This is a genomic window from Leptospira ellinghausenii, from assembly GCF_003114815.1.
Classification (GTDB): Bacteria; Spirochaetota; Leptospiria; order Leptospirales; family Leptospiraceae; genus Leptospira_A; species Leptospira_A ellinghausenii.
In genome coordinates this window covers 1-115,343 of sequence record NZ_BFAZ01000001.1, presented here as the reverse complement: position 1 = coordinate 115,343, position 115,343 = coordinate 1, and the positions used below count along the sequence as shown (strand labels likewise).

102 protein-coding genes, 1 tRNA gene, 1 other RNA gene and 1 pseudogene (1 of these 105 running past the window's edge) are annotated in these 115,343 nt (G+C 37.1%); 58 read left to right on the top strand and 47 right to left on the bottom strand.

Annotated features, from left to right (window positions below):
• Together DI076_RS00540 and DI076_RS00535 are read right to left on the bottom strand one after the other, a co-directional pair.
• Window positions 1–1,163: the 5' portion of an NADPH-dependent assimilatory sulfite reductase hemoprotein subunit gene (locus DI076_RS00540; RefSeq protein ID WP_108958114.1), read on the bottom strand. Its footprint begins 511 nt before the window's first position; only the first 1,163 of its 1,674 coding nucleotides appear in the window; its start codon is at window positions 1,161–1,163; the stop codon falls past the left edge of the window.
• Window positions 1,164–1,170: 7 nt separating this feature from the next.
• Window positions 1,171–2,934, bottom strand: a complete 1,764-nt coding sequence (locus DI076_RS00535) for a diflavin oxidoreductase (RefSeq protein WP_108958113.1) — start codon at window positions 2,932–2,934, stop codon at window positions 1,171–1,173.
• Window positions 2,935–3,098: 164 nt separating this feature from the next.
• Here DI076_RS00535 and cobA point away from each other — a divergent pair, with 164 nt between their 5' ends.
• Both cobA and DI076_RS00525 read left to right on the top strand, forming a co-directional pair.
• On the top strand, window positions 3,099–3,896 hold the full coding sequence (gene cobA, locus DI076_RS00530) for a uroporphyrinogen-III C-methyltransferase (RefSeq protein WP_108958112.1): 798 nt from the start codon (window positions 3,099–3,101) through the stop codon (window positions 3,894–3,896).
• Entirely contained in the window at window positions 3,893–4,486 is a 594-nt protein-coding gene (locus DI076_RS00525; protein ID WP_108958111.1) for a precorrin-2 dehydrogenase/sirohydrochlorin ferrochelatase family protein, read from the top strand. Before cobA ends, DI076_RS00525 begins: the two co-directional genes overlap by 4 nt.
• A gap of 3 nt (window positions 4,487–4,489) precedes the next feature.
• Here DI076_RS00525 and DI076_RS00520 read toward each other — a convergent pair whose 3' ends face one another.
• On the bottom strand, window positions 4,490–5,089 hold the full coding sequence (locus tag DI076_RS00520) for an LBF_1134 family protein (protein WP_174704993.1): 600 nt from the start codon (window positions 5,087–5,089) through the stop codon (window positions 4,490–4,492).
• 43 nt (window positions 5,090–5,132) lie between these two features.
• Here DI076_RS00520 and DI076_RS20455 point away from each other — a divergent pair.
• Window positions 5,133–5,522: pseudogene (locus DI076_RS20455) on the top strand (nuclease-related domain-containing protein); the annotation flags it as partial.
• Between the two features lie 1,151 nt (window positions 5,523–6,673).
• Here DI076_RS20455 and rnpB read toward each other — a convergent pair.
• An RNA gene (gene rnpB, locus DI076_RS00510) (RNase P RNA component class A) lies at window positions 6,674–7,022 on the bottom strand.
• 106 nt (window positions 7,023–7,128) lie between these two features.
• On the opposite strand from rnpB, the gene DI076_RS00505 reads away from it, so the two are divergent.
• The gene (locus tag DI076_RS00505) at window positions 7,129–7,581 is read left to right on the top strand and encodes an LEPBI_I1174 family sigma 54-regulated protein (RefSeq protein WP_108958109.1); all 453 of its coding nucleotides are present in this window, start codon (window positions 7,129–7,131) and stop codon (window positions 7,579–7,581) included.
• A 17-nt stretch (window positions 7,582–7,598) separates the two neighbouring features.
• Here the strand turns inward: DI076_RS00505 and msrB are convergent, their stop codons facing one another.
• A complete protein-coding gene (gene msrB / locus DI076_RS00500) occupies window positions 7,599–7,985 on the bottom strand; it encodes a peptide-methionine (R)-S-oxide reductase MsrB (RefSeq protein WP_108958108.1) in 387 nt (128 codons plus the stop codon).
• Window positions 7,986–8,094: 109 nt separating this feature from the next.
• Between msrB and DI076_RS00495 the strand changes: the two genes are divergently transcribed.
• From DI076_RS00495 to DI076_RS00465, 7 genes are read left to right on the top strand one after another with little or no spacing between them, the layout of a single operon-like run.
• On the top strand, window positions 8,095–8,967 hold the full coding sequence (locus tag DI076_RS00495; protein WP_108958107.1) for a Rossmann-fold NAD(P)-binding domain-containing protein: 873 nt from the start codon (window positions 8,095–8,097) through the stop codon (window positions 8,965–8,967).
• The gene (locus tag DI076_RS00490) at window positions 8,960–10,495 is read left to right on the top strand and encodes a type 2 periplasmic-binding domain-containing protein (RefSeq protein ID WP_108958143.1); all 1,536 of its coding nucleotides are present in this window, start codon (window positions 8,960–8,962) and stop codon (window positions 10,493–10,495) included. Before DI076_RS00495 ends, DI076_RS00490 begins: the two co-directional genes overlap by 8 nt.
• Window positions 10,492–11,445, top strand: coding sequence for a porphobilinogen synthase (gene hemB, locus DI076_RS00485; RefSeq protein ID WP_108958106.1), 954 nt, complete (start codon window positions 10,492–10,494; stop codon window positions 11,443–11,445). Before DI076_RS00490 ends, hemB begins: the two co-directional genes overlap by 4 nt.
• Window positions 11,442–12,719 carry a glutamate-1-semialdehyde 2,1-aminomutase gene (hemL, locus tag DI076_RS00480; RefSeq protein ID WP_108958105.1) on the top strand — a complete coding sequence of 426 codons (1,278 nt, stop codon included), beginning with the start codon at window positions 11,442–11,444 and terminating at the stop codon, window positions 12,717–12,719. The genes hemB and hemL overlap by 4 nt, the downstream gene beginning before the upstream one ends.
• Window positions 12,720–12,722: 3 nt before the next feature.
• Complete coding sequence (locus tag DI076_RS00475; protein WP_108958104.1) at window positions 12,723–13,766, top strand: uroporphyrinogen decarboxylase family protein; 1,044 nt, start codon at window positions 12,723–12,725, stop codon at window positions 13,764–13,766.
• Window positions 13,763–15,103: an oxygen-independent coproporphyrinogen III oxidase gene (hemN, locus tag DI076_RS00470; RefSeq protein ID WP_108958103.1), complete on the top strand. Its 1,341-nt coding sequence runs from the start codon at window positions 13,763–13,765 to the stop codon at window positions 15,101–15,103. The genes DI076_RS00475 and hemN overlap by 4 nt, the downstream gene beginning before the upstream one ends.
• Window positions 15,100–16,308 (top strand): NAD(P)-binding protein, encoded by a 1,209-nt coding sequence (locus DI076_RS00465; RefSeq protein WP_108958102.1) that lies wholly within the window; start codon window positions 15,100–15,102, stop codon window positions 16,306–16,308. The genes hemN and DI076_RS00465 overlap by 4 nt, the downstream gene beginning before the upstream one ends.
• Here the strand turns inward: DI076_RS00465 and hemH are convergent.
• The 5 genes from hemH to DI076_RS00440 all read right to left on the bottom strand — a co-directional run bounded on the left by hemH (window position 16,282) and on the right by DI076_RS00440 (window position 21,785).
• Window positions 16,282–17,370, bottom strand: a complete 1,089-nt coding sequence (gene hemH, locus DI076_RS00460) for a ferrochelatase (protein ID WP_108958101.1) — start codon at window positions 17,368–17,370, stop codon at window positions 16,282–16,284. The two genes, DI076_RS00465 and hemH, sit on opposite strands and share 27 nt — an antisense overlap.
• Window positions 17,360–19,294, bottom strand: a complete 1,935-nt coding sequence (gene topA / locus DI076_RS00455) for a type I DNA topoisomerase (RefSeq protein ID WP_108958100.1) — start codon at window positions 19,292–19,294, stop codon at window positions 17,360–17,362. The genes hemH and topA overlap by 11 nt, the downstream gene beginning before the upstream one ends.
• A 35-nt stretch (window positions 19,295–19,329) precedes the next feature.
• A complete protein-coding gene (cysK, locus tag DI076_RS00450) occupies window positions 19,330–20,244 on the bottom strand; it encodes a cysteine synthase A (RefSeq protein WP_108958099.1) in 915 nt (304 codons plus the stop codon).
• 66 nt (window positions 20,245–20,310) lie between these two features.
• Window positions 20,311–21,195, bottom strand: a complete 885-nt coding sequence (locus DI076_RS00445) for a HEAT repeat domain-containing protein (protein WP_108958098.1) — start codon at window positions 21,193–21,195, stop codon at window positions 20,311–20,313.
• Window positions 21,196–21,236: 41 nt separating this feature from the next.
• A complete protein-coding gene (locus DI076_RS00440) occupies window positions 21,237–21,785 on the bottom strand; it encodes a polyhydroxyalkanoate synthesis regulator DNA-binding domain-containing protein (protein WP_108958097.1) in 549 nt (182 codons plus the stop codon).
• A 57-nt stretch (window positions 21,786–21,842) separates the two neighbouring features.
• Here DI076_RS00440 and DI076_RS00435 point away from each other — a divergent pair, with 57 nt between their 5' ends.
• On the top strand, window positions 21,843–22,709 hold the full coding sequence (locus DI076_RS00435; protein ID WP_108958096.1) for a hypothetical protein: 867 nt from the start codon (window positions 21,843–21,845) through the stop codon (window positions 22,707–22,709).
• A 28-nt stretch (window positions 22,710–22,737) separates the two neighbouring features.
• On the opposite strand, the gene DI076_RS00430 is transcribed toward DI076_RS00435, so the two are convergent.
• From DI076_RS00430 to DI076_RS00410, 5 genes are read right to left on the bottom strand one after another with little or no spacing between them, the layout of a single operon-like run.
• The gene (locus tag DI076_RS00430; RefSeq protein ID WP_108958095.1) at window positions 22,738–23,511 is read right to left on the bottom strand and encodes a hypothetical protein; all 774 of its coding nucleotides are present in this window, start codon (window positions 23,509–23,511) and stop codon (window positions 22,738–22,740) included.
• Between the two features lie 17 nt (window positions 23,512–23,528).
• Entirely contained in the window at window positions 23,529–24,038 is a 510-nt protein-coding gene (locus tag DI076_RS00425; RefSeq protein ID WP_108958094.1) for a TlpA family protein disulfide reductase, read from the bottom strand.
• Window positions 24,039–24,040: 2 nt separating this feature from the next.
• Window positions 24,041–24,940 carry a decaprenyl-phosphate phosphoribosyltransferase gene (locus DI076_RS00420; protein WP_108958093.1) on the bottom strand — a complete coding sequence of 300 codons (900 nt, stop codon included), beginning with the start codon at window positions 24,938–24,940 and terminating at the stop codon, window positions 24,041–24,043.
• On the bottom strand, window positions 24,937–25,950 hold the full coding sequence (locus DI076_RS00415; RefSeq protein WP_245918182.1) for a hypothetical protein: 1,014 nt from the start codon (window positions 25,948–25,950) through the stop codon (window positions 24,937–24,939). Before DI076_RS00415 ends, DI076_RS00420 begins: the two co-directional genes overlap by 4 nt.
• A 60-nt stretch (window positions 25,951–26,010) precedes the next feature.
• On the bottom strand, window positions 26,011–27,537 hold the full coding sequence (locus DI076_RS00410; protein ID WP_108958091.1) for a TrkH family potassium uptake protein: 1,527 nt from the start codon (window positions 27,535–27,537) through the stop codon (window positions 26,011–26,013).
• Between the two features lie 126 nt (window positions 27,538–27,663).
• Between DI076_RS00410 and fusA the strand changes: the two genes are divergently transcribed.
• The 7 genes from fusA to prmC all read left to right on the top strand — a co-directional run bounded on the left by fusA (window position 27,664) and on the right by prmC (window position 34,456).
• A complete protein-coding gene (fusA, locus tag DI076_RS00405; RefSeq protein WP_108958090.1) occupies window positions 27,664–29,784 on the top strand; it encodes an elongation factor G in 2,121 nt (706 codons plus the stop codon).
• Window positions 29,785–29,886: 102 nt separating this feature from the next.
• The gene (locus tag DI076_RS00400; RefSeq protein ID WP_108958089.1) at window positions 29,887–30,540 is read left to right on the top strand and encodes an LIC_10271 family cell wall hydrolase; all 654 of its coding nucleotides are present in this window, start codon (window positions 29,887–29,889) and stop codon (window positions 30,538–30,540) included.
• A complete protein-coding gene (locus DI076_RS00395; protein ID WP_108958088.1) occupies window positions 30,537–31,766 on the top strand; it encodes an amidohydrolase family protein in 1,230 nt (409 codons plus the stop codon). Before DI076_RS00400 ends, DI076_RS00395 begins: the two co-directional genes overlap by 4 nt.
• Before the next feature lie 24 nt (window positions 31,767–31,790).
• Complete coding sequence (locus DI076_RS00390; RefSeq protein WP_100727608.1) at window positions 31,791–32,843, top strand: tetratricopeptide repeat protein; 1,053 nt, start codon at window positions 31,791–31,793, stop codon at window positions 32,841–32,843.
• Between the two features lie 11 nt (window positions 32,844–32,854).
• Window positions 32,855–33,487: a Crp/Fnr family transcriptional regulator gene (locus tag DI076_RS00385; RefSeq protein ID WP_039928954.1), complete on the top strand. Its 633-nt coding sequence runs from the start codon at window positions 32,855–32,857 to the stop codon at window positions 33,485–33,487.
• 2 nt (window positions 33,488–33,489) lie between these two features.
• Window positions 33,490–33,562 (top strand) — tRNA-Arg (locus tag DI076_RS00380).
• Between the two features lie 6 nt (window positions 33,563–33,568).
• On the top strand, window positions 33,569–34,456 hold the full coding sequence (gene prmC / locus DI076_RS00375) for a peptide chain release factor N(5)-glutamine methyltransferase (protein WP_108958087.1): 888 nt from the start codon (window positions 33,569–33,571) through the stop codon (window positions 34,454–34,456).
• Here the strand turns inward: prmC and DI076_RS00370 are convergent.
• Window positions 34,404–34,859, bottom strand: coding sequence for a MarR family winged helix-turn-helix transcriptional regulator (locus DI076_RS00370; RefSeq protein WP_108958086.1), 456 nt, complete (start codon window positions 34,857–34,859; stop codon window positions 34,404–34,406). The two genes, prmC and DI076_RS00370, sit on opposite strands and share 53 nt — an antisense overlap.
• 123 nt (window positions 34,860–34,982) lie before the next feature.
• On the opposite strand from DI076_RS00370, the gene DI076_RS00365 reads away from it, so the two are divergent.
• Complete coding sequence (locus tag DI076_RS00365; protein WP_108958085.1) at window positions 34,983–35,837, top strand: alpha/beta hydrolase; 855 nt, start codon at window positions 34,983–34,985, stop codon at window positions 35,835–35,837.
• Between the two features lie 157 nt (window positions 35,838–35,994).
• Here the strand turns inward: DI076_RS00365 and DI076_RS00355 are convergent, their stop codons facing one another.
• The gene (locus tag DI076_RS00355) at window positions 35,995–36,978 is read right to left on the bottom strand and encodes a malate dehydrogenase (RefSeq protein WP_108958083.1); all 984 of its coding nucleotides are present in this window, start codon (window positions 36,976–36,978) and stop codon (window positions 35,995–35,997) included.
• Between the two features lie 29 nt (window positions 36,979–37,007).
• The gene (locus tag DI076_RS00350) at window positions 37,008–38,057 is read right to left on the bottom strand and encodes a DsbA family protein (protein WP_108958142.1); all 1,050 of its coding nucleotides are present in this window, start codon (window positions 38,055–38,057) and stop codon (window positions 37,008–37,010) included.
• A gap of 163 nt (window positions 38,058–38,220) precedes the next feature.
• Between DI076_RS00350 and DI076_RS00345 the strand changes: the two genes are divergently transcribed.
• Both DI076_RS00345 and DI076_RS00340 read left to right on the top strand, forming a co-directional pair.
• Window positions 38,221–38,538, top strand: coding sequence for a hypothetical protein (locus DI076_RS00345; protein WP_108958082.1), 318 nt, complete (start codon window positions 38,221–38,223; stop codon window positions 38,536–38,538).
• A gap of 2 nt (window positions 38,539–38,540) precedes the next feature.
• The gene (locus tag DI076_RS00340) at window positions 38,541–39,179 is read left to right on the top strand and encodes a hypothetical protein (RefSeq protein ID WP_108958081.1); all 639 of its coding nucleotides are present in this window, start codon (window positions 38,541–38,543) and stop codon (window positions 39,177–39,179) included.
• 47 nt (window positions 39,180–39,226) lie between these two features.
• Here DI076_RS00340 and thrB read toward each other — a convergent pair whose 3' ends face one another.
• The 3 genes from thrB to DI076_RS00325 all read right to left on the bottom strand — a co-directional run bounded on the left by thrB (window position 39,227) and on the right by DI076_RS00325 (window position 43,035).
• Window positions 39,227–40,180, bottom strand: a complete 954-nt coding sequence (thrB, locus tag DI076_RS00335) for a homoserine kinase (protein ID WP_108958080.1) — start codon at window positions 40,178–40,180, stop codon at window positions 39,227–39,229.
• Between the two features lie 34 nt (window positions 40,181–40,214).
• The gene (locus tag DI076_RS00330; protein WP_108958079.1) at window positions 40,215–41,786 is read right to left on the bottom strand and encodes a phytoene desaturase family protein; all 1,572 of its coding nucleotides are present in this window, start codon (window positions 41,784–41,786) and stop codon (window positions 40,215–40,217) included.
• 64 nt (window positions 41,787–41,850) lie between these two features.
• The gene (locus DI076_RS00325; protein WP_108958078.1) at window positions 41,851–43,035 is read right to left on the bottom strand and encodes an acyl-CoA dehydrogenase family protein; all 1,185 of its coding nucleotides are present in this window, start codon (window positions 43,033–43,035) and stop codon (window positions 41,851–41,853) included.
• A 373-nt stretch (window positions 43,036–43,408) separates the two neighbouring features.
• Here DI076_RS00325 and DI076_RS00320 point away from each other — a divergent pair, with 373 nt between their 5' ends.
• A complete protein-coding gene (locus tag DI076_RS00320) occupies window positions 43,409–44,881 on the top strand; it encodes an HD domain-containing phosphohydrolase (protein ID WP_108958077.1) in 1,473 nt (490 codons plus the stop codon).
• A gap of 1 nt (window position 44,882) precedes the next feature.
• On the opposite strand, the gene DI076_RS00315 is transcribed toward DI076_RS00320, so the two are convergent.
• Window positions 44,883–46,232 carry an adenylate/guanylate cyclase domain-containing protein gene (locus tag DI076_RS00315; protein WP_174704994.1) on the bottom strand — a complete coding sequence of 450 codons (1,350 nt, stop codon included), beginning with the start codon at window positions 46,230–46,232 and terminating at the stop codon, window positions 44,883–44,885.
• Window positions 46,233–46,316: 84 nt separating this feature from the next.
• On the opposite strand from DI076_RS00315, the gene DI076_RS00310 reads away from it, so the two are divergent.
• The 15 genes from DI076_RS00310 (at window position 46,317) to DI076_RS00240 (ending at window position 60,932) form a co-directional block, all read left to right on the top strand.
• On the top strand, window positions 46,317–47,153 hold the full coding sequence (locus DI076_RS00310) for a prenyltransferase (protein ID WP_108958075.1): 837 nt from the start codon (window positions 46,317–46,319) through the stop codon (window positions 47,151–47,153).
• Window positions 47,154–47,170: 17 nt separating this feature from the next.
• On the top strand, window positions 47,171–47,470 hold the full coding sequence (locus tag DI076_RS00305; RefSeq protein ID WP_108958074.1) for an LIC10362 family protein: 300 nt from the start codon (window positions 47,171–47,173) through the stop codon (window positions 47,468–47,470).
• A gap of 67 nt (window positions 47,471–47,537) precedes the next feature.
• Window positions 47,538–48,299: an electron transfer flavoprotein subunit beta/FixA family protein gene (locus DI076_RS00300; protein ID WP_100727621.1), complete on the top strand. Its 762-nt coding sequence runs from the start codon at window positions 47,538–47,540 to the stop codon at window positions 48,297–48,299.
• 10 nt (window positions 48,300–48,309) lie between these two features.
• The gene (locus DI076_RS00295) at window positions 48,310–49,269 is read left to right on the top strand and encodes an electron transfer flavoprotein subunit alpha/FixB family protein (RefSeq protein WP_100727622.1); all 960 of its coding nucleotides are present in this window, start codon (window positions 48,310–48,312) and stop codon (window positions 49,267–49,269) included.
• A 23-nt stretch (window positions 49,270–49,292) separates the two neighbouring features.
• A complete protein-coding gene (locus tag DI076_RS00290) occupies window positions 49,293–49,874 on the top strand; it encodes a LolA family protein (RefSeq protein WP_108958073.1) in 582 nt (193 codons plus the stop codon).
• Between the two features lie 2 nt (window positions 49,875–49,876).
• Window positions 49,877–51,847, top strand: a complete 1,971-nt coding sequence (locus DI076_RS00285; RefSeq protein WP_108958072.1) for a hypothetical protein — start codon at window positions 49,877–49,879, stop codon at window positions 51,845–51,847.
• Window positions 51,844–52,812 carry a tryptophan--tRNA ligase gene (gene trpS / locus DI076_RS00280; protein ID WP_108958071.1) on the top strand — a complete coding sequence of 323 codons (969 nt, stop codon included), beginning with the start codon at window positions 51,844–51,846 and terminating at the stop codon, window positions 52,810–52,812. The genes DI076_RS00285 and trpS overlap by 4 nt, the downstream gene beginning before the upstream one ends.
• A 43-nt stretch (window positions 52,813–52,855) precedes the next feature.
• Window positions 52,856–54,685 (top strand): ComEC/Rec2 family competence protein, encoded by a 1,830-nt coding sequence (locus DI076_RS00275; protein WP_108958070.1) that lies wholly within the window; start codon window positions 52,856–52,858, stop codon window positions 54,683–54,685.
• Window positions 54,639–55,517 (top strand): 16S rRNA (adenine(1518)-N(6)/adenine(1519)-N(6))-dimethyltransferase RsmA, encoded by an 879-nt coding sequence (gene rsmA, locus DI076_RS00270; protein ID WP_108958141.1) that lies wholly within the window; start codon window positions 54,639–54,641, stop codon window positions 55,515–55,517. Before DI076_RS00275 ends, rsmA begins: the two co-directional genes overlap by 47 nt.
• A gap of 18 nt (window positions 55,518–55,535) precedes the next feature.
• Window positions 55,536–56,780, top strand: coding sequence for a sterol desaturase family protein (locus DI076_RS00265; protein ID WP_108958069.1), 1,245 nt, complete (start codon window positions 55,536–55,538; stop codon window positions 56,778–56,780).
• A gap of 257 nt (window positions 56,781–57,037) precedes the next feature.
• Window positions 57,038–57,823 carry a M23 family metallopeptidase gene (locus DI076_RS00260; protein WP_108958068.1) on the top strand — a complete coding sequence of 262 codons (786 nt, stop codon included), beginning with the start codon at window positions 57,038–57,040 and terminating at the stop codon, window positions 57,821–57,823.
• A gap of 6 nt (window positions 57,824–57,829) precedes the next feature.
• Window positions 57,830–58,657 (top strand): HAD family hydrolase, encoded by an 828-nt coding sequence (locus tag DI076_RS00255; RefSeq protein WP_108958067.1) that lies wholly within the window; start codon window positions 57,830–57,832, stop codon window positions 58,655–58,657.
• Window positions 58,654–59,340 carry a 16S rRNA (cytidine(1402)-2'-O)-methyltransferase gene (rsmI, locus tag DI076_RS00250; protein WP_108958066.1) on the top strand — a complete coding sequence of 229 codons (687 nt, stop codon included), beginning with the start codon at window positions 58,654–58,656 and terminating at the stop codon, window positions 59,338–59,340. The genes DI076_RS00255 and rsmI overlap by 4 nt, the downstream gene beginning before the upstream one ends.
• Before the next feature lie 39 nt (window positions 59,341–59,379).
• Window positions 59,380–60,003: a helix-turn-helix domain-containing protein gene (locus DI076_RS00245; RefSeq protein WP_100727632.1), complete on the top strand. Its 624-nt coding sequence runs from the start codon at window positions 59,380–59,382 to the stop codon at window positions 60,001–60,003.
• A gap of 2 nt (window positions 60,004–60,005) precedes the next feature.
• The gene (locus tag DI076_RS00240) at window positions 60,006–60,932 is read left to right on the top strand and encodes a 50S ribosomal protein L11 methyltransferase (protein ID WP_108958065.1); all 927 of its coding nucleotides are present in this window, start codon (window positions 60,006–60,008) and stop codon (window positions 60,930–60,932) included.
• Here DI076_RS00240 and DI076_RS00235 read toward each other — a convergent pair.
• A complete protein-coding gene (locus DI076_RS00235; protein ID WP_108958140.1) occupies window positions 60,929–63,064 on the bottom strand; it encodes a 7TM diverse intracellular signaling domain-containing protein in 2,136 nt (711 codons plus the stop codon). The two genes, DI076_RS00240 and DI076_RS00235, sit on opposite strands and share 4 nt — an antisense overlap.
• 82 nt (window positions 63,065–63,146) lie before the next feature.
• Here DI076_RS00235 and DI076_RS00230 point away from each other — a divergent pair, with 82 nt between their 5' ends.
• The gene (locus DI076_RS00230; RefSeq protein ID WP_108958064.1) at window positions 63,147–64,523 is read left to right on the top strand and encodes a flavin monoamine oxidase family protein; all 1,377 of its coding nucleotides are present in this window, start codon (window positions 63,147–63,149) and stop codon (window positions 64,521–64,523) included.
• On the opposite strand, the gene DI076_RS00225 is transcribed toward DI076_RS00230, so the two are convergent.
• Complete coding sequence (locus tag DI076_RS00225; RefSeq protein ID WP_108958063.1) at window positions 64,520–65,632, bottom strand: acyltransferase family protein; 1,113 nt, start codon at window positions 65,630–65,632, stop codon at window positions 64,520–64,522. The genes DI076_RS00230 and DI076_RS00225 overlap by 4 nt on opposite strands.
• A 49-nt stretch (window positions 65,633–65,681) precedes the next feature.
• Here DI076_RS00225 and DI076_RS00220 point away from each other — a divergent pair, with 49 nt between their 5' ends.
• Together DI076_RS00220 and DI076_RS00215 are read left to right on the top strand one after the other, a co-directional pair.
• Window positions 65,682–65,975 (top strand): HNH endonuclease, encoded by a 294-nt coding sequence (locus DI076_RS00220; RefSeq protein WP_108958062.1) that lies wholly within the window; start codon window positions 65,682–65,684, stop codon window positions 65,973–65,975.
• Entirely contained in the window at window positions 65,975–66,340 is a 366-nt protein-coding gene (locus DI076_RS00215) for a DUF1292 domain-containing protein (protein WP_108958061.1), read from the top strand. The genes DI076_RS00220 and DI076_RS00215 overlap by 1 nt, the downstream gene beginning before the upstream one ends.
• Here DI076_RS00215 and DI076_RS00210 read toward each other — a convergent pair.
• From DI076_RS00210 to DI076_RS00195, 4 genes are read right to left on the bottom strand one after another with little or no spacing between them, the layout of a single operon-like run.
• A complete protein-coding gene (locus DI076_RS00210; RefSeq protein ID WP_100727638.1) occupies window positions 66,324–66,746 on the bottom strand; it encodes a MaoC family dehydratase in 423 nt (140 codons plus the stop codon). The two genes, DI076_RS00215 and DI076_RS00210, sit on opposite strands and share 17 nt — an antisense overlap.
• 20 nt (window positions 66,747–66,766) lie before the next feature.
• On the bottom strand, window positions 66,767–68,008 hold the full coding sequence (locus tag DI076_RS00205) for a sensor histidine kinase (protein WP_108958060.1): 1,242 nt from the start codon (window positions 68,006–68,008) through the stop codon (window positions 66,767–66,769).
• 3 nt (window positions 68,009–68,011) lie between these two features.
• Complete coding sequence (locus DI076_RS00200; RefSeq protein WP_108958059.1) at window positions 68,012–69,586, bottom strand: acyl-CoA dehydrogenase family protein; 1,575 nt, start codon at window positions 69,584–69,586, stop codon at window positions 68,012–68,014.
• Window positions 69,583–71,484, bottom strand: a complete 1,902-nt coding sequence (locus DI076_RS00195) for an AMP-dependent synthetase/ligase (RefSeq protein ID WP_174704992.1) — start codon at window positions 71,482–71,484, stop codon at window positions 69,583–69,585. Before DI076_RS00195 ends, DI076_RS00200 begins: the two co-directional genes overlap by 4 nt.
• Before the next feature lie 123 nt (window positions 71,485–71,607).
• Here DI076_RS00195 and DI076_RS00190 point away from each other — a divergent pair, with 123 nt between their 5' ends.
• From DI076_RS00190 to DI076_RS00165, 6 genes are all read left to right on the top strand, one after another.
• Window positions 71,608–72,207: a CBS domain-containing protein gene (locus DI076_RS00190; protein WP_108958058.1), complete on the top strand. Its 600-nt coding sequence runs from the start codon at window positions 71,608–71,610 to the stop codon at window positions 72,205–72,207.
• 19 nt (window positions 72,208–72,226) lie between these two features.
• Window positions 72,227–73,666 (top strand): sodium:solute symporter, encoded by a 1,440-nt coding sequence (locus tag DI076_RS00185; protein ID WP_108958057.1) that lies wholly within the window; start codon window positions 72,227–72,229, stop codon window positions 73,664–73,666.
• Between the two features lie 185 nt (window positions 73,667–73,851).
• Window positions 73,852–75,036 (top strand): 2-isopropylmalate synthase LeuA2, encoded by a 1,185-nt coding sequence (gene leuA2 / locus DI076_RS00180; protein ID WP_108958056.1) that lies wholly within the window; start codon window positions 73,852–73,854, stop codon window positions 75,034–75,036.
• A gap of 104 nt (window positions 75,037–75,140) precedes the next feature.
• The gene (locus tag DI076_RS00175; protein ID WP_108958138.1) at window positions 75,141–76,889 is read left to right on the top strand and encodes an N-acyl-D-amino-acid deacylase family protein; all 1,749 of its coding nucleotides are present in this window, start codon (window positions 75,141–75,143) and stop codon (window positions 76,887–76,889) included.
• A gap of 53 nt (window positions 76,890–76,942) precedes the next feature.
• On the top strand, window positions 76,943–77,731 hold the full coding sequence (locus DI076_RS00170; protein WP_108958055.1) for a DUF4349 domain-containing protein: 789 nt from the start codon (window positions 76,943–76,945) through the stop codon (window positions 77,729–77,731).
• An 11-nt stretch (window positions 77,732–77,742) separates the two neighbouring features.
• Entirely contained in the window at window positions 77,743–79,515 is a 1,773-nt protein-coding gene (locus tag DI076_RS00165; protein ID WP_108958054.1) for a TPM domain-containing protein, read from the top strand.
• Window positions 79,516–79,522: 7 nt separating this feature from the next.
• Here DI076_RS00165 and DI076_RS00160 read toward each other — a convergent pair whose 3' ends face one another.
• The 7 genes from DI076_RS00160 to DI076_RS00130 all read right to left on the bottom strand — a co-directional run bounded on the left by DI076_RS00160 (window position 79,523) and on the right by DI076_RS00130 (window position 84,473).
• Complete coding sequence (locus DI076_RS00160) at window positions 79,523–80,089, bottom strand: TetR/AcrR family transcriptional regulator (protein ID WP_108958053.1); 567 nt, start codon at window positions 80,087–80,089, stop codon at window positions 79,523–79,525.
• Window positions 80,090–80,106: 17 nt separating this feature from the next.
• A complete protein-coding gene (locus DI076_RS00155) occupies window positions 80,107–81,165 on the bottom strand; it encodes an alkaline phosphatase D family protein (protein WP_108958052.1) in 1,059 nt (352 codons plus the stop codon).
• Between the two features lie 81 nt (window positions 81,166–81,246).
• Complete coding sequence (locus tag DI076_RS00150; RefSeq protein ID WP_245918181.1) at window positions 81,247–81,729, bottom strand: hypothetical protein; 483 nt, start codon at window positions 81,727–81,729, stop codon at window positions 81,247–81,249.
• Between the two features lie 17 nt (window positions 81,730–81,746).
• The gene (locus DI076_RS00145; protein ID WP_245918180.1) at window positions 81,747–82,238 is read right to left on the bottom strand and encodes a hypothetical protein; all 492 of its coding nucleotides are present in this window, start codon (window positions 82,236–82,238) and stop codon (window positions 81,747–81,749) included.
• A 76-nt stretch (window positions 82,239–82,314) separates the two neighbouring features.
• Window positions 82,315–82,848 carry a hypothetical protein gene (locus tag DI076_RS00140; RefSeq protein WP_108958051.1) on the bottom strand — a complete coding sequence of 178 codons (534 nt, stop codon included), beginning with the start codon at window positions 82,846–82,848 and terminating at the stop codon, window positions 82,315–82,317.
• A 52-nt stretch (window positions 82,849–82,900) separates the two neighbouring features.
• Window positions 82,901–83,527, bottom strand: coding sequence for a hypothetical protein (locus DI076_RS00135; protein WP_108958136.1), 627 nt, complete (start codon window positions 83,525–83,527; stop codon window positions 82,901–82,903).
• A 67-nt stretch (window positions 83,528–83,594) separates the two neighbouring features.
• The gene (locus tag DI076_RS00130) at window positions 83,595–84,473 is read right to left on the bottom strand and encodes an Ig domain-containing protein (protein ID WP_245918179.1); all 879 of its coding nucleotides are present in this window, start codon (window positions 84,471–84,473) and stop codon (window positions 83,595–83,597) included.
• A gap of 81 nt (window positions 84,474–84,554) precedes the next feature.
• Here DI076_RS00130 and DI076_RS00125 point away from each other — a divergent pair, with 81 nt between their 5' ends.
• Window positions 84,555–84,998: an SRPBCC family protein gene (locus DI076_RS00125; protein WP_245918178.1), complete on the top strand. Its 444-nt coding sequence runs from the start codon at window positions 84,555–84,557 to the stop codon at window positions 84,996–84,998.
• A 93-nt stretch (window positions 84,999–85,091) separates the two neighbouring features.
• Here DI076_RS00125 and DI076_RS00120 read toward each other — a convergent pair whose 3' ends face one another.
• The 4 genes from DI076_RS00120 to DI076_RS00100 form a co-directional block, all read right to left on the bottom strand.
• Window positions 85,092–86,273 carry an MBL fold metallo-hydrolase gene (locus DI076_RS00120; RefSeq protein WP_439957248.1) on the bottom strand — a complete coding sequence of 394 codons (1,182 nt, stop codon included), beginning with the start codon at window positions 86,271–86,273 and terminating at the stop codon, window positions 85,092–85,094.
• A gap of 454 nt (window positions 86,274–86,727) precedes the next feature.
• Entirely contained in the window at window positions 86,728–88,317 is a 1,590-nt protein-coding gene (locus DI076_RS00110) for a hypothetical protein (protein ID WP_108958048.1), read from the bottom strand.
• Between the two features lie 66 nt (window positions 88,318–88,383).
• Entirely contained in the window at window positions 88,384–89,334 is a 951-nt protein-coding gene (locus tag DI076_RS00105) for an MBL fold metallo-hydrolase (protein WP_108958047.1), read from the bottom strand.
• A 96-nt stretch (window positions 89,335–89,430) separates the two neighbouring features.
• Window positions 89,431–90,342 (bottom strand): LEPBI_I2678 family protein, encoded by a 912-nt coding sequence (locus DI076_RS00100; protein ID WP_108958046.1) that lies wholly within the window; start codon window positions 90,340–90,342, stop codon window positions 89,431–89,433.
• Between the two features lie 171 nt (window positions 90,343–90,513).
• Between DI076_RS00100 and DI076_RS00095 the strand changes: the two genes are divergently transcribed.
• Complete coding sequence (locus DI076_RS00095; RefSeq protein WP_108958045.1) at window positions 90,514–92,856, top strand: Kelch repeat-containing protein; 2,343 nt, start codon at window positions 90,514–90,516, stop codon at window positions 92,854–92,856.
• On the opposite strand, the gene DI076_RS00090 is transcribed toward DI076_RS00095, so the two are convergent.
• Window positions 92,853–94,541 carry a methyl-accepting chemotaxis protein gene (locus DI076_RS00090; protein WP_108958044.1) on the bottom strand — a complete coding sequence of 563 codons (1,689 nt, stop codon included), beginning with the start codon at window positions 94,539–94,541 and terminating at the stop codon, window positions 92,853–92,855. The genes DI076_RS00095 and DI076_RS00090 overlap by 4 nt on opposite strands.
• A 270-nt stretch (window positions 94,542–94,811) precedes the next feature.
• Here DI076_RS00090 and DI076_RS00080 point away from each other — a divergent pair, with 270 nt between their 5' ends.
• From DI076_RS00080 to DI076_RS00070, 3 genes are all read left to right on the top strand, one after another.
• Entirely contained in the window at window positions 94,812–97,298 is a 2,487-nt protein-coding gene (locus DI076_RS00080) for a SpoIIE family protein phosphatase (RefSeq protein WP_108958042.1), read from the top strand.
• A 63-nt stretch (window positions 97,299–97,361) separates the two neighbouring features.
• Entirely contained in the window at window positions 97,362–97,787 is a 426-nt protein-coding gene (locus DI076_RS00075) for a DoxX family protein (RefSeq protein WP_108958041.1), read from the top strand.
• A 97-nt stretch (window positions 97,788–97,884) separates the two neighbouring features.
• Window positions 97,885–98,310, top strand: a complete 426-nt coding sequence (locus DI076_RS00070; RefSeq protein WP_108958040.1) for an LA_2478/LA_2722/LA_4182 family protein — start codon at window positions 97,885–97,887, stop codon at window positions 98,308–98,310.
• A 40-nt stretch (window positions 98,311–98,350) separates the two neighbouring features.
• Here the strand turns inward: DI076_RS00070 and DI076_RS00065 are convergent, their stop codons facing one another.
• From DI076_RS00065 to DI076_RS00055, 3 genes are all read right to left on the bottom strand, one after another.
• Window positions 98,351–100,069 (bottom strand): ATP-binding protein, encoded by a 1,719-nt coding sequence (locus DI076_RS00065; RefSeq protein ID WP_108958039.1) that lies wholly within the window; start codon window positions 100,067–100,069, stop codon window positions 98,351–98,353.
• Window positions 100,070–100,241: 172 nt separating this feature from the next.
• Entirely contained in the window at window positions 100,242–100,478 is a 237-nt protein-coding gene (locus DI076_RS00060; RefSeq protein WP_135358366.1) for a hypothetical protein, read from the bottom strand.
• Window positions 100,479–100,634: 156 nt separating this feature from the next.
• Window positions 100,635–100,859: a DUF6596 domain-containing protein gene (locus tag DI076_RS00055; protein ID WP_108958037.1), complete on the bottom strand. Its 225-nt coding sequence runs from the start codon at window positions 100,857–100,859 to the stop codon at window positions 100,635–100,637.
• Between the two features lie 635 nt (window positions 100,860–101,494).
• On the opposite strand from DI076_RS00055, the gene DI076_RS20110 reads away from it, so the two are divergent.
• From DI076_RS20110 to DI076_RS00030, 3 genes are all read left to right on the top strand, one after another.
• The gene (locus DI076_RS20110; protein ID WP_167396488.1) at window positions 101,495–103,642 is read left to right on the top strand and encodes a PAS domain S-box protein; all 2,148 of its coding nucleotides are present in this window, start codon (window positions 101,495–101,497) and stop codon (window positions 103,640–103,642) included.
• A gap of 12 nt (window positions 103,643–103,654) precedes the next feature.
• Complete coding sequence (locus tag DI076_RS00035; protein ID WP_108958036.1) at window positions 103,655–104,908, top strand: hybrid sensor histidine kinase/response regulator; 1,254 nt, start codon at window positions 103,655–103,657, stop codon at window positions 104,906–104,908.
• 186 nt (window positions 104,909–105,094) lie between these two features.
• Window positions 105,095–106,333 carry an adenylate/guanylate cyclase domain-containing protein gene (locus DI076_RS00030; protein ID WP_108958035.1) on the top strand — a complete coding sequence of 413 codons (1,239 nt, stop codon included), beginning with the start codon at window positions 105,095–105,097 and terminating at the stop codon, window positions 106,331–106,333.
• A gap of 459 nt (window positions 106,334–106,792) precedes the next feature.
• Here the strand turns inward: DI076_RS00030 and DI076_RS00025 are convergent, their stop codons facing one another.
• The 3 genes from DI076_RS00025 to DI076_RS20105 form a co-directional block, all read right to left on the bottom strand.
• Entirely contained in the window at window positions 106,793–107,842 is a 1,050-nt protein-coding gene (locus tag DI076_RS00025) for a hypothetical protein (RefSeq protein ID WP_108958034.1), read from the bottom strand.
• Complete coding sequence (locus tag DI076_RS00020; RefSeq protein ID WP_135358365.1) at window positions 107,842–108,240, bottom strand: hypothetical protein; 399 nt, start codon at window positions 108,238–108,240, stop codon at window positions 107,842–107,844. The genes DI076_RS00025 and DI076_RS00020 overlap by 1 nt, the downstream gene beginning before the upstream one ends.
• A 71-nt stretch (window positions 108,241–108,311) precedes the next feature.
• Window positions 108,312–108,458 carry a hypothetical protein gene (locus tag DI076_RS20105; protein ID WP_167396487.1) on the bottom strand — a complete coding sequence of 49 codons (147 nt, stop codon included), beginning with the start codon at window positions 108,456–108,458 and terminating at the stop codon, window positions 108,312–108,314.
• 465 nt (window positions 108,459–108,923) lie between these two features.
• On the opposite strand from DI076_RS20105, the gene DI076_RS00015 reads away from it, so the two are divergent.
• From DI076_RS00015 to DI076_RS00005, 3 genes are all read left to right on the top strand, one after another.
• Window positions 108,924–110,129, top strand: coding sequence for a putative outer membrane beta-barrel protein (locus DI076_RS00015; protein WP_108958032.1), 1,206 nt, complete (start codon window positions 108,924–108,926; stop codon window positions 110,127–110,129).
• Window positions 110,130–110,272: 143 nt separating this feature from the next.
• Window positions 110,273–111,037 carry an Lp29 family lipoprotein gene (locus DI076_RS00010; protein WP_108958031.1) on the top strand — a complete coding sequence of 255 codons (765 nt, stop codon included), beginning with the start codon at window positions 110,273–110,275 and terminating at the stop codon, window positions 111,035–111,037.
• 455 nt (window positions 111,038–111,492) lie between these two features.
• Window positions 111,493–114,168, top strand: a complete 2,676-nt coding sequence (locus tag DI076_RS00005; RefSeq protein WP_108958030.1) for a chitobiase/beta-hexosaminidase C-terminal domain-containing protein — start codon at window positions 111,493–111,495, stop codon at window positions 114,166–114,168.
• 272 nt (window positions 114,169–114,440) lie between these two features.
• On the opposite strand, the gene DI076_RS20100 is transcribed toward DI076_RS00005, so the two are convergent.
• The gene (locus DI076_RS20100) at window positions 114,441–114,611 is read right to left on the bottom strand and encodes a hypothetical protein (protein WP_167396486.1); all 171 of its coding nucleotides are present in this window, start codon (window positions 114,609–114,611) and stop codon (window positions 114,441–114,443) included.
• Window positions 114,612–115,343 lie beyond the last annotated feature (732 nt).

The window sequence follows — 115,343 nt, the reverse complement described above, 5'->3', positions numbered from 1 at the left end:
TTACATGTAAACCGAAAGGTTGCTCTTCTTGTTTTCGAAACTTCTAGAAGTGCAGTTTTAAGATTATAACCATGTTCGTCACAAACTCGGCCATTTTCCACAAATACTGTATAATGCCAATTTCCAGCTGCATCTTGTTTCCAACCAAAATCATCGGATCTTTGTGTGAATTGGAAATCCTTTGTTGGTTCAAAACTTATCCCTGCGCGTTTTTCTACTTCTCGCTTGTAGAATTCAACACCTAACCTGTCCAAGGTGTATTTCAATCGAGAAAGTTTACGATCTTCTCTGTTTCCAAAATCTCTTTGGACAGTGACAATCTCATACACTACTTTTAGAATGTCTTTTTTGGGAATAAATCCAAACACAGTTCCCACTCTTGGGTACGTATCGGGGTTACCATGAGTGGTTCCAAGCCCACCACCAACAGAAACATTAAACCCTAATAATTGTCCATTTTCAATAATGGCAATGAGTCCAATATCATTGGTAAAAAGATCCACATCATTGAATGGTGGGATTGCAATTGCGATTTTAAATTTTCGAGGAAGATAAACATCTTTGTACAATGGATCTTCAGGTTCTTCTTTTTCTGCTAAAAGATTTTCATCCAACCAGATTTCATAGTAGGCTCTCGTTTTGGGTAATAAGGAACGGCTAATTTCACCTGCATAACCAAACACTTCTTTGTGGAGTGGACTTGCAGCAGGATTTGATGTACAGGTGACATTACGGTTTACGTCACCACAAGCTGCAATTGAATCCAAAAATACTGAATCAAATGCTTTGATCGTTGGTTTGATTTTGGATTTTAAAATTCCATGTAATTGAACAGTTTGTCTTGTTGTGATTTTGATAGTTCCTGTGGAATTTTCTCCAGCAACATTATGAAGTGCTTCCCAATGTACAGGCCCTATCATACCACCAGGAATACGTAATCGAATCATAAAAGAATACAAACGTTCTAATTTCTTTAACGCTCGTTCGTCCCTTCTGTCTCGATCATCTTGTTGGTACATACCATGGAATTTTAATAATAATTGGTCATCGGAACGTAAAGAACCAGTATGTTCGTCTTTCAAACTTTCGGCAAGTGTGCCTCGGAGGCCACGGCTCACCCGTTTTACTTTTTCTGCTTGTGTTTCTTTTTTTGATTCAGCCATGAGTTCCTCAGTAAACGTCCTTGATATAACGTCCAGATTCTTCTAGTTCTTTTAAATAATCGGAAGCGTCTTTACCAGTGTCAAAAGTTCTTTCCGATAAAATTTCAATTAATTTTTTATCTACATCTTTACTCATAGGATCTTTGGATCCACAGAGATAAATGATGGCACCATTCTCAATCCATTTGAGTAATTCCTGTGCATTTTCTCCCATTCGATCTTGGACATATACCTTTTGTTTGGTATCACGGGAAAAAGCTGTATTCAATTTATGTAATACACCTGTGTCCATAAGTTCCAAAAGTTCTGTTTGGTAGTAAAAATCTGAAACAAAATTTCTTTCACCAAAGAATAACCAATTTTTTCCATTCCCTGCTGATTGTTCTCTTTCGAATAAAAAACTGCGAAAAGGTGCAATCCCTGTTCCCGGTCCAATCATGATGATGTCTGTATCGGGGTTTGGTAATCGGAAAGAATTGTTTCTTTGGATAAAAAAAGGAACTGTATCCCCTTCTTTTAATGATGCTAAAAAACCAGAACAAAAACCAGATTTGATACCTGTAAAGGTTTCAATTTCAACTTCTGCTACCGTTAAGTGCACTTCTTCTTCCCCATGAGCAGAAGGACTTGATGCAATGGAATAATATCTTGGGACAATTGGTTCCAAAATATCAACCAAGTTCTGGACTTCTAATTTTGAATCAGAAGGATAAAGTGTTAATAAAACATCTAAATCCAATTTACCAGATGGAATTTCCTTTTTGGAAAGTGCAGCATATTTCTGTAACACTCGGTCTGGTAAAAAACGAATGGATACTTTTTTGCGAAGTAAATCATATAACATCCAAGTTTCACCTTTATAAGTGACTCTTGTTTCTTTATCTGTTTGTAGTAATCCGAGGACTCGATCTACTTCTTCTTCACGGTTATAAGCCAAAAACCCAGCACTGTCCCCAGGTAAGTAGTCGATAGGTACCGAAGATTTAATCTCAATATGTCTAGTTGATTTTGAAGCTCCAACGTCGTTTAACACTAAGTTTGTGACAACAGTTCCCTCATATACAACTTTGCCACCAGTGTTCCCTTTAGTTGTGGCAGATTGTGTCTGTTTTGAAACTTGAGTGGTTGCAGTTTTCGAAATTGTATTGAGTTTTGTGATGAGTTCTGACATCCAAGGTTTTGCAACCAAATCAAAATCTACATCACATTTCCCTAAATCATGAATTCGTTCGGCACCTAATTTTTCTAACATTGAATCCACATCGATTCCTGTTTGGCAAAAAAGTGGATAACTAGTATCACCTAATCCAAGTACTGCGAATTTTACTTTCGCTAATTTGTCTTTTGCATCTGAAAGAATTTGGATAAAAGGTTTTGCAGCCTGAGGTGGTTCTCCATCTCCATGAGTGGAAACAATCACAAATAAGTATTCTTCCTCTTTCAGGTCTTTTGCTTTGTAAGTGTCTGTACTTTTTAATTTGGCTTGGACACCTAGTTCTTTTAATTTTTTAACAAGTTCCGTTCCCAGTTTTTTAGAATTCCCTGTTTCCGTTCCATACACAACACTACATTGAATTGGTGCGGCTTTTAAATTCCCATGAGAAGGATCATTGGATGAGATACTGACAGGTGGGGTTAGAGAAACATCCACACTGCCCCCAATGCTTGCTTGTGTCAGTGCCGACAGATAACCCGACATCCAGACCCATTCATCCTTTGTGGATTCTTTTAATAACTGTAAAAATCGATTGCGTTTCTCATCGGATAACATAAAAACCTATGCTTGTGTTGGATTCCAGTAAAACATCCAAAAAGTCTTATAAATTGAATCTTTTCCCAAGGTTAGAGACGAGTAAACCAAAAAAATGGAGATTTTGTAGAAATAATTAGCCAATCACTTGACGTTTTCTAGCAGGATTGCAAGGTATAGCAGATATGTCCTCCAATAAGACAGAACAAGGATTTGTGAGTTTTGTGAGTGGTGGTCCAGGCCCCGTTGACCTCCTTACCCTTCGTGGAAAATCTCGGATCGAATCCGCCGATGTGATCTTGTACGATGCCCTCCTCGATCCTAGCTTTTTAGAGATTTTCCCTGAGTCCTCCCAAATCCTCTATGTGGGCAAACGTGCCAAAGAACATTACCGCACCCAGGACGAAATCAACTCCCTTCTTGTTCATTATGCAAACCAAGGCAAACGGGTGGTCCGTTTGAAAGGGGGAGATGCTTCCATCTTTGGAAGGTTGTCAGAAGAAATCCAAACACTGGAAACAAATGGAATCCCGTTCGAAGTCATCCCAGGAGTGAGTTCAGTGACAACGGGAGCATCCGACCTTGGAATCTCACTGACAGTGAGAGGATTATCACGCCAAATCATCATCCTTGATGGGCATACCATTTTAGAAGAGGAACGGAGTTGGATGGGAATGGAAAATTTCCCAGGTACCATAGTCATCTTAATGGGAAGCCAAAAAACAAAAGAGTTAGCTGAGCGACTCATCCGAAAAGGGGTAAGTCCGTCGACACCCATTGCACTTTTGGAAAATGCAGGTAGTACTCGTGCAACTTATACAGTCTCCACTCTCGACAAAACCCAAAAGGAAGGATTGGAGAAAAAAACAAAGGGACCAGGTATTTTATACGTTGGTGAAGTAGTTCGTCCACTTTTGTTAGGTGAAAAAAAACAGTTGGAAAGTATTTCTTTTTTTCCATTTATCTCGGAACCAATGGAATGAGTGTTAAAAAATACCCAATCTTTCTAAACTTAGAAGGTAGGAATATTTTAATTGTAGGTGGTGGGAATGCTTGCCTGGAAAAATTATTAGGGCTCGAACATACAGGTGCCAATATCCATATCATCTCTTTGGATTTCATGGATGAAGTAAAAGTTTTCTTAGAAAAATACCCTAATATCAAAACAGAAACCAGAGCCGTCACTGAAGAAGATTTAAACGATAGGGATATTATTTTTTTAGCCACCAGTGATCCCAACACAAACAAAAAATTCAGAACCATCGCCAAAGAGAAAGGCATTTGGGTGAATTCAGTGGATGATCCTAAAAACTGCGATTTTTATTCTTCTTCCACAATCCAAATTGGACCAATTCAATTTGCGATTTCCACCGACGGAATGTTTGCTGGTGTTTCATCCAGTTTACGTAAACTATTTGAAGAAACCATCCCAGACGAAGATCATGAGTTATTAGAAACTCTTTTTGCCATGAGACGGAATCTCAAAGAAATTCTGCCAGAAAAAGAACAACGTAGAATCGTATTAAAAGAAATCATCCAAAAATTAAATTCCGAATATTTCCACAAACCATAAATCTCATTCTGGATAAATTTGAACAATTGTTAACGCGTGCTCGCCTGCCCAAACAGAATGTAAGGGAATGTTTACAATCATTTTATCACTGCTATCCAGGCGTACTGTCCATTCGCCTGCGGTTCTAGGATCTAAAAATTTTACTTTTTTGATTGGAAATGGGAAGTGAACTTCAAATTGAATGAACTCCACAAGGGTATTAAAACGAAGTAAATCATCTCTTAACTTGGCTTCTGATAAAATCGAATTGATGTCTTCTCGAACGATTTCAAGAGAAGAAAGCAGTGGAGAGTTTTGGCTTGTATCGATGCCAAGTTGGATCTCAGGTATTTGGTCTTCCACAAACGTAACAAAACGAAATCCTGGAGGTAACATTTGGGTATAATTTCCAAACTGATAAGACCTTTCTTTGAGAGTGATAGTGACCTCTCCCGTATCAGTTAGTCCAGAACCTAAAAAACTTCCCTTTTGTTTCTTTGTGATTTTTTTTTGATAAATGACGAGATCTCCCGAAAGGTCGGGTTTAATCTTTATTTTGATATTCCCTCCTGCGCAGGCACAAAACAATAGGCAGAATATCAAGGTTCGTGGTATCCGTTTCATATCGTCATTAGAACAGATACGACAAAGATTACAGAACTAAAAAATGATTTATCCGAAACAGTTTCATGGAAAAACGAGAGACATTTCTCTCGAATCCTATTATTACCATCGTTTTTCGAACGAAATTCAATTCCCTTGTAATATTTATTATTCTCTTACTTTAATCACGCCCGATGTTCCCATGCGTGAGATAGACTTCCTAGTTGTATCACCATATGGAGTCATCACAATCGAATTAAAAAACGGAAAGTGGAGACAAAAAAAAGGAGAATGGGAATTTTATAATGTAAGAGGCAGGGAATGGGAACCAGTAGAAGGAAAGTCTTATAAAAATCCAATCGAACAAGTAACCACACAAAGAGAAATCATCCGAGAATTTTTCAAAAACCACAATCAACTTGTCGATTTATTTCCAGAAGAGTATTATGATAGTGCGATCTTCTTTTTAAAAAACGAGAGAAAGGAATTCCATCTTCCCAATGACCAAAACTTATTTGTGTTTGGCGGAAGGGAAGTAGGAGAAGATACAAGTCTCAATACAATTTTAGAATCCATTTTTTATAGAAATGGAAGAGAGCCACTTCCTGATTCCGTACTTGTCAAAGCCCATGAAATCATCAAAAAAAATCTAAACTTTTTCCAAACCTTTCGCTCGAAGAATGAGAAAGAAGAAGAGAACTTATTATTTTTTACCGAAGAACAATTTTCCCTAGTGAAGGGAATTAACCAATTTTCGCATAACTTGGTTTTTGGTAGTTCAGGATCTGGAAAATCCATCCTTTGTGGGGAACTTGCCCTACAAAATGCGAGGAAAGGGAAAAAAGTTCTTTTATGGCAGGGAGCAAAAGCCCTCTATGAAATTTGGAAAGAAGAACTGAGTCATATCCCAGAAAAAAATAATATAGAACTCATTTCCCATTATAAAGAAATCAATCACAATCACATCGATCTATTACTTGTGGATGGGATTGAAGAGATCATTACTGATGATAAACAATCGGAACTTTTTTTATATCTTTCCAAATTCTTTTGGGAAGAAAAAGATTGGATTCTTTTTGTATCCAGACGATTCAAATATTCATCCACACCTATTTTAGATTATTTACAATCGTTACCTGTCCATATTTGGGACATCAAAAGGAATATACGAAATTCACCGGAAATTGTTACATTTGCCAATTCCTTACTCGATGATTTTTCAGAAACACCGATTCTTGAAAATTTTTCAGACATCCAATTCATTAAAAATGATGAGGACTTAACCGACCAAATGCGTTGGTGTTATGGTTACGCAAAAAAAGTTTTGGAAATCGAAAATGACGAAATTGTAGTTTTGTATCCATCTGATGAGTCAGTGCTCCAAAATGGTTTAAAACAATTTTTGATGGAAAACCAAATGCGTCATTACTCTTGCAAAGAATTTGCAGGTATGGAAGAAACATGTGGAATATTGATTGGATTTGAAAATTGGCACCTAACAGACACAAAAGTTTTATTGGCAGAAACAATATTAAAAATTCGGAGTTTGGTCTGTGTATTTTACCCACCTAATGAAGAAAAGGTGATTCAAAACATTTTAAAAAAAAGTGACTCTGGCCCGTAAGCCGGATTCTGTTTTAGGCGATCATTTATCTAATGCTCTCTACCCACAACCTGGCGGGACAGGCTCATAACGGTTGTTTACTTGAGATTGCACATCGGAGGGTTTACCGGCCATTGTTTTCACAAACAAAGCGGTGGGCTCTTACTCCACCATTTCACCCTTACCTACCAGGGTAGGCGGTATTCTTTCTGTTGCACTTTCCGTCCCTTCCTTCTTATTGCTAAAAAGAAAAAGCCCAAGCATTACTTGGTCCGATTGTCCCCTAGTGTCCGGACTTTCCTCCCCTTTGTTTCCAGAGGGAAACAAAAAGGCGATCGCTCGGCCAGAGTCTCTTTCATTGAAATTAGATTTCAGAAGTGCGTCGAGGAGTATTTCAAAACTTTGGCACAATTTATGCAAACTGATCCATGAATTGAAAACAGTAAGGAACCAACGTATGAAGTTTTATCATTTCGCTCTCTTTTTCATCATTTCCATTGGTTTGTGGGCAGAACCTCAGTTGGACCAATCTGTGGAAGAAATCTTAGTCCACACTCGCCTGTCTCGAATCCCTATGGTCATTGCTGAATTGGAAGAACGGTCGGCAAAAAAAATGGAATCAGGAGACTTCTTATCCGCACGAGATGATCTCAAAAAAGCAATTTTACTCAAACAATCGATTGGGATGAAAGACACTGAAGGAAACGCACATTTACTTTTCCAAATGGCAAAATTAGAAACGAAACTTGGACATAGTTGTGAGGCACTTCATTATTCTTCCCTTGCCAACCAAATTGTGAAACGAGTCGGAATCCGCTCGGATTCCTATACATTAGCACAATGGAATGGAAAGGAAGTGAGTCCAAGGAAATGGGAAACTTGCCAAGAAGTATCTTGGTTACAAGAATAAGAAATTCAATGGTACTTTCATTCCGTTTCCTTTTTTTGAAATTTTAAGGAAGCAGAATTCACACAATAACGAAGACCTGTTGGTTTTGGCCCGTCTGGAAATACATGTCCTAAGTGTGCTCCACAATTTTGGCACATGATTTCAGTTCGAACCATACCATGGGTTTTGTCAGTTTCGGTTGCGATCACATCTTTTCGCACTGGCTCATAATAACTCGGCCATCCACTTCCTGAATCATATTTTGATTCTGAAGAAAACAAAGCCTCTCCACAACACACACATAAATACGTACCTTTTTCTTTGTGAGCATAGTATTCACCAGTGAACGGCCGTTCGGTGCCCTTCTCTCTGGTCACTTGGTACTGTAGTGGAGTGAGAACCTCTTTCCAATTTTGATTTTCCATCGTATCGTTTGCCTCTCTTATTGAGATTAAGTATCAATATCACATTTATTTTTTTTAGGAACTGACAATCTTGTGACAGTACCCAGGATGTATTTGATAGAATAAAATTATGTGGTCAAACCTGATTCTACTCCATTCGACTGATCCCATCTCTAAGCCTTTAGACGATTCTCATCTAGAGGTTTGGAAAACTTGTCAAAGGACACTTGTCTTCACTGACAATCGGATTTTTCCCATGGAAGGAAATGAACGTTTTTTTGAGGGTTGGGAAGTTTACCACGGATATGATGCCTATCGATTTTTACTCGAAGTGGTCTCGGGTTTACGATCCAAGTTATTTGGAGAATCAGAAATCCAAGCACAGTTTCGGGATCGTTTCCGTGAGGAAAATACAAACGGTTCCAATTTTGGAACGTCACTGCTCCGCCTCAGAGACCAAATTTTAGAACATACCAAACAAATTCGGTCCAAGTATCTTGTTGGCATTGGCAGACAAACCTATGGAAGTGTTACAGAATCCTATCTACATAACCACAAGGAAGTCACCCTGCTTGGCACAGGTAAACTCGTAGATTCGATTTTGCCTTATCTTGTATCCAAACAAAAAGTAGTTCGTTTGGTTGGTCGGAACCATACCCGACTCGAAGAACTGAGTGCCCTTTACCCAATCACCACTCACCATTGGGAAGATTATAAACCAAGTCATGAAGCAATCATCATTGCCTCTAGTTTTTTGCCATTTAACTGGGAAGACATGATACGATCATCATCTATCATTTTAGATTTTAGAGAAAATAAAGATGAAAACAAAAATTATGATCACTACATACCACTTTCACAAATCCTAAATGACTTACACGAAACCGACGAACAAATCCAAACAGTCAAAATGGATTTACAATACTATCTCACGGAACTCACAAGAGAACGGGAGGAAGAACAACTTCATATTATGAATGGATGGGAAGATTTACTTGTCTGAAACAATCAAAATAGGAGGTAGGTCCTCCCTACTATCTCGCATTCAAATCCACACTGTCAAACAAGCGTTACAAGAGAAAAACAAAGAGATAAACTTCGAAACTGTGTTTCGAGAATCATCTGGAGATAAGGATTTAACAACTCCACTTTGGCAATTTGCTGGCCAAGGAATTTTTACAAAAGACCTACAAGAAGACTTACTCAATCATAAATTGGACATTGTGATCCACTCTTTTAAAGATATGGATCTAAAAGAAAGAAACGACACAACACTAATTCCCATTTTAAGTCGTGAAGATGTACGTGATGTTTTATTATTCAAAAAAACAAAATGGATCAATTTGCCAAATGAGATCACAATTCTCACATCCTCACCAAGACGTGAATACCATATCAAAGAATTTCTTAAGAATTATTTCCCAACACCTATCAATAATTTTGAAATCAATATTGAATCTGTTCGAGGGAATATCCAAACTCGGCTTCGTAAATATTTAGATCATGAGTCTGGTGGTATTTTGGTAGCAAAAGCTGCTTTGGATAGAATCCTAAATTTCCAAGACCATGAAAATGTATTACCCGAACTAAAAGAAATTAAACAACTCATAAGAGAAACATTAAATCTTTCTTTATTTATGGTTTTACCTTCTTCTATTTTTCCCAGTGCTCCCGCACAGGGTGCGTTATGTGCAGAAATCCGAAAAGAAGACAAACACCTTAAATCATTATTAACACAAATCGTTGATCCTGAAACCGAACTCACTGCGAACGAAGAAAGAGAAATTTTGTCGAAGTATGGTGGAGGTTGCCACCAAAAGATTGGAGTCACAGTTTTAAAAAGGGATTATGGAAAAGTCACATTTGTTAGAGGAATCACCGAACAAGGTGAAATCCTACATACGAAGGAACTATCAGATAGTCCCAACTTTTCATTTTCTAAAGAGGAAGTTTGGCCACCTAACGCAAAAATGGCTGCAAGGCAGAGGGAACGGCTTACATATAGCATTCCAAAAGATGTAGATGTATTTGTATCCAGAGGGTATGCGTTTCCATTGGATTTATCCGTAAATCCAAGTAACCAAATCTTATGGTCTGCTGGACTTTCCACTTGGAAAGACCTTGCTCTTCGTGGATTTTGGGTGAATGGAACTTGTGATGGACTCGGTGAAAGTGAACCACCCGAAATTGATTCAATCTTAGGAAGAAAACCTAAATTTGTAAAACTGACACATATGGATTCAGACAAACATTCTAGTGTTTATCCTGTGATTCCTACCTACTTTGTTTCCGCACCAGAAATACCAATCCCTTTTGATACATCCAAAATCAAAGCCGCTTATTGGAGAAGTGGTTCTGAATTTGACATCGTTACCAAACGATTCCCAGAACTACTGAATGTAATCCATTTTGTTGGTCCTGGTAGTACATTCAGAAAAATTAAACATGCGCTAGGTGAAGAAGGTTCTAAAAACAAAATTTTTGTTTCCTTATCTTTTGAATCTTGGGCTGAGAAGTACATCAAACAATGAAAACAAAAACCCTTCGACTTCGTTCCAACCAATACTTACGCCATTTGAGTGAATCAGGTTCACTTAACGTAAATAAAATGATCCAACCATTGTTTTTAGTAGAAGGTATCGATGAAAAAGAACCAATCAAAGGTTTACCAGATGTTTATCGCGATACAAACAAAACAATATACAATCAGATTGAATCGGATTTAAAATCTGGGGTTTCACAATTTTTACTCTTTATGGTACCTAGTGAAAAGTCAGACACAAGTTTCTCGAAGGACTTTTACCAATCCAATATTAGCCAAATTAAAAAAACTTTCCCTGAGATGTTTTTGTGGTTAGACACATGCATTTGTTCTGTTACGACAACAGGTCATTGTTGTCACTTTCATCCCAAAGGGACAATCAATTTAGAATTAACATTAAAACGATTGTCTGAACTTGCTCTTATCTACGCAGATTCTGGTGCTGATGGAATTGCACCAAGTGATATGATGGATGGGCGTGTATTGTCACATCGAAAAATTTTAGATGAAAACAACCATACTCATGTTCCGATTATGAGTTATTCCACGAAATTTAAAAGTCACTTTTACGGCCCCTTCCGAGGAGCAGCAGACTCCTCACCACAGTTTGGTGATCGTAGTGGATACCAACTAGACGTTAGAGATAAAGATACTGCCATTCATACTTCGGTTCGTGACAAAGAAGAAGGTGCTGATTTACTGATGGTTAAACCAGGAATGACTTCTATCGACTTAATTGGTCCCATCAAAGAAAAAACAGGGCTTCCCACTGGTGCCTACCAAGTGAGTGGTGAATATGCAAGTTTAGTATACTTAGCCAAAGAAGGTTTTTTAGATTTTGAAGATGGTTTAAAAGAAACTTGGGATGTATTTCGTAGAGCTGGTTCTTCTTTTTTAATCACATACGGTGCAAGGATATCAAAAAGGTTATATTCATGAATTCAGAATCTTTATTCGAAAGATCAAAACAAGTAGTTCCTGGTGGAGTCCATAGCCCAGTAAGATCTTTTTCTTCCGTTGGTGGAACTCCCGTATTTTTTAGTGAAGCAAATGGCGCCTATCTTAAGTCAGTCGAAGGAAAAAACTATATCGACTATTGTTTGAGTTTTGGGCCACTTCTCTTTGGACATAGACATCCGGAAATCCAAGAAGTAGTGGAAGATACTGTCAGGAAAGCATGGTCTTTTGGTGCTTGTGAACCTTATTCATTGGAACTTGCAGAGTTCATCACAGAAAGAATTCCATGGGTCGAAAAAATACGATTTGTAAACTCGGGAACGGAAGCTGTCATGAGTGCCTTACGAGTGGCAAGAGCTGCAACGGGGCGAAACAAAATTTTGAAATTCGATGGTTGTTACCATGGCCACCTTGATCAACTTTTAGTTAAGTCAGGTTCGGGCCTTGCAGGCCTTAGTTCAAGTGATAGCAAAGGCATTGGACCTGAAATCATTCAAAACACACTTGTCCTCCCTTTAGATGACGAAACAAAACTAGAGGAATTGTTCCAGAGAGAAGGTTCAAATATCGCTTGTTTGGCGATAGAGCCTTTACCTGCAAATTACGGTTTACTTCCACAAAGAATTGAATTCCTAAAAAAATGCCGTGAACTGACCACAAAGTATGGCGTATTACTTCTATTTGATGAAGTGATTTCTGGTTTCCGAGTTTCCTTCCAAGGGATGGCGGGCATCACAGGAATTGTTCCTGATCTAGTATGTTATGGAAAAATCATCGGCGGAGGATTTCCAGTGGGAGCTTATGCTGGAAAACGGGAATTTATGGATCTCGTGGCACCAAGTGGTCCTGTTTACCAAGCAGGAACTTTGTCTGCCAATCCCATTGGGATGCGAGCCGGGCTCAAAACCCTTTACAAAGCATGGAACGAAAATCCGTATCCAATTCTGGAAACAACCACCAAACAATTCACAGATGGAATCATAACATTATTAAAAGAATCTGGTGATCCCAATTGGGAAGCAGTGACATTTGGAAGTTTGTTCTGGTTAAAAGAGAAAACGGAAAAACCAATCAGAACGATTGCAGATATTCCAAACTCTCACAAATCCAACTTTGCAACTTTTTTCCACAAACTACTAAACCAAGGTGTTTATCTTGCACCAAGCGGTTACGAGGTAGGATTTTTATCCACAGTCCATACGAAAGACATCATCGATCTTACACTTGAAAAAATCAAACAGGCATTAAAGGGCTAAATCATGATCACAACCAAATACCACAATGAACGTTTTGCAAATGCGATCCAGTTAGTTCCACAAAATACTCCTCCAATTTGGTTTATGCGCCAAGCAGGGCGATACCACTCTCATTATCGTAAACTTAAAGAAACCTATAGTTTTATGGAACTCTGCAAACAACCTGAACTTGCAGCCGAAGTGGCACTAGGTCCCGTAAAAGAATTTGGATTTGACGTTAGTATCTTATTTTCAGATATACTTTTCCCATTAGAAGCACTCGGTATGGGTCTTACTTATGATCCTGGCCCTAAATTATCCTTCTCACTTACCTCCCTTTCAGATCTTAAAAAACTAAAACCAGTTGATGAAGCCATTGAAGGACTTTACTTCCAAAAAGAGGCAGTGATCCGAACGAGAGAAGTATTACCAAAAGATGTTTCTCTAATTGGATTTGTTGGTGGCCCTTTTACCCTTATGACCTATGCTAGTATAGGAAAACATGACGGAAATTTATCGTTTATCAAAACAAACCAAGAGTTTGTAGATCAATTTTATTCGATTCTTGTACCACTATTAAAGCGAAATATCGAGTTACAACTGCAAGGTGGAGCTGAAGTGGTGATGATCTTTGATACTGCAGCCGGAATGTTAGATCCATTTAATTTCCGGAGGTATGTCACAGAACCTATTACAGAGCTAACAAAATCCTTCCCAAATCAAATTGGTTATTATGCCAAAAATTCAACAGAATCACAAATTAGACAAATCCATTCCATTCAAAACTTAGTTGGTTTCGGAGTGGATCACCGGTTTTCAATCCCAACCATATTACAAGAATTTGGTGGCAAAGGTTTCATTCAGGGTAATTTTGACCAAGAGTTATTATTTGCAGACAAATCAACCCTCAAACAAAAAATCCAAGAATACCTTTTGCCGATCAAAGAATTGGAACCAAAAGAACGTGTTGGTTGGGTGGCAGGACTTGGACATGGTGTATTACAATTCACTCCAGAAGAATCTGTTCATCTCCTCATCGAAACAACAAGAAAGGTGTTTAGTACATGAAACACTTACTCCAAAAATACGATACTCCAGCACCAAGATACACAAGTTATCCAACCGTACCTTACTGGACAGATTCACCAACAGTGGAAGAATGTATTGAATCATTAGAAACACACCTTTCCCCAAAAGAATCAAAACTTGCGATGTACCTTCACATTCCATTTTGTGAAACTTTGTGTACGTTTTGCGGCTGTAATACATCAATAACAAAAAACCACACCGTTGAAGAACCTTATGTCAAAGCAATCAAAACGGAACTTGACCTGTATTTACAAAAAGTACCTTCTTTAAAAGGAAAAGATCTCAGTGAACTTCACTTAGGTGGAGGTAGCCCAACTTACCTTTCCGATTACAACCTTCAATCGACAATCGAATCTATCTTAAACCAATTACCCTCTTCGATTGATCCACAATATTCTATTGAAGTAGATCCAAGAAGAACACGAATTTCCCAACTCAAACTCTTACACAATTTAGGTTTCAAACGAATCAGTTTAGGGGTACAAGATTTTGACCCAGAAGTGCAAAGATTGGTAAACCGAACCCAACCATTTGCACTAACTGAAAACATCACCTTAGAAGCAAGATCACTAGGATTCAATTCAGTTAATTTTGATTTAATTTATGGATTACCCAAACAATCGCTAAACTCCATGTTATACACCGTGGAAAAAACATTAGAATTAAAACCAGATAGAATTGCATTTTATTCTTATGCTCACGTACCATGGATCAAAGCATCACAACGTTTATTTACGGAAGCAGATTTACCAGACCCGACTCTCAAACGTGAGTTATATGAAATGGGAAGATCACTTCTAGAAAAAGAAGGATACAGAGAAATTGGTATGGATCATTTTGCTCTTCCTCATGATAAATTATGGAAAGCTTTCCATTCCAAACAATTACATAGAAACTTTATGGGATACAGTGACTCCAAAACCGATGTGATGCTTGGACTTGGATCATCTGCTATTTCTGAAACACCAAATTTATTTTTCCAAAATATCAAACTGGAAATGAAGTATAGAAAATCTCTTTTGGACGGGAAATTACCAATCCTGAGAGGCCATAAACTTTCCAACTCAGATCGTTTGCGAAAACTCTTAATTTTAGAACTGATGACTTCTTGGGAAGTAAAAGTACCCACTGATTTGTTAAACCATACTAAAGATTTTTTATCGGAAATGGAAAAAGATAAATTGGTTTTTTGGAACGAAGAAACACTAAGTGTTACAGAGCTAGGAAAACCATTTTTAAGAATCATTGCGATGGCGTTTGATGAAAAACTCCAATCGAGTAAACCAGCTGGTCCCGTTTTCTCAAAAGCAATATGAAAGAAAACGTTCATATTTTAGGTGGTGGGATTACTGGTCTCTTTATGGCATACCACCAAGTAAAAAAAGGAAATTCTGTCACACTATACGAAGAAAAGGATACTTTAGGTGGAGTGATCGGAACACTGAACAAACCAGAAGGTTTGGTAGAACTTGCCGCAAATGGAATCCTTTTGACAGATGATATCAAATCCATGTTAGATGACATTGGTCTCTCACCTGTTTTCCCGAAAAAAGCATCAAAACGAAGGTATTTTTGGATCAATCAAAAATTATCTCAGTTTCCAATCTCAATCTTAGCAGGCACAAAATTACTATATTCGATTTTTCTCAAAAAACTTAAATTTGATCCCAATCTAAATTTTGAACATTGGGGAAATCAAATGTTTGGATCCTCTGTAACAAAAAACATCATAGAACCGGCTTTAGGTGGAATTTACGGTACACGTTTGTCTGAATTACAACCGGAAACTATTTTTTCAAAATGGGATGGCAGAGGAAACAGTACCATTTTTAAAGAGATCAAAAAGAACAAAAAGAAAACATACGGAACAGTTTCCTTTCCCAATGGAATGGGAGACCTTGTCACTCATTTGGTTTCTTACTTATCACCTAAAATCACTATCAAAACTGGATTTTCATTTTCAAACTTTAAAGAAATTCAAAGTTTAAATGGATCAGTCCGAATTTGTATCTCACTAAAAAAACTATTACCGATTCTAGATTCAGAAATCAAATTAGAAACCAAACCAAATTTGTTAACCATTTCCAGCGTAACAAGGTTTGGTGAAACAAAACTTACCAAAAAATCATGTTTTGGAATACTTTTTGGCAAAAATGAAGGTGTTCATGCTTTGGGAGTTTTGTGTAATTCTGATATTTTTGTTGGCCGAGTCCAAAATCAATTACATTCGGAAACTTGGATTTATCCAGATTTAAACACAAATAAAAGTGACAATTCGATTGAATCTATTTTAGAAACAGATAGATGTTTGGTCTCAAAGAAAATGGACCCTCCAACAGTTGTTTACCGAACAACTTGGGAAGGTGTTTTCCCTGCGTATGACGCAAATTTATATAAGTTCAACCAAGTGTTAGACCAGTTAGAAACAAACTGGTCTTCCCAAGGAAAAAACATCAGATTTTATGGAAATTATAGAAAAGGAATTGGTCTCAGATCAATTTTTGAATCGACAATGTTTTAACGATTCTCCTCCATTTTTTTTACAAATACAATCCTTAACCGATGTATCAGCAAGTAACACTCGTTCTGCTAAATATTCCATAAATGGTTTGTAAGTACCAAATGCGGGAATTCTAACAAATGATTTTCCACCATTTTCCAATGTGAGTTCTTTAAACTGTTCACCAATTTCTTCCAATGTTTCCAGGTGATCACTTACAAAACTAATTGGATACACTGCTATGTGTTTACCTTCTTTGGAAAGTTTTGTAATCATTTGAATTGTGTTTGGTTCAGTCCATTTGGCGGGACCTACTTTACTTTGGTAAGAAACATGTACATTGCCTCTGAAACCAAACTTTCGCAATTCCTCAGAAATTTTTTTGACGGAAATCTCTACTTCTTCCATATAACGATCACCCTTGTGAATGAGTCGCATCGGAACACCGTGTGCCGAAAAAATAAGATCTAGGTCTTTCCAATCACAATTCGGAGTTTCTTTAGGATAATGCAAAAATTCATCCGATTCTAACTGGTTTGTAAAAAACTCACAAATAAACCTAGCAATGATTTGGTGATACTTTGGCTCCAAACCAAAATGTGGGATATAACCACCACTCCCAACCGGACATTCACCAAACCTTGACTCTAAAATTGCCAGTGTTGATAATACGGTAGATCTGGAGAATTGAGGATAAAGCGGTAAATACAAAGTATTTGCATCGGGTTTGGTAAACTCATCCTCTCTAATATTAGGATATCCGCAAGTCATGGAAACTTTTACCTTCCATTTTACTTTCGTTTGTTGGTTAAGAATTAATTCCAAAACCTTTGCTTGTTTTTCTGTTTCGTCCACAAGGGGAGAACCACCACCAAAACCCATGGATTCATAAGTTTTTTGCACTTTAGGAGCCCGTTTTTTTGCGATGAACCTTGCCAAACGAATTCGGAAAAATTCTGGCAATGGCAAATCAAACACAAATGGATCTGAAAATAAATCTCTTAAAAATACTTCAATTTCTGAGGACGTCCGTGGCCCTCCCAAATTCACTAGAATTAAAGTTTTATCATAGTTAGTTGTCATAGGTGATGTAGTCACAGTGCGGGTATCGAGAACAAAAATAAATGGTTTTCCCATTTTTCCCCAATTTGGTTCTGATGGTTCCATCCGAACACTTTGGGCAAACTTTTTTCTCTGTAAGGATTAGACTCCTTTCCTTCGGTAGATGTTGGTTCTTATTTTTTTTCGGGTTAACATTTGAATTGATTCTCGAATTTTCAGTTACAATTTTTTCATTCTTCTTACTAGTTACAATCTCAGGTCCATAAGATTCTGTTTTTTTCCTTGGTGATTTTAAAATCTGTTTCAGCTTCTCATAGAATGCTGAAATTAATTCCACTCTTGAATTTTTGTTCTCTGTGATTTGGTCCAATTGTTGTTCTAAGTCCTTTGTAAATGACTCACCAATCAGATCATGAAAGTTTAAATCCAAATAAGCATCCACTTTCATTCCCAAAGCAGAAGGACCTATGTTTTTTTGATACTCAACAATATACTTTCTCAGTTTTAATGTTTCAAGAATGTTTGCGTAAGTGGAAGGGCGACCCACTCCTGTATCTTCCATTTTTTGAATTAACTTACCTTGGGTATATCGTTCGGGAGGTTCTGTTTCCTTTTCCAATGTAGAATAAGATTCGTAGAAAAAAATATCCCCCACTTTTGCATCCAATGTATTCTTCTTTTTATCCATCATTGGTTCCGGGAAGTTTTTGAACCCACCATCAAAAATTCTTTCAAACGAATGGGTGAAAAGATGTTTTCCAATTGGGAATTCATACACAATTTCTTCTCCTGATTCTGGTTTCATTAAAGAGACCAAGAATCGTTCCCAAATCAATTGGTAAAGTTTCCATTCATCAGCTGTTAAATAATTTCGAATTTGATAAGGTGTTAGATTGGGATTAATGGGAATCACTGCTTCATGAGCATCTTGTGAAAACTTTTTTTGTTTGGACTGTTTACCAGCGCCTTCCAACAAAAGTGTTGGATAATGTTGTTTTAAATAATTTTCACCTAATTGACGTTTTGAATCCGAAACTCGAGTACTATCAGATCTCATGTAGGTAATAAGACCAACCGTTTCTCCCGAGTGTAATTTTTTACCTTCAAATAAACTTTGTGCAATTCTCATCGTTTTTTTTGAATCAAATTTTAAAGCACGAAAACTAACTTCAAGTAAACTCGCGGTGGAAAATGCCTTTGGAGGTTTTCGATTCAATTGTTTTATTTTGATATTTGATAAAACAAGTTCCTTCAACTTAGAAGGTTCAGGAATCATCCCGAGTTCCTTTACGATCGAATTAACTTCTGCTTGATTCAATTTTTCTTTTGTATGGTATTTGAGTTCGGAAATTTGTTTATTCAGAGTTCCTTGAAGTTTGAGTAAAAGGTAAGTTTCTTTTGAGAAGTTTTGAATTTCCTTTTCTCTCTCACATATCCAATGTAAAACGGTAGATTGAACTCTTCCAGCAGATAAGGTTGGTATTTTTAATTGTTTCCATAAATCAGGGGATACTTCAAAACCAAAAATTCTATCGACTACCCTTCTTGCAATTTGTGATTCAATTTCCCCTTGGTCTAGTCCGGTTTGTTTCTCTAATTGGATATTTAATTCAACTTTTGTGATTTCTTTTAAACGTAAGCGGTAGATTGGTTTTTTTAATTTTGCCAATTCATCAAAACAATGTTTGGCGATAATCTCACCTTCTCTGTCCGGATCACTAGCTATATAAATTTTGGAACACTTTTTGGCTTTTGTAACGATGGAGGCAAAGAGGTTTTTTTTCCCTTTGAGCCATTCATATTCAGGTTCAAAAGAATTGGAGATGTCCACTCCATAGGATTTGGGAGGAAGGTCTTTGATATGCCCCTTTGTCGCAACAACCAACCAATCTTTCCCTAGGTAAGAATTGAGGGTTGTTGCCTTTGTAGGGGATTCAACAACAATTAAATTGGTGATTTTAAAATCCCATCAAACAAGTATTAAACGAAAAGTCCTTCCACAGATAAGTATCTTTCTCCTGTATCATAACAGAATGTAAGCACTTTGGAACCTGCAGGAATTTCTTTTAGTTTTTTGGAGACTGCCGCAAGGCTTGCACCAGAAGATGTTCCGATAAAAATCCCTTCTTTTTTGGCAGCAAGAACAGCCATTGTAAAGGACTCTTCTTTTCCAACAGTGATGATCCCATCTAGTAATTCTGTTTTGCAGTTTTTAGGAATGAAACCAGCACCAATCCCTTGGAGAGGGTGTGGACCTGGTTTACCACCACTGAGAACAGGAGAACCTTCAGGTTCTACAGCAAATACTTTTAGTTTAGGAAATCGTTTTTTTAAGTTTTCTGCACAACCAGAAATATGCCCACCCGTTCCTACACCAGTGATGATATAGTCCAATCCATCTGGAAAATCTTTTGCAATTTCTTCTGCAGTTTTTTCTCTATGGACTTGGATATTGGCTTCGTTTTCAAACTGTTGTGGCATCCAAGCGTTTGGATTGGCTGCCACCATTTCTTGTGCTTTTGCAATCGCACCTGGCATACCTTTTTCCCTTGGAGTGAGCTCAAACTTGGCACCGTAAGCTGCCATAATCCTACGTCTTTCCACTGACATATGTTCTGGCATCACAAGAGTGATCGCATAACCTTTCACAGCTGCAACCATAGCAAGACCAATCCCAGTATTTCCAGATGTAGGCTCCACAATGATGGAATCTTTTTTCAATTTTCCTGATTTTTCGGCATCTTCAATCATCGCAAGCGCGATTCGATCTTTAATCGATCCACCTGGGTTCTGTCTTTCTAGTTTCATATACACTTCGTGATCAGTTCCAAACAAACGAGACAATCGGATATGTGGTGTGTTGCCAATGGCATCTAGAATACTATTAAATTTCATAATTTCTCCGTTTAAGTCACATTTTTAAAGAAAATCTAGATTTGTCCACAATGAAATGGAATAAGTCTAGGGGTACCGAAATGAAATAAGATAGGAATGATCTTCTTTCATTTGTGATAAAACATTTGGGTGATTTTCAACAAGAATCGCCTTTTCTAGGTAAGGTGCTGCAATCCGAAGGTCTAAACGGCGTAATGCCTGTGAAGCTTTTTTCCTTACTTCTGGATCATCATGGGAAAGCATCTCTGTCACCGCTTTAAAATTTTGGTTAGGCAAACGTTCTAAACCTACTATGGCCGATAAAATGGAGATTTTTGCATAGGGGACCTGTTCTTTACCCAGTCCATCCGCAAGAGAAGAGATCCACACCTTACGATCGGATTCATACATTGCATCAGCAGCAGAACTTCGGATATAAAAATTAGGATGAGACAACGCTTGTTTGATGGTTTGTTCGGAGGATTCCGTTGTTGGGAGAGAACCTAATGCCCGTAACATCTCACCACAAGCCAAAACAATGGAAATTTCACCATCTCCGTAAAAGTAAGGACTCGAGGTAGAATGACGATCAGCAACTCCGTCACTGATTTTTCTTACTTTTGGCGGGTTGTATTCGATGATGGAAGCCGACTCTTTTTGAAAGGTTTTGATGAGAACAGGTATGGCAATTTTGTCCCCTTTTTTAGCGAGAGCTTTTGCCGCATAAAATTTCACAGCGGGGGCATTGTTCTCACTTGTTGGGAAATTGGGTGTCCCCTCTAAGGCAGAAAGTATGTCCCGATACCCTCTATTTGATTTAATAAACGTTAGACGGTCTATGGCATCACGAATTTCGAAGATATCAGAAGAGGAAAGTCGTTTCCTTTGGGTTTCAAAAAAGGCCTCATCTTGTTCTGAAAATAAACTTACGTTCCATAAAAAGACGAGTAGTAGAACATGTTGGAATTTCATTCCTTCCCCCTAAAATTGCAGGACATTCTAACTCATTTTGGCTAATTTTCTTTTAATTTTTCTGCGACTTCTTTTAATTTTTCAGATAAGTCGCCAAGAGTGGCTTTGTCCTCTTCCAAAATGGATTGGCTGAATTTTTCCAAATCCTTTTGGATTTGTTCCTTTTTTTCACTCGCGCGGGATGCCATCTTTCGGAGTAAATCTTCTCTGTAGAGACTAAAATCTACTTCCTTCAATTCCCCGAGTTCCACCATCGAATTGACAATCCTTTCCAACCGTTCGCGGGTAAGGTAATTGGCACCAATCCCACCTAAAACCAGACGTTCAAATAGGCCAGAAATATCACGACCTGTCTCTCGGATGAGAGAAGTTAACATAAAATTTGAAAAATCTTCGTTCCTTTGGCCAAGACTCACTTTTAAAAATGTTTGTCCGAGGATCTTTGGTGTAATGTCTTCCCCAGAAAGGTTGTCTTGGACTTTGATTTCTTCCCCACCAATGATCATCTTTGCCACATCTTCTAACGTGATGGTGGAACTTGTTTCTGGATCATAGAGCCTACGGTTTGCGTATCGCTTGAGGAGCTTCATCGGAGATGCTTTTTAAAATGACTTTCAAGCCTAGGGGGTCAACTAAAATACAATCGTATGGACTCACTATTCGGAGCCGTTTTGACACAACTCCCAGAGCGGGAAAAAGAACTCATGATTGCTTGGTTACAAGCAAATGGGTCCGTAGTGAAAGAATGTACAAGTAAAAATTGGAAAGATTTCCCTGATTGTATTCGAGTTTTTTCCAAACCAAGTCCAGATTTAGCAAAAGAACTTTTGGATTGGAGCATAGAACCAATCTTATGCGGACAATTTTCAAAAGAAGAGAAAGAGGAATACAAATCCTCAGGTGTATCCTTTTTATGGGATAAACCTTTTCAGAAAATTCATACTCTACCTCTCCACCCAGAACCTGAAAAAAAATTAACCTGGATTGTTTGTACAAAAAATCAAATCCTAGACCAACACATTTCTAGGTTTTTAAAAACTTTAGGTTATTTTGTTTTTGCGGAATCAAATCCAGAATTTTTACTCAAAAGATTGTTAGTTGGTCCATGTCATTTTTTGCTATTGGATTGGGATAAAGTTGATACAAAGTTGTTGGTCCCAAATTTAGAAAAAATCAAAAGAGAAAAACCATATTTGTCAATCGGCATCAAAGATTTTAATCGAGAAAATCTATATCGTGATTTAAAAATGGGGATCAGTGGAATCTCAGAAGTGCTCATTGATGCGAAGGACTTTTGGAAGGTATTTTTGGATAGTTTTCCACTCACAGAAGAACAAGTAGAAGAAAAACATTGGAAAGAATCAGCAAAATCCGTATCCAAATTAACGTTTACCTTTCAGGAAAAACGAATCCCCGTATCCATGAAACTAACCGACGTAACCATATTATCTGCAAACCAAACATACCAATCCACAAAAGACCATATCGATTTATTTCGCTGGTTTGTGAGTTAAGGAGATTAAAAATAAATGAACATGTGATTCATTCAAATAATAACATGTCATCACTTGAAAGCTCACCCGCTCCTCTGTTTGGAAACGCTTGTTCAAAAAACAATGCAGCTAACAAATCAAAGTCTTCATCCTCTTCCCGATTTTCTATTTCCCAAAGTTCATTCCTTCGTTTGATGAGAAGAGATACGGTTGCATCTTCTAACGCAAAGTCAATTTTCAATCGATTTAACGTTCGTATCCAATAATTCAAATTATAAATGCTATAATCACGAAAATACGTAAGACCTGCAATGGTTGGTTCGTATTTGAGTAATGCCTCTGTGAGGTAACATGCAGTTTTTAAATCTTCTGTAGCCCCAGTTTCTTTATAATTGCGATAAATATGGTGGATGGTTTCATGCATTGACATTGTGGAATGGTATGAATCTTCAATGAGACGAATGGAATCGGGGTGAGATTCCATATACCCGAAAACATCCACGATCTCATTTTTCTCTTGGGCTTCTTTTCTTGCCAAATCACATTCTTCGTCAGTAGTCTGAGGATCAACTAACAAGATAAATAGATATTTGGTTTCAAAAGCAAACCTGGATTCTTTTGGAATGTAATATTCGATCCAGATGGGTTCTTTGTAGTAATCAATCGACTCTTGGAAACTAAGTTCGGGTGTGACTTTAAGTGATTTGAGTTTTTTGACATCATCGGTGATGACTTTTTTCCCTTCAACCCTCGTCTTACTACGTTTGATTTGTCGGAGTTCCGACTTATTCAAAAGTGGCTTGGGTTTGAAGCTCGAGTCCATATTAGATCATCGACAGTTTAAAAAAAGCGCAACAGAAAAGAACGGATCCAAAATCCAATGGGACTCAAAATTCCTGAATCCGCAAAAACAACCTTACCATTTGCATTGACAAAGAGAGTGGTTGGATAAGCGGAAATCCTCCATTCCTTTAACATTCGATAATCTGCGGTATAAATCGGATACGTTGATTCAGAAGAAAGGTGGGAGAGGATTTCTTTGGTCTCTTCAGAATCTTCCGATTCCAAAACAGACAAAAACATGGTTTCTTTTGGTAAAAATTTTAAATTGGCTTCAAGGATTGGTGTGTAGGCTTTGCATACCGTACACCAAGTTGTCCAGAAATACACCACCTTAGGGTGGCCTTTCCAGGAACTTGCTTCCGTTGGGGTTGTTGCTAGAGCCTCAATCGGAATGGATGGATTTGTGTCCCTTGCCTTAAAATAAGCAAATCCTAAGGTTGCCGAAAAAAAGAAAACAAAGGCGAACACCACTTTCCAGCCATAAGGCAACTGCTTCCAAATTTTCATCTCTACTGGTAGACTGGTAGATGGCTTGATATGTTCCCAAACATCAAAAATAAGATGAGGACAAGCCATATGACACCAGAGACGAGCACACTCACATCGGTGAGAATGGCTCTTGTGGGGTTATGCCCCATATTTTTGATGTAGATGATATAAAGGGAACGAAAAATCGCATACACAACAATGGGAACTGTATACACCATATAAGGAGTTCCTAAACTTTTAGCCGTATCAGGACTAACCGTATACATCACATAACTCACAAGAGTTAAGGTTGCCACAACAGCCATCATCAAATCTAAAAATTCGATTGAGTATTCTTCCAAAATTTTTCTGTGTTTGCCAGCATCAGTTTTCAGAATATTAATTTCACCTCTCCGTTTGGAAAATCCCCAAAAGAGTGCGAGCATAAAGGTACAAAGTAATAACCAATGAGAAAATTCTACCCCAATGACAACAGCACCAGCGATGGCCCGGAGTACAAATCCAATTGAGATACTCATTACATCTAAAATCACAATGTGTTTTAAGACCTTACTATACAACATATTGAATAATAGATAAAAAATGGTTAAATAAAAGAATACGGGTGAAAGTTTATAAGAACCGATCAAAGCGATTGGCAAGATAACCCCTGTTATTGCAAGAGCAATTCCAGAATCCAAATCCCCACTTGCAAGAGGACGGTGTTTTTTTTCAGGGTGTTTTGCATCTTCCTTTTGGTCTAAAAAATCGTTAAAGACATATTGGCAACTCGCAACAAGGGAAAAAAACAAAAATGCCAAACACACCTTTGTAAAGGAAGGTACATCAAAAATTCGTTTCGAAAAAATTAATCCGGCAAACAGGATGATGTTTTTGATCCACTGAGGGATCCTCATGAGTTTAATGTATAAATAGATCATTTTTTCTTCACTTTGTGGGCTTCAATGTATTTCATTTTGACTTTGATGGTTTTGGCATTCTGTAATGTAGGAAAAACTAAAAGGATTTTCGGATCTCTTCCAGTGGAAATCATTTCGACTAACTCACCTGGCAATTGTTTCCCAGCGGTTTTGATATCACTAATTTCTAAAAAGTCTTGGTAATCTTCTGGCAATAAACTTTGGCTTACAGTGATTTTTTTAGAATACAAAACTTTGCCATTTGCGTCCAGTATCTGTAAATCATCCAAAACAAAACGAATTCCTCTTTGTTCCAAAGGATCTATCCTGAGTCCGCCAAATTGACTCATTGGCTCTGGAAGTGTAAAGACATACTCATTCCAAACACCTACCCCTGTTTTCGAAACTGGTAAGGAAACCATTAGTGATTCAGAGGTTTGTGGGTGTTCTTTATCCACAAAGGTATACATCTTGATGGTTTGGTCCTTCAAAACTGGAAATTTATATTGGTAATATAAAACAGAAATGAGTGATAAAAGTAAAATCGATGTTACAGAAATGATACGTATTTTTCGAATTTGTTTGAATCGATCAAGTTTCGTTTCCATTTTGGAACGGAATAATGATTTTGATTCATCGATTAAAAAATTATAAGTTACCAAACAACCTTCAAAAATCTCGTTTAACTTTGTTTCAGTTACTTCTACGTGTTGGCTAAAGTTTTTTAAAAACTGAAATGCTTTTGTTTTTGTTTCTGGCAATTGGAAAGAAGACAAGTCACTGTCTTTTGGAATTTCTTTTTTGCCATTTAAACTTTGGTAGTAATTTACCAAATCGTACACAACGTAATTGAATAAAATATTTGCATCAGCGAGTTTATCATTCGATATCAATATCTCAAGTGACTCCAACCGAAATTCGATTTCGCCTAGTTTTTGTTTTTTTTCTTTTTTAAGAACTTCTATCTTCTCTTCTTCTGAACTAAGAACGGGAGATTTCCAATAGGAGAGGAATAACTCTTTCACTGACATTTTCACAACTACCAATCCTGATTGTGCCTAAATTTACTAAAACTGATTTTTATATCCATTTTACCCGACTTGGATTTTTACACCGTCGTCGATGGTACCCATTTTTGGGACTCCCGAATGGCCTGTTGCTGCGATGAGAACGGTAAAAATCCCCACTCTACCCACATACATGACGGCAGCATAAAATAATTTCTCGATATCCCCTAATTGGGAAGTCAGATTCAAACTATAACCCACTGTGGAAAACGAAGAAATCAATTCAAAAAAGATAACATGGAGAGAGTGTTGGTTTTGGTCCAAAATCCCAAGCAAAATGAAGATAAATGCCAAAGATACCGTTGCCAAAAAATAAACCCGAATTGCCACTGCCACTGAATTTTTAGAAACGGTTTCGCCAAATAACATGACAGGTTTAGAAGGTTGGATAACATTCTTTAGATAAGCAAGTAACAAAACAAAAGTTGTGATTTTGATACCACCTGCCGTTCCTTGTGGACCACCACCAATAAACATGAGTACAGTGATGATGATCACAGTGGCATCATTCAAATGACCAAGGTCCATTGTCGAAAATCCAGCCGTTCTGGAACAAACAGACATAAAAAATGCATTGGAGATTTTATCTACAAGATCCATGCCGTGGAAAGTATGAGGGTTACTCCTTTCCAAGAAATAAATTCCAATGAATCCAAAAAGTAACAAAGCAAAAGACCCATAAACCAAAAGTTTTGATTGGATCCGCGTGGTTTCTCCACGTAAGTGTTTGTTGTATTCTTCAATTCGATTTTCTAAAATTGCGGAAAACTGTGCTGGTAATAACAAAAACCGTGGGACATTCCCTGCTTTTAAAGCTTTTTCCATCATGAGGGTTTCTGCTACCACTTCAATACGGTATACAATTCGGACAAAGATAGTGAGTAACACTTTTTCGAGTAGGATGATGACAGGGAATCCGATCCCTCCAAAAATCACAAGACCCGAAACGATGTACAGGGAAAAAGGATCCAAACGTAAGGCACTTAGGTCATCTGTGATCGAAAAACCAGCGTTATTGAAAGAAGAGACTGCCGTAAACAGGGAAAAAAACCAACGGGTGTTCTCCCCTTCCACTCCTTCCGGCATATGGAGATACAATCCAATGGCTCCCAGGATTTCGATGGAAAAAGAAATATTGATGATGGAAAGTAAAATCCGGTTCACTTCATTGGTGGCAAGTGACTCTGTTTCCGTTTGGGTGTCAATGGCGGCCCCAACAAAGGCATTAAACCGAGCGTTCCTGGAAATCCCTTTTGTGATGAGAAACCCAACAATCACTGTAAAACTGATGATCCCAAGTCCCCCCAATTGGATGAGGAATAACATGATCCAATGAGTGGAGGGGTTCAGTCCCGAAAGGGGGATGGGTGACAAACCTGTCACACAAATAGACGAGGCGGAGAGATACAGACTATCGACATATGACAACTCACCTTCTTCCGAAATGTACAAGCCAAACGACCCAAGTAAGATGGCGGCAAAAAATCCAAGGCACACCACTCGGGCAAAAGACAAAGTACGAAAAAATCGTTTGAAACGAGCAAGTGGCATATTTCCCTATTCTCTACTTTCTCCAGGATTTTCCCTCTTACCAAAAATCCCAAGTACTTTACAAACGCAGTCCATTTCAGATTTTGGTAGAATCAATTCAACTTTAACCTTATTTTTGAGGAAAATATGACCTCTGCGACGCAAGCAACCAAACGTGATCCAAAATTGGAAAGAATCCGTAATATCGGGATTTCCGCACACATTGACTCAGGGAAAACAACCCTAACAGAACGTATCTTATTTTATACGAACAAAATTCACGCCATCCACGAAGTACGTGGAAAAGACGGTGTGGGTGCCACTATGGACAGTATGGACCTCGAACGAGAAAGAGGGATCACGATCCAGTCAGCAGCTACGTATGCAACTTGGAAAGACATTACAATCAATATCATCGATACTCCGGGCCACGTTGACTTCACAATCGAAGTAGAACGTTCCCTTCGTGTCCTTGACTCTGCGATTATGGTTCTTTGTGGTGTTGCGGGAGTTCAATCTCAGTCCATCACGGTTGACCGCCAGATGAAACGTTACAACGTTCCACGTGTTGCCTTTATCAACAAACTCGACAGAACTGGTGCAAACCCATGGAGAGTTATCGACCAACTCCGTGAAAAACTCCACCTCAATGCCCATGCAGTGCAACTTCCGATCGGACTCGAAAACGACCTGAAAGGGATTGTAGACCTTGTGGAGATGAAAGCATATTATTTTGAAGGTCCAAACGGACAAGATATCAAAATCACTGACATCCCTGAAGAGTTAAAAGACCAAGCAAATGAAAAACGCGAAGCCCTTCTCGATGCAGTGTCACTTTTTAGTGATGAACTCACAGAAGAAATGTTAGAAGGAACTCCTTCGGAAGCTCGTGTCAAAGAAGCGATTCGTCGTGGTGTCCTTGCACTTAAATTTGTTCCAGTGTTTATGGGTTCTGCCTTCAAAAACAAAGGGGTTCAGAGACTTCTGGATGGAGTAGCAGACTACCTCGCATCACCTTATGATGTGGAAAACACAGCAAAAGAAATTGGAAACGAAGAAAACGAACTCATTTTGGATTCTGATCCAGAAAAACCATTAGTTTGCCTAGCATTCAAACTCGAAGACGGTCGTTACGGTCAGTTAACCTATGTTCGTGTTTACCAAGGTAGACTCGAAAAAGGGATGACGATTTATAACTCATCTAACAACAAACGCCACAATATTGGACGTCTTGTCCGTATGCACTCAAACGAAATGGAAGATATTTCAAAAGCGGAAGCGGGAGATATCGTTGCTCTATTCGGTATCGATTGTGCATCAGGGGATACATTTACTGATGGAAAAACAAAACTCACGATGGAGTCTATGTTCGTTCCAAATCCGGTGATCTCACTCACAATTGAATGTAAAGAGTCAAAACAACTTCCAAACCTTGCAAAAGCTCTCAACCGTTTCACAAAAGAAGACCCAACCTTCCAAACTGAAATTGATAAAGAGTCTGGTCAAACCATCATCAAAGGTATGGGAGAACTCCACCTCGAAGTATACATCGAACGTATGAAACGTGAGTATGGTGTGGACCTTGTGACTGGTGCTCCTCAGGTAGCTTACCGTGAAACCATCACGAAGTCTGCAGAATTTGATTACACTCATAAAAAACAAACGGGTGGTCAAGGTCAGTTCTCTCGTGTAGCTGGTTACATTGAACCAATCCCACAAGAAGAAGGAAAAGACTACGAATTCGTAGATAAAATCGTGGGTGGTTCCATCCCTCGCGAATACATCGGATCTTGTGATAAGGGTTTCCGTTCTTGTTTAGAACGAGGATCTCTGATTGGATTCCCTATCATCGGAGTTCGTTGTGTGATCAATGATGGTGCTTACCATGATGTGGATTCATCTGATATGGCATTCCAAATTGGAGCTCGTTATGGATTCCGCCAAGGTTTCTCAAAAGCAGCACCTATCATCCTCGAGCCCATCATGCGTGTGGAAGTAGAAGGACCTACTGAATTCCAAGGAGCGATCCTTGCTTCTGTAAACCAAAGACGTGGTATGATCTTAAACACTACAGAAGAGAACGGTTATGCAAAAATCGAAGCAGAAGTTCCTCTTGCTGATATGTTTGGATACTCCACAGTGCTTCGTTCTTCTACCCAAGGAAAGGCTGAGTTTGCTATGGAATTCTCCAAGTATGCTCCAGTTCCAAGAAACGTAGCAGAAGAGTTAATGAAAAAATACAAAGTCAACAACAAAGACGAAGAATAAAACTTCGTTTTTTAAATCTGTTTGGTTTTGGAAAAGGCGGGTTTCTCCCGCCTTTTTTATTGCCCTCCCGCTTTTTCATGTCGATACTTGCCTTAGGGAATTATGCGAAAACATGGCATCATATTCAGTTTTGGTTTGGTACTCATCACCTTCCCCATCCTTTCCAAACAAATCCAAAAACAAACTCCAAACCATTCAAACCAAGTGACATACCGAGTTGTTAAAGGTGATTCTTGGTATGGAATTGCTCGTAAAATGAAAGTTCCAGCCGAAACCTTGGCAAAGTTAAATGGAAGGACCACTTCCGAAAATTTGTTCGAAAATGAAAAATTACTTATCCCAAGAGATAAGGAAACCAAATCCATTTCGTCTGAAACAAAGATAAAAGAGATCATCGCCTTCCCTCTTGGACAAAAAGAAAAAATCCAAAAGAAGTTTTCTGAACTTACGTATGACCCTTATAAAGGAATTCAATTCCAAAGGGGGAGTTCCTCTCTTGTCCGTGCTAGTTTTTCAGGAAAGGTCGTACATGTAGATTATATGGATGGGTATGAAAACTTTGTGATATTAGAACATGAAAACGGACTTTATTCCGTTTACGGAAATTTAGAAAGGATCCAAGTCACAGAAGGCCAACAAGTGAACGCAAAAGATCGATTGGGAATTTTATCAAAAGACAAAGGGTTGTATTTCCAAATCAATCAAAACAAAACCAATTTGAATCCTGAACTTATCTTACAAAGGGGATTTGAATGACCCGACCTATTTTATTACAATCCGCTTCCCTATTCCGAAATGGAAAAATGGAATCAAAAGATCTTTTATTTACGGGTGAAAAAATCACAAGTATCGAAGACTTTATAACACCTAACAAGGATATGTTCACTCTTTCCTTACAAGGGAAAAAACTTTATCCTGGATTTATCAATTCGCATGACCATTTACTTGCGAGTTACTTACCCAAAGTAGGTGGGACAGAAAAACACCTTTCATGGTTATCCTATGATAATTTGTATAAAAGTTCAGGCGTGTTTGCTGAACGCCAACAAATTGATCCAGAAATTTTATACTACCTTGGTGCTTACAAAAACTTATTTGCAGGTGTTACATCTGTATTTGATCACATTCCTCATTTTGTACAAAACCCATTTCGAGGAATTTTACCTGTTAAATTGATATCGGATTATACCTTAGCACATTCGGTTGGGAATTATAGTTTGGACTGGGGAGAAGGCCCTGCATTAGAATATAGAATGGCAGAACATGCAAACCTTCCTTTTGTCACTCACTTAGCAGAAGGATTAGATGATGATTCCAAACATTCCCTTCGCACTTTAGAAAAAATGGATGCACTTGGTCCACATTCAGTACTGGTTCATTGTTTGCCATTTGGACCAAAAGAAGCCGATAAAATTGCAGAAAAAGGTGCATCCATAGTTTGGTGTCCTACTTCAAACCTTCATATTTTTGGAAAAACTACCAATATCAAACTCTTTTTAGAACGAGGCGTTAACGTTTGTTTGGGGACAGATTCTTCCCCAAGTGGATCCAATCATTTATTGGAAGAATTAAAAACAGCAAAATCCATTTATTTTGGATTATATGGTGAAGAACTTCCGGAAGAAACATTAATACAAATGATAACAGAAAATCCAAGAAAAGCCTTTCGGATGGGAAATCCAAATGCTCTTATGCCTGGGTTAAATTGTGATTTTGTAGTGATCAGTGATGAGAAAAAAACTTCTGATTTAAATGTATCAGAACTTCATTGGAAACACATTGATTTAGTTGTCATCGATGGTTATCCCATTTATGGATCACTTGAATTTTTGTCACTCTTCCAAGAGTTTGGATTGGGTACAGAAGAAATTTCGATCGAAGGAAAAAACAAGTTGGTTGCGGGTTCACCAAAAAAACTCATGAAACAAGTTTCTGACAGTGTCGGTTACAAAAAGAGTTTGGCTTTTTTACCTAATTTTTAAAAATGAAGCCCAAGCGAGGCATGAGTGTCAGGTCCCATAGTACGTAATTATAAAGGTGGTTCCATTGTCTATTTTGAAAAAGACAAGGCAGAGGATATCTTTGTACTACAAAAAGGCCGAGTTGTACTAACTTACACCAATATCAATGGAGTGGAACTCAAAGAGGATGTGAAACTCGGTGAGTTTTTTGGAGTGAAGAGTGCCATTGGTCGTTACCCTAGGGAAGAAACAGCACAAGTGATTGGAGCTGCAACGGTTCTAGTCTTCAAAGTGCCTGAATTCGAAAAATTTGTCTCAGACAAAACCCATCTCATCATCAAAATGCTCAAAGTGTTCTCAAGCCAACTGAGGCAAGTGCACAGACAGGTTAGGGAAATCCTCGGACAAGGGGAAGCAAAGAACCCAGCTTTTGAGCTAATGAACGTAGCCGAAGTTTTTTATAAAAATGGTAACTTTGACCATGCAGCGTATGCATTTGAGAAATACATCCAACATTATCCGGACGGAATGTACTTAGACCGAGCCAAACAACTTTTAGACTTAGCTCGCAAAAAAACACCATTCCCTCTCACCATACAAGAGTTAGTTTATAAACCTGAGCCTGGATCCCAAACAGGGAAACTCCAAGAGATGTTAAAAACGATGGCAGTCCAATCACCAACTGCCACTTCCAGTGTAGATCCAAATTCCATTCTTTCTCAATATGATAAAGCATCCACTCTTATGAATGCAGGTAAGTATGCAGATGCGATTGAACTCTTCAAAACTGTATCTGACAGAACGGATTCAGTGACCCAAGAAGAAGAACAGTTTGTTGAAAATTCTCTTTTTTACATGGGCAAATCTAGTTTTAAAGCAAAAGATTATCCAAGTGCTATTTCTCATTTTTCCAGTTTTATCAAACGTTACCCAAAAGGACTACTGCTCAAAGAAAACCTTTACCATTTGGCTCTCGCAACAGAGGCCTCAGGGGATAAAGAAAAAGCAAAACAATTGTTCCAAAAGGTAACACAAATGCCTCCTATGGATGACAGTATCTCAGAAGATGCCAAATCCAAACTCAAAGGAGGTAGATAGTGAACGACCAAATGTTAGAAGCAATGTTTGGGAAATTTGGAAAAGTATTCCAACCAAACGAAGTTTTATTTTGTGAATACGAACCTGGGAACGATTTTTACCTCATTAAAGAAGGAAAAGTCAAAATCACTAAAACCATAGGCACAAGTATCAAAACCTTAGATGTCTTGGAAGCCGGTGATATTTTGGGAGAGATGGCGATTTTGGAAGAACAGCCAAGGTCTGCTACTGCCATTGCTGTGACGGAAGTCAAAGCACTCAATTTCAATCGTGCAAACTTTGAGATGCTCATGACCAAAAACCCTGCACTCGCGATGAAATTATTACATATCTTTTCCTTCCGGATTTATGACCAAAAAAGACGACTTATGATCCTCCTAATGGATGACATTGTAGGAAAAGTTTGTGACGTCTTTGTGATGTTATACGAGAAGCAGTATAATAATGATGTTTATAACGAAATCATCCTTTCTGCAACAGTGGATGACATTGCCAATTGGTGTGCCCAACCTGTGGGAGAAGTCCAAAAAGTCCTCATGCAATATGTAAAAACTGGGAAACTTGACCTCTACCCAGATAAAATTGTTATTCACAATATCTCCGATTTCCAAAGGATAGTGAATCAGAAACGTAAACCTACGTAAAAGCTCCCATAGCTCAGGTGGATAGAGCACTAGTTTCCTAAACTGGGGACACAGGTTCGAATCCTGTTGGGGGCAAACATTATGGCGGAACAACCAGGAACCTTACTTTATTATCTCAAACGTTCCACAGAATTTCTGGAAAAAAAGGAAATTCCAAACCCACGTGTCGATGCTGAATGGCTTCTCTCTGACCTACTTGGTTTACCTCGTATCAAACTCTATTCCCAATTCGAAATGCCTCTATCTCAAAAAGAAATTGATTTGTACAGAGAAAGGATTGTAGAACGAAGCAAACGAAAACCCGTAGCTTACATCACAGGGAAAAAAGGGTTCCATCAATTTGAATACTTTGTATCAGAAGATGTTCTCATCCCAAGGCCAGAAACGGAAGAACTTGTAGATTACCTTTTTAAACAAAAAGAAACACTCACAAATGCATTTCCAGATGGAATACAAATTTGGGATTTGTGTTCGGGAAGTGGTTGTATTGGCCTCAGTTTATCACAACTTCTAAAACCGAACCTTGTTGTGTTATCTGATATTTCAGAAAAAGCAATCGAAACCAGTAAATCAAACGCTGACAAATACAAACTAACAGATGTTCAGTTTTATGTTTCGAGTCTGGACAATTCACTTCCCAATGATTTACGTTTTGATGTGATTGTTTCAAACCCTCCCTATATCCCAGAATCGGAAAAAAAAGACATTATGCCTGATGTTTTGGAGTATGAACCCCATTTAGCATTGTTTGTTTCTGATATCCTCTCTTTCCATCGCGATTTATTTGATTCCGTTAAGAGAAGATTAAAACCAGGTGGTTGGTTTCTAATGGAAACCCATCCGACTTACATCCAAGAATTAGAAAACTTGGCCATCAGTTTGGGTTTTGTTTCCCCTAAGAAGGTTTTGGATAGTTCTAATAAGGAACGTTTTTTGTTTCTGCAAACTGAATCGAAGTTTGAATCTTAAAAAGAGTTACAAATAATTCTTTTTCATTTTCCTCACTCAGATTTTTTTTAAAGACTAAATCCGCTTCTCTGACAACAGGAATCCCCTTCTCCCATATGGATTTCCCTTTAGTTGTTAATTTTAAACTAAAACTTCGTTTGTCTTCAATCGATTGGATTCGTTTGACCCATCCCTTTTTTACCCAACTATCAACTAACCTAGAGATTGTGGTTTTATCTTTGGCCAATCGGTCACTTAAGGTTTTTTGGTTCAAACTTTCCTTTTCCATTAGAGGAATCAGTTGGATCCATTCTTCAAATCGCATCCCTACTCGATTCGTTTCAAACTCGTATGCGAGAAACTTCCGCATCTGGAGTAAAGTTTCACTTAAGTGAATGCCTAAATAGGAAAAAATTTCATTCATTCCCCCAATTTAAATTAAATATCGTTTTTGACAAGTATTTTAGTTGCATACTGCAACTATATGGTTGTATGTTGCAACTATATAAAAAATAGAGATTCACTACATTAATTCGGAGGGAATGTTATGGAATGGAACTATCAGACAATCCAAAGGGATGGATTTGATTTTTTAATCGCACAAAACAATACGAAAGGACCAAACCTCTATTGGCTCGGAAGTGCTTTGTACTACCCAAGGGTGATCCCTGAAACGATGGCATCCAAGTATCACATCACTGTTGTGGACCATAGAGGATTTGCGAACCGTATTGAATCAACTCCTGAAAACGAATCCACGTATGATTTGGATGTGGTATTGGATGATTTTCATTTCTTCCAAAACCATCTCCAAATCCCAGCTTGTACGATTCTTGGCCACTCAGGCCACGGTTACATGGCTCTAACTTATGCAAAAAAATACCCAAATCGTGTTACTAAACTCGTGATGGTAGCAACAGGACCAAACCATGGAGCCCCCCTTTTGGAACGGGAAACTTACTTTGCAACTTTCGCAAGTGAAGAGAGAAAAGAAAAACACATACAACTCCAAACCAATTTCCAAAAACAAATTGAGTCTCATCCAGATGGCCTTCGGAACTTTTTCAATTTGTATTGTGTAAGCCAGGATGCACTCGGTTTTTATGATTTAAAAATGGATTCCACTCAATTATGGGAAGGAATCGGAACCAACAAACTAGCGTTTGATTATTTGTTTGGGAAAGTTTTTGTCGAGATCAATGTCGAAAATTACCTATCGACCTTAAAACTTCCAATCCAACTCATATTAGGAAAGTATGATTTCCAAGTGGCTCCTTATTATACATGGGATACAATCATCGAAAGATTTCCAGATGTGAAACGAACAGTTCTAGACCACTGTGGCCATTTGCCATTTTTCGAAGACCCAAATCAATTTGTCCAAATTATGGATTCGGAATGAAGGAAGTGGAACTAAGATACTTTGTTTTTCGGAAATACCAAAACTCTTGTACCAAATAATCATAAAAAAAGCCCACTGGAACTATTTCACCAAGTGGGCTTCGAAGTCAGAAAAAATCCCTACAAGTCAATTCTGTAGGGAAAATCTGTTTTTGAAATTAACCTAACATATCTTTTACTTCGTTTCTTTCTTCTTTTAATTCATTGTGAGTGATATCAAATTTTTCCTTACCGAAAGAATTGATCTCAAGACCTGTTACGATCTCTACTTTTTTACCATCAGATTTGAGTGGGTATCCAAAGATAAGACCTTTGTCTACACCATACTCACCATTGGAATGACAAGCGGCACTGAACCAATCTCCAGGTTTTGTTGGTGTCACAATGTTATGCACTGTGTCGACCACTGCATTGGCAGCAGAAGCAGCGGAAGAAGCTCCTCTTGCAGCAATGATCGCAGCTCCACGTTTTTGCACAGTAGAGATAAAATCTCCCTTTAACCAAGCTTCGTCACTGATCAGGTCAGTTGCAGGTTTTCCTTTGATTTTTGCATTATAAAAGTCAGGGTATTGAGTCGCTGAATGGTTACCCCAAATTGCTACATTGGAAACATCTTTTACAAGAACTCCCGCTTTTTGTGCCAATTGAGTTTTTGCACGATTTTCATCAAGTCCTGTCATCGCAAACCATCTGTCAGACGGAACACCTTTTGCATTATTCATTGCAATGAGTGCGTTTGTGTTACATGGGTTACCTACAACAAGAACTCTTACATCACTTGCTGCATTTTTTTCGATCGCTTTCCCTTGGGTTGTAAAAATACCACCATTGATTTTGAGAAGGTCACCACGTTCCATTCCAGCTTTTCTAGGAACAGAACCTACGAGAAGAGCCCAATTGATATCACGGAATGCTTCATCTAAGTTAGAAGTCACTGATACTTTTTCGAGTAATGGGAACGCACAGTCATCCAATTCCATGATGACACCTTTCGCTGCAGGGAGCGCTTGTTCCAATTCTAACAACTGGAGTTCGACAGCTGTGTCAGGTCCAAACATTTGTCCTGAAGCGATACGAAATAAGAGTGCGTATCCGATTTGCCCGGCAGCACCTGTGACAGCAACTTTTACTTTTTTGCTCATATAATTTTTCCTTTTTGGTTTATAATCCTTTATTGTTTCAGTTCTTTTTGGATGATCTCATCGAAGTTTTCAAATGGTAAGGCACCCGATACAAAGATCCCATTGATAAAAAATGCAGGTGTTCCACTGACTCCTACTTTTTGTCCATCTTGGATATCGGCATCGATTTCACTTTTTAATTTTGATTGGTCTTTCATACAAGTTTGGTATTTGTCTTTGGATAATCCTGTTTTTAATACCAACGAATCTACATTTGATTTACTCAAATTACCGCTGTTATCAAATAAAACATTAAAAACATCCCAATACTTTCCTTCTTCGATGGAACAGTTTGCAGCCATATGAGCATACATTGCGTCTTGGTGGAATGGAAGAGGGAAATCACGGAATACCCAACGGATTTGCCCTTTGTATTTTTCTCGGAGTTGGCGATTCACATCTTGGCTTCGTTTGCAGAATGGACATTCAAAGTCTGAAAATTCAATCACTGTAATCTTCGCATCTTTTGGTCCCATACTTGGATTGTTTTTTTCATCCACAGTCACTCGGATTGATTCAGGTTCTTTGATTAAAAAATCAACTGGGTATTTCGTGATGATCTCACGGTATTTGTTTCTGCTATGTTCTTGTTCTTGTTGGTTTTTTAAAAATCCAACAATTTTATCTTTTGTTTCAGCGAGAGATTTCCCACCTAACTGTGCTTTGTTAGACATATATACGTTTAAGATTTCTTCTTCCGAAGGTTCTCTTAAAACCAATCCTTCATTTAAAACTTCAGAAGGTTTGATGTTTTTATCTTTTGCGACTAATTCAAATAATTTGTCCTGAGCAAATTCACCAAAGGTATTTTTGAGAAGGGCTTTGTATTCAGATTGGAATTTGGAATATGCAATCGGTGAGGAGTCTTTCACGTCACTCAAGTCGTATTTTTTTCCACCGATACTCACTGCATCTTGGGTGATGTATTCTTTCACAAAAGAAGGAACACTGACTAAAAAAAGCACGGCAAAGACCAAATTGGTCCCTATAAAGATTTTAGAGATGGGCGAAGCCATCCACGATTTAAAATTATTTTCCATCTCTGCCAGCTTCCCGGCCATAAAGCGGGCAATCAAACGGAAAAATCCTAAAAAATGTTTCGATTTTCGCTAAAGCGAACCACGATTTGACCGAAAATCTGAGGGAGGGAAAAGGAAAGTTTTTTCTTCAATTGCCGATCCTGAACACGGAGGTTTGGGAACTATGAATACAATTAATATCCAAGGGAATCCTGGCCTATCCATTCCCCCCACCCTTCCCACACAAACGGGAAAACAGTCGGAGGAAGGAAAGGAATCTTTCCCTAAAAAAACGAACAACGAAGTGGCTGGAAACGAAGCCAAAACTAAATCAGAATCGAAAGTAAAACCTGAGGATTTGGTTTTAAAACCGACACCAGCTTCCCTAGAAGAAAAATTGAACCAAATCATTTCTCCAGAGGAAGTGAAGGACCTTCTATCACTTGTGACAAGGACACCTCTACCGGAAACAAAGAGCCATAAGGTTGATACAAAAAGGTAATTTTGTTTTTAAGCATTGCCATTTTAGATAGTTTTGTCCTAGTCCTCAGTGGTGTGCTTACAATCTCCATTTTAGGACTGGGATTAGTTGTGTACAACCAATTCATCCATCCCATTTTTATGCGAAAGGAATCAGATCGATTTATCCCTGTCCAAACGGGTGATAAATATGATTTAGTAGTCGATGAACTTTCTAGATTTGCAAGTTTCCATGTTGGTTGTAAAACAGGACAATTGGCAACACGTTGTAATGCCATCACGGAAGATCATTTGATTTTCCAATTCAAAAAAAGTAGAGATAGCGAAGATTATACGATTACCGTTTTAAAAAATGGACCCAGTTTTTATAAACCTCCAAGAATGGAACATTATGGAAAAATGGAATCCAAAGAAACCTTTGATTCTTATGAGATCATTGGACACCCTGCTGAATTTAGGATCTCTGATAAAATTACAAAAGATAGAATGGTAAATTTTATCGAGATTTCACTCACATCTTCCTTTTATTTCAATCGCTCAGGAAAAGAAAGAATGAAGTTTACCTTTGAAGTTGGTAAAATACAACCGGGGATCAACCGAAAAGTGAGATTTCGAGGTGATGTTTATGGATTCGGAAAAGAGGAAGGAGCAGAAGAAGAATAAACTCCGAAAAACAATTCACCTAACCTATCAGAGGTTTGAGAGTGAACTCATTTCATTTTGATTCGAACTCCGATTCCATCAGGTTTAACCCTACGAAATTGATACGTGATCCCAGATTCCTTCATGATCTTTGAAACTTTTGATTCCAATTCATTTAATTTTGATTTTAAGGCCTTTCGTTCTAAAAAAATAAGTAAACTTGGACCAGAACCTGACAAACAATACCCAATCCCTTCTTGTTTTAACGTATCAGCTAAAGGAAAAAGTGGAGATGAGTTTGGAATTCGATAAGGAGTATGCATCTTGTCTTCCAATCCAACAAGCAGGTCACCAAACTTACGTTTATCCAAAAAATGCATCCATGCCCCAATTCGTGAAAGGTTAAATATCACATCAGAGGTCACATATGACTTAGGTAGAGTTTTTCTCGATTCTTCTGTAGAAACGGAATACTCAGGTGTGAGGACAAAAATGGAAACAGAAGATGGGAACTTTTTTCGAAAATAACGTAATGTCTCACCAAACGTAGAGTAAGCGAAAACGAATCCACCAAGGTATGCAGGAAGTGTATTGTCAGGATGGCCTTCAAATTCTGCTAAGAATTGAGTGAACTCTTGTTCTGTTGGTAAAGATTCGGTACTTAATCTTTTGTGGACTTCTTTGGCTAAACAGAGTCCAGCAACAATCGCGGATGCACTAGACCCAAGCCCTCCCTTTAAAGGTAATGCCAATGTCATTTTACAGTGATAAGGTGGAGGTGTGAGATTCTTCGCAAATTTGGAAAAATAAGACAAATAAGACGACAAAACCAAATCTTCTTTTTTGGAGAAAGGTAAAGTTTTTCCGTTTTTCAATTCGGTTTTGGTTTCTGTAATTTCCTTTGAAAATTGAAATTCGAATTCATTATGGATGTCAAGGGCAAGGCCCATGAGGTCAAACCCAGGACCTAAATTAGCAGAAGTTCCTGGCACTTTGATGTGAATCTTTGGAAGGCGAACCATCGTTTCGCCCAGGCTCTAGGATTCGGTTCGGAAATCAACCGAACTTTCGGGATTCATATTGTTCCACGGCATTGAGTCCACCAAGCACAACGGCAGGAATCCCCTGACCTGGATACACTGTGTCACCTGTCAGTAAAAGACTAGGATCTTCCGATCGATTGGATACCATTCGAAAAGGATTAAAAAAATAAACGGAAGGGATTCCTCCCACACGTCCCCATTTGCGACCTGTCCAGGTTTGCCACGTAACAGGTGTTGCAGAATGATAAAACTGGATATTCGTAAGTTTGAACCAATCAAAGTTTTTTTCCAAAGCAGATAGAATCACGGATTCGATTTCTTTTTTCCGAATCTGGTAGTCTTTGTCACGTTTCCAATTCTCAGGATTTTCTAAATGAGTCGAAACTGATAAAATCCGAATTCCATCTTTGGATCGGAGTTTGTCTTCAGGGTGTGAAATGGATACAAAGACTGATCGCCCTCCTCCGTGGGGAAGAGGTGATTCTAAATGGATTTGGTGGTGGAGGCATTCCTTTTGAAGAGAATGTTCCAGAGAACCTACTTGGATGGCAATTCCCATGGTAAAGGCTCCCCATATCCCTTTTTCCATTCCATTTGCCTTGTTTTCTAATTTTGGTAAACTTTTAGTCATTGTGACCAGGTTCCAAATCGGAAGGTTTGATACGAGGATAGGTGCACAAAAAACTGAATGGTCTATATTTTTTGTTTTCACTTCCCAAATCGTTTTAGGATTAGATGGAAAGTAGTAACGACCACCTAACCTTTCTTGATTGAAGTGTTCAGAAAGATTTTCCCAAACCTTTTTGGTTAAGTGGCTCACTTCTTGTTTTGGAAGGAACTCTCCTCCCAATTCCCGTAATCGTTTGATGAGTGTTTGGGATAGTTCCAACATGCCACCACTCACTATATAATTTTGTAAATTAGGATAGGTAAGTCCAGCCGCTGCCATGGCAAAAGGTGCATTGTTTGAAACAGATTGGTTTGTGATGAGAAGTTGTTCATTCAAAAACTGGTTCCACTCTTCATTTTTGTGTAACCAAAATAATTTTTGTACAAATCGTACGGATACAAGCGAAAACAGAAAAACGATCAAATCATATGGCCGAAACTTTTTTAGACTGATAAAAACCTCACGAAGGTTTTGAAATGGAAACCATTTGTATCTTGCAGACAAACTCCAAAGTTGATCGGACAGAAAAAAACACAATTTCCAAAACAAAACCATACGCAATCCACCACCAAACATACGCTTGGCTTCTTTGATCCATAGAGTCCTATCTTTATACCTTTCAATGGTTTTTCCACAAAGGTGGACCACCATTGACCTATCTATGGGTAGGATTGGAAATTGGATGCCAAGTTCTTTTGTGAGTCGATCCATGGGAAGACCAGGTTCAAAACCAACAAGAGTTGTGGCACCAGATTCAAACAAATATCCATTTTTCCAAAAACTAGAGGCTGAACCTCCAGGCGAGATACTCTTTTCAAGCACGAGAACCCGCTTGCCTTTATTTGCAAAAGATAATGCAGCAGAGAGACCTCCAAGCCCAGAGCCAAGGACAATCACATCCCATTCTTTTTCCATCTAACTAGTAGACTGGCATAAAAATCGAATGGGAAAAAAGTTTTAGTTTAGATGATTTGACCGATCACTCCGACCAAAGTTTTTTGAGATCACTTGCAATGTTTTTTTGCATGGCTTCATTCGTTCCACCACCAATGCTAAGAAGGATTGCATCCCTATGGAGCCTTTCAACTGGGTATTCTCGGCAATAACCATAACCACCTAGTACTTGTATGGCGTTTCTTGAAACTCGTTCTGCCATTTGTGTTGCTACTAGTTTTGCAGACGCTGCACCAAGAGAATTACGAACATCTGGTCCCAGTTCACTTGCAACTTGGTATACAAGAGCTCTTGCTGCTTGGTAATCTGCGTAAGACTCTGCAACCAACCTTTGGATTTGCCCAAACTCCATGAGTTTTTTTCCAAAAGCTTCTCGATGACGGACTGTATAATCACACATGATGTCCACACAACGACGAGCAATCCCTAGCGATTGTGCCGCCAGAGTCACCCTTTCGATTTCCAAATTACGCATCATATGTGTGATGGCACCATTCTCATCTCCAAGGAGATTTTCTTCTGGTACTTCCATATCTTCAAAAACAAGTTGAGTTGTGGGAGAAGAACGCATTCCCATTTTTTCTTCTTTTTTCCCAACCGAGAAACCTTTGTAAGATGATTCGATTACAAATGAAGTCATTTTTTTTGCATTTTTATCTAACTTTGTATAAAGTACAAAAACTTGGCCAACGGAACCGTTTGTGATGTATTGTTTTACACCGTTAATGACGTAACGATCTCCCTTTTTGACAGCATGGGTTGCCATCCCAAGTACGTCAGTTCCCGCACCAGGTTCCGTCATTCCCATTCCACCAATCCATTCTCCAGTGATGACTTTGCTGAGGTAACGGCTACGTTGAGAAGCATTGGAGCTATAAAAAAAATTGTTCACAAATAAAACTTCATGAGCCAAATAGGAAAGTGTAAATCCTGGATCAAAACGACTCATCTCTTCATGGATGATGACAGAAGCAAGTGGATCAAGTCCGTGCCCTCCCTCTTCTTCCGGTACTGTGATTCCAAAAATTCCGAGTTCGGAACCAAGTCGTTTGAATAACATCTCATTAAATGATTCAGTTTCATCATTCTCTTTCGCTTGTTCGTCTAGTTCCCGTTCTGCAAATGACGCAACGGATTGTCGTAAGGCTAAATGGTCTTCCGTTGGATTGAATAAATCATAAGAAGATTTTTTGGTCGTAAGAATGCTCATAGAGAAGATTTTTCCGTACTTTTCCTGAAACTGTAAACGAAAAAATCAGAGTCATTTGTCCTCATTTGCAGCATTTTATTCCAAAAACGAACATCGAATTTTCGAAATTTGAGAAATCAAAACGATAATGTTCGTAAATCACCTAACATATATTAACAGATGTTTCTTTCCTGACACATCTTTTTTTGATTGGCTACATTTGTTACGAGAAAGTGAACATCCACTACTATAGATTAGGATTACTACTTACGGAAATTCCCTAAAAATAAAAATGAGTTTCAAAACAAAGGAATGAATTTACAATTTAAGTAAGAAGATACATCATCGCCTTAACATTCATAAAGTTTCTTTAGTCGAATGGGTATAGTTTCCAATGAGCACAAATGATACAAATATAGTACCTAGAGAAAAGCTCGCAAAATTTGAGTTAACCGAAGAATCTTTAAATAGTTTTCGAAAAAACCAAAACATCCCGCTCGATTTATACAATAAAGACGGACAAATTTTAATTCATAAAAAAAGAAACCCAACGGAAGCGGACTTTGGTAAACTTTTAAAGTTTGAAATGCAAGGAGTTTACTTTTTAATTTCCGAATTAAAAAAATCAAAACCTAATGGTGCCGATAAACCTTACTTAGAACCAGGTCGAACTACAAAATTATTCGACATTGAAAAAACCGCTCGCTTCGCCAAACAATCGCAGGCGTTAATTGAAGATTTACGTAAAACATCCTTTTCGTCTGACCAAGCAGTGTTTGTACAAAACTCTGTGAATGAACTTCTCACCGATTTTACAAGTAATCCTGATTTTGAATTGGGAATTTTTAATATCTTAGAAATCTTAAGTGTAGCAGGTGTTTCCGTTGAATCAGAGCTTATGACGAAACGTACAGTTGTGGCAATGGGAATGAAGGTTCGTACACGTAAGATTGTCAACGAAGGGAAAGAAGAATCCAATAAAAAAGACCACTTAAGCCTTATGATGGCAAGTTATTTGATGGATGTAGGATATTCAAGGCTTGAAGTCAAACAAACTCCAAAACTTACAAAGGAAGAATATGCTGTTGTCCAACAACACCCTATCATTAGTTATTTAATGACCCTCCCTGCTCCCGAAGTTGAATCTCATGTCCGAACTCTGATTTTAAACCACCACCGACCATACCGAGGCAACGGGGTGAACAATAACTTCCCAGACCCAAGGTCACTTTTCACCAAACTCATGTCAGTTCGTGATAAATACAATAGAGAAGTGGGAAAAGAAAGAATCACACAAGATATCGAATTACAATTACACTTACAAGAAAACAATGTCACAACTTCTAGTTTTGAAGAAGACATTGCGATTTTATCACTGGCAAGTGAATATGCATCCCTAACTTCCAACCAACCGTGGAGACCTGCTTTTAAATCTTCTACTGCACTCAAGATGATTCTAAACGATTCGTTTTTTTCTTATAGTAACAAAAACATTCGCCACCTCCTTGATTACGTTGGAAGTTCTCTTACCAATAACGAAAATATCATTAACTTTGGTGACTTTGTGATTACAGCTTCTGTGGATTCAGAAAAACGAGCTCACTTTGACATCTGCCTTGTTTTGGATGTAGGCCGATACCAAACAAGACCAAAACTCCAAAGGATTTGTAGCATCAATCCCGTGTTCCAAAAAGGAATCAAATTTAAAATTGCAGACTTTGATTTAAAGAGCATCAAAATTGATCGTAGAAAAGCCATTATGGATTTAGCTTTACAGGCTGGAACCACACGTGTGATTTATATCATTGATCCAGAACTAAATCCCGCCTTACACGAAGCAGTTTACAAATTAAATCTAAATACTTAACTCAAACGTTTTGGTAAGCATATAGATTGATTTTTTGTTCCCTACCAGGGAGTAACACAGCTTCATTTTTATGCCATGCAGACGGTTTTCCAATTTCTTCCCATACTACTTCTGAAATGAGAAGCGGAGAACCTATCTCTTTACACGCCGACTCGATCCTTGAAGCCGTATTGACCGTATCACCAATAACGGTGTATTCCATTCTTTCTTCTGATCCTATGCTCCCACAAAACACTTCACCAGAATGAATTCCAATTCCAATTTTTATCTCTACTTGCCCTTGGGATTTCCTTTCCTCATTCCAAAGTTTCAATTCATTTAACATTGCGTATGCTGCATTTACAGCATTGGTAACATCTTCCCCTGGGATTTCAGAAGGAAGGGGAGTTCCAAAAGTAACCATGACAGCATCTCCAATGAATTTATCCAAACTACCTTTGTTTTGAAAAATGACACGAACCATTCTCCGACGAAATTCTGTTAAAAATACAGATAATTCTTCGGGATCCAAAAGTTCAGAAAACTGAGTAAACCCTCTAATGTCACTAAATAGAACCGTTACCTTTTGGCGTTTTCCTTTGCCAATGACTTCTGGATCGGAAACGATCTCGGATACCAAATCAGGAGAAAAGTATCGAGAAAGAGTTGTTTTTTGTGTTTCAGATGCAGCAAACTTTAATAACATCCTGAGACTACGAAAAATTCCATAGGATATGGCAAATGCTAAAATCAAAAAAATCACAGGTTTGGAAACAAGTGCATCCAAAAGAATAATTTCATCACCTAACACATAACTTGTCCAATCCAAACTCACTTGTGCATCAGGATCAAGCAAGGCCACCGTAATAAAGGAATAATAACTAATGAGAAAACAAAGAAAGGTAAAAACAACCAGAGAAAATCGGTATTGGAACAAACACAACGACAGAGGTAACAAATAAAAGATCATAAGGGGGGTTTTCACCAAAAAATTGGGATTCCCATCTCCTTTGATCCAATACCAGTTCAGGATGGTCATTGTAATCAAAACATTGTCTACAAGTAAACTTATGTAGTCATATTTTGTTTTCCACTTACTATCTTTTTTTTTCAGAATATGCAAATGTACAAATGTATTCATAAAATAGAAACCGATGGCAATGAAGTTGACCAAATACCCCCAGATTGTATCAATATTACTTAGGTTTGCAAAAGCACTAGCAATGAGGGCAAATCCAATGACATACCGAAATCGAACAGCAAACAAAGCTCCCATTTCTTCTTCTTCTAAAAGTAATTCCGACATATACTTGGGGAATTGGTCACGTATACAGTATACAGAGTAAATTGCGTTTCGAATGGACCTGAACATTGGCATACATTTCAGACTGCGAAAGTTTTTGTGGCAAGGGAATTTTCTTTTTGCTTTTGGATTCCGTCTTGGAATAGATGAACTATGTTCCGAAACAAAAACATAAATCGGGCATCTCAAGCTTTATTCACTTTTTCTTATTTGTCTTTTGATATCGTATTTTCCGTTTTTGCGAATTTATTTTTTTTCAAACATTACTTCCAAACCAAACTTCACCTGAGCTTAGTTTTGTTTTATCTGACTTCTGTTTGGGTCTTGTACTTGTCAGACCACTTATGGGATGCCAAAAAAGAAATTGCCCCACTCTCACTTCGTTCCCAGTTTTATTTGCAGAACCAATCCAAATTCCAATGGGCCATCGGGATTTTATTTTTATCGGCTCTCCTACTGGGTTTTGTTTGGGAATGGAAATTTCTGAGCCAGAACCAAACTTATCTCCTTTGTTTTCTGATTGTCCTTGTCCTTGTTGTGAAACAACTCTCTCCCATTCCCAAGGAAATTTTGGTTTCTGTTTTTTATACTTGGGGGATCCTCCTTCCGTTTTCAGGTGCGAAAGGATTCCCTTTGATCGTTGTCAGTTTTTTCCTCCATGTACTCGCCAATGTCTTACAGACCTACCAAATTGACAGAGAGAGGGACAAAATCCAAAATACGAACACACTGAACCTTTGGCTTTCACCACGCTTGGCAAAAGGGATAGCGATTTTGGTTTTCTTCTCCGGTTTTTCCTTCCTTTGTTTGGGTTTTCATTCCCAAAACATTCCACTTGTATTCTTTTTGGGGATGGGGCTTTCCTACCTATGGCTTGGGGTTACTTGGTATTTCTTCCCAAAACCATCCTTGCAAAAGTTGTTTTCCGAACTTTCCTACTTACCGATGTTTTTGCCTCCGATCATTTTTTTCTTCTCTGGACTCCGCTAAAAAATAAGGTTGGGTTTATGTTATTTCTCTTTTTGCATATTTTCCTCTTTTTACTCCTTAGCTCACTCTACTGGTTCCGCTTTCGCTCCCAGGTGGAGGGCCCCAAGGGAAACCTTCTCATTGAAATCCAAAATGCTGGTAAACACTGGAAAGAGACTCCCCACCTAGTACTCGTACTCGCATTTATCCTTTTCCTCCTCCTTCCCTTGGTCATTGGTTTTCAATTTTACCTCCGGTCCGATGCGAATGTCCTCGTTGTCATTGTTTGGATCGTTTGGGCTTATAATTGGAGCAAATACAGCTTCTTCCGAGAATAAATTACTTCCCTTATGACTTCCCTCTCGTTTTCTGGTCTAAGGTAATCCACGAAAACGGGGTTAAGGAATGAAAATTGTTGTTCTAGTAAAGCAGGTTCCGGATACGGAAACCAATATCAAGGTCGGTGACAAATCGATCAACGAAGCTGGCGTAAAATGGATCATCTCTCCTTATGATGAATTTGCAATCGAAGAGGGAATCAGAATTCGTGAAAAAAGCGGTGGAGAAGTCATCGCAGTGTCCCTCGGCCCGGACCGTGTCGTAGAAGCACTTCGCACTGCCTACGCTATGGGTGTGGACAGAGCCGTTCATGTAAAAGTGGATGACTATGTAACTTTTGACTCTACATACACTTCCGAACTTCTTGCCAATTTCATCAAAGCAGAAAATGCAGATGTAGTGATTGGTGGTCGTCAATCCATCGATACTGACAGCTCACAAGTTGTCGTACAAATTGCAGAGAGATTGAATGTCCCTCACGTAGCAATGGCTCTCAAACTCGAGTTTGATGGCAAAAAAGTAACAGCAACTCGCGAGATCGAAGGTGGAACTGAAGTGGTCGAAACTTCTGCTCCTCTTGCCGTGACTGCGCAAAAAGGTTTGAACGAACCAAGATACCCAAGTTTAAAAGGAATCATGTCTGCGAAGAAAAAACCAGTCGATGTGAAAAAACCAGAAGAACTTGGTGCTACTGGTTCCAAACTCGAAGTTGTTTCTCTTGAACCACCTCCTCCACGTATCGCTGGTCGAAAACTGGAAGCAGCAGATGCACAAGGTTTTGCATCTCAACTTGTAAAAGCTCTTCGCGAAGAAGCGAAGGTCATCTAAGGAGACGAACATGGCTGATGTTTTAGTAGTTGGTGAATTAAAAAACGGCGAACTTAAAAAAATCTCAAAAGAACTTACCTCTGCAGCTCGCAAAATTGCAGATGCGATTGGTGGTAAAGTTCATACTCTCATCATCACTGACAACGTTGACGCGTTTGCAGGTGATTTGAAAGCAGTTGGTGCTGATGCTGTGATCGGTGCAAACCTTGGTGAATTTTCACCAGAAGGTTATGCAAACGGTATTTTTGCCGTGATCCAAGAGAAAAAACCAGCAGTGGTCCTTATGCCACACTCTGCGCAAGGAAAAGAATACTCTGCAAGAGTTGCGATCAAAGCGAACGCTGGAATCGTAGCAGATGCAGTGGGTCTTTCTGTTGACGGTGGTAAAGTAGTAGCAAAAAAACCAATTTATTCTGGTAAAGCGTATGCGAACTTCAAAGTGTCTTCTGACATCCAAATGTTCACTGTGCGTGCCAACTCACAAGAAGTAACTCCAAAAGAAGGAGCAGGTGCGGTTGAAAAATCGGGCGCTTCTGCTGGTGAAGTGAGAACAAAATCACTTTCCAAAGACCTTTCAGGCGGAAACAAAGTGCAGTTAGCTGATGCTTCTATCATCGTATCTGGTGGACGCGGAATCAAAGGACCAGAAAACTGGCCTATCATCCAAGACTTAGCAGACACACTCGGTGCAGCACTTGGTGCCTCTCGTGCAACTGTGGATGCGGGATGGATTTCTCACTCACACCAAGTAGGACAAACAGGAAAAACTGTCTCCCCTAACTGTTACATCGCTTGCGGAATTTCCGGAGCCATCCAACACTTAGCGGGTATGGGTTCTTCTAAATACATCGTTGCGATCAACAAAGATGGAGATGCTCCTATCTTCAAAGTTGCAACTTATGGTGTTGTCGCTGATTTGTTTGAAGTAGTGCCTGCACTTACTTCTGAATTCAAAAAAGTATTGGGTTAATTCCCAATACGAACCATCTAACTTTGAGAAATTTCCTTCTCAAAATCCAGATCGTTCTCCTTTTCTCTGTCCAATTGGGTTCCCTTTGGGCAGAGGATGGACGAGATCGTCTCAATGCCGTCATCGGCAAAATGAACTCCCTTGAAAGTTTTCGCGCCTCTGTCACTTTAAATGGTGGCCTCACTGGCGTCGTATCTTACAAAAGCCCAAACCAACTCCATGTCAGGTTTAGTGATGGAAGGATCATCTCTTCCAATGGTAGGATTTTATGGTTCTATAATCCTGATTCCTCAATTGCAGGGAAACAAGACCTAAAAGGTGTTTCTGGTGGTCTTGGAGGATTGTTATCTGGTTATGAAAATGTGACTGTTAGTGGCAGAACATTTCGACTTACATCTACTACCAAACGTTATAATGAAATCATTTTAGTTGTTTCTGAGAACGACCTTCCCCGTGTTCTCAAAATGAAACGTTCCGACGAAGAAATCACAGAAATTGCTTTTTCAGGCATTGCTACCAATATTGGTCTCGGAACAGGACTCTTTAACTTCCAACCTCCCACAAGCTCACAGATTGTTGAGAACCCTCTCAACCAAAAGGAGTAATTGTGACACCAGTTTCTCGTACCGAAGCGCATCGTGTTTTTGCGGATTTGTATCGCAAAACAAGGACACCTGAACACCAACAGCTCATTGATGAAGCGATTTTAAAATCGAATGATGTCTTCATACGGATTGATCTCATCCGTAAAGTGGACGAAGACTACGAAAATAAAAACAAACCAAAAAAAGAAGACAGTCGCGACCGTGGTTTACCGGAAAGAGAACAGCCAAGAAGAGAAGTGATTTCTCGCAGCTCAACTCCCGAACCTAAACCAAAACGTTCAAGTGACTTGGTAACCGTAGACAGTGCCAAACAAAAACAAAATCCTACAAAGAAAAAGGCCACCGAACAGAAACAAGGTGGGGGACTGCTCGCAGGACTTTTTGGTGGTGGGAACAATACAAACAGTTCCATAGGAAAATTTGCAAAAGAAACAGGAACCATTGATATTGGTTTATTTGGCAGAAATCCCGCGATCTCAAATAACGTGGAACGGATTTTTCGTGGACTCAAAGAAGATGTCCTCATTCCAACCATCCAAGCCCTTCGAGTTTCAGAACAACAAGGTTGGAGGATTTGGACACCACTTGTTTATAATATCATCAATAATTTTAATAAGTTTTTTAATGCCTTTGCATCGCTTGATGCACTCATTTTAGATAAAATTTCTGCAGATATTTTTTTGGAACGTTCTCTCAAAATGCAGATGTTTTATGTACGTTTTTTACAAAGAGATGATGCAAAAGATATCATTTTGTCAAATCTACCCGACATCGTGAAGATGGACGAAAAACTCACACCCAAACTAAACAAAATCATGGAAGGTGTGAACTATGCTCTAAATCTGGAAAACAACAAACCAAGGTTATCTGATGCGATCACTGCCTTTTATATTGTAGCAAAGAAAAAAATGTTCACCTGGCCAGAAATTGTAACTGATTTACGAGTTCCCCCCATCCAAGAACATAAATTCCAAGCAGCTCGTGAAATCCAAAAAGAAGTCGAAATCACAGTCGCTAAAATTTCTGACGATATCAACACAAGGACGTTCAAAAAAGAAGAATTACAAAATCTTAGATCCAGGTATTTTTCCATCGATGACAAAGGAAAAATCAGCTTTGATTTTTTGAACCAAGTTGTTGATGATTTTATGGCGCATCATATGCCTGAGTCGGCAAAAAGCCAAACTGTCAAAAACAGTTACAAATCACAGCCACACCGCCTTGTTTACCTATTACTTCGCGACTTACAAACAGTTTATATCAATCTCATAGAAGGCTATGTTCGGTTAGGTGATAAAAACCAAAACCAAGAACTTCTCATCATCCAACCTGGTCTTTTTAGAAACGAAATTGACCAACTCAATACACTTGTTCGAACCATTGATAATTTTAACAAAAAATTCCCTAGTTTTCAATATAGTTTCCAACAATATGGAATGGATTATAGCACAGGGAACGCTGCAAGTGATCAAATTGCGGGAACCATTGTCCAAGCACTCCAAGATGCATCTGAATTTTTTGGAAGTTTTGCTGGGAAACTCAATATCATCGTGGAAAACCACTTGATGGCAAAGGTGACCGAATCCAAAGGAAAAACAAACGACAAAATCATTTCCACAAAAGACAAAGTCATCGAAGAAGTTAAAATTGCCCAAAGGTTTATACCTCACTACGACAAAGCAGTTGTTGCAAAAGAAAGAATCAATGGAATGAAAGTGGAAGATGTTTTCATTCAATTTACAAAGTATTTATACAATTATGCTGTTATCTTTAAAGACCCAACGACAACATCTAAATTAACTGCTCACAGAAAAATAGAACAAGAACTAATCAAACTCAACAAAGAATACGAACGACTTACCTACTCTACCTTTCACAAAGATAGTGGGAATCCAGAACCAACGATAGATGAGGCAAATAGTTCGGCAACGAATGAGACTAGCGAAACAATAGGGGAAGAGGAAGATACTTGAGAGTTCTCACAGGATTACAACCGTCAGGAAAATTACATTTAGGAAACTACTTCTCAGCGATCAAAAAAATCTTAGATTACCAATCAAAAGAAGAATTATTTTTATTCATCGCAAACCTTCATGCCTTAACTACCTTTCGTTCTAAAGAAGAACTAAAAGACTACACCTTGGGTTGCGCAATCGACTTACTGGCGCTTGGTGTTGATCCAAACAGAACTGTTTTTTGGGTTCAAAGTGATGTTCCCCAAGTCACAGAACTTACTTGGTATTTATCACAATCGATTACAGTTTCGCAATTACAACTTGCCCATTCTTTTAAAGACAAAGTTGCGAAAGGATTTGTTCCAGGTGCCGGACTTTTTACTTATCCAATCCTTATGGCAAGTGACATCTTACTTTTTTCAGCAGAAAAAGTTCCCGTCGGAAAAGACCAAAAACAACATTTAGAATTTGCTAGGGACATTGCGGAAAAATTCAACTCACAATTTGGATCTGTTTTAACAATTCCCGAACCAGACATAGATGAAAACACAGCTACAGTTCCTGGTGTTGATGGTGCGAAGATGTCAAAATCGTATAACAATACTATTGATTTTTTTGGTACAGAAAAAGAGATCAAAAAGAAAGTGATGTCGATTGTAAGTGACTCAAAAGCTATCGAAGAACCAAAAGATCCAGACGAGTCTATCATTTACCAAATTCATTCTTTATTCTTAACGAATTCTGAAAAAGAATCACAAAAACAAAAATACAAACAAGGTGGATTTGGATATGGGGATTTAAAAAAAGACCTATTGGAATCCATACTGAATCATTTTGCACCTTTTCGATCCAAACGAGAAGAACTCTCACAAAACTTAGATTATGTTCATTCTGTATTGAAAGCAGGAAAACAGAAAGCGCAAGAAGTTGCGGAGCAAAAATTAAGCGAAGTGAGAAACACACTTGGCATTTATCCTTTCTAAATTTAAAAGAGACCAAGTTTTTCTTTTTTGAACCTCTCCGTATGTGAGAGTCAATACAAAACTACTTCCTAATTCTAACTTTGGATGGTTTTGTTTTGGAATTTGTGTTACTGCCACGACATGCAAAATCGGGAATAAAATCCCAGGGATTTATGCCTTTCTCTTTTTGTTCCAACTTCTTTTCTTTTGCCTATTCGAAATCCTGCCACCAAGGCTCACAAAACATTGCAATCATCAAGTCCCTTGGGTGATTCTTGCATCGTTTCTCTTTTTATTATTTGCCGATACCAACCAAACACTTTCACAAAGGTTTCCAAAACGTTTTTTTCGCGATTTTTTAAAACAGGAACTAAACAGATCACCACTTTCTCCCTTTGAATCTCGAATTGTTTTGGGTCTCGTGACTGGTTCCACAAAGGAAATCCCGAAAGACTTTAAAGAACTAGCAAAGGAATCGGGCATCTTACACCTATTTGCTGCCTCAGGACTCCATTTAGGAATTTTTATTGGATCCATTCAATTTTTAGGAAACTTAATTTTTTCCAAACACCGCTGGTTATCCATCTTACTCTCACTTGGTTTTGGTTTTTTATATTTGTATGTTTTAAACTTTCCTGTCTCATTTATCAGAGCTTACCTCTTTGCGTTTTTGACTTTGGTTTCCTCTTTATTTTACCGCAAAATAGCCGTTAGTGATCTACTGATAATCTCCTCTGCGACCATTGCCTTTTTTTGTTTCTCAGATTTTTTAAGCATTGGATTTTTACTCTCATTTAGTGCTGTTTTTGGGATTTTTTATCTCAAACCCAGTTTGGACCAGATGATTTTAAAAACTAACAAATCCTTCTTGAAGGAAAATTTTACACTGACAATCGTTTGTTCCTTATGTACGTTCCCAGTTCTTGTTTATTCCTTTCACTCTTACTCATATGGAGGGATTTGGATCAATTATTGTCTGGTTCCATTTGCTGGAATCTTACTTCCTAGTTTGTATACGACACTCCTCTTCCAAAGTTTATTACCAAGTTCATTCTCCCTTCTTTTATCCCATTGGATTTGGATTCCGGCAAGTTACTTACTTTCTCTTTTTTTAAAACTCTTCCAATCTTTATCAAATTTCGAAAGAGCTTACAAGGAATGGAAATCGGAGACTACTCTACTATTAGTTGTTTCAATCCTTCTTATTTTGATCCTTTGGGCACTGCATCGTTACAACCTAAACCAAAACAGAATCACCAATCGATTGATCCTTTGTGTATTGTTTCTATTTTTTCCATTGAGTTTTTGGCACGAGGAAGTTAACTCTCTACCGATTCTCACTCAATCGGGCAAAGGTTATTTTACAATCACACTCGAGAACAAAATGTATCTTTATGGAAATTGTTCTCCTCAGAAACGGATCGGGCTCCCAAAAACAATCCATCCAATCAAACAAATCTTATTTGAATCCGAAACCTGTTTGCAAACGGTTTTACGACTGCAAAAAAAAGAAAAAATCAGGGATGTGATTTTTTTCGAAACACAAGTTTCGCCTTTCATGCGGCAATTTGAAAAACAAGGAATCCAAATCCAATCTTCAGTCCGATTGGGTAATGATCTCACAAAAAATGTAACATTATTTCGATTTGATGGCAATCCGAAAGAGGTGAACTCCTTATTACGTGCTTTAAAAGAATCAGAAAAAAACAATTCCTTTCAAAAATGGAAGGGAATCCTAGTTCTCGATTTTCCTCCTTGGAAAAAAAAGGAAGCAAAAGAATGGATCACCTATCAAAAACTACTTGGGATTTCTAACGCATGGAAAATCATCATCGTTGAGGATCAATTTGAAATCTCCTTATTCCACTATCTCACAAATCCAAACCTTCTTTGAACAAAAAGGAATCAGGGCCCAAAAAAAATTTGGTCAAAATTTCCTAATTGATAAAAACATTGTGGAATACATTGTAAATACAGCAAAACCATTGTTTGCTGAAGATGATGTTTCTTTGGCAGAAATTGGAATTGGACTTGGAACTTTAACCTATCCAATTTTGAGTTTAGGAAAACATACCGATTTATTTGAAATTGATTTTGCATACATTCAATTGGCAAAAGATGAAATTTTACCAAAGTTCCCCAAAGCAAATTTATTTGCAGGTGATGCCTTAGAAAATTTACACCATATATTCCCTAAAAAAGTTTTTGTATTTGGAAACTTACCTTACCACCTCACAACAGAAATCATCAACACACTGATCATCCATTGCCGTAACTTCCAAGGTGGAATTTTTATGGTGCAAAAGGAGTTTGCAGAACGGCTTGTGAAAGAAACCTCGTCCCTCTCCGTTTTTTTGTCTGCCTTCTGCGAAGTGAAATACCTAAAGACTGTCCATAAAAATTGTTTTTTTCCCATTCCCAAAATCCATTCCGCTCTCATTTTACTCTCTCCGAAAAAAGAAAATGGAAAACACCACTGGTCTCCCCAATCGGAAAGAGAAGTGGAAGTTTGGTCTCGGATGTTACGAACTGTTTTTTGGGGCAAACGAAAACAAATCCAAGTGAGTTTACGGGAATCTCCGTTTTCAGATGATCCCATTTTCCGTGAGGCATTGGCAGAAGCCTTGGTCCGTTCGAAAATCCCTCCGACCAAACGGCCTGAAGAATTGAACCGTGAACAATTTCTGAATCTTGGTCAACATTTACTTGACATTTTGTCAAAATGATGTCAAATGTAGTCCGCTATGTTTGAGAATTTCACACCCCCTCCCATTGTAACGTATGCCATCCCCGTTTTTTTCCTTTTGATTGGCATTGAAGTGTACATCGGTTACCGCAGGAACAAAGACCTGTACCGGTTGAATGATTCGATTGCCGATTTGAGTACGGGAATCATCTCCCAAATTTGGGGCCTTTTCCAAAAAGGTGTGGGTTTATACGCCTATTTTTATATCTATGAACACTTTCGATTTTTTGAATTTGCCATGACAAACCCTTGGGCATGGGTGCTTTGTATCGTCGGCCAAGATTTCTGCTATTATTGGTCACACCGTTTAGCACATGAAGTGAATTTCCTTTGGGCAGGGCATGTCATCCACCACCACAGTGAAGAATACAACCTTGTGGTCGCCCTTAGACAAACCGGTCTTGGTGGCCTTGTGACTTGGGTCTTTTATGTACCACTTGCTCTCATTGGTTTTCATCCATGGATGTACCTTGCGAGTGGACAAATCAATCTCATCTACCAATTTTGGGTGCACACAAAAGCAGTTGGAAAAATTGGAAAGGTTGGCGAATACATACTTTCGACACCTTCCCACCACCGAGTGCACCACGCAATTAACCCCATCTACATCGACAAAAACCATGGTGGGATTTTTATCCTCTTTGATCGTATGTTCGGGACTTTCCAAGAAGAAACAGAACCTTGTGTGTATGGAACTGTAAAACCACTTCGCAGTTTTAACCCTGTGTATGCAAACTTCCACTACTACTGGGAACTTCTGAAACAAGCGTTTGCTGCTGAATACTTTATGGATAAAATCCGCGTCTTTTTAAAACCACCAGGTTGGTACCCAAGACAAGGAAACCAACCGGCAGGATTTTTACCCATCCCAGAAGTAAGCCCAAATTCATTCCAAAAGTATGACCCAAAACCAGCTACGGAAGTGAAAACCTATACAACCACTTGGTTTGTTTTGGTTTTACTCCTCTCGTTTGCGTTTTTACTCTTTGTTCCCAAGTTCAGTTTTGTCTCTCAAGTCCTAGTGACCATTTGGGTGACACTTTCCCTCGTTTCCATCAATGCACTGATTGAAAACAAAACATGGGCGGGAGCTTTGGAGATCACAAGATTACTGTTTGGATTCTTAGTTTTAGGATACTTCGATGTCAATTGGGCTTATTATGCCATTGGTATTGTTTGTTTGGTGATTGCCGGGATTTATCTCTACCGCACAGGCCAACAGAAAACACAAGCCGCCTCTTAATCGGAAACAAAAAGGAAGGATCGAATCCCAATCGATCCTTTCTCTTCCCTTTTACCGCTTCCAAAGTAACGAACTCAATCTAATTAACGACGTTAATATTTAACTTCCCTCCGAGAAAAGGAAATGACAGAGAGAGGAACCACTTTCTTATGTCACATAAAAGCCATGATTGACGCATGTTCCCGACCTCTTCGCCTTGACCGGGTGGCGGGCCGTGAGAATTTGGCATTGCACCATAGTTTTTGAGGCGAAATGAGATGAAGCGAAACCGCAGTTACTACATCATACTGGTCCTAATCCTCTTTGTCGTGACCTACTCGGCCTATGCGGCATACCAAAAACAAAAAAACGGTCCTGTTTTTTTGGACAATCATGTGTTCCAACGGTATAACGACCAATGGGGTCTTTGGGTGGATCTGAATGCAGAGAAAAAATCCCTATTGGAAAAGGCATCCGAATTTGGTGTGCTCGCCCAAGAGGTAATGGAAATCAACCACTTGACGGAAACCGAACTCAAACGTTTGAAACGCTCTTTATTTTTCCCTTACTCCGCTGAATATATGAGGAACCTCCAAGAAAAAGAACTCTTTCGTGAAACTATTGATTCTCCGATTGACCAATTCATTTGGCCAGTGTTACCCAATAACAAATCTCGAATTTCATCTCGCATTGGAAGGCGTTGGAACACTTGGCATACAGGCCTTGACATCGCCATTCCGAAAAACTCGATCGTACTTGCGGCAGCCGATGGAGTGGTAGAAGAAGCTGGGAGAGGTGGTGACTACGGTCTTGCTGTTAAAATTTACCACCATGACATGAACCATTTCCATACTGTGTATGGGCATAACCAAGAGTTACTCGTAAAACCTGGTGACATCGTCAAAAAAGGGCAAATCATCGCTTTTTCAGGAAACACAGGAAAGTCAACAGGACCTCATGTCCATTTCGAAGTTCGATTTCATAATGTGTATTTGAATCCTGAAAACTTTCTCACTCCTTTTGAAGAAGGTGTTGCCACAAACCTTGTCGGATTTGCAGACTAAGTATTTGTGACAAACCTTACAAAGCATAGTTGGACAGATGAAATTTATGACCGTCTGACAACACTGATCCCTAAAAAAACAGGCATTGTCTGTTTTGATTTTGATAATACTCTCATCCGTAATGATTTTGGCGAAAAAATCATGGACCAAATCATCAGGGAAAATCTTACATTTTTACCAACTGACCTCTCCCCATTTTTTCGTGATAAAAAACTTTGGAAAGACCACACCAAACTGAGTTTAGCTGAAAAAGAACATTTGATATGGGAAGAATATTCTTTCCAATTAAAAGAATTTGGAATTGAAAGAGGATACCGTTGGACTTGTTTTTTATTCCAAGGTCTATCAAAAGAAGATTACTACGAAATCTCAAGACGTGCTTGGAAACGAGTGAACTTACCCGAAGATGAGTCTGGAGTTTTTCCTCAAGTGGAAATGAAGGATTTAATCCAGTATTTACACCACTTCAATTGGCAAGTGTTCATTGTAACCGCTTCTCCTGAACCTGGCATTGCTGCCATCGCCCACCACTTTCCCGTGTTAGAAAGTAATGTGATTGGTATGAGACAAACCTTAGACGGAAATGGAAGGTATACTCACGAACTCATTGAACCATATACTTATGGTGAAGGGAAAGTCAAAGCAATCGAAGAAAGGATCGGTCAGTATCCTGATTTGGTATTTGGTGATTCATTTAATGACTATCCCATGTTAACCAAAGCCAAAGAATTCGGAGTGGCAATCGATAAAGGTGACCCTGAATTTGTTAAGGCCTGCAGTGCAAAAGGAATTCTCATCCAACCATTTTTTACCTACCAATCTTTAATCAAATGAATCGATTGTATTTAGTATCCAATTCCATTGGAAACGACTTAGACCTTCCACCTCGCACCAAACAATTGCTAGAAGATGCAGATTGGATCTTAGGGGAAGAACAAAGGACTACGTCTACCCTACTGAAAAAATTAGGGATCTCTAAACCATTTGACCTCCTCAATGAACATACTTCCAGAAGTGAGATGGATGAGATAGGAATGAAACTTGCCATGACAAAACGCACTTGTCTCATTTCCGATTCTGGAAGTCCAGGCCTCGAAGACCCAGGTAAGTGGCTTGTCCCACTCGCTTGGGAGATGGGAGTGGAAGTGAGGTCTGCTCCTGGCCCCACGGCTCTTGTATCAGCTCTCACCAGTTCTGGTTTTGCAACTTCGCCTTTTTTATTCCTTGGATTTTTACCGAGAGAGGAAAAGGAAAGGGAAAAAACCTTAAAACAATACTTAGGACTTGGGATCACAATCGCCTTTTACGAAACCCCTTACCGTGCCAAACATTGCCTGGAAACTCTCGCCAAAATCCTTCCGAATGATCGTATGATCTTTTTGGCTCTGGGAATTTCGTTCGCACATGAAACCTCCTTCCGCGGGACAGCCAAGGAAGTCCAAAAAAAATTCCCACAAGGGATGAAACTCCCACCTGTGTTTGTCATCGAAGAGAAAAAAGAAAGGCACAAACGATAGTTTCTTGACAGTACCTCTGTTATATTGGACGCTTGGACAATGGTCAGTAAAGTAGAACAAACAAGTGACGGATTAGATCCTTTAATTTCAGAATCGGGCGACTATATAACAGACGTTGTCAAAGAAAACCTGAAACTCATCCGCCATACCAAAGGATTTTCTTTGGACAAACTCGCCAACCGATGTGGTGTGAGCCGTGCGATGTTGTCTCAAATTGAACAAGGGAAATCTGTGCCGACCATATCCGTTTTATGGAAAATTGCAAACGGGCTCAATGTTCCTTTTTCCGAACTCTTGAAAGAAAAAAACCAAGATGGAATCCATATCTTAAAAGCTGAAAACTCCAAGGTTTTGTATTCTAACTCGAAAGTATTCGCAAGCCGTGCACTGTTTCCATTCCTTGGAAACCGCAAAACGGAATTTTATGAACTTATTTTAAAACCTGGTGGCCATGAAGTTGCTGAACCGCACAAAACAGGGACCACAGAAAACCTCGTTGTCGTATCTGGGAAACTTCGATTGCGTGTAGGAGAAAAGGTAGTGGAACTGGAACCAAAAGACTCTGTGTTTTTTAAGGCCGATGTTTCGCATGAATATTCCAATCCTACAGACCAAGAAACTCTTATGTACTTGGTGATGGATTACACGGATGAGATAGGTTAAATTTGGAATACCGAGAATTAAAAGTTAATTTACCAAAAGAATTATCAGATCCATTTTATGAACTTCTAGATTCTTTACAATGTGCCGGGTATTATGAAATTCTATTTGACGGTGAAGCACCAAAAGAAAAAGACCAAGGCCTCATCCGAGACAATACAAATATTCGTATTTATTTACAAACTGATGAAGTGGAAAAAGAATTAAAAATTCTAATCTTTCTAAAACTTCACGCACCTAACAATTCTAATTCGGAATCACGTATCATTGAGACTAGGGATTACGAAGAAGCATACAAAGAATATTACAAACCCTTCCCTATTGGAAATAAACTTTGGGTGATTCCTACTTGGGAAAAAAATGAACCGAATACAATCGCATTATGGAAACCTACGGGAGGCATTCCTCTTTTTATTAACCCAGGTGTGGCATTTGGAACAGGTCACCATGAAACGACTAAACTCATTTTAGAACATTTGGATTCATTGTATGCAGATGGTAAGTTTTTATTCCAATCAGCTTGTGATGTGGGAACAGGTTCTGGAATTTTATCCATAGGTCTTGCAAAGTTTGGGGTTTCTAAAATTTTTGCTTTAGACATAGATCCAAATGCTGTCAAAGCAGCATGGTCTAACTGGACTGAAAACGAATATCCAAAAGGATTTCAGTTTAGTGTAGAAGAATCGGGAATCGACAATCCAAAACTTTCCAAAGAAAAATATGATTTGGCAATTGCCAATATAACGTTTGCAGTTCTCTCACAAAACATCCGTCACTTGGCAAAAATCAATGCACCTAGAATCATTTTTTCAGGAATCATCACCGAGAAAAAAGATGAGTTTTTAAGTTTATTACAAAGTCATTTGCCAGGAAAACTCCTTTATTCCAAAGAATGGAATGAATGGTGGGTTCTCGACTGGCAAAAAAATTAATCACGATTGAGAAATTTGATCAGACTGACCTGATTCCCTTTCTCGTTGTATTCAATTCGGTCAAAAACAGATTTTGTCATCAGAATCCCTCTACCATGTTGGACATGTGCCTCGTTCATTGCATCTAACGATTTTTCCATATGTTTTTTATGATCAAATCCTCTACCTTCATCGGTGATTCGATAGGCAACATATTCACTGCTAAAAGAATATTCTATTTTTACTTTTTTGTGACGATACCGTGGGTCCTCTTGTCGTTTTTGTAAAAACTCTAAATAGTTCCCTTCCATCAGTGCTTTTGATTTTTCATCAAAACTAATATTCAAATTCCCATGTTCTACTGCATTGATGATAATCTCTCGCACAGAAGACCGAACTTCCGTTTGTTCAATGTTCGTTAAGTACTTTGCTAATTGGGAAGTTATCTTTTGAGAAACAAGTTCTGCATTTCGCAGATAATTATTCATCGAAAGTTCAATTTTTTCCGAATCAATGAGTTGGATAATGGTATCTTCATATTCGGGAGATAAAGTCATTAACACTTCCCTTGTTTCTTCAAAATCAATGTATTGGATACGACATACCATTTCCTTTGGTTCTTTTACATACTTTTGTGACAACTCTGTTCTAAAATTAATGGCGGATCCGGTCATCTTTAAGTCTGTGAGTTTATCATTCACATACATCACGTTATAATCTGATTTTTGGTCTCTTCCTGTATAGAGGATCTCTGTTATTTTTTTGTTTCTCAAGTCATCCAGTCGATAACCTAGGTGTTTTGATAACGAACGATTCGCATTGATGATTTCGAAATCTTCGTTCATCATCAAAATCACTTCATCGGAACCTTGGAAAATTTCTCTAAAACGTTTTTCAGACTCTTCAATTTTTATCTTAGCATGAGATAAATCTCTTAGATTTTCTCTCAGACTTTTAGTTAAAAAATTGATTCTGTCTGCTAAACCTAATGATAATAAAATTGTTTGTAACGCTGTTCCAATTTGAATGGTCCATCTTGTAATATGATTGTCAGATAAAAATCCTAAACTTTTCAAAGAATATAACAAAACACCTAACAAAAAGAACAACCAAGAGATTAAATAATACCTCGCAGTTCGAACGTTGCCCAAAAATGTATATGTTCCACTATACACCAGTAAAAGTGCAGTGGGAACTGTTAACAATATAGAGGTGACCATCGCAACTCGGTAGTTTAAAAAAAATGTAACTAAGGAAAATATAACAAGGATTCCTACCCAAACCCACATCAATTTGGAAACTTTGGAAAGGTGTTTTTTCAAATTTAAATAATTATGAGTGAAGATGATTCCCGTGATGCAGGACAAACAAATAAAAAATGGCAAAGAGTAATTGGCCCAAAACACCCAATTGGGCCAAATGTATTGAAAAGCAAACCCATTGTTCACTAGGTGAAAGAAAAATATAGAGCTAATAAAAAAGAGATACAATAGATAACTTTTTTCATAAGTAAAAATATAAATGAAAAAATTGTAAGCAATCATCACAAACAAAATTCCATAAAAAATTCCAAAGATCATTTGCTCCTTGTTTATCTTTTCATTAAATTCTCGTTCCGTCCAAAGTTCCAATGCCAATGGAATGGTTGATTCGGATTTGATTTTGAGATAATAGACAGCCCTTGCATTAGGAAGTGTTTCGAAGGGAAAAACTGGATTTCGGTATTCCACATTTCGTTCGGAAAAAGGAGAAGAGTCACCAAGTTTTCGTAACAAAGTTTTGGGAACTGGGTCACCTAATATTTGGATTTCATCTATCAGTGGAAAATCAAATAACAAATTCCATCGCACCATTTGAGAATTTGGATTGGTAACATCCAATTTTACCCAAAACACCGACTGAGAAAAACCTAAATTAGGCGAAGTGAGTTGTTTGAATTCTCCGTCTTTTTCACCAGATACAATTGTCGCCTCTGAAATGGATTGGGTAGGATCTTCCAAAACCAAAACTTGGTTCCAAATTGCCATTCCACTCATTTCGGTAGCCAAATCAATTTTAGGTGCCGCACTTAAGAAATTGGCAGGATGGAATAAAAGGAGTGCAGATAGGAAGGACAGGATTGGAATATTAGAAATTGTCTTTGTATTTCGCATAAAAAAGCCAAGGCCAATAGAATCTATTTTTGTAATTTTTCTAGCCTTTTTTGTTTTGAGTGGTAAAATAGGGGAAAGTTCTATGAATCGAAAAACATTCCTCAAAAATTTGACTGCCACAGCAGCGGGCATAAGCCTACTCTCCCCTAAAAAATTCTACGGACAATCCACAGGTGTGGTAAGCGCAGAAACTAAAACACGAAACTCAGGTGCAAAAAAAGCCATCGTACTAGGTGGGGGTTTGTCGGGACTTTATTCTGCCTATTTACTGAAACAAACGGGATATGATGTGACAGTCATCGAAAGAGGAGACCAATTTGGAGGAAGAATTGCCACTTATTCCAACCCCAGTATGGGAATTGTACAAGACTTAGGTGGTGAATGGATTAGCGAAAACCAAACAGATATTAAGAGCCTTGTCAAACAATTAGGCCTTGAATTAGTGAATGCCAATGTCACAGAAAGATATTCACTCTCTAAAAACAATTCCGACCAACATAAAATTTCCAGTTCATCCATCGATACACTAGATAAGGTCATTGACTTACACAAATCCTTGGGAACAGGCCAAAAACAAGGATTGGATAAAATTAATTTTTCATCCTATGCAAGGTACCAAGGATTGTCGGAAGAAGAAATAAGATCCATGAATGATCTTTATCGTACCATTTTAGGTGCTGACTTAAACCAAATCTCTAGTGAATCAGTATTAGATGATCTCTCAGCTCTCCAATCTGCACTCAAACCAAAGTATTTGGTAAGTGGTGGAGCAGAACAAATCATCCAAGCGCTTGTAACTCAATTAAAAGGACAAGAACTATTACTTGGGGAATCAGCAACAAAAGTTTCCCAACAAAAAAACCAAGTATCTGTCGAGTTATCCTCAGGACGTGTCATCAAAGGAAATTTGATAGTATGTACATTGCCTTCTGCAGCAGTATTAGACATCAAATGGACACCAACTTTACCAAAGGACCTAATTTATTCTGCACTCCGCATGCAAACTGGTAAAATTTCAAAGAACATTTGTTTTGTGAAAAGCAACAGTAGTTATTCTAATTTTTTCCAATCCACGAATACGGCCGCTGAAACCTTATATGTTTCTGACCAAGCCATTGGCCAAAATATAACGGCACTAACTTCAATTTCAACAGGAGATAAGGCTTCCCTATTTGAAAAAGGGAGTGATCGTCAGAAAAAAAATCTGATGTTGTCTGCTCTGGAAGAATTAGGTAATTTCGAATTAGTACAAGAAAACCCTTTCCATTTTCATAGTTTTCAAAAAACTACCGGCAGGTCTGGGTTTGTCTCCCTATTTCCACCCGGCAGTTACGGAATCAAAGATGTTTGGAACGAACCTTTTGAAAGAGTATTTTTTGCAGGAGAACATCTTGCATTACACACCGGGAGTATGGATAGTGCCGTTGCCTCTGCCATCCAAGCCATTAGTAAAACTTAATTTACTTTTAATCCAAAGATAAAACGTAACGATCGCGTTCTTTTGATTAAAATTTCATACAGTAAAAAACTAAGTGCCAAAACAAAAAGATTATGAAAGAGAAACTTACCCCAGATCGGGTAAGGACTATCTTTCATAATGTAGGCATAAATCAATGAAATAGGATGGTGTAATAAATAAATTGGCAAACTTGCTTCTATGATATAAGTTCCCATTTTACCTTCTTCATTTCCGAATTGAACAAAGGCAAATACAAAGAATACAGTCCATAAAAATGGCGATAGAACCCATAGAAAAATATGGAAAATTCGAAACATTGGATTTGCATATGAAAAATAAATCCATAGAGGATCAGAGATTTCTAACTCCATGAGTAACAAAGAAACTAAAATCGCCCAAACCAAAATCGCATACGGTTTTAATTTTGGCACATAAATTACAAAAAGTATTTCCTTCCAAAAAAAACAAAACACACCCACAATAAAAAATACAAACTGGTAAACAAAAGTTAATTTAAAAATACCATAAACAGATTCCCCTTTTCCAAATTGTGTATGTGCTAAAAGAACGAGAAAAAAAGAAATACCAATTAGATAAAACAGCTTTCCATGTAATGCATTAAAAGGTTTCCAATTTGCAAAACGATTCAAAGGTTTTTGTATCAGAACATATATCATGCTAAACAAAAACAAATCGACCAAAAACCAAATATGAGAATGTTGAAACTTATCTTTTGTAAAAAACAAAGTCAAAAACTCCAATAAACTTAAATTAGGTGAATTTAATTTTTCCATCAAAAAGTATTGTATTGGAGCAAGAAATACCAAACCAAAAATGGTAGGGATGAACACTCTCCTCAGCCTTCCATCTAGATAAAATGATGTTCCTTTTTTTTCAATGACCATTGCCGAAAAAAAACCAGAAATCATATAAAACATTGGCATTCGAAAACTATGGATCCAATAACAAAAGTAGGATAAAATCTCACTTCGTTCTTCTGTTTGGATGGCATATTTGATATCAGATGCGTAAACAATCGCAGAATGAAAAACAATCCCAAGTAATAAGGCAAAAGAACGTAAATTATCTAGGTATATGAGTCGTCCCATTCCTCCATCTTTTTCTTGACGAAGGGAAAATAACAGATTTTTTTAAAGAATGACCGATCCACCGCTAGAACCGTTTTTCTCTGATACCAGCGATGAAGAAATCCGTCGAGAAAGGAAAAAAGCCAAAGACTTAAAAAATACAGCTTGGTGGAAAAACAAACGTGCCTCTGGAATTTGCCATTATTGTGGGAAAAAATTCAAAGTAGAAGACTTAACAATGGACCATCTAATTCCACTTATACGAGGTGGAAAGTCAGTCAAAGCAAATTTAGTTCCTGCTTGCAAAGAATGTAATTTCAAAAAAAAACATAGCCTACCATTTGAGAAGGAATTCTTTAGCTAATGGAAAATAAGGAATTTGGATTCCAAGCAGATGATTTTTTACCCAACCGAACATCGGAAGAAATCGATTTGGTGGATGAAAAAGGAAATAGTTACCAGTGGGAAGTTTTTTATTCTTTTTCCTTAATGGGAAATGATTATCTTGTTTTTATACCGACAACAGAGCAAGAATACCAATTTGTAAATGTAGAAATGGATGATCCAGATTCGGAAGTGCCTGGTTACATTGTGATGCGACTTGGGCAAGACGAAGCAGGAGAAGAAATCTTAGAAGAAATTTTAGACGAAGATGAACTGGAAGAAGTCCGTGAATTCGTAGAAGATGAAATTGGTTTAGTTGGCCAATTCCTCAACCAGGAGGAATGACCAAAGTTTCACCTTTACTCACCACTTCTCCTTTCTGATTAGACCACACAATTTTCATCTTAACTGCTTTTATCCTTTCGACTTTTTCAACAACTTCCACCAAACAGGTGATTGTATCTCCAAAATATACTGGTTTTCGAAACTTGGTTGTTGTTTCTAAGGCAACTGTTCCAAGACCAGGCAACTTCATTCCCAATACAGGAGCAAGTAAGGAAGCAGCAAGTCCTCCATGTGCGATTCTTGTTCCAAAACTAGTTGTTTTAGCATATTCCTCATCCACATGTAAGGGATTAAAATCTCCACTAATCCCAGCAAAAAGATAAACATCTGTTTCTGAAATTGTTTTTGTAAAAGATGCTTTTTCTCCAATTTGGATTTCTGAAAAACGTTTTCCTTGATTGTACATAAAACCTACAACTATGAATATTATTTTAAATTTGTTCTTTTAGGAGAAAATGAAAAATGATAAAAGACACCTTGGCCAGGACTTGAGGAACATTCAATTTCTCGGCCATTCAATTGGCTACTCAATGAAAAGATGACGGACAATCCAATTGTTTCTGCTTTTCGATAATCAAAACCTATGGGAAAACCACTTCCATTATCACGGTATTTTAATTCAAACTGTCCATTCTCTTTTACAATAAATTCAATTTTGATTTGTGCATCTTCTTTTGGAATTTTAAATGCGTGTCTAAAACTATTGGTTAACATCTCTGTTATCATAAGTCCCATTGGAATTGCATCGATGAGATTAAACTCCATTTTTTGAATATCTAGTTCGATGAAAATATCTGTACGCATATACATGAGTTTTATATTTTCAACAAGACTTGTGATATAATCGACGGAACTTAAACCTGATAAGTTTTTACCGCTATATAATTTTTCATGAACAAGTGCTATAGCTTTGATTCTAACAATACTTTGTTCTAAAATATCTGCAGTTTCTGGGGGAGAAGAATATACTTGTAATTGTAAAAAGGAAATGATAACAGCTAGATTATTTTTAACACGATGGTGGACTTCTGTTAGTAAAGTTTCATTTTCTTTTAAAGATTGTTCCAGTTTGGTCTGATTCTCCATATAACTGGTCATATCAGAAATAACTGCTACAGCTTTGTTGGGACTTCCATCGATTGATGGGATGAACAATCGGTGTTCCAATGCCCATTTGATTTTTCCATCCTTCATTTGAATCCGATACAATAAACCTGTATGATTTTCTCTTAATTGGTTCATCCATATTTGAGTCATACGTGCACGGTCAGCCTCATAAACACGATCAATCAAAACTTGTGGATTTGTTAAAATGTCTCCAGTTTTTGCATCAAATAACCTACAAACTTGTTCACTCAAAAAATCAATTTTCCAGGTATCTATATTAAATACGATCACTGCATCTTCAATTCGTTCCAAGATAACTTGGAATAATTGATCCGATTCAAACTTCTCTGACAAAACTTTTTTTTGGTATTTTAACTCGCGAACTAACAGAAAATAGATGATGAAGGCGGAGATTGTGACAAATCCCCATCCTTTTAAACTTTGAATTTCTCTAATATCTTCTGCTGAAAGAGAAAATAAGGAAATTGCATAATCAGAGTAATAAATCCACAGATACCCGAAGAACAAATAAAAAATTGCAATTCGGGCAGCTGCTTTCACAATTTAGGCTAACTCCTGGAGAGAAGAAAACCTAGTATGAACCGTTTCCTCAATTGAATTTGCTAACTCTCGATAGAAATTCCAAATTTCATTCAGTTCTTTTGGTACGAATTGATTGAGTCGGCTCATGGACATTAAATACTTACCCACAAGATAATACGAAAGTAACTTCCGATCTATCATTTTTTCTTCTTTTGGATAAGAATCTATCGTTTTATGAGTGTCAATTTCTGATAAACATAGGATCACAAAAACTGATAATACATCCGCAAATGCAAATTCTATGGATTGTTGTTTTTTACGGTTTGGTTCCCCATCCATTATTAGAATGATATCAAAAAGTAAATTTTGAATCGAATCCGTAACACTCTGTGGATTTCCAATGGCACTAAATTCTTTTTGGAATTTTTCCTTACCTGGGTATAAGGAAGAAATGATCGATCTTTGGATCTCACTTGTTCCACCACCAATCGTACCCAATTTAACATCACGGTAAAACCTTTCAACAGCATACTCTTTCATATAACCATATCCACCAAACAGCTGTACAGTGTCTTTTGCTACGTCTTCTGCGAGTTCTGATGAAATTAATTTACCTAAACTACTTTCAAGAGGAGAAGGGATTCCCCTATCTTTTCTCTCTGCCACCCAATAAATCAATCTTCTTGCTGCTTGGATATAAACCCAGTTTCTTACTAGTATATCTCGCATTCCATAAAAGCTGGATATTGATTTTCCAAATTGGATTCTTTCATTGGCATATCGCATTCCTTTACGGAAACAGAACTCCATTGCTCCGGATAATCCAGCAACAAAAACAGTCCTCTCCCATTCCAAGGTTTCTTTTCCAATCCTCATAAAACCAGTGTTTAATGGTCCAAGAAGGTTTTCTTTTGGAATGATCATATCTTCGAAAACCAATTCAGCAGTCATCGAAGTATGATGGCCTAATTTTTTTAAAACCTTACTTACCTTAAAACCTGGTGTGTTACTTTCTACGATAAAGGCAGAGATTCCCATGGGCCCTCTTCCTTTTTCGGAAGTTCTCGCCATGACGATAAACACCTGACCGACAGGACCATTTGTGATAAATGTTTTTGATCCATTTAACTTCCATCCACCTTCCACTTCTTCTGCTTTTGTTAAAAGAGAAGCTGCATCCGAACCTGAAGCAGGTTCTGTGAGCGCAAATCCTGCCATCCATTCACCAGTTGCTAATTTAGTGAGGTATTTGGCTTTTTGGGCTTCAGTTCCTTGGAATACAATTGGCATCGTACCGATGACTAAATGGGCAACCCAAGATAATCCGATTCCTCCATCGAGTGAACCAGAAGCAAATGCATCAGTTGCAATCGAACAGAGTAAACAACTTGCACCTTCACCACCATATTCAGCTGGTATCGTAAGACCAGTTAAACCTGCTTTCGAAAACTCTTTCCAGAGATCGTCAGACCAAATTTCTTTTTCGTCCCTTTCTTCAGAAGATGGGTATACCTTGTCTTCTGAAAATTGAAAGACTGTGTTGTAAAAACTTCTTTCCTCATCGCCAAGATAAGGATTTAGTTTGGGATTAATCATTGGTAAATTCCTTCGATTTGTTTTGTAAATACTTCCGAAATTATATTTCGCTTCATTTTTAGAGTTCTTGTCATTTCCACATCTGGATCAAATGGTCTTGGTACCACATAGAAATTGTTAGCTGGAATCATTTCAAAAGACTTAAATCCATTTTCCTTAGAGATAATTTTGGAAATCTCAGATCGAAATAGTTCGCGAACCTTTGGATTCGAGTTCCATTCAATAGCTTTGTCTTTTGATAAACTCGGAATTTTTGTCTCAACTGCCTCAAAATTTGGAACAATCAGAGCAGCCAATGTTTTTTTATCATGGCCAACAACCATCACCTGATCAATATAAGACGATGTTAAAAGTTTGTCTTCGATTGGGATTGGTTCAACGTTTTCACCACCAATGAGAGCAATGGTATCTTTTGATCTACCAGCAAACACAAGTTCATTTCGATGTGAAATCATCATCAAATCACCAGTGTCAAAAAATCCATCTGAATCAAATACAACCTGATTGAGTTCTGGTCTCTTATAATAACCCTTTAATATTTGTTTGGATTTAATCCAAAGGGTTCCTTTATCTCCTGTTTTTGTTAGGATTTTCCCTGTTTCATCTTTTAAACGAATGGAATATCCATCAATTGGTATTCCAACAGTTCCTTTGGTTGGTTTTGTATTGGATCGAATGGAAACAACGGCAGAAGTTTCTGTCATTCCGTATCCTTCTAAAACTTTTAATCCAATGGCTGATAAAAACCCATCCACAACACTTGGTAAAGCAGATCCTGCAGAAATACAAATTCGTATCCTTCCACCTAACGCTTTGTGGATAGTCGAAAAAATTTTAATGCTGAGTAATTTTAATGGAGAGAGTAAAATTAAAATCAATAAGGCATAACTACGTTTGCAGAACGAAACGATTATGTTTGGTTTTTTGATTTCAAACTCAAATCCCATAAACATTGCATAATAACGTGCCCATGTAGCACCTACGCTTAAAAAGAAATGGAATAACTTTTCTTTAAAACCACCCTCTTTGGCAACTTTCGCCATAATCCCATTATAAACAGATTCCCAAATCCTTGGAACGGACGGAAAAATCGTAGGACGAAAATCACGAAGGTCATCCTTTAAGCTAGTCATATTGGAAACTAAAAAATCTAAACCAAGGAATATACCTGCATATTCAATGGCTCGTTCAAATGCATGCCAAGGTGGCAATAAACTAACAGCATTGTCATTTGAATTCATATCCAAACGTGCAATCGTATTTTGAATGGCAGTAATCCATCCTTTTTGAGACAACATCACACCTTTAGGATTTCCTGTGGTCCCTGAAGTATAAATTAATGTGGCCAAAGCATCAGGATCAATTTGTTTGATTCGGTTCTCTAAGTTTTGTTTTCCATTTGTTTTCCAAATTTCTTTCCCCTTTTCAGCTAATGATAGAATTGAATTAGGTCCAGAAATGAGTTCACCTTGTTCATTTTCTAAAACAAAGATTTGTTTCAAATGTGGGAGTTCACCTAACAGGTCATCTATGCGTTTTTTGTCTTTTGGTTTTTGAACCACCAAAAATTTTGCTTCCGAATGGTTTAAGATGTATAAAATTTCTTCACGGACAATATCTGTTCCTCTTGGGACAACAACCGCTCCTGCAGTTAAAATCGAAAGATCGGTCCGAAGCCAATTAACAGACGCATCACAAAAAAATCCAATTCGGTCTCCCACCTCAACACCAAGATCGATGAATCCCGAAGTCAAGTGGTCGACAAACTCTTTCAATTCTCCAAAACTGATCCCAGGAAACTCAGTGGTCGACTTCCGTTTCCGGAACGAAATTTTCGTTGGGAAGGTATTTGCGACGGATTCCAATGCTTGGTACAGGATTTGGTAGTTTTGGTTCATAGGTTTTGCCTTTTTCAGTTCGTTCTTTTTACAGGAAATGTAGGATGGATAAAAAACCACTGTTCGTTTTTTGCAAGTTTTTTCTTATTTTTGACAAACTTTTCAGAAAGGTAGGGCATAACTATGTTCTTTTGGATCCATGACGGCCGAATTTCCCCCAATCCCCCGCAAATCCAACCCAATCTTGTCCCTATGGTCCACCCTTCCGGCAAATCTTCCGCACCAGCCATAGGGGAAGGAGAACCAGGGACAACTCCCACTGGCTCTTTTCTCCACCGAACTCCAGGGGATGTTTACAAAGAATCCTCCCTTCCGACAGAAAAACCTGTCTTTTTCCTTCACGAGATCATGACAACTCCCGTTTGGACAAAAACCCAAGACGAATCCATCGAAACTTGCCTCGACTTTATGATGGAAAAAGGAATCCGACACCTTCCTGTTACCAACGAGTCGGGAAAATTAGTAGGATTTGTCTCTGACCGAGATTTGTTAGATAAAATGAAATCCTATGAAAAAGAAATGCCAGTATCAGATGTCATGATCAAACGCGTATTAGTTGGAACTGCAGGCGCAGAAATCAGGCAGGTAACGAAGGTATTACTTGAAGAAAGAATTGGTTGTTTGCCGATCGTAAATGACGATAATTTACCTATTGGTATCATCACAAGATCAGATTTACTTCGACTTCTTTTGAAATATCCCAATTTGAGTTTAACGATTTAGTGATTGTAAAAGGGAAATTATGATTTGGGACATTTTTGTCATATTGATTTATTTTATTATCGTGTTCTATTTTGGTTTTCACTTTGCCAAGAACACTCAAAAAGAAGATGACTTTTATTTAGCGAAAAAAGAAATCCATTGGGTGTTTCTGATGTTATCTCTAGTGGCAACTGAAACTTCTAGTTTAACATTTTTAAGTATTCCATCCTTATCATACAAAACAGATTTTCGTTTTTTAGAAATTGCAATTGGTTATATTTTCGGAAGAACCATTGTCGCTTTGTATCTTTTGCCCTCTTATTTTTCGGGGAATACAATTTCAGTATATGAATATGTAGGAAATCGATTCGGAAAATCCCCTCAAAGAACAATTTCTTTAGTTTTTACAGTTTCACGATTACTCGGCGATGGAATCCGTTTGTATGTAAGTTCCTTACCGATTGCCTTTCTCATGGAGCGAATGGGATTTTCTGTATCACCTGAGATACTTGGAATTTTAGCATTAACAATCCTGAGTATTGTTACTATAATTTATTCTGTGTTTGGTGGTTTTAGAGCAATTGTTTTTACAGATGTCTTACAATGGATCATATATATTTTCGGTGGGATATTTGCACTTGTATTGATTTTCTCGCAGTTTGGTAATACAGAATTTTCAAATGCAATAGAACATTTACAATCGTTGGGTAAATGGAAGGTGTTTGTTTTCGACTATAACCAAACAGGTGATAATAGTTATTTCATTCTGTTTGCCATCATCGGAGGATCTTTTATCTCGATTGGTTCTCATGGAACTGATTTGATGTTAGTCCAAAGAGTGATTGCGACAAAAAATTTACACTCGGGTCAAAAGATTTTGATCGGAAGTGGGATCGTTGTTTTCTTTCAATTCTTACTCTTTTTGTGTATAGGATCTCTTTTGTTTGTTTTTTATGATGGGAAATCCATTCCGCCAGATAAAGTGTTTAGTCATTTTATCATTACGGAAGTGCCATCTCCCTTCCTTGGTATCCTTGTTGCTGCTATCCTTGCCAGTGCGATGTCTACTCTCAGTTCCACTATCAATTCCTTATCACTCACTTGGGCTCGGGACTGGGAAATGGACAAGTGGTTTAGTCCGAGAATTTTGTCTTTGTTCTTTGGAGTTCTTCTCTTTTTAGCAAGCCTCATCCCATATACACTCGTCGACACATGGGAAAAAGGAATTTTGGAAATGGGACTCACCATCTTCTCTTATACACTTGGCCCATCCATCGCCGTTTTCTTTTTAGCCAAAGGGAAAAAGGACCTTCCCATCACTGGTTCTCTATTTTCTCTATTGTTTCTGTTCAGTATCCTTACTACGGTGGGTGTGGGTTTGGTTTGGAAACTTTCCTTTACCCTTCTTGTCCCCATCGGTTTTGGCTGTTTACTTGGTTTTGTTTCGATTGGAAAAATGCTAAAAAAAGTTGACAGATAATGCGAGATCAGTTCGTCTAAAATTTAACAATGAAATTTTTCGCACACATTCAGCTTCTCCTCCTCCTCGAAATCTTATAATTCGAGGGAGAGAGTGCTATGTGACAAAGCCCACTCCCAACCGGGAAGTGGGCTTTTTTATTTGTTCCCCCGGTCGGTAGTGAGATCGCGAAAGACGGAGGAACCATGAAACCAAAAACCATTCACATCCAAGACGTTACCTTACGGGACGGAAACCAAGCTTTAAAAAGACCGTGGACACTTAATGAAAAAATCGAAGTTTTCGACTTACTTGTAAGTTTAAACGTAGATGGTATTGAAGTGGGATTTCCTTCTTCAAATGAATCCGAATTTTTTACCTGCCAAGTGTTGTCCAAACGAGCACCAAAGGGCAAACCAATTGCTGCATTGTCGAGAGCCAATGAAAAAGAAATCTCTGTTACATGGGAAGCCATCCAACATGCAGACTCACCTCGTATGCATATTGTGTATCCTGTAAGTGATTTTTCCATTAAACATGTGTTAAAGATTTCCGAGAAAGAAGTCCTTCAAAAAATCAAATCTTCTGTTTCTTTTGCACGTTCGATAGTTGGATCCAACCACCAAATCCAATTTTCAGGTGAACATTTTGGAGACGCCATCCAAAACTTCGAATTCACAAAACTTGCATTTATGACTGCCATTGAAGCTGGTGCCAATATCATCAACTTGCCAAATACAGTGGAACGTTACCGCCCGATGATTTTTGTCAATATGGTAAAAGAAATTAGGGAATCAATTGGAGACAAAGCAATGATTTCCATTCATACACATAATGATTTGGGTATGGCAACAGCTACATCGGTAGAGTCTGTGTATGTTGGTGCGGAACAAATTGAAGTGGCTTTGAATGGACTTGGTGAAAGAGCAGGTAACACAAATTTGTATGAAACGGTGATTGCCTTACACCAAAATGGTGAATCTTTGAACATTCAATTTGATAGGATTTATCCAACTGCAAAACGAATTTCAGAATTAACGGGAATTCCAATTGGAGAAAAAACTCCTATCATCGGTGAAGATATATTTTCACATCGATCAGGCATCCATCAAGACGGAGTCACAAAAACTATGAACCAAACCAAAGGTGCTTATAGAACCTTTTCACCAGAATTTGTAGGTAGATTTGACAAAGAAACGATCTCGTTCACCAACCAATCTGGTCACAAAGCCATTGAATTTTTGTTACGCCAAAAAGGGATCGAAGTTTCAAAAGAAGAAATTCACCATTTGTTCTCAGTTGCAAAGTCAATTTCTTCCAAAGAGAACAATCGAGAAATCACCGAAACAGAGTTAGTGGAACTCAGCCGATCGATTCTCACCTATCAGTGAACAGTAAAGGGTTTTGTCCAGAGAAACTTGAGGCAATTCATCAGGAATCGTTGACAAATCTTTGTCAATCTGCCATAATTTCGAATGGTTTTTCTGGAGGTATCATGGCAGAAACTCTTATCAAACAAGCACGTATTTTTGATGGAAGCACAAACCCATCGTTTATTGGAGATGTGCGGATCAAAGACGGAATTGTGGAGACGATTTCTAAAACTGAATTGAGTGCAAAACCAGGAGAAACAGTCATTGATGCAAAAGGCCAATGGCTCACTCCAGGTTTTATCGATTTTCATACTCATTATGATGCTGAAATTGAAATGGCTCCGGATCTTTCTGAATCAGTAAGACATGGAATTACAACGATTTCTCTTGGAAGTTGTTCTTTGAGTTTGGCAGTTGGAGATCCAACAGACCTTGCTGATATGTTTAGCCGCGTAGAAGCAATCCCTAGAAAAAATGTATTATCGATATTGGAGAGTAAAAAAAATTGGAACTCTGCCATTGAATACAAAAAACATTTAAACGATCTTCCTTTAGGACCCAATGTAACTTCCTTTGCAGGTCACTCAGCGATCCGTGCTCACGTCATGGGATTAGAGAGATCTTTAACAAAAGGAGAAAAACCAACCAAACAAGAGTTAGAGAAAATGAACCAACACTTAGAGGAAGCACTGGATGCTGGTTTTATGGGTTTATCGATTAATACACTTGTTTGGGATAAAATGGATGGTTCTCGGTTTCGTTCAAGACCACTACCTTCAACCTTTGCCAACTGGAGTGAATACGAATTTTTAAACAAAACTCTGAGAAAACGCGGAAAAATTTTCCAAGGTGTTCCAAATGTTTCCACCAAAATCAATGTTTTAATGTTTTTAAAAGAAGCATTTGGTATTTTTAGAAAACCATTAAAAACAACCATCATCTCCCTAATGGATGTAAAATTTGATCCAGGTTTGTATAAATTATTAGGTGTGATTGGAAGGATTACAAATAAACTTTTCCGATCTGACTTTCGATTCCAAGCTTTACCTGAACCATTTGATCTGTATGCCGATGGGATGGATGTGGTTGTGTTTGAAGAGTTTGCAGCTGGTGCAAAAGCAAACCACATTGAAGATGAATTGGAAAGAAAAACATTAATGAAGGATCCAAATTATCGATCTTGGTTTAAAAGACAATGGACAAATTGGTTTTTACCTCGAGTGTTTCATAGAAACTTTCGAGAAACAAAAATTGTTGATGCACCAGACAAATCCCTTATTGGTAAATCAATCGATGATGTAGCGAAAGAAAGAGGTGTCCATTCTGTGACAGCATTTTTGGATTTAGTGGCTGAACATGGAAACAAAGTTAGGTGGTACACTGTCATGGCTAACCATAGAAAGGAACCACTCCAAAAAATAGTTTCCTATCCAGATATTCTCATCGGATTTTCAGATGCAGGTGCACACCTTCGCGGAATGGCACATTATAACTTCCCTTTACGTATGTTAAAACTAGTAAGAGATGCAGAATTGGAAAACAAACCATTTATGAGTATAGAAAGAGCAGTTCACAGACTTACGGGTGAAATTGGTGATTGGTTTGGAATTGATGCAGGTTATATCAAGGAAGGAAAACGTGCTGATTTAGTCCTGATTGATCCAAACAAATTGGACGACTCTTTGGCGAAAGACGTTGAAGCTCCGATGCCGTTTATGGAGGATTTTAAACGATGGGTTCGTCGTAACGATGAAACCATTAAAAAAGTTTTCATCAATGGGAAACTGGCAGTGGATGGGGGCAAACCTGTCTCTGGACTAGGAAAAGAACGAGGGTATGGTCGCTTTTTAGAATCACAAATCGGCGTTTAAAAAAGGTTTGAAGTTGGATACTGGTTCGATTAGATTCAGTATCCAACCAAACCATGAAACCAAACTCGATTTCACCTTTCACTTTTTCCTTCCTCCTCACCTTACTACTTTTACACATCCAATGTTCTAGTTCCAGTCGCAGCGAACGAGATTATGCCGCGCGGAGCACGGGAGATGAATACGAAGAATCCAAAGCTTCTCCTGGTGTTTCCTCATCTCCAAAATCTGATCTTAAACCACAAGAAAACAAATCCCAAAAAAGGATGATGATTTATACTGTTGTTGTGAATTTACAATCGAAAGAAATTGAACCAAAAGTATTAGAAATCATCAAATTGGCAGAATCGTTTGGAGGTTATGCACTCCAATACAGTTCCCAAGGAACCATACAATTAAAAATCCCACAGGAAAATCTAAAAAACTTTCTCAGCAGTTTAAAAAAGGAATCACATAATTATTCAGAAGATGTTTCTGCCAAAGATGTTACAGAAGATTATTTGGATACAGAGATACGATTAGAAAATGCTCAGAAAATGCGGACTAGGTTATTAGAAATTTTAAAGACTGCAAAAACTTTGGAAGAAACACTAAAAGTAGAAGCAGAACTGAATAAAGTCTCTGAATCCATAGAACGTTGGGAAGGAAAACTTAAATATCTATCCCAAGCAGTCCAACTCTCGACTGTGACAGTACATGTTCGACAAAAATGGGAACCAGTTGTTCAAAAAGAATACCAACCCGGACCAATTGGATATCCTTTCTATTGGTTATACCTGGGACTTGGCAAAGTAAAAGATGGATTCATCTGGTTATTCATCCAAGAAATTCCAAAAGATAAATAAGTTTTGATTGTATGAAAAAATTTATTTTCACTTTAACGTTAGTTAGTATTATTTCATGTAAAATGCCTTTTGGTTCTTATCCGGAACTCACGGGACCCGTGGTTGATCCAAGTGGATATTTGCCAATTGATACCAAATCAAAACTAGAAACCATTTTACTGGAAGAGGAAAAAATCACTTCCAATCAAGTTGTGATTTATATTACAGAAAGTTTAAAAGAAAGTACAATTGAAAAAGAAGCAGTTGCTGTTTTTGAACAATGGAAACTCGGGCAAAAAGACAAAGACAATGGAGTATTGTTGTTACTTGCTCCAAATGATAAGAAGGTAAGGATTGAAGTTGGTTATGGACTGGAATCAATCCTTACTGATTTAATTGCAAAACGTATCATCGATGAAATCATCGTTCCCAATATGAAAGCTGGAAATCCTTCTATGGCGATGATCTCAGGTGTCACTGCCATTTTAGAACAACTCCGGACTCAATCACCAAAATTAACAAATGAATCTTGCCCAAAACCATTTAGTGATACCAATTCAGAATTACACTCTGATACAATTCCATACCTCATAAAGGAAACAAAACAATTTCGATCAATTGATTTTAAATTTTGTGTACTTCCATTAGAATCCCAAGTTGCTTTAGAGGGAGCAGCCAATCACCTACTCTTACAAGGACAAAAATCTTCTCCCAATGTAAGTTCCGTGATTTTTGTCACTTCACCTAAAATTGAGTACAAAGGTACAATCGTGACAAGCCCAGATTTTTACTGGTCTCTTAGCCAAAACAAAATCAGGAGTATCTTCCATAATCGATACCATGAAAGTAGGACTGGGGATTTTACAAATTATACATACCGCGCATTTTTAGAACTGTTAGATCATATCCGTCATGATAAGAAAATCGAAATCGAAAAAGGCACTGGAATTTATGATCCCTACGATTCTTTAGAACGATTCTCTTTTGATCGAGCGGGCGAAACCATTCGAAAGTTAGAAACAGAATACAAGATTGGAATTCAAATTCTCTTTTTAGATACAAAAAGTGATTTAACGGAAGAAGGAAAAAAATACCACCAATTGGCATTTGGAAAGTCACCTGGGATCACCTTACTTTTTTCCTTAAATCATCAAAAATTCTTAGTTCATACAGATCAAAACTCGATGATAGAGTCAACAAATGGATCAAATCGTTTCCTCATTGATAATCCAAAATTAGAACAAACGATCACAAATGCGATCACATCAGACCTAAAAATTGCAGACATAGATTGGATCTGCATTCGAAGCGCAGAAGGAATTGACACTTACCTTAATTCACTTCGTTACCAAAAAGATTTTGATTATGAAAATTCAACTAACACAACAACATCAAATTCTAAAAACATCATGAAGGAACCACATTTTGTGTTTCAATTGTTCTTCATGTTGATGTTTTTTTTCCTATGGATTGGGTTGGTTTCGGGTGAGGGAATAATATTCTTTTATGGACTCTTTTATGTGATCGGAGTCATCATTCGAACGAAAATGTTTGTTTTACCTGATTCGCCTAACATTTATGCCATGGTTTCAATGTTGGTTTCAGCCATTTTTACATCTATCTTCATTTTTTTCTTTCGGAAACTCGGTTGGTCAAGCTCTGTCAGCTCCCATACACGGGACTTTTTTACCAGTTCCGGTTCTAGCTCAAGTTCGGGGTCAGGATCCAGTTACCGTTCCTCTAGTACCTCCTACTCTGGTGGAGGAGGAAGGTCAGGTGGTGGTGGTGCAAGTGGAAGTTGGTAATCAAACTTTAAACTTTGATCAACCTTTGTGCCGAATGGATCATTTGGGATTTCATCCTTTCAATGACCTTGCGATCTTTTGTGAGTGCATACAAACGTAATCCACCTAAATAACTCATATAAAGTTCATAACTCAGGGATTTTACAAGATCGGGGCGTAAAGTCGGTTCGAACTTTAGGATACAAATTTCAACAGTTTCTAACACATGTTGTATGGCACGATTTCGATACGAGTCAAATTGGTTAAGGTGGGAAATTTCACCTGAAAACAATGCAATAGGACAATCTTTTCTAGAGGTATTCCTCTGATTACGAACAATAAAATTTACCCATTTATCAATGAAGTCAGGAAGGTCATTTGCTTTCCCTAACACTTTTAACATTACAATCCTTTGTTGTTCGGACAAATAGTTTAGGTATTCAAAACCAATGTCATCCTTTGATCGAAAATGATCATATAGAGTTTTTTTATATGCGCCGGCCTTTTCTAAAATTTCTGCGATGCCTGTGGCCTGGAATCCTTTCTCTCGGAACAAAGCAAATGAACTTTCTAAAATTTTATCTTTGGGTTTCAAAATGATGACTCCATTCTCTATTTTTTTTCTAACTGGTTCGCTGGCAAATTAGAATGAACCTCTAAAACAGAATTTCCATTTAAGTCCTTGATGGATGTCGACCAATGTAACATTCCGTCTTTCAAAGAGATTTGAATGGTTCCATAGTTTTCATTTTTGTATGCACTCCCAATTTTCAATTCGGAATCATATTCCAAAGGTAAAAATGGAAGTGGCAAATTGAGTGAACTCGATGTGATTTCAATCAAAGACGATTTGTTTGGGATTTTAAATTCATGGATTTCAGCAATATGCCTATCTCCTGATACAAGTAACAATCCTTTGGTATTCGCATTTTGTAAGGCTAATAATAACCTGTTTCTTTCATGTGGGAAATTATTCCATTTTTCAAAAGGTTGTTCTGTTGGTAAAACTTGGATACTGGATACAAAAATGAGTAAGTCGGAAGGTTTTGATAGTTCTTTTGTAAGCCATTCCCACTGCTCTTTTCCCAAAATAGTTCGAGTTGTATCGGAAGAAGGACTGTATTGGCTTTTACCAGTCAAATAGGAATAAAAACTCTTTTCCAAAGGAGAACGAAAGTAACGTGTATCAGGAATGACGATATGGATTTTTTTTCCCTGAAATGGTATCCAATACGAATAAAAAATGCCTTCGTTATTGTCTGTGCCAAGAGAGATTTGTTTTGGCATCATTGGCAAAACGTATTTTAAAAATACATTTCTGGAATTGATTTTGTCACCATATTCTGCACCACTATCATTGATCCCATAATCATGGTCATCCCAAGTAAACAGTAGTTTGGTGTTTTTTTGAATAACCTTCCATTCTGGTCGATTGAATTGTTTTTCATACGCAGGAATTTTATCATTTGCAAACAATTGGTCTGCATAAATGTTATCACCTAACATTATAAAGTAGTTCAATTTTTCTGATAGGATGGTTTTTAAAATCGTGCTTTCTTTTTCTTGGTGCAAACAAGAACCAAATCCAATTGATAATGTTTTTGACTCTTTGGCAAGCAGAGGAAAGTTAAGTGCACTAACACAAAAAAGAATGAAGAAAAAATGTTTCATTAGAGAAATGATAGAACTGAGAGAGCCCTATCTCCTCATAGAAGTTTAGATGGATCATTGGATAACGTCAATCGTAAATCCTTATCTACCATACCGGTAATACCCATGCCTTGGGTATTGATAGGAAGGCCTTGTCAAATAAGGAACGATGGTCGGATATGGAGATCCTCTATAATTTTGAAAGTCTGATTTTCTAAAAAAGGAACCTCTGTATAAAATCGCATTTTGGTAGTAGGTTTCGTTCACAAAAGGTGAATACACCATCCCTGTCATTTGCCATTCAAATTGTGCAGTTTCACCCGAGACAGTCACTTCCGTTTCTTTATACATCATGGATGCAGACCGAATATCACCAACAACACATGGTTCCAATCGGCTTGGCACAGGCCCTTCCATCAATACCAAACATTCCGAATTGTATCCATACTTATTTGCAAAACTTACCGTATTTGCTTTGATGGGGATCGCGGGTTCCTCTAAGGTTGTATACTCATGGTTCGTTTGCCGACCCGAACAATCGATACAAAAGGCAAAAGTGAAAAATAGAATCCAATATTGAATCATTTGTACGAACTCCTCTTTCATTTCGAATATTGTAAGGTAGGAATCTTTCGATTTTGATTTTGGCTTTGAGACATGGATTGTCGGAGGATATTTTCCTTTAACGATCGGTTATGGAATGGACCTCGTCCAAGTGTGACGTCTTGGTAAAACTCTAAATTGGAATGTCCTTCTAATACATAACTTGGAACATACCACACATGGATACGACCTTCTACTTTGATCATTCGATCATAATCGACACTTCTGAAATCACCAATCGGACAAGGTTCCATTCGAGAAAAAGGAATCGATTCACTCGGTAGTACCAAACATTCCGAACTGTATCCTAATGCAACTTGCCGGCGAATGTATTCGTTTTTCTTTTCTCTTATCGAATCCTCAACGATGCCTAAAAATACCATACGGTCAAAACTGGTACAAGAATACAAACTTAGTAGAAGGAAGAAGAGTGACCTCATAAGAAAAGTATAACCTTCTAACGGAAAGAAAGCGATGGTAGTTATCCGCATTTGCGGATACTACCTAAATCAGTCCTTCGATTCTTTTTTTTAGCTATGGATTTGGAAGTGGGGAAACCTTATAAAATTAAAGTTTTTGGAATTGGATTCGGTAAGCGGTAACCGTTGAGGAAACGGGTCGCCCTTGGCACTGGTACAAATCAGGATCAACAAGTCCAGAAGCGAAAATTTGGTATTGTTTTCCCACTTCGAAACTGATTTCACTCGGAGTGGGATTTTGAGATGAAAAAAGTTCAGTGCTTCCCTCTTTCAATTTTACATGAAAATCAAACGAAAGGGAATTACACCTGGAAGAAGATAAAGTTTGTTTACCCGCAAATGATTGGACCTGGTATTTTCCCGATTTTTCTACCTGAAGCGAACCATTTACAAGTTGTGCACTACAAATAGATGTTTGCCCTTCTCGTAAAACGAATGTTACACCTGCATTTTCACTTGTTAAAAATTGGCATGGTGGATTGGATAATGCAAGAAATACCAAAACATCACCGAGTGGATCACCAGTGATTCTAGTACCAGGAATGAGTCCTTTGTCTTCTTGTGAAGAACATTGGAAAACAAACAACACCATACAGAAATGGAAAAAACAAAACTTACGCATACTTTACCTACTTGTCGTAACCAATAGGTAAAAAAAATACGAAGTTGGTTCTTTATTGTTTGAGAATGGTAAATTGTTTTCGAATTTGTTCCATCATTTCGATTTTTTCCTGACTCGATTTGTCCGTAGTTTCTGGTGAATCTTGCAATGTTAAGATCCTTGTTCCTTCCTTTGTAGGGATAAGATAGATTTCATAAACAAGGTCTACACCAGAAATCTTCACAAATAATTTTTTACCAGAGTATGTAATATTTCCAAAACGATCTTCTACATCAAAGATTTGTGTATTTTCTTTTCCCATACGATCTGCAAAAGCATTTGTATAATCTTCTATTGTGATCGACTCGGATAAAACAAAATACATGATTTTGAAATCATTACCAGACAAAACCCAACTTTTATCACTATCGGATTGGATATCTGCTTCCCAAGTAAAGGAAGCCAAGTAGGAAAACTGAATTCCACCATAGGAGAACTCTTTCCATTTACCTGCTTTCAGTAATAGATTCAAATTTTGGAAATTTCCATTCACTTTTTTAGGAACGTCGGCTATCAGATCATAGTCTTTTCCATTGATTTGGAGTGTATATTGTACATTTGGCTCTTTACTTTCATCAATGGCAAGGAGAGGGAAAACAAGAGTTAAAAAACTAACAAAAAATAGATGTGAATATTTCAATGGTGACCACCTGACTTTCACATCATTTAGGATTGGTTTTGATTTGTAAATAGAGGTTTTCCTTTTTTTAAAGCCCACACTCTCTGTCTGAAATACAAGCAAGTTTACTCATAAAACATTTGCCACTATTGGAACAAACATGAGGTGAAGGTCCATTACAAGTTGACGTAGCAGAGATCTCACGACAGGTTCGGTTGTTTTTTTCTTCACTTGTTAGAACAATGAGTTGGAACTCGGAATGGATTTTGAGTTCTGGATTCTTTATTAAAGAAGCTGTCACTTGAAACGACTGAAACATTTGATTGGTAGAACTTGTTGGGATTCCCGTAACAATTCCTGTCTTGGAATTGAAAGAAATGCCACTCGGAAGTTGGGGTTCAATTCCAAACACAATTTCTCCTAGATTTACTAACGTTTGTAAGGAAGGATTCAATGCCCTAGGTTCAAAATTTGAGATCTCTTGGTTGGTTTCCAAAAAGTAAGAACGGAACGAATAGTAAAACTGACCGAGACATGGTAAAAGTCGTTTTTCTTTACCTTTCGACGGAATGACAAAAAGAACTTCTATCATGGGATTAGAACACAGTTTCACTTGGGCCATAATTTCATCATCAGACCTGTTTGTAAAGGAAACATACTTATCACCACCTTCTCCCCACAATTCTTTTGGAGATAACAAGAGGAGATTTTTTCCTTTGATCACAAAGTTAGTATTTTCCAAAAGTACATCTGGAGTGATGGAGTGGATCTCATATTCATTCCCTAAAGTTGGCTTATCTGGTTCAGTCGATGTTTCAACTTGTGGTACTTTGACAACAAGTAGGATTCCCTCCATCCAACTAGAAAAATTTGAATTCGAATTGCCGGAACAATCAAGCAAAACGAAAACGAATGAAATCATCATCATAATTTTTGCATAACGATTGTTATAGATTTTTTTCCCCATTTGTTGTACCACCTTGTGACACAATGGGGTAAATTTTTCTATCGGCTGGTTTCAAAAAAGATGAGAAAATAGCATTGACTCATGTGTTACAAACTGAATCCATTTTCTCTTATGCCTACAGAAATTACAATTAACGCGATCATTACTTCCGATCGAAAAAAAGTTTGGGAATATTATACCAACTCATCTCACATTACGTCTTGGAATTTTGCAGATCCGTCTTGGCATTGTCCTGCTGCAAAAGTGGATTTAGTTGCGGGTGGAAAGTATTTTGCCAGAATGGAAGCAAAAGATGGAAGTTTTGGATTCGATTTTGAAGCCATTTTCGATGAAGTGAAAGATTTTCAATCATTGTCATACACAATGCCTGACGGACGAAAGGTTAAGGTTCAATTTTTGGACAAATCTCCAAATACGGAAGTGATTGTTGTTTTTGATGCCGAAAGTGAAAATCCAGTGGAAATGCAAAGAGATGGATGGCAATCGATCTTAAATAATTTCAAACACTATGTCGAATCAAATTAAGATTTGATTCCTGTTTCACTTCCAACTAACAAATATTAATTCAATGGAAACTCCAACAATCCAATTCTCATTTGGATTGTTGGACAATGAAACTCAATCGGTTTCTATGTATTTTTTCCACCAACGTTCCAAAAGATTTGGTTCCTTTAATTTTACCAACTGCCCAAATTTCGGAGTCATCAAATCAATGTTATGCTTTTTCGATTCTCTTTCAATGTTTTCACCTGGTTCATACCAACTGTGAAGGGATAAATTAAACATCCCCCAATGTACGGGCACTAATCGTTTTCCTTTTAAATCCAAATGAGCCTTCGCAGTTTGTTCCGGTAAAACATGAACTGCTTCCCACATAGGATTGTATTGTCCATTTTCAATGAAGGTTAAATCAAAGGGACCATACGTATCACCAATTTGTTTGAAGTGGATGTCATATCCAGAATCCCCACTAAAGTAAAATCGTTCCTTTTCACCGATCACTGTCCAAGAAGACCAAAGGGTTTGGTTCCCATTCATCCCTCTCCTTCCTGAAAAATGTTGGGCAGGTGTACAAACAATTTGAATTTTTCCTATGGTAAACTTTCCCCACCAATCGAGTTCGGTGAATCGATCTTCTGGTATGCCCCATTCTTTTAAGTGAGAAGTAACACCAAGTGGGGTGAGAAAACGAGTTTCTTTGGCTTTAAAGAATTCGATCGTTTCCATATCCAAATGATCATAGTGGTCGTGTGAGATAATGATATAATCAATTTTTGGCAATTCTTCTAACTTCACAACAGCATCTTGGAATCGTTTGACCATAAAGGCAAAAGGAGCCGCTGACCCAGAAAAAACTGGATCAAAAAGCAAAATGGTTCCTTCTATGTTCACAAGGAAAGTGGAATGCCCAAACCATATAAATTTAATACTTTCGTCGGGTTTTAAAAATTCCTGAAAGTTTGGTTTTTCTTCAGGTAATTTTACAGAAGGTTTCTGGTATTTGTCACCACCAAACATAAACTTAATGAAAAGCGAAAAGAAGTTTTGACCTTCTCTCATTTTCTCCAGTACATCTGGTCGTCGATTAACGAACTGTTCGCGTGAATGATCATAATGGGTTGATTTTTGAATCAATTCTTTATGGGGACCTTCTGGGTCTTTTCCAAACGCCTTACATTGGACAAAGGAAATAGAAAATAAAACTACGATTGATAAGGAAATGAGGATGGTAGGCAAAGAAGTTTCTCCAAACACAGTTGCTTCCATTAGACATTCTGTATTCGGAAAAAATGATTTCAAATTTATCTTGTGAGAATTTTTAAATTTTCTTTTGCCTTTTCATACCAAAACCCAGATTTTTGCATTTCCAAAATGGTTATCAAAAATTGAATTTCTGTTGATTTTTGTCAAATTGAGGATCAAAAATCATTTTTTCCGGAACAGGATCAATCTGTCTATGGTAGAACTCTTGAGTCGTCTGAGATTCGGTTGAATCCAACGGTAAAATTCGAAGTGCCAGAAATTAGATTTGTTTTGGTCGTAAAAATTCCAAAAAAAAACGATCTCTCCTGGTTTCCCTTTGAGTTTCAATGGATTCACACTTTTGAAGGGGTTTAACCTTGAATTCATATTGATTCTAGATTTATCTCCGCAACCCCGAGTCAATTCAGTTCACGAATCAAATATTCTTTGCCACCATTTAACTTAGGATAAAGATTGATTTTAATTACAGTAATCTGCGTATTCGTTTGTATTATTTTTTTTCTTCTTTAACTTTGATTCCGTAAAACCCTTCTTTTCTTCCCAACCAATATAATCGATCCATTTGGTCTTCCACCATCATACGTTTATTAAATGTTTCTGAATAAAAGTCCCACTCCGTATTTCCTTGGTAATCTCGAGGCCACTCTTTTCTCCTTTGGTAAGGATGGTCTTTTTTAGGGAAATTGGATTTGTGGTATGCCCATTCCAATACATGGAATAATTCATGGTAAATGAAAATAGGATGGTTGGCATGATTCCCACTAGCGATCCTTTTATTGGAATCCGAAAGGATGGTCAGTCTCACTTCTGGATCTATATCGGTACCATAGTTCCATTCTGTGCCTCCACCATTGGTAATGAGAACTCGACCGGGTTGTTTGACACCAGGCCAAACGACAATCACACCGTCACTTGATTTGATCTGATCAAGGATTTCCTTTGAAAGGGCTGGTTGGATGGATTCGATGGAAGGTTGCATCACAAAGCGAAAGGATTCATCCCTAAAATTTGTGGAAGTGATTTCTGAATTGGTCCGAATCACTTCATAATCCCAATGGATTCCCTTCGATACTTCTTCGAAGGAGTCTCGAAAGTATATAAAACTTAATAATAAATCGGAAAAATCCTTTTCCGATAAATCTGAATCCATATTTCCATAAGAACTTAATTGATTTGGCAATGGTTCTTTAAAACGTGTGCGCGGGACTACCAAAAATATCATTTTTAATTTCCGGCGAGGTTCTTCTTTCAACTTTTTTGTTCTAAATTGTAAGGCCTTGTATTTGATGAAGAGCTGGTCTCGTAAAAAATTCCAATAAGTGGTTACATGTGCATCCATATCTGGGTATAACATTGATATGGTATCAAATGCGTAATTATATTTCCCTTTTTTTACATATTCATCAGTGAGTAAGGAAGTATTCCAAGCGATTGCTGGAATGAGTGGGTTTGACAATTTTTCTTTGAACAGATTATTCTGAAATAGTTCATGCCATTTTTCCCTTTCGTCCATTGTGATTTCAGAATCGATAAACAGATCACCGACATTATAACCAGTGTTCATGGCTGCATCTTTTCCTGATAATGAAGAAAGGCCCTCATATAAAAATTCCCTTGCCTTTTCTCTCTCATTTAACTTCATAAAGGCGACAGTTAATACATTGATCAGCGATCCGTAATTGCCATCTCCAATTTTTTCTCTTGCTTTCGGAATGACTTTAGGGATGAGGGAAACCATTTCAGAATACCGAGCATCGTGATTGAGACACCAAACTGCCGTTGTCAAACTAGATGCTTCTTCTTCGGGAAGAAGTAAAGCATGTTGGTTTGCACTCTTAATACATTCGTCTGGCCATTTACCTTTTTTACTCGCCAATTGAGAAGAAGATGCCAATCGAAGCCACCAACCAAAACTATCTTTTGGATCCGTTTGGATTATCTTATCCGATAGTTTGAAAGCAGAGAGATAGTCTTGTTTTTTCAAGTATTGGTCTGCTTGGTTCCAAGTCACTTGGTCAACTGCAAACAATTGGGAAAAAGAAAAACTAAATAACAAAAATAAGTACTTCTTTCGGTTCATCGAATCACCTCGGACAATAAAAACGTAGAGTCTTTATTATTTTTAAAAAGAATCAATCGTTTATTTTTATTCTTTGGAAATGATTCTTTCTTGGTGGCCTGGGTAAATGTATTTTGTTTTTTGATAGGTTGCAATGCCTCGTAAGGTATCCAAACTCTTACGATTTAATTTTGGGTCTGTTGTAAATGTTCCTGGGATTATATTTTCTAACCAACCAAAACGAGTATGGCAAGTGTCACCTAAAACCAAGTGACCACCATCCTTAGAAGGGATAAAGAATGCTAAACTTCCCTGTGTATGTCCCGGAACAGAGAGGATAAAAAAACTTTGGTCTCCAAAAAAATCAAAAACAAAAGATCCAGAATTTACATCACCAAAATCAAGCTGTAATAAATTCGGATTTTCTCCTAACAAACGATTGGTAGACCCTTGTACAAAAACATTGATGAATTGTGAATGGTCCATCTCACTTGGACCAACATAAAAGGGAATGTTTCGGTCTAACTCACTGGCACCCATAACATGATCCAGGTGTAAGTGTGTAAAAAAGATTCCTTTTAATTGGATTTTATTTTTTTCTAAAAAACTTTTTGTTGTTTCATAGATCTTTAATTTATCAAAATTCATTTGAGAGGCAACAAGGGAACTGACTGGAACTTGGTCTTTCCCTTTTGTAAAACTTTCTCCTACTCCAGAATCGATCATATAGGTTCCATGTTTTGGGTGTTTGATCAAATAAAAATAAATTGAAATTGGTTCTAGTCTATCTTTTAGATTGGCAAGTTTGGATTTTGGATCCTCTAAATCCAATAAACCAGCAAGTGGCACTTCCCAATCAGCTGCCTTAATGGTTTGGAAATCTACATACATCTTTGGTTTGATGGGAAGTGTAAATGGTTGGTTAGAGGAAATGATGGGATAGTTTTTGTAATTATGTGAACTCACATGGCAATTTAAAAAAAATAAGATGAAAAAAAGGAAAGGAATGAATTGTTGGACCGTTTTGATTTGTTTCATGAGAAGAGAACCTCTTTTGACTCAATTTCAACACGATCCTAAAAACTGTAAAATACAACTTGAGTAAAAGGTGAGATTCCTTTTACTCACAAAGGTTTAAATTTGGCTTAGAAATTCTTTTAAGTTAAATATCTGGTCACAGTGGCTCGCAAGATAAAATTTTTGTACATCTTTGGATTCAGCAAGTTTACTCGAAATAAATTCAGGGATATGGATCCATTGGAAAGAAGACTTATATGTGACTAAGTCCATAGTCCCACAAACGACCCCCACTCCACCACCAGGAATCTGGATCAACTTCTCTCCTGATTTGCGAGCCTTTGTTGTCGTACTCGATCGATATGACATATCAAATTCTTTTTTCGCAAAGTCACCTTTTATCAGATACGATCCTTTCGATAATTTTTCTTGGAAAGGATACATAAAGAGGTTTTTGTCATTTCCATCTTTTGATTTTGGCAACGGTTTCCCAGATTCATCTAATTTTTCAAGCGTGTGGCTCGTCATATTAGCAAACCTAACATCGACTAGTAATTCCTTATCAGCATCTCTCTTTTGGATATAATTACGGTTTGTTTCTGATGTAAGATCAACTTTGAAATTTGACTTTTGGTCTAGGTCAACGACTGTCCAACGACTGTAATTTTGGTATTCTCCCGTAAAATAATCGACAACAAATCCTATGGGAGCACCTACCAAAAAAATCAAATTCCATCCAAAGAGGGAATGAATTTCTTTTTTAACCTCAATTTCCTTTGGTTCGTATCCATCTTTTTCAATTCTTAGTTTATAATTTTTATTTGGATCTTTTGCTGGCGAATCAATGAGACTAGCTGCAAAGGTTTCCCCAATTTTTTCACCATTCAAATAAATATGACTGTCTGCAGGAGCTTTGATAAAAATACTTTGTAAGCCATCTTTTCTCGCACTCATTGTACCACATGTAATGTTAAATACTAAAAAGGTTAAAAACAAAACATATGTTAGGAAATTGAATTTGATTTTCATTTCGATAATCTAATGTAATACGAATTGATTGACAAGTAAAATTCATTACAATTTAAATTGAAGTTTAAATATTCGGATAAGTTTTAATCTGTTGTAGTATTTAAAATTGCAAGAGCTACCTTATTATTTATTTTACTCGCGAAAAATGAATAGTGTCTAACCTGTGGTTAAATGCATTTTTACTCTCGTTTTACTTTTTTCTTTGTTATCTTTAGTTTAGCCATTGGATGTAAAGTTTCTGAATTAAATAATGCATGTGATCCTAGTTCCAAATCTTATTTAAAATTCTTACTCATCAAAAATGTAGCGAATGATCGTTCTCCAAGTTGTGTTCCTTATATCGACAGGAATGAACCAAATTTTGTAAGTTATGGTGTGTTTACTACAGGTAGCCCAGCAGAAGTTGTAACAGCCACTATCTCAAAAGGGAAAATTTACATTGGTGGTCTCTTTGACCAAATCGCTGCAACTACTGGTGGTGGTGCCTTTATATGGAGTGATTCCAGTATCCCTATTGCTTCCACGTATTGCTCTCAACTTGATGTTTTTGATGAGGTAGGTTCCACTTTTGGAACGATCAACCATGCCATTTTAGACCAAGAAGGTAACCTCTATATACTTGGAAAATTCACACACATACAAGGTATTCCAAGAAATAATATAGCAAAAATCAATCAAAAATGCCAACTAGATTTACGTTTTGATGCCAGACTAAATACTTCGAGTTCTATATTTTATGATTTAATTTATTTAGATGGAAGGATCTTCTTCTCGGGTGATTTCCAAACTTCAAATGGACCGATTACAAACTTTCCATCTCCAACAAACAGAGAACATATTGCTTCCATCAATTCAACTACCGGGGTAATCGATTCCTGGGCACCAAATGTTTCAGGAACTGATGTAAAATCACTGGTTACTGACGGAACTTATATTTATATAGGAGGAAGTTTTACAGCTGTTAATGGAAATGGAGCAGGAAATTTAGGTAAACTTCATAAAGATAACGGAAACACATTTTATCCAATCGTAGATACAAACGGTTCGGTGAATACTTTGTTATTAAAAGATAGAACTTTATATGTGGGTGGAGTATTTTCTTCTCTTAATGCAGGTACTGTAACACGATCAAAACTCGCAGCAATTGACTTAACTAACAACACAGTAACATCCTCTTTTAGTAGTTTATTAATTTCAGGAAATGCAGTATTTGACCTCGCAATTTACAAAGACCAATTATTCGTAGCTGGTGAAATATCAACACCAAGAATTGGAATTTTCAAAGTAGACTTATCAGGAAATCTGCAACCTTCCAATTATAATTTGGATGGTGTGTATGCAAATGTTTATAAATTATCTATCGTTGATGACAAACTCTATGCATTTGGATTTTTCGAATCTGTTAGAAACATAGTAAGAAAATATTTTTTCCAATTGAATATAGAAACTGATGAAGTCACTTCTTTTGATCCCAGATTATTTAATTTAAATTTTGAATTCCAAGGTGTCGCTTTAAAACTAAAAGAGAATGTTCTCTTTTTGGGAGGTGGGTTCGGAGCCATTGATACAAGGACTAGAAATTATTTCGCAGAATTGGATTTAGCGACAGGTACTCCAACCGATTGGGATCCAAGTCCAAATGATATAGTGACTCAAATGCTCGCCGTAGACAATAAGCTCTATCTTCATGGACAATTTACGTCAATTGTCAACACAACACGCCAATCAACTGCTGCTTTTCAATTAGATACAAAAACTTTATTAACTTGGAATCCAATCTTTCCTGCATCTTCTATAGAAACAATGATCTTCTATAAAGATTCAATTTATGCTTCGGGGAATTTTACAACTCTCAATTCGATTCCTGTGAATCGAATTGTTAAACTTGATTTAATTGAAAGTGGTTTTGATGCCAATTTTCTTCCCAATCCAAATAATACCGTAAGATCTTTACAATTATGGGAAGAAGAACTTTTGGCTTCAGGTCAATTCACAACATTTTCAAATCCAGCTGTACACCTGGCAAAAGTAAATCGTTTCAATGGAACATTTATAAAAACGCATACCGACAGTTTCACTTCCAATTTTTCGGCTTATTCCATATTTGTTTCCGATAATCGTTTGATTATGAGCGGACAATACCAAACCACTTCTCCTTATCCAGGGAATGGTTTATCCTACTACCAACTTCCTGATTTAACTTCTATCCAAACAAATGGAACATTGGCTACTGCTTCCGAATTTGTTCGTTCGATGGACCAAAACGAAAACAAAATCTACTTAGGTGGTTTAATCACTACAGTGTCCAGTGCACAAAGAGTCGGAATCTTCTCACTAAATCGAAGTGACTTAACATTGAATAGTTGGGATCCAAAATTCCAAGCAGGATCAACTGTAAGAAAAGTGATTTCGAATGGGAACTCAATTTATGTTTTTGGGAACATTACGAATCCAAACAAACGTTATAGGGCAGGTCTTGTCAAATTAGACAAAGACTCTGCTTTTTTATACTAAGCCAACCATTTCCAAGCCGCTTCCATATTGGGAACCGATTTCATTTCCACGAGTCCAGTTTTTAATGTGGTGTCTTCAATGGAAATGGCAGACAGGGCTGATTCAGGCAAAACAACAGCCATTTTACGAAGTGTAGAATTACTTGCTTTCGGAAACCATTCCAGGTTGACCCAATCTTGTCCTGATTTTGAAACCAAACCGATTTGTCTTGTGTCTGCCAACCACTTTGAAATCTTCCATTTTTCAATGATATCCAAAGCTTTTAAGAGAATGGATTTGTATCCTTCATCAGAGTAATTTGGTTTCCAAACAACTTCAATTAAATGATGATTAGGAACATAGTAAATGTCTCCAATTTCAGATGAATATTCAATCCTATGAGTTTTTGGATCCCTAACAAAATCCTTCTGATGAGAAACAGTCACGTTGGTTTTAAAAAGATTCACCATAGAAATCAATTTCTCTGTGGCACTGCTAAATTGATTTAGGTTATCAGCTAAAAATTCACTTTGTTCGGAATTTTTAAATGAGATTTCGCTAATGGAAGATACAGATACCATTACTTCGTTCGTTGCTGTTTTATGTTCATTGACAGCATTTTTAATTTCATCAGATCTTTCTTTAACAAATTGAGCTAAAGTAAACAGCTTACCTTCTACATTCTTTTGAGATATGATTGCATTCTTTACTTCTTCAATATGACTAGAAATAACATCAATGGTACCAATGATGGATTGGATTTCTGAAGTAGTGGAATCAATTCTTTCTCTGCCTAACTCAACATCCCGTTGGTTTTTTTTAATTAAATGATCTATACTCTTCACTGCATTTGCAGTTCTTTCTGCTAATTTAGAAACTTCATCAGCAACAACAGCAAATCCTCTTCCTGCATCCCCAGCTCTTGCTGCCTCAATGGAGGCATTTAGTGCCAACATATTCACTTGTTCACTAATTTTATTGATGATCTCAACGGTACGAGAAATTTCAGTAGAACTCGATGTAAGATTTTCCATTGCATCGTTCATCAGCTTCAATGAAGTTTTTCCTGATTCTGCTTTTTCAATGATCACTTGGATGGAATTCAAAGTTTCATTTACTGTGTCAGCAGTTTCATCAATGGCCGTAGAAAGTGATTCAACTTTCTCTTTCAGATCAGACATACTTTCTTTATTTTCATTTGCAATATTAGAAATGGATGTTGCAACACCAGAAATTTCCTCAATAGATGCGGACACCTCTTCTGTTGCTGCCGATTGGGATTGCAAATTCAATGCAAACTCACTCGTAATTTTTTTCATCTCAAGTGATTCATTCGACAGAGTTGATGCAGAAGATTTGATGTGTTGGATTAGTTCACTTTGTGCTAAAATCATCCGATGAAAACTATGATAAAAATCTTTAAAAATATCATTTTTTTTATACTGAATTTGGATTCCTAAATTTCCCAAACCAACTTCTTTAAAAGCAGATTCCAGTTTCATAAAAATGGATGTGATCCAATTTCCAAAAACAATCCCAATTCCAAAACTAATAGGCGTTATAATTAAAAGCGTAAATCCAATTTGGATTAGAAATTGATCCTCAAAATTCTGCATCAAATGCAATGATAAAAAAGTACCAAGGGAACATAATATTCCGAACGCTAAAAAACTAAGAAGGAAGTATATTTTGAGTCTCGTTTGCATATCCTATACTACGACTAAAATTTCAAGAGTTTCCTAACGAGTACAATTTTTAATTAAAGTTAAAAATAATCGGATCAAAATCGGAATTTTTAGGACATATGCGAAAATAGTTTCTCCCGGTTCGTGTAACCACAAAGATGGGATCGGTTTGAATTTGGTGGACGCACCCAATCTAAATTATTTATCGAATTCCTAGCTTCACTCCTTTCTCTTAAAACATCAGAGGGAATTCTTGACTTTCCGAACTCAATCTGATTCATTTTTCCCAACATGATCCAGATTTTAACCTTTGTTCGCTCACTATTCCAAGCACCAGATGGAGTCGAATTGCGATACCAAAGATACTACGTAGCAACAAACTCAATTTATGTTTTAGCAGGTCTTATCCATTTTACTTTTGTATTTTTTTTCCTTCTCGTTGGTGCTTTGGAGATGGCAATCTTTAACATTGGAAGTGTATTCTGGTTTGCATTTACAATTTGGATCAATCGAAAAAAATACCTATTCACTTCCTTGTATTTATGTTTTTCAGAAGTGTTTTTGCATGCACTAACAGCTACTTATTTTTTTGGATGGGGAGCTGGATACCAATACTACATGATGTTATTTGCAACAGGAATTTTCCTTTTGCCTCCAGGAAAAAACATTCTTAAATTTGGAAGTATTGTGATCGGGTGTCTCTTATTTGCATCCACCTATTATTATTCGTTGAATTATCCTCCCATTTATGTATGGAGTACAAATTTTCTCACACTTATCAATGTATCCAATATAGTCTTTTCCACATTATTCCATGCAGGTTTTGCTTATTATTTTACCTTAGCTGCAAATATCGCCGAAGATTCGTTAGAGAGAGAAAATAAAGCACAAACTGCTTTTTTCCAAAACATCTCACACGAGTTAAGAACACCTCTCACTTTAATTTCTGGACCCTCTGAATCCGCATTAACACGTGAGGAAGGATTAAATCCGCAGGAAGTCAAAATCATAGCCAACCAAGGAAGAAGATTAACTCGATTGGTGAACCAACTACTCGACCTCCAAAAAATCACTTCAGGGAAGATGGAAATCAAAACATCACCCATACTACTTGGTGAATTTTTATCATTGGTATCAGAAAATTTTAATGCTTATGTCAAAAGAAAGAACATAAACTTTGAACTGGTTTTAGAAGAGAATGATCCAATCGTTGCCGCTGATCCTGAACAACTAGATAAGTGTATTTTTAATTATCTATCAAATGCGATCAAATTTACCGAATCAGGTGGAACAATCAAATTACAAACAAAAGAGAATGATGGAGAGGTGATTGTCTCTGTATACGACACTGGAATTGGCATGAATGAAGATCAAATGAAACGCCTATTTTCCCGATTTGGAATCAGTGAAGCATCACTTACCAGAGAACAAGAAGGCACAGGACTTGGTTTAGCACTTGTAAAAGAATTAGTGGAACTACATGGAGGCAAAGTAGGAGTTGAAAGTGAAATCGGAAAGGGATCTCATTTTTATTTTTCATTGCCCATTATAAAGAATGTAAAAACAGCAGGCATCTCAAGTTGGAAAGAAAAACAATTTCATCTTTTCCAACATGAATACATTCCTGAAGAATCTAAATCACTTATTTTCGAAGCAGAAAAACAACCTCACAAACGTTTTGTTAAACTTCTCGTTGTTGAAGACAATCCAGACCTACGATCGTATTTAGGTTCAATCCTCACGAGAGCTGGTTACCATGTCCTTGTTGCAAAAGATGGGGAAGAAGGTTTAACAACGATTCTATCCGAGAATCCAGACCTAGTGATCACAGACCTTATGATGCCAAAACTCAGCGGCCTTGATCTAATAAAAGAAATTCGAAAAAAAGAACAATTCCATTCATTACCCGTCATCTTATTAACAGCCAAAGCAGATGTAACAACGAGAAAGGAATTACACAGTGAAGGTGCTGACTTATACCTTTCAAAACCTTTTTTAGAATCAGAATTATTAAGTGTGATTCGAAATGCCTTACGATTAAAACAAAAAGAATTTTACTTACAAGAAGAATTAACGCGTGGAGTCAGAATTCAAAAAAGATTATTACTAGAACCAAATTTTGACCAAAACAAAATCGATGTTAAATTAGAATTTTTGCCAAGTGATGGGATTGCAGGTGATTACTATTGTATCCAAACATTAGAAGATGGTAAAACTTTTGTTCTATTAGCAGATGTTTCAGGGCATGGTTTCTCTGCAGGAATGATTTCTACCCTATTGCATTTTAGTTTACAACTTCCCATTACCAACAAAGAAAACCCTGCCGAATGTTTGTCCCAATTGAATTCAATATTATTTGGAAATACGGCAGGATTATTCATCACTGCAGTTGCCGTGGTAATTGATTCCGATGAAAAAAAATTCATTTGGTCAAAAGCAGGTCACGAAGACATTTATTTTGGCCATCAAAACCAAATCACTGCCCTCTTAGGAAAAGGGAAACCTCTTTCCATTCTACCTGAATGGGAGGGGACTAATTTTGAAGTACCGTATGAAGTGGGAGACAAACTCTTTTTGTTTTCAGATGGAATTTTTGATGTTCGTTCAAAAGATAATTCGATGTTCCGTGAAAAAGGATTTGTTGAATGGTTAAAGGACCAGTCAGTATGGAAAAGGGACAATACACTTAGTTCTCTATTAGAATCAGCAATTTCCCATCAAAACTCGAAACTCTTTGAAGACGATGTAACTTTACTATCCATCCAATTCTTAAAGTAAGTATTTTTAATAAAATCAGATTCATTTAACATCGAATTTAGGTCTAAAATACCGAGGAAAATGATGCAAACAAATCTATTACAAAATATCTTACGGACTGTACTCGGACTTTTTATGACAGTAGCAGGTGTAGGTCACCTTACTTTCCAACGGCAAGAATTTTTAGCCCAAGTTCCACGTTGGTTACCCCAAGATCCGATGTTTATGGATTTTGTTGTATTGTCTTCAGGAGTGGTCGAAATCACATTTGGACTGTCCTTACTTTTTTGGGCGAAGGAAAGAATTAAAGTGGGGATCCTACTTGCAATCTTTTTCGTTTTAATTTTCCCAGGAAATATTTCTCAATATACAAACGGAATCAGTGCCTTCGGCCTCGATACCGATGAGAAAAGACTCATCCGTCTATTTTTCCAACCTGTCCTCATTCTTTGGGCATTATGGTCAACTGGTGCTTTACGATATCTGATCGACAAACAAAAAAACAAGTAACTATATTTCATTTGAGAAAACCAAATTTATAAATTTTCCTTTTCGAAACATTTGGAAAATGATAAATTTGGTCAAATTTTATCAATTGGAAGTCTCTATGAAATTTTTCTCAAAAACAAATCTTACTGTTCTCACTCTTTTGTCACTACTGGCTTGTAACAAACTTTCACAATCACCAGAAGCAAAACTAAAAGAATTAGTTCCAAAATTCCAAAAGACAATGTGTTCAAAAACAATTGAATGTACGAAGGATGAATTTGCAAAAATCCCACCTGCTTATCGGAATATGATCCCACCTTTTATGCAGTCGGAAGAAAACTGTATCACATTCTTTGACCAAAAAATGAAAGAAGCTGAGAAAAAAAGAATAGAAGAAAAGAAAGAAGTGACGGAAGAACAAGTGCAAGCCTTCGAAAAGTGCATATTAGCATTTGATAAACTAACATGCGATACATTCAAAGGTGCAAAAGGAAAGGTTTCCATACCAGAATGTGAAGAAGCACAAAAATATTCTGGAGACTAATCAACTAAAAGAGGATTGGGGTATCCAATCCTCTAATGGCTCACTCTGCATAAAGTTCAATTTTGTTGACTAGATCCTCTGGTAGAAATGGCTTATGAATTATATCTAAAAAACCTGAACGTTTCACATGATTGCTAACATCAATCGAAACATCAGCAGTTAGAGCTATGATAGGAGTGAAGATTCCACTAGCACGAATTTTTTCAGTAGTAACAAATCCATCCCAATCAGGCATTTGCAGATCCATTAAAACCAAAGAGATTTTCTCTTTACTAACAATCTGTAAAGCTTCTTTACCATTACTCGCCAATAGGCATTCAAATCCACATTTTCTGATAAATTGAAACGCTACTTTTAAATTGAGTTCATTATCGTCTACAACAAGGATAGTTTTATTCTTTCTTTGATTTGAAGATTTTTTTTGAATCACAAAACGTTTCTCTTCTGGAATCAATTCTGATTTTGCAAATTCCAAAAGAAATGAAAATTCACTTCCTTCACCTTCTTTCGACTCCAATGTAATGTTAGAACCATAGAGTTCAACGAGCTTTTTCACAATTGATAATCCTAAACCTGTACCACCAAATTTTCTTGAAGTGGAAGAATCAGCTTGGGAAAAATGATCGAATATGATTTTTTGATTCTTTTCTGGTATACCAATGCCTGTATCTCTTACAATAAATCTTATTATTTCTGTATCATTTAAAGTATCTTCAAGTTTGACGACTAAACCTATTTCCCCATCTAATGTAAATTTTATAGCGTTCGAAATCAAATTGATTAAAATTTGCGTTAAGCGATTCGGATCACCAATTAAAAATTCACTGATTCCTTCATCTATTTCCAGTTTGAAGCTAAGATTTTTTTCATCCGCTTTAACCTTCATAGAATGAAAGATTTTATGGATTAAAGATTGAAAATCAAAGGGAATGAATTCAAGTTCAACCTTACCCGCCTCCATCTTATTAAAATCCAAAATATCATTGATGATAACCAATAGATTTCTAGAAGAAAACTGAATCATGGACAAAAAATCCTTATGTTCTTCTTTTGGATCATCATCCAAAAGAATATTTGTAAATCCTATGATTGAATTAATTGGAGTTCGAATCTCGTGACTCATGGAAGATAAAAACATAGACCTAGATTGCGCAGCCTTCTCTGCTTTTTCCTTAGCAACACTTAATTCCTTTAATGAATCGTTCAATTCTTCTGCTTTTACAACATAAGAGTTTTCTAATTCATGATTCACACGTATAAACATGAGCATGATTAAAAATTCACCAAGAAAACTCAAAAAAAGATTAAATTGAAAAAGTGTATTCAGATCAATCTTAGCCATATCACCAAACTTAAGTATGGAATATTCAGATGTTTCCAGATAAAAATAAGAAAGTAACGAGACCAAAGTCCAATAAACAATCCATCTCCACTGGATCGTTTCAAATACCAGAAAATATAAACTCAAAAGCGGAAAATACAATAGAATCGAACCAGAACCTTTCCCCTGCGTACTCGATATATTTATGATCGCAAAATTAAATAGTAATAAAATTAAATTTTTGGAAAGGAAATGGAATCCTTTTTTGTTCAATGTATAGGTAATATAAAACAAGAGAGCAACAAAGAAGCCAAAAAAGGAAAAAAATGTATTCCCAAAAAACAATAGCATAGCAAATGAATTGATAATTGCTAAAGTGATAAAAATACCACTTAGATATCCAATAAATCGAATTTGTTTTTGCCTCATTGTAGTCATACAATTAATCAATCATTCCTTCGAAACGTACTCCCAATAAAATTGATTTAAGATTCAAATTTCAATTCCAGCAAAAGTCAGGATTGGCTCTTATCCAAATCTAACCTTTAGATTCGACGAAATAATTCCAGAAAAACCTGCGGCTTAAAGGAAATTTGTGATTCAGAAATCATTACAATAGTTTTTTCATTCGATTCTGAATGGAATTGATTTCATGGGGAGAGGTTACGTAAGATATAGCTTGTGTATAATATTCTTTTGATTTCATAGGATCCAATTTTGAATACAATTCACCTAACAAAGAAAAATAATAACAACTCTTTGGAAAATCCAACATTCCCAATTCTCTTAACGCTTCTTCGTTTCCATAGGCTTTGTAGATTGCGTAAATTCGATTGAGATGTATCAAAGAAGAGGATTCCAGCAAAAGAAGTGCCGAATACAATTCACAGATACTCTGCTATTTCCCATTTTGAATGAATTCCAAATTCCAAAAATTTCAATTTTGATCCTCATAACGTATCATTTATCCTTCAGAACTAAACCTAAAATCAAAACGTGAGTATTAAAAACAAAATAGAGAGAGCAGACCATAAACATCTGAATGAATGGAAATTTCAGTTTCTAAAAGAAGGCTACAGAGATGGATTGACTCCAAACAAAATGACTTTCGAATCTCTTTCTCCAATCCTTCCATCGAATATCCTTTATTAAAAATGAGATATAATGTTCTCAAAACTGATTGAAGTCGATTTTGAAATTCATCTGAATTAGGATATTCTATACTCATACTATTTTCCCTTAGGATTTCTTTAGCTCGGTAAAGCCGTTTTGATAAGGTTTCTCTATTGGTTAAAAATGTTTTGGCAATTTCATCAATGGTAAATCCGTAAAAATTCGAAGTGCCAAACCGATTTGTGATTCCATTAATCAGAAGAGATGACTTATTTAGAAAAATAAAATCAAATCGATCTCACCGATATTGATCAAATGCAAGACGCCAATCTCATACAACACCGAAACACCAATACAGTATAGCCATCGTTTGGGATCGCATCTTGGCATTGAATGATTCTAACTTTCATTCACCTAACAAAATAAGACAAGACCGTTCTATGATTCGATCGACAAATGTCGATGCGACCGAATCCACCTCAATTAGAATGAGACTAAAATTAAACCATCTTAAATATCATTCGCAAATAATGCTCAATTTTTCATTATATTAATATCTATTTTCATAATTTTTAATACTCATATATAATGTTTCCTTCATCATTTTTCCCGCTTTAACAATAAATTAATTTATAAAATTTTAAAATCTTTAGAACAACCAAAACAAAAATATGCTAGAATATTTTTCCATAACGAATATCAATTGGTTGAAATTCACAACTTATTAAAGTGTAAATATATTTCCAAAACATGAACCAAGTTATTTTTGAAGATAATAAAGAAGATGGTAAGTCAAACGAACATTACGATTCCTTACCTGTTGCATTTTTACAAATTTCAAAACAAGGTAGGATCAATTTTATAAATTCCGAAGCTACGGAATTATTTTCCATTACACAATCTGATCTTCATCAAAAATCATTCACAACACTTTTATCCGAAAAATCAAAAGAGAGTTTCCATACATTCATTAGCACAATATGTTCAGGAAAAAACAAAAACTCTTGCCTGGCGGAAATTATCGTTCGCCAAAATCTCACAAAACAAGTTTCACTTTATGGAAATCTATCGTTAGATGGTGATTGGATCCAGTTAATTGTAGTTGAGTCGACAGACGAAAAAGAAACGGATATCACCTACAAAAAGGAATTTGAAGACATATCCAATGTTGCCCAAGTAGGTAGATGGGAATTAAATTTAGTCACTGGTACATTAAAATGGTCAAAAAAAATATATGAAATATTTGAATTGGATCCAAACTTATTCCAACCAAGTTATGAAACATTTTTATCTGTAATCCATCCAGATGACCGCGAAAAAGTAAACCAAGCTTACTCACAATCTCTAATAGATAAAAAAAAATATGAAATTGAACACAGACTAATTCTGTCAGATGGTCGTATCAAGTGGGTAAGGGAAACCTGTTATTCCATATTTGATCCTCAAGGGAATCCAGAGATTTCTATCGGAACCTGCCAAGACATTACCAAACAAAAGGAAATGGAAATTCATCTTAAGGAAAGTGAAACAAAATATTCAAATTTAGTCGAAAATACAGCAAGCCTTGTTTGGAGTCTGGATGAGAACGGACATTTTAGGTATATAAATCCAGCATGGGAAAAATTACTGGGATACCCAAAGGAAGAAATTCTCGATCGTTCATTTTTAGATTTTCAACCATCCGTGATTGCAACAAGAGACAAAAAAGCTTTCGAAAAATTTAGCTTAGGTGATGATGATTCTATCAAGATTGGATATGAAACTTTATTTATTTCTAAAACTGGAGAAGCAAAATATTTAATTTTTTACCCAACTCCTTTGTATAACGAATCTGGACAGTTTATCGGCTCTCACGGCACTGCCAATGACATCACATTCAAACGTACTTTGGATTTAAAACTTGAAGAAACTTATTTTGAGTTGGGACAAAGGCAATATGCGATTGACCAACATGCAATTGTTGCAATCACCGATCTAAACGCTGATATTATTTATGTTAACAAAAAATTTTGCGAAATTAGTAAGTATACAAGAGATGAATTAATCGGTGAAAACCATCGTATCATCAATTCGGGATACCATCCTGCTGAGTTTTTTAAAAATCTATACAAGACCATTAAATCAGGAAATACATGGCATGGTGAAATCAGAAATAGAGCAAAGGATGGAACTTTTTACTGGGTTGCTACAACCATTGCACCTATCAAAAATGCTCGTGGTGTAATTGAAAAATACCTATCTATCAGAACTGATATAACAGAAATCAAAGAAGCGGATGAAAAAATCAAATCTCTTCTAAATGAAAAGGCACTGATCTTAGTTGAAGTGCACCATCGTATCAAAAATAATATGAATACGATTTATAGTCTGTTAAAAATGGAAGCAAACTCACAAAAAGATATATTGCATAAAACCATTTTGCTCGATGCCTCAAATCGAGTTAGAAGTATGATGTTGTTATATGACAAATTGTACCGATCGGAAAATACAGACACAATTTCCATTAAAGATTACTTTCCAACTTTGATTTCCGAAATATTAAATATATTTCCGAATCACGAGAAGATTACAACTGATATACATGTAGAACCTGTTGCGATTAACACAAAAATTTTGTCTTCCATCGGTATCATCATTAACGAACTCGTTACAAACTCTATGAAATATTCCTTCAATGAAGGCCAATCAGGAAAAATTACCTTTCATGCAAAAATTCAAAATCAAATTTTGATGATCAATTATGAAGATGATGGAATTCCAATCAACCCAACAATTTTACTTCAATCTACAAATAGCTTTGGTTTAAACCTAATTAACATGTTAGTGAAACAACTAAAAGGTATTGTTCATATAGAGAATTCTAATGGAACCAAGTATAAAATTGAAATTAAAATTTAGGATATAATTGATATGAATGAAAAACGAATTCTTCTCGCTGAAGATGATTTAATTTCTGCCACTTTACTCCAAGAGTCTTTAGCCTCACTCGGCTATCAGGTCACGCTGGCGGAAGATGGTCGAAAGGCAAAGGAGTTGTTCTTAGAAAACCAATTTCCGATCGTCATTACAGATTATGATATGCCAGACGTAAACGGAATAGAACTCATCGATTTTCTAAAAGAAGAAGAGGTCGAACCCATTATCATAGTCCTAACAAACAATTCCGAAACATCTATCATCATTGATATCATGAGAAGAGGAATTTACGATTATATTGTAAAACCGATTGAAGCTGAAGAACTTTCTCTAAAACTTCAACGTGCTTTTGAAATTCACAACATAAGAAAATTAGAAAAGGTTGCCAAACGAGAACGTGAAATGCGCCTAGAAAGTCATTTGGATTGGATCAAATGGAAAGAAAAAATAGGAGGATCTGGAAAATTTAAAAATTTGAACCAAAATTTATTTGAGAGTTTAAAAACTAGTTTTAACCAAGGTACTGGATTTGGAGCCCTAGTATCCTTATTAAAAATTGTTTCAGATTCCGCAGAAATTGAAGGAGATTTTTATAAAATTGATACAGAGATTATGGGTCTCATCAAAACAAATGCAGAGATGGCCGAAAAAGCTTTATATACTTTTTCCGAAATAGATGAAATCTTAAACGGAAAAATTGAACTAGAGACGATCTCTTTAATAAATTTATATCATGAAATAAAGAATGTAACAAATGAAATGAGTAACCTCTTGGATATTCAAAAAAATTATTTATACTTAAGTGAAAAAAAATCATCATTTGATCAAAACAAAATCAATATTCATAAAAAATATTTCATCATGGCATTGAAGGAAATTCTAACCAATGCTTGTAAATTTTCGATCCCGGAAAGTAGCATCCACATTGTTATGTATATAGAAGCAAAATCGCTCGTGATATCTGTTTATAACTCGCCCATCAAAAACTCAGATAGGACAGAGGGAATTCCGCTAGAATTTGAAAATATGATATTTGAACCTTTTTTTCGTCTCACAAAATTTGTTTATGATGACTACAAAACTCTCGATTTCGGTTTAGGATTAACAAAAGTGGAATCAATCATCAAAAGATTTGATGGCAAAATTGAAATTAAAAATATTATCGATCATTTATATGCAAAATCCCAACCGAAAACAAAGGTAATTTGCCGAATTTCGATTCCACTTGTTATAGAGAATGGGATCTAAAAAATTCTAAACCTAACTCTCTCCCTAAACAATCCATTGATTCCTCATTGATTAGAAAAAAAGAAAGCCAAATCATGGTTGAAGCTGATCATTTTAGTTCCAATGATCTGGACTATCTTTGAATAAAATTTACACTTTTTGTCATTAAATAGGAATGATTGGATTCTTTCAAGTTGGAGATAAGGAATGAAAAAATCGATAGTCGATGAAATTTTAATCTCAAGAGAGATCAAAAATGAAAAAAAGGTAGCTGTTGTTCGTTTTGCCATTTTTTCCTTCGCATCGCTTATGGATTATTTGTCCTACTTCCATGTGATCAATTATACAATTGTCCCTCCCACTAACATCACACTATTGTTAGACACAACTTTCTTAGTCTTTGCAGGTTTTGTCCTTTTTTTTGTAACTCATTTTTCCTTTCAACCTTATCTCAAATTTTTTACTATCACCTTGGATTATACAATTATTGGTTTAATGATATTTTTTGATCCTACGGTCCAAAGAGGTGATGGTGTTATTTATTTTATCGCAATGATTGGTGCCATTTTCATTTACCAATTTAACTTACTTAGGCATTCCAAAATTGGAACCATCTACGGAGCATTTTTATCATTTATTTTCCTTTTTGTGATATCCATTGGATTAGGAGGAGGATACCCTATCGATTTAATCCCTATGTTATTTGGATTAGGAATGATACTTGCGATTGGTTATGTGACAACAGTTTCAAATTTTGAAATGGTCAAAGAAGCAAATGCAAAACAAATGATGGAAAGATACCTTCCCTCTCAATTAGTCAGCGAGTTTTATAAAAACAATGCTCAGCTAGAACCTGGCGGAGAAATGAAAGAGGTTACAATTCTCTTTTCGGACATACGATCCTTTACAAAATATTCCGAACAAAGGTCAGCCGAAGAGGTGGTTCTATTTTTAAATGACTATCTCTCTCGTATGACAGACATTATCTTTAGATTTAATGGAACCATCGATAAATTCATTGGAGATGCTATCATGACGATCTTTGGTGCACCTTTTAAACGAGATGATGATGCACTCCGTGCTGTCAAATCTGCTGTCGAAATGATCCACGAGATACATCGATTCAATCAAAAAAGGAAATACCTAGAAGATCAAATCCAGGTGGGAATCGGAATCCACACGGGAGAAGCCATTGTTGGAAATATTGGTTCTGATCGTAGGTTAGATTATACTGCCATTGGTGACAATGTAAACCTAGCCTCAAGGATTGAAGGATTAACCAAACACTACCAATGTCCAATATTGATTTCTGAAGTTACCTTCAGGCAAATCGAAGGAAAGTATAATGAATCGGATGGATTTGTAATCAGAGAGATTGATAAAGTCATTGTGAAAGGAAAATCAAAACCCATTTCCGTATATGAAGTTGTTTGTCTCACCAGCTGAGTGAAAAGTAGTTTAGTCTTCTTAATCAGCAACCATCCTTTCTCTCTATTCAGTTAGACCCAATTCGATTTCATAACACTTCCCTTGAGAAGTAATCTCTACTACCCAGGCTCCTGAACTGTCTTTCTCTAACATAAAACCAATATCCTTACATTGAATTGTTTGTCCCTCCGAATCAGTCCGAATGATATCACCTTCATAACGGTAAAACCCACCATTAAAACCTTTGTGAAACGTTCCATCATCAATGAGAACTTTCGACCATTTGTAGTCGGGCTATTTATTTTGACCAAGTAGACCGTAGGTCTCGTTCTGCCTATTCCGTTGGCACTGGAACTGGAATCGTATCTGCAAACACTACAGATAAAGATAAGAAAATTAGATAATGTTTCTGGTTTTCATAAGCAATCGAGAATTTTACTTTCGCTAGAGATTAAAGCAGGATGAATATTTACCATTCTATGCTTTCTTCAATGATTCATAAACAAGTGACAGTTCGATTTCAGAATCACGAAACCATACGACTTGCTTTGATGGATCGGTAATTCGATCGATATCGGAAACACATTTGTCCAAGTAACCTCTAAGATCTGCCTGTAATTCTTTCGCAGACGTTAACCCTTGTTCTTTAAAAATCTCCTTACCACCGCCAAAAATGGTTCGTTCAAAGTAATCCCAAATCCTTCGATTTTCAAATATATCATTCCAATTTGTTCCATAAAAATCACAAACAAATTCGTATGCTTGTTTCGCATCTTCTTTATGTTCTTTAGAACCTGTCATACGAAATGAAATCAAAGGAGATAAAAAAGACTGAAATACAGCAAAGAGAAAACTGGAATCCCATAAATTCAAAAATCGAGAATTTTCGGCTTCCTGAAATGCCAAAACTTCCATCTCGATGATCGTCTTTGCCTCATTCATTTTGTTTTGCATCGATTGGAAATAATGTTCCATTTGAGGACTCGAGACAATTCCCAGAGATTTCTCTGCAGTTGTAATTTCAGGATTTCCAGAATTCAGGAGTTTTTCCAATCCATCTCGCATAACATAAACCATATGGTATCTAGACATCCCTAAAAATAGATCTTCTTCTTCCATTTTGAGAATGAAGTTTGGACCGGAAGTGGATTCACTCTCTAATTGGAATACTCGATTGTAAATCTTAGCAACATTTGGATCTTTTTTTGCCTCACCTAAAGACTCAAATGATAAGTGATAACCTTTTGCAATCTCTTCTGGAGAAGGGATACGATTCGATTTAGGTTTTAATTGGTAAGCCTCATTTCCTAATTTAGAATAGTATCCAATAATTTCTGTGAAATAGTTTCTATTTTGCGCTTCAGCCATGAAAGCAGAATAATCTTTACTTGATTCAGCAAGTGTTTCCATTTCAGACAATAATTTTTTTGCATTCAGAACTTCTTTGTTATCTTCAGGCAATGAATCAAAATAGCTTTTTAGTCCAGTTCGATAGGAATCAATTAAATCTTTTAGTGCTGGTTCCATTACAATTCCTCACCTAGTATTGTTTCTATTATTTGAACCAATCGATTCAATTGTGATTTTGTAAATGGATTTAGCAATCGATAAGGATTCTGAAAATAAGAATCAAATCTAAAATTAGGATCTAATTCTTTTAATTTCAAATATTCTTGTTTCGTTTGTTTGGCTTTTTCTTTTTGATGGGAAAGATTAGCAAGTGTGTTGATTTGAAAGAGTAACTGTAATACAATTACGGATTGATTGATTTTCTCATTTGCTTCCGTTTCAGTGACTGGTGATAAGGTTTGGGGAAGTTTCGTTGCGAGTTCTGCATAACTTTTACAACCAAGAGCCATTTCTTCTCGTTTTGAATAGAAAAATGCATACTCTTCCAAACCAAATTCTTCATATAATTGTTTCATGGATCGGTACCGATCCATCTGCTCACTTTTGGCAATGGAAAATAAATCGGAGTCATTACCCAATTGTTTGGTTACTCTGCATAATCAGAAGAACCGTTTGCGATGTCCAAAACCTTCTCATACGCTTTGATTTGTTCATGATTGAGAGCTGGGTTCTCTTTCAATTTTGTAATGCGAATTTTGAGATAGGATATGTGGTCCGATGTATGTTGATCCATTCTTTCCCCTTTGTTTTCTAAACGAATTTAGTTTCGAAAGAAAGGATTGAAAAGAATTATTCATTCCAAAAGTATTTTTTTCCGACCATTCCAGTCAAAAACATACACTGTTGATGTAATAAAAAATTAACATATGTTATGTTATTTTGAACAAAAAACTCCTGTCCATCTATTCAATAGAGAGAGATAAAATTTTGGACGAACCCCCAAAATATGATTTCCTATCCTAAAATCAAGACTTACACAAACCATCATTCCACAATCATTTGGGGTCGGGCTCTCCAGGGCTTTGGTCGCTCATAGCGACCGCTAACGCGCCCTTACGATCCCTTTCGCAAAAAACAAACTTGAAACCAATGAATTGATTGCCATTCATTTTGATGACGTATCTGCTGTTATGTTCTATTTTTTTCCTCTTTAAAAAAATAAGTTGAGAAAAGTAAAGGATTTCTGAAGTATAACCGCATGTGGAAATGTAAGTGGCTTTTTTTATTTTTAATTCCCCAATTATTGTCTGCCGAAGGGTTTCAGAAAGGCAATCTCATGTTATTTGGTTCTGGATCGTATGGTCTGGGAATGTCTTCTGGAAGTTTAGAACGTTTTGCCGAAACATATAATTTCCCTACATATCTGGCTTATCGTGATGGCCTAAGTGCAGAAACTAGGACAATTGCCTATTATCTTCTTACTGATTTTAACTCTGACCAAGTCCGTTTGAATAGTCATTTGGGAGAAGTGGGTGTCCAATATGCTTTTTTCAAATACCTTTCTGTTGGACTAACGGGTGTTTACCAGTCGATTGAAGCATCAAATTTACGCCAAATAGAACCTACGTTTGTTCTGTTAAATGCAAGCCAAATACAACGTCAATTTCCCTCCAGTTCATATAATGATAATTTATTTTCATCCGAATTACTTTCGTTTTTAATTCGAAAAGACCGAAGAATTTCTTCGATCACAACCGGAAATTTGGATTTTGGAATCCATTTTTTTCCCAATTCTGTTTTTGATCCCTATATTCGATTTGGTGGAGGTTTAGGAAACGAACGCCAGTCAGGTGGAAAAGTGGAACGTTTTTTTGCCGGCCTAGGATTACGATTTCATTTTGCATCGTCCTATTTCTTATTTTTCGAAGCATTAACGACAAATACTTACATAGTGGATTTTAAACCCCAAGTGAATACATTCCGAAACCGCGGGAATTTTGAAGAAAATTTTGTGAGCCTTGGATTTGGAAAACAATTTTCAATTGGTTCTGCCAATGAAGAATCGAAAGTTATTTCAGTTGAACAAACCCTTGATAAAACTCAGACCATTGAATCACCTCCTCGAATCAGAACGTTTTCTTTTCTCGCAAGCGAACTATTTGAACCCAGAACAACTCGGATCCATATAGAAGGCCGAGCAAAATTGGACGCTCTTGCGCGTAGTTTTGCAATTGAATACCCTGAATATGAAATTGTCATCATCAACTTTGTTGCACCCTTTCCTGGTACAGAAGAGGAAGATCCGTTACACGAACAATTTGGAATCAACCGTTCCTTAGCAATTTTTCAAATCTTACGAGAAAAGAACATCCCAGCGAAACGCATCATCAATGCAACCGCAGGTTCCACTCGTTATGAATTGGATTCTTCGGAAAAAGTGATCTTTGAACTCCGCGCAAAATAGGATTCTGATTGTTCAGTTTTGTTTTCAAATTTGATTTTTTCAAAATACTATTTTTGCAATATTCTAAAATTCAAGATTGAAACTTTGTTAAAAAAACATTGACTTTCGTGTGAAAATTACAATGAATATAGCGGGAGATTTTTATGTTACGTGTTAGTTTTGTTAGTTTAATTGTTCTTTTTACATTTTTATCCTGTAAAAATATCGTTCTTGTTCGCGAATATTCTCAAAAAGCCATTGAGTTTAATCCTAAATTGAAAATTGCATTAGTTGGTTTTTTCCCTTATCAATACTCAACGATCACTTCCGGCAGGACTCGAACCACTACGGCTACATTAGATTATAATCATCCAACTGTTTCTGTCATGACAATTGGGAAACCGATTGAAATGATACCAAGTTCAGGCATCGATTCTAGTGTATCTCCAGAAGCTTCTAAAGACGTTGCGATGACTTATTTAGAAAGAGTGAAATTATCGGGACTTCAAGAAATCTCAAAAATGATCGAAATTAAAAAAGTTGATGAAAAAACTATCTTTGCTTTAAAAAAGAGAGACGTAGATTATTATTTAATTGCGATCCATGGACCAGCATTCGACGAAAGTATGGGAAATGTGGGTCGTACCCTAATCACTGCTCATCTCTGTATCTTATCAATTGGCACATTCCCATGTTGGAACAGTATTCAAACAGAAACTAAATTCTTATTATATGACAACAAACTGAAGTTAGTAGATAATCAAACTTACTCAGACCGATACGAACATTTTGGTGCATGGTGGGGAAAAGAAGAAAATGGAACATTTGATTTACAAAAAGCAGGGATCCCTGATCCGTTAAAGGTAAAAGTATACAAACCACATATTTTAGAATATGAAGACCACCTAAAAGAACTTCTCAACAAATAACTCTGCTTAGCTTACAACTAAAGATAAGTCGAACCTTCTAAAACTAGATTTTGAAGGTTCGGTATTTGTAGGTATTTTTCCAAATATCGTAAATGAAACAATTTCAACTAGATGCAAATCAAATGGATACAAAAATTGAATGTAATGCTTCTTCCATTTAAGATTCTTTCTATAAACTGCATAGATAACGCATTTGAAGAACCTATCGTATTACCACATTCAAATACCCGTTAGAGCAGAACAAAAAAAATAGGGAAAAACTAAATTTAGACAAACTTAATAGAATAGCGAAATTAAATGACTAAGGGTCACCGTTTTTAACGTTTTTATTGCGATTCTGGAACGTTTTTAACGGTATTTTGGAATTTTTTTTCGTAAGCTGTGAATTTCAACTAGAAGGTGATTATGAGACTTCCATATGTTGTAATCAAACAGAATACAATCTGGAAAAAATCATGCGAATCTATACGAAAACTCTTAATTACCTTTCCCTCCTACTTATATGTTTATTCCAGTATTGTATTTTGATACCTAACAATAGTTCAAACTCAAGTGCCATGGGCCTTCTACTTGGCTTGGGAGGTCGTTCCGCTGCACCAGTCAATGTAGAACCAGGAACCGTCGTTGACCTATCAGGTAACGGTACATTCTCTGGAACACTCGTCGATTCGGACGGCAACGGAATTTCCGATGGTATTGATCTCACGGGTAACGGTGTTCCGAATTTGATCCTCATTGATACGAATGCAGATAGTATCCCTGATGCCGTAGATACAAACGGAGATGGAATTGCTGATTATTATATCAATCCTAATCCTCCTACTTTTCTTACATCGGGACCTGGTGGAACTGGAAGTCCAGTGTTAGCAATCGTAGATTCCAGCGGAAATCTGATTGGTTTTGATACAGACGGAGATGGAACGACTAATGATACTTTGGTGGCGCAGATTCTTGGTGATACAACTCCCCCTACTCTCACTAGCTCATTGTCTTCAGGAACTTATTCAACCTCACAAACAACTACTTTAACATGCACTGACAATTTTGCACCAGGAAACATAATTTATACTTTAGATGGTTCTACACCCAATTTCCAATCGAAGGTTGGAACCATCGTTTCTCCTCCCTCAAAATCTGTTAACCTGTCCTTTGAAGGGAGTCGAACTTTAAAAGCCTTTTGTCGAGATATGAATGGTAATTTGTCTTCTACTATTCAATTCAATTATACAATTGATACATCGGTACCAGCTTTAACATTAGTGAGTCAATCTTCATTAGCAGTAACTTCATTTGCTAATGGTATTCAATCTTCGACTGCAACATGGCAATCAAATCGTTCTGGCTCATATGTTATTTACGAAGGAAATGCTTGTTCAGGAACAAGCTTAGCAACTGGATCAGCTTCTGCCAATCAGGACATAACGTTTATTCGCTCTTATACTCATTTTTCTGGCGAAGGAACAAAATCCTACCGAATTTGTGTAACTGGATCCAATGGTTTGGTTGGATTTATTTCTTTTTCTCTACAAAGAGACGACACGGCACCAATTGTATCGACTTCTCCAAGTTCAGGGAATTATAGTTCGGCTACTTCAGTTACAGCTAGCTGTACTGATGTTGGCGGATCTGGATGTGATAAAATTGCTTACACTACTCAAGTGGGAAGTGCACCAGCCAATCCCACAATCCAAGGGTCTACGGGAAACATTACGAATGGTACATTGTATAACTCTGCCATTGATATGTCCGATTCTTCCGTCACTTATACTAAGTTTGTTGCTCGCGACAAAGCTGGAAACCTCTCGACTATCAATTCGCAAACTTACACTGTCGATAGCCAAGTAGCAACCATTACAGTTAACTCTTCCACATCAGCAGTCAATGGAATTAATAACGTAAGTCTCAATTGGCAAAGCACAAAAGCGGGGAACTACCAAATTCGGATTGGAGGTAGCAGCTGTTCAACGGGAACTGCATTAAGCAATGGTTCAGGAAATTCCAATGTTACAGGTTCGGCACTTGCGACCACAGACATCAGTACCACTGTTGCGAATTCACATTTCATTGAAGGAGATAACACGATCCGAATTTGTGTTTCAAATTTAGTCGGTAGTTTTGGTTTTACGACACGTACAACGAATAAGGATACAACAGCTCCAATTGTAAGTATCACTTCACCATCTGGTTCAGGTCCTTTTAACTCGGGTACACAACTACAACTCAGTTGTTCTGATACTGGTGGAACTGGGTGTGATAAAATCATCTATACTTTAAACGGCACAGATCCTACATTTGATTCCAATGGTACCGTTACAAATGGATCTGTTTACAGCTCTGCATTTGCCCTTTCGAATGGTAGTATACAAGTAAAGTATCGAGCAATAGATCTAGCAAAGAACAGTAGTAATGTCAGTACTCAAAATTTTTATGTTGGTCCCCCTGTCATTTCATCAATTGGAGTTGGATCTGGTCAATTAACCGTAAACTTTGCGACCGTATCTGGAGCAACAGGATATAAAGTGTATTACAATACCATTTCGGGAGTCACAAAATCAAACTCCAGTGTATCAGGAACGACTTCTCCAATCGTTTTAACAGGACTTAATAATGATACGATCTATTACATTAACATCACATTAACAGCTGCTTACGGAGAAAGTGATTTAGGTACAGAAACATACCAAACTCCATCAAACCTGACGTTAGTGGATTATTGTATCATTCAGTGGCCAACTTCTTTAACTTTAACAAGAAGCACAACTGCCAATGCTTCCAATGCGATCTATATTCAATTTTATCATACCAATGTTACGAATATATTCCCTCAAGCGGCTGATTCTCGAGTTCAATTACAAGTAGGATATGGACCCAATAATTCAAATCCAATGACGGAACCTCAAAACTGGACATTTTTTTCTGCATCATACAATTCCTCTTGTTTAAACTGTGCGAATAACCATGAATATTATTCATTTATCACAGCTCCGGCAATCCCAGGGACGTATAAATATGTGGGGAGGGTAAAGATAACGGGTGTTGCACGAGAGACATATTGTGATCTAGATGGGTACGGGGGAAACTCTGGATTAACATTTTCAACCTCTCAATTAGGCACCTTAACGGTTCAGTAATAAATGTTGGAAATGGCTTCTGTTTTGTTATATATTATGGGAGAAAATAATGGAAAGAAGGCCAGCAGTTACTTTGAATTCTATGTTTATTGAATCAAATTGAAATCTTTAGCTGCTGCCTAAATAATTCTTTTGAAATTAAATAACGTAAATACCTCAAATTACAACTAAGGTTAATTAGTAGTCGTATGACTAGATGCTATATCATTCTGAATTTGAATGACTATAAACAAAGGACCGGATGGCGAGATTGTTATTGAGAAATCACATGTTCATTTATTACCGGAGCTAGCTCCGTAATTTCTACCAATTGTTTGTTGATATTTCCCTAATGTAGAAGTAGAATAAGTTCTGTTTTCTCCTAAATCATGGCCTAAACACATTGTATCATTCATAACGCCATTAAAAAGTTTCGTTCCATTTAATGGAATCGCTGCTGCCATTAATGACCATCATAATAGTCAAAAATTTGTTACACTTGATACTGTAAAACTATAATTCCAGTTGGCTAATACAACGATTTCAAAAACATCTTGGCAATTTAAACCACAGTTCCAGTCTCCAGAAAATGAATAAGTAGATAAAGGAGTTAGAGAATTTTCAGGAGAATTTAAACTTCTATTGGCTGAATTTGCAAGACTCTTTACGTATTCATTCTCAATACCACAAATGATTGCTGCGTCTCCCGGGTTACAGCCTATTTGATATTTACAATTTTAGAATGTAATAAATAAGAATATAAAACTAAAGATTACGACCTGTTTTCCCATAGAAATTGCCTAGTTATATTAACAAATTCTGGTTAATTTATTATCATAAAAATAATAATTTAAAGACTGGATCAATTTTCATTCGATTTTATGAATTTAAAAAATTAGATAATTCAAAACCAAATTTTATATTACCAATTAAATCAAATCCATTTTAGTGAAATTCAATACAAAAAACTACCGAGGAATCTATACTTAAAATTCTTTGGTTTTATCGAGTATCCCACTCGACCCATCAGAATCCCATCCCCCATTCGCAGCAACATAACCTAATCGACTCATTCAAAACACCAACTTGTGTCAGGGCATAAAAAAACCCCACCAGATCCTGGTGAGGTAATTATCTCAATTCGTTCCCTGAGTACCGAAGTGAATCGAATGGAACTTTTACAAAATACAACGTAG

Bases quoted from the DNA above. Each gene is read 5' to 3' on its own strand.
- DI076_RS00090 (WP_108958044.1), bottom strand. From the start codon at position 94,541: ATGCAAACGAGACTCAAAATATACTTCCTTCTTAGTTTTTTAGCGTTC.
- DI076_RS00170 (WP_108958055.1), top strand. From the start codon at position 76,943: ATGAAACCAAACTCGATTTCACCTTTCACTTTTTCCTTCCTCCTCACC.
- DI076_RS00080 (WP_108958042.1), top strand. From the start codon at position 94,812: ATGATCCAGATTTTAACCTTTGTTCGCTCACTATTCCAAGCACCAGAT.
- DI076_RS00505 (WP_108958109.1), top strand. From the start codon at position 7,129: ATGAAGTTTTATCATTTCGCTCTCTTTTTCATCATTTCCATTGGTTTG.
- DI076_RS00125 (WP_245918178.1), top strand. From the start codon at position 84,555: ATGTGTTACAAACTGAATCCATTTTCTCTTATGCCTACAGAAATTACA.
- rsmI (WP_108958066.1), top strand. From the start codon at position 58,654: ATGAATCGATTGTATTTAGTATCCAATTCCATTGGAAACGACTTAGAC.
- DI076_RS00350 (WP_108958142.1), bottom strand. From the start codon at position 38,057: ATGGAAAATAATTTTAAATCGTGGATGGCTTCGCCCATCTCTAAAATC.
- msrB (WP_108958108.1), bottom strand. From the start codon at position 7,985: ATGGAAAATCAAAATTGGAAAGAGGTTCTCACTCCACTACAGTACCAA.
- DI076_RS00005 (WP_108958030.1), top strand. From the start codon at position 111,493: ATGCGAATCTATACGAAAACTCTTAATTACCTTTCCCTCCTACTTATA.
- hemH (WP_108958101.1), bottom strand. From the start codon at position 17,370: ATGACAACTAACTATGATAAAACTTTAATTCTAGTGAATTTGGGAGGG.
- DI076_RS00465 (WP_108958102.1), top strand. From the start codon at position 15,100: ATGAAAGAAAACGTTCATATTTTAGGTGGTGGGATTACTGGTCTCTTT.
- DI076_RS00235 (WP_108958140.1), bottom strand. From the start codon at position 63,064: ATGCGAAATACAAAGACAATTTCTAATATTCCAATCCTGTCCTTCCTA.
- DI076_RS00355 (WP_108958083.1), bottom strand. From the start codon at position 36,978: ATGAGCAAAAAAGTAAAAGTTGCTGTCACAGGTGCTGCCGGGCAAATC.
- hemB (WP_108958106.1), top strand. From the start codon at position 10,492: ATGAAAACAAAAACCCTTCGACTTCGTTCCAACCAATACTTACGCCAT.
- DI076_RS00190 (WP_108958058.1), top strand. From the start codon at position 71,608: ATGTTCTTTTGGATCCATGACGGCCGAATTTCCCCCAATCCCCCGCAA.
- DI076_RS00200 (WP_108958059.1), bottom strand. From the start codon at position 69,586: ATGATTAATCCCAAACTAAATCCTTATCTTGGCGATGAGGAAAGAAGT.
- DI076_RS00030 (WP_108958035.1), top strand. From the start codon at position 105,095: ATGAAAAAATCGATAGTCGATGAAATTTTAATCTCAAGAGAGATCAAA.
- DI076_RS00415 (WP_245918182.1), bottom strand. From the start codon at position 25,950: ATGTCAGTGAAAGAGTTATTCCTCTCCTATTGGAAATCTCCCGTTCTT.
- DI076_RS00110 (WP_108958048.1), bottom strand. From the start codon at position 88,317: ATGAACCGAAAGAAGTACTTATTTTTGTTATTTAGTTTTTCTTTTTCC.
- DI076_RS00015 (WP_108958032.1), top strand. From the start codon at position 108,924: ATGTGGAAATGTAAGTGGCTTTTTTTATTTTTAATTCCCCAATTATTG.
- DI076_RS00140 (WP_108958051.1), bottom strand. From the start codon at position 82,848: ATGCGTAAGTTTTGTTTTTTCCATTTCTGTATGGTGTTGTTTGTTTTC.
- DI076_RS00215 (WP_108958061.1), top strand. From the start codon at position 65,975: ATGGAAAATAAGGAATTTGGATTCCAAGCAGATGATTTTTTACCCAAC.
- DI076_RS00300 (WP_100727621.1), top strand. From the start codon at position 47,538: ATGAAAATTGTTGTTCTAGTAAAGCAGGTTCCGGATACGGAAACCAAT.
- DI076_RS00225 (WP_108958063.1), bottom strand. From the start codon at position 65,632: ATGGGACGACTCATATACCTAGATAATTTACGTTCTTTTGCCTTATTA.
- DI076_RS00105 (WP_108958047.1), bottom strand. From the start codon at position 89,334: ATGAAACAAATCAAAACGGTCCAACAATTCATTCCTTTCCTTTTTTTC.
- DI076_RS00070 (WP_108958040.1), top strand. From the start codon at position 97,885: ATGAAATTTTTCTCAAAAACAAATCTTACTGTTCTCACTCTTTTGTCA.
- DI076_RS00100 (WP_108958046.1), bottom strand. From the start codon at position 90,342: ATGAAAATCAAATTCAATTTCCTAACATATGTTTTGTTTTTAACCTTT.
- DI076_RS00445 (WP_108958098.1), bottom strand. From the start codon at position 21,195: ATGAAATTCCAACATGTTCTACTACTCGTCTTTTTATGGAACGTAAGT.
- leuA2 (WP_108958056.1), top strand. From the start codon at position 73,852: ATGAAACCAAAAACCATTCACATCCAAGACGTTACCTTACGGGACGGA.
- DI076_RS00495 (WP_108958107.1), top strand. From the start codon at position 8,095: ATGTGGTCAAACCTGATTCTACTCCATTCGACTGATCCCATCTCTAAG.
- DI076_RS00525 (WP_108958111.1), top strand. From the start codon at position 3,893: ATGAGTGTTAAAAAATACCCAATCTTTCTAAACTTAGAAGGTAGGAAT.
- DI076_RS00210 (WP_100727638.1), bottom strand. From the start codon at position 66,746: ATGTACAATCAAGGAAAACGTTTTTCAGAAATCCAAATTGGAGAAAAA.
- DI076_RS00520 (WP_174704993.1), bottom strand. From the start codon at position 5,089: ATGAAACGGATACCACGAACCTTGATATTCTGCCTATTGTTTTGTGCC.
- DI076_RS20100 (WP_167396486.1), bottom strand. From the start codon at position 114,611: ATGGCAGCAGCGATTCCATTAAATGGAACGAAACTTTTTAATGGCGTT.
- hemN (WP_108958103.1), top strand. From the start codon at position 13,763: ATGAAACACTTACTCCAAAAATACGATACTCCAGCACCAAGATACACA.
- DI076_RS00095 (WP_108958045.1), top strand. From the start codon at position 90,514: ATGCATTTTTACTCTCGTTTTACTTTTTTCTTTGTTATCTTTAGTTTA.
- DI076_RS00155 (WP_108958052.1), bottom strand. From the start codon at position 81,165: ATGAAACATTTTTTCTTCATTCTTTTTTGTGTTAGTGCACTTAACTTT.
- DI076_RS00075 (WP_108958041.1), top strand. From the start codon at position 97,362: ATGCAAACAAATCTATTACAAAATATCTTACGGACTGTACTCGGACTT.
- DI076_RS00410 (WP_108958091.1), bottom strand. From the start codon at position 27,537: ATGCCACTTGCTCGTTTCAAACGATTTTTTCGTACTTTGTCTTTTGCC.
- DI076_RS00295 (WP_100727622.1), top strand. From the start codon at position 48,310: ATGGCTGATGTTTTAGTAGTTGGTGAATTAAAAAACGGCGAACTTAAA.
- DI076_RS00325 (WP_108958078.1), bottom strand. From the start codon at position 43,035: ATGAGCATTCTTACGACCAAAAAATCTTCTTATGATTTATTCAATCCA.
- thrB (WP_108958080.1), bottom strand. From the start codon at position 40,180: ATGGTTCGCCTTCCAAAGATTCACATCAAAGTGCCAGGAACTTCTGCT.
- DI076_RS00385 (WP_039928954.1), top strand. From the start codon at position 32,855: ATGTTAGAAGCAATGTTTGGGAAATTTGGAAAAGTATTCCAACCAAAC.
- cobA (WP_108958112.1), top strand. From the start codon at position 3,099: ATGTCCTCCAATAAGACAGAACAAGGATTTGTGAGTTTTGTGAGTGGT.
- DI076_RS00315 (WP_174704994.1), bottom strand. From the start codon at position 46,232: ATGTTCAGGTCCATTCGAAACGCAATTTACTCTGTATACTGTATACGT.
- DI076_RS00245 (WP_100727632.1), top strand. From the start codon at position 59,380: ATGGTCAGTAAAGTAGAACAAACAAGTGACGGATTAGATCCTTTAATT.
- DI076_RS00430 (WP_108958095.1), bottom strand. From the start codon at position 23,511: ATGGACTCGAGCTTCAAACCCAAGCCACTTTTGAATAAGTCGGAACTC.
- DI076_RS20110 (WP_167396488.1), top strand. From the start codon at position 101,495: ATGAACCAAGTTATTTTTGAAGATAATAAAGAAGATGGTAAGTCAAAC.
- DI076_RS00195 (WP_174704992.1), bottom strand. From the start codon at position 71,484: ATGAACCAAAACTACCAAATCCTGTACCAAGCATTGGAATCCGTCGCA.
- DI076_RS00165 (WP_108958054.1), top strand. From the start codon at position 77,743: ATGAAAAAATTTATTTTCACTTTAACGTTAGTTAGTATTATTTCATGT.
- DI076_RS00220 (WP_108958062.1), top strand. From the start codon at position 65,682: ATGACCGATCCACCGCTAGAACCGTTTTTCTCTGATACCAGCGATGAA.
- DI076_RS00475 (WP_108958104.1), top strand. From the start codon at position 12,723: ATGATCACAACCAAATACCACAATGAACGTTTTGCAAATGCGATCCAG.
- cysK (WP_108958099.1), bottom strand. From the start codon at position 20,244: ATGAAATTTAATAGTATTCTAGATGCCATTGGCAACACACCACATATC.
- DI076_RS00305 (WP_108958074.1), top strand. From the start codon at position 47,171: ATGTTATTTCTCTTTTTGCATATTTTCCTCTTTTTACTCCTTAGCTCA.
- DI076_RS00175 (WP_108958138.1), top strand. From the start codon at position 75,141: ATGGCAGAAACTCTTATCAAACAAGCACGTATTTTTGATGGAAGCACA.
- DI076_RS00130 (WP_245918179.1), bottom strand. From the start codon at position 84,473: ATGGGGAAAAAAATCTATAACAATCGTTATGCAAAAATTATGATGATG.
- DI076_RS00365 (WP_108958085.1), top strand. From the start codon at position 34,983: ATGGAATGGAACTATCAGACAATCCAAAGGGATGGATTTGATTTTTTA.
- DI076_RS00370 (WP_108958086.1), bottom strand. From the start codon at position 34,859: ATGAATGAAATTTTTTCCTATTTAGGCATTCACTTAAGTGAAACTTTA.
- DI076_RS00425 (WP_108958094.1), bottom strand. From the start codon at position 24,038: ATGAAAATTTGGAAGCAGTTGCCTTATGGCTGGAAAGTGGTGTTCGCC.
- hemL (WP_108958105.1), top strand. From the start codon at position 11,442: ATGAATTCAGAATCTTTATTCGAAAGATCAAAACAAGTAGTTCCTGGT.
- DI076_RS00185 (WP_108958057.1), top strand. From the start codon at position 72,227: ATGATTTGGGACATTTTTGTCATATTGATTTATTTTATTATCGTGTTC.
- DI076_RS00400 (WP_108958089.1), top strand. From the start codon at position 29,887: ATGCGAAAACATGGCATCATATTCAGTTTTGGTTTGGTACTCATCACC.
- DI076_RS00055 (WP_108958037.1), bottom strand. From the start codon at position 100,859: ATGAGTATAGAATATCCTAATTCAGATGAATTTCAAAATCGACTTCAA.
- DI076_RS00320 (WP_108958077.1), top strand. From the start codon at position 43,409: ATGAGCACAAATGATACAAATATAGTACCTAGAGAAAAGCTCGCAAAA.
- fusA (WP_108958090.1), top strand. From the start codon at position 27,664: ATGACCTCTGCGACGCAAGCAACCAAACGTGATCCAAAATTGGAAAGA.
- DI076_RS00020 (WP_135358365.1), bottom strand. From the start codon at position 108,240: ATGAAACAATTATATGAAGAATTTGGTTTGGAAGAGTATGCATTTTTC.
- DI076_RS00395 (WP_108958088.1), top strand. From the start codon at position 30,537: ATGACCCGACCTATTTTATTACAATCCGCTTCCCTATTCCGAAATGGA.
- DI076_RS00150 (WP_245918181.1), bottom strand. From the start codon at position 81,729: ATGATTCAATATTGGATTCTATTTTTCACTTTTGCCTTTTGTATCGAT.
- DI076_RS00345 (WP_108958082.1), top strand. From the start codon at position 38,221: ATGAATACAATTAATATCCAAGGGAATCCTGGCCTATCCATTCCCCCC.
- DI076_RS00265 (WP_108958069.1), top strand. From the start codon at position 55,536: ATGTTTGAGAATTTCACACCCCCTCCCATTGTAACGTATGCCATCCCC.
- DI076_RS00435 (WP_108958096.1), top strand. From the start codon at position 21,843: ATGGACTCACTATTCGGAGCCGTTTTGACACAACTCCCAGAGCGGGAA.
- DI076_RS00230 (WP_108958064.1), top strand. From the start codon at position 63,147: ATGAATCGAAAAACATTCCTCAAAAATTTGACTGCCACAGCAGCGGGC.
- DI076_RS00440 (WP_108958097.1), bottom strand. From the start codon at position 21,785: ATGAAGCTCCTCAAGCGATACGCAAACCGTAGGCTCTATGATCCAGAA.
- DI076_RS00420 (WP_108958093.1), bottom strand. From the start codon at position 24,940: ATGATCTATTTATACATTAAACTCATGAGGATCCCTCAGTGGATCAAA.
- DI076_RS00145 (WP_245918180.1), bottom strand. From the start codon at position 82,238: ATGCGGATAACTACCATCGCTTTCTTTCCGTTAGAAGGTTATACTTTT.
- DI076_RS00035 (WP_108958036.1), top strand. From the start codon at position 103,655: ATGAATGAAAAACGAATTCTTCTCGCTGAAGATGATTTAATTTCTGCC.
- DI076_RS00065 (WP_108958039.1), bottom strand. From the start codon at position 100,069: ATGACTACAATGAGGCAAAAACAAATTCGATTTATTGGATATCTAAGT.
- DI076_RS00010 (WP_108958031.1), top strand. From the start codon at position 110,273: ATGTTACGTGTTAGTTTTGTTAGTTTAATTGTTCTTTTTACATTTTTA.
- DI076_RS00025 (WP_108958034.1), bottom strand. From the start codon at position 107,842: ATGGAACCAGCACTAAAAGATTTAATTGATTCCTATCGAACTGGACTA.
- DI076_RS00535 (WP_108958113.1), bottom strand. From the start codon at position 2,934: ATGTTATCCGATGAGAAACGCAATCGATTTTTACAGTTATTAAAAGAA.
- DI076_RS00310 (WP_108958075.1), top strand. From the start codon at position 46,317: ATGTTCCGAAACAAAAACATAAATCGGGCATCTCAAGCTTTATTCACT.
- DI076_RS00330 (WP_108958079.1), bottom strand. From the start codon at position 41,786: ATGGAAAAAGAATGGGATGTGATTGTCCTTGGCTCTGGGCTTGGAGGT.
- prmC (WP_108958087.1), top strand. From the start codon at position 33,569: ATGGCGGAACAACCAGGAACCTTACTTTATTATCTCAAACGTTCCACA.
- DI076_RS00260 (WP_108958068.1), top strand. From the start codon at position 57,038: ATGAAGCGAAACCGCAGTTACTACATCATACTGGTCCTAATCCTCTTT.
- DI076_RS20105 (WP_167396487.1), bottom strand. From the start codon at position 108,458: ATGGATCAACATACATCGGACCACATATCCTATCTCAAAATTCGCATT.